This window comes from Streptomyces sp. NPDC026522 (genome assembly GCF_055567555.1).
In genome coordinates, this window is record NZ_JBVHQF010000008.1 from 281,480 (window position 1) to 375,165 (window position 93,686).

Consider the following 93,686-nt stretch of genomic DNA (forward strand, 5'->3'; position numbering starts at 1 on the left):
TGTCCCGTGACAGAACAGATGCCCGGGTCCGGCACCCGCGGCACGAGCGGCGCGGCGAAGCCAGGTTTCCCGCGGTGCTCGCCACTTCGGCGGCGATCCTCCTCTACCTCGCGCTGCCCCAGCAGTTGCTGGTCGCCCCGCGCTATGTGCTCCCGGCGCTGGAGGTGCTGCTCCTCCTGCCGCTGATCGCGATCAACCCGCGCCGGCTGACCCGCCAGACGAACACCTTCCGGTTCCTGTCACTGGCCCTGGTGCTGCTGATCGTGGCGAGCAACCTGACCGCCCTCGGCATCCTCATCCACGAGCTGGTCTACGCCGGGGTCGATGACGGGCGGTCCCTGCTCGTGGCGGCGCTCCAGGTGTGGCTGACCAATATCATCGCCTTCGGCCTGGCCTACTGGGAACTCGACCGGGGAGGCCCGGTCAGTCGCACCCAGGCCCCCCGCGAGGAGTTCCCCCTGGCGGATTTCCGCTTCTCCCAGGACGAGAACGACGACGCCGTCCAGGAGGTCGCGGACGGCGCCAGCAAGGTCTCCGACTGGATCCCCACCCTGATCGACTACCTGTACGTGTCGGTCACCAACTCCACGGCTTTCAGTCCGACCGACACGATGCCCCTCTCGGTCCGCGCCAAAGTGCTCATGGCCGTCCAGAGCGTGGCGGCCCTGCTGACCTCGCTCCTGGTCATCGCCCGGGCCGTCAGCATCCTGCGCTGAGCCGCCCCCGGGTCGCGGGGGCGGCGCCATCACCGAGCACGGTCCTCCAGGGCGCTGCGCAGGACGGCCGTGCTGTGCGACTCCAGGCGCAGGCCGGCGCCCGGTTTCAGTTCCCGCTCGTCGGGGGTGTCCGTCGTGGCGGTGTCGAAGAGCAGCGTCCAGCGCGTGGCGAAGCGGCTGCCGGGGAGACGGAAGTCCACGGCGGCGTCCGAGCTGTTGAACATCAGCAGGAACGAGTCGTCGGTGACCCGGTTGCCGTAGCGGTCGGGTTCGGTGATCGCCTCGCCGTTGAGGAACATGGTGAGGGTGCCGGCCTGCGGCCGCGTCCAGTCCTCGTCCTCCATCGGCGAGGCGTCCGGGCGCAGCCATTCGACGTCCGCGGGGAGCCCCCGGTGTCCGGCGGCGCGTCCGGAGAAGAACCGCCGGCGGCGCAGCACGGGGTGCCGGCGGCGGAGCCGGATCAGGCGGGAGGTGAAGTCGAGGAGGCGTTCGCCGGTCTCGTCGAGGTCCCAGTCGATCCAGGCGGTGGGGTTGTCCTGGCAGTAGGCGTTGTTGTTGCCGCCCTGGGTGCGGCCGAGTTCGTCCCCGTGGCTGATCATCGGGATGCCTTGGGAGAGGATCAGCGTGGTCATCAGGTTGCGCTGCTGCCGTTCGCGCAGGGCCAGTACCCCGGGGTCGTCGGTCTCGCCTTCCGCCCCGCAGTTCCAGGAGCGGTTGTCGTCCTCGCCGTCCCGGCCCTCCTCGCCGTTCGCGTCGTTGTGCTTGCAGTCGTACGAGACGAGGTCGCGAAGGGTGAACCCGTCGTGGGCGGTGACGAAGTTGACGCTGGCGAGGGGGCGGCGCCGGTCGTGTTCGTAGAGGTCGGCGGAGCCGGTGATGCGGGAGGCGAACTCACCGAGCGTGCCCTCGCACCCGCGCCAGTAGTCGCGGACGGCGTCGCGGTAGCGGCCGTTCCACTCCGACCACAGGGGCGGGAAGTTGCCGACCTGGTAGCCCCCCTCGCCGAGGTCCCACGGTTCGGCGATGAGCTTGACCCGGCTGATGACGGGGTCCTGCTGGATGACGTCGAAGAAGGCGGAGAGCCGGTCCACCTCGTGGAACTGGCGGGCGAGGGTGGCGGCGAGGTCGAAGCGGAAGCCGTCGACGTGCATCTCCTGGACCCAGTAGCGCAGCGAGTCCATGATGAGCTGGAGCACGTTGGGGTGGCGCATCAGCAGGCTGTTGCCGGTGCCGGTCGTGTCGTAGTACTGGGAGCGGTCCTCGTCGGACAGCCGGTAGTACGCGCAGTTGTCGATGCCCTTGAAGGCCAGGACGGGCCCCTTGTCGTTCCCTTCCGCCGTGTGGTTGTAGACGACGTCGAGGATGACTTCGATGCCTGCCGCGTGCAGTGCCTTCACCATCTGCTTGAACTCGGTGACCTGCGCTCCGCGGCCGCCGGTGGCCGCGTAGGCGTTGTGCGGGGCGAAGAAGCCGATGGTGTTGTAACCCCAGTAGTTCGACAGGCCCTTTTCGGCCAAGTGGCCGTCCTGGACGAACTGGTGCACCGGCATCAGTTCCAGGGCCGTGACCCCGAGACCGGTCAGGTGGGCGATGATGGCGGGGTGGGCGATGCCGGCGTAGGTGCCGCGCAGTTCTTCGGGCAGCGCGGGATGGGTGCGCGTGAGGCCGCGGACGTGCCCTTCGTAGATGACGCTCTCGCCGTAGGCGTATCCCGGCGGTTTGTCGTCGCCCCAGTCGAAGGCGCGGTCGGTGACCACCGACAGCATGGTGTGGCCGGCGCTGTCCAGGGTGTTCGGTTCGGCGCCGTCCGCGAAGCGGTGGCCGTACAGGGACTCGTGGTGGTCGAGCTGCCCGTCGATGGCGGTGGCGTACGGGTCCAGCAGCAGCTTGGCGGGGTTGCAGCGGTGTCCGGCGGCGGGGTCGAACGGGCCCCGCACGCGGTAGCCGTACCGCTGGCCGGGTCCCACGTCGGGCAGGTAGATGTGCCAGGCGGACCGGTCGATCTCCGTCATCGGGACGCGGGTCTCGTGCCCGGCGTCGTCGAGCAGGACGAGGTCCACGCCCTCGGCGACCTCGGAGAACAGTGCGAAGTTGGTTCCGGAGCCGTCGTACGTCGCTCCCAGGGGATACGGTTTGCCCGTCCATGTGCGCATGGGGTCACGCTACTGTCGCGGGCCGCCCGGGGCAGGGCGGGCGGCCGGGACACCGGGCGTCGGGTCCGGCCGCGGCCGCCGGTGCGCGGCGCCCCGGGGCGGCGATCGCCGCGGGCGGCGCATGAGCGGGCCGTCGCGGGTAACACGGCGGCAATGAGACCCGAACTCGGCTCGGCAGTGCGGTACGGCCGACTGCCCCTGCTGTTGCTCTTGCCGGTACAGGCGGCCTTGATGATGGGCGTGGGGCTGCTGGTCACCGGGCCGCTCGCGGACCAGTGGCCGGTGGCGGCGGAGGACGGCGTCAACCGCGCCCTGGCCGCGCACCGCGGCGGTCCCGCGACGCCGCTCTCGGAGTGGCTGTCCCTGCTGGCCGGCACGCAGAGCATCATCGCCCTGACCCTGCTCGCCGTCGTCACCCTGCTGGCCGTGTCGCGCGGGCGCCGGCTGCGGGAGGCGCTCTTCCCGGCCGTGGCCGTCGCCGCGCAGTCGGCGGTGTTCCTGCTGGTCACCCTGGTCGTGGAACGGCCCCGCCCGGACGTACCGCACCTGGACGCCGCGCCGCCGACGTCCAGTTTTCCCTCCGGCCACGTGGGGGCATCCGTCGCGCTGTTCGGCGCCCTGGCCGTCCTGGTGGCACTGCGCCCGCGCGACGGCCGGCGGTGGGTGCGGGACGCGGCGGTCGTCCTCCTGCTGCTGGTCCCGGTGGCCGTGGCGTGCTCCCGGGTGTACCGCGGCATGCACCACCCGTCCGATGTCGTGGGCGGACTGCTCAACGGTGCCTGCACGCTGCTCGTGGTGACCCACGCGCTGCTGCTGCCGGTGCGCCGGCCCGGGGCGGTGGACGCGGCCCGCGCCGACCGGCTCCCGGCGGCCCGCGCGACGGCCGGGGACCCGCCCCGTGCGGCGGGGGGACGGCGCGCCGTGGTGGTGCGTCACCCGCACGGCTGCGGCGCGGAGCTGGCCGAGCGGGTGCGGGTCGTCCTGCGCCGCCACGGCTACGCCGAACAGGTGTGGACCCCGACGTCCGCCGAGCAGCCGGCCGGCGCCCTCGCCCTGCGGCTCGCCGAGGCGGACACCGCTCTGGTGGTGGCCTGCGGCGGTGACGGCACCGTACGCGCCTGCGCCGACCTGGTGTCCGGCAGCGGGATCCCGCTCGCGGTCGTCCCGTGCGGCACGGGCAACCTGCTCGCGCGCAACCTGCGGCTTCCCGGCGATCCGGCCGCGGCGCTGGAGGCCGCCCTGTCGGGGGAGAGCGTCCCGATCGATGTGGGCCGGCTGCGGGGGGACGGCCTGGAACCCGTCCGGTTCACCGTCATGGCGGGCGCCGGCTTCGACGCCGCGATGGTGGGGGACGCGTCGGAGCGGGTCAAGGAGCGTCTCGGCTGGGCCGCGTACGTCCTCTCGGCGGTCCGCCACCTCGGGGATCCGCGGATGCGCCTGTCGATCCGGGTGGACGCGGGACCCGTACAGGAGCGCCGGGCCCGGATGGTCGTCATCGGCAACGTCGGCACCCTGCAGGGCGGTCTGCCGCTGCTGCCCGACGCCCGGCCCGACAGCGGGCGCCTGGAGGTGGTGCTGCTCGACCCCAGGGGCGCCCGCGGCTGGCTCGCCGCGGCGGGCCACCTCGGCTCGCGCATGCTGCCGGGCCGGGCGGCGCGGGCGCCCGGCGGGGCGGCGCGCGGGGCGGTGGCCGGCGGGGCGCTGGAGTACTTCAGCGCGGTGCGGGTCGACATCCGCTTCGCGCGGCCGCAGCCGCGCGAGCTCGACGGCGACGTCGTCGGCGCCGGGACCCGGCTGACGGCCGAGGTCGAGCCGGGTGCGCTGCGGATCTGGCTGCCGCCGCGGCCCGCCGGGGCGCCGCCCGCGGTCCCGGCCGGGCGCGCACCGTTCACCGTCGGCGGCTGAGACCCGCCCCGTACCGCACGAGCCAGACAGGGGGTTACGCACATGGGCACGGCCACACGGGTACCGCAGCGCAGCGAGGTGGCGGCGGTGGAGACCGAGCTGGAGGTGGAGGGTGAGGAGCTGTCCGCCGAGGAGGCCTGGTCGGCGCTGCGCCGGTACGGGGGCTGGAGCCTCGTGCGCGACTCCTTCATCCGGTTCCGGTACGCCGACGGTTTCAGCCACTCCAGGGCCCTGGCGCTCCAGACGGTCCTGTCGATCGTCCCGCTCGCCATCGCCGTCATCGGCCTGTCCGGCGTGCTGCACACCGAGGACGCCGGCCGGGTGGCGGAGCTGACGATCCGCCGGCTGGCGAGCGGGCCGAGCCAGGACGTGGTGGATGACGCGCTGGCGCAGAGCCACCACCGGGCCGGGGACGGCGGCCAGGTCGCCCTCTGGCTCGGTCTGCTGTTCTCGGTCGTCAACGTGACCACGGGCCTGTGCCAGGTCGAGCGCGGCGCCAACCGGATCTACGGGACGGAACGCGACCGGCCGTTCCTGTTCAAGTACACCCGCGGACTGGTGATGTCCGTCCTGGCCGGGCTGCCGCTGGGGCTCAGCTTCGCGGTCACCGTGCCCGGGGCGGAGCTGAGCCGCGCCGTGGCGGAGGTCTACCACCTCGGCCCGGACGTGGTCCGGGTGTGGGACCTGCTGCGCTGGCCGCTCGGGATCCTGCTCGCGGTCCTCGCCACCAGCGCCATCTTCCGTCTCTCCCCCCGGCGCACCCAGCCCGGCTACACCTGGCTGGCGTTCGGCGCCACCGTCTACCTGGTGCTCTGGCTGCTGGCCACCTGGGGGCTGAGCGTGTACGTCGGGGCCAACGGCTCCTTCGCCAGCGTGTACGGGCCGCTCAGCGCGTTCGTGTCCCTGCTGCTGTGGTCCTACCTGACCTCGATGGCCCTCTTCCTGGGCCTGGCGTTCGCCGCCCAGTTGGAGGCCGTACGGGCCGGGGTGCGCGAGCCGGTCACCGAGGACCCCGGCGTCTGACGCCGGGCGCGACAGGCCGGCCCCCGAAGGCCCGGCGATCCCCCGAAAGGAAGTACGAGGACCATGGCACGATGCTCCACCGGCCGGCGGCCGTCCGTCGGCCGGCTCCTGTCCGGCCGCTACGGACCCGACGCGCGGTTCGGGGTGCGGCTGGCCACGACGGTGGTCGCCACCGCACTGGTGTCGGTGCCCTTCGCGGTCGCCCTGGTGCTGGTGGAATCCCAGTGGGCGCCGCTGCACCGGCTGGACCGGGGCACCGCCGAGCGACTCCACCGGGCCGCGCTGGACCACCCCGCCTGGGTAAGGGTGCTCGACTTCCTCACGCACGTGGTCTGGGGGCCGCTGACCATGCGCCTGCTGGTGGCGGCGCTGGTGGTGTGGCTGCTGTTCCGCGGGGCGGTGCGGCTCGCCCTGTGGGCGGCGGTCACCGCGACGGCCGGCGGTCTGCTGGGGTGGCTGGTGAAGAACGTGGTCGAGCGGGCCCGGCCCCACCTGCCCGATCCCGTCGCGCACGCACCCGGGTTCTCCTTCCCCTCCGGCCACGCCATGACGGCCATGACGTCCTGCGCCGTGCTGCTGCTGGCCCTGCTGCCGGTGGTGCCGCGCGCCCTGCGTCCGCTCCTGTGGGCCGTCGCCGCGGTTTCGGTGCTCGGCGTCGGCTACACCCGGGTGGCGCTCGGCGTGCACTGGGTCAGCGATGTGGTGGGCGGCTGGCTGCTCGGGCTGGCCGTGGTCACGGCGACCACGTTGGCGTTCGAGGCCTGGCGGGCGGACGTCGGGCGCGGCCGGACCACGCCCGCGCAGGGGCTGGAGCCGGAGATCGTGGCCGAACGTCCCGAACCCCGGGCGGGCGCCCGCTGAGCACCGGTCCGGGGTCACCGGCCACCGGCCACAGACCGCCGCTGACCGGTGGCCGGAATCGATCCCTCGGACTTCTCGCGCATACCTCGTACCGGGCCGGGGCAATGCGACAAGATGCGGACGCGAGTTCCAGTGGATACGCCCCTTCCCCGGGCCGAGAACCTGATCGAGGATCATGGGCGGTCCGGAGGAACTTCGTCCGCTTCGTTGTACAGACAGCCCTACCCGATGAGGAACCATGCCCGCCCTGCACAACCTCCCTTCCCCGCCCCCGATATGCAGATCCGGTGAAGGTTCCGTACCCGGCGCGTCCCCGGCCCGCGCCGGCTCCCGAGAGGAGACGCACCGTCACTCCCGGCTGAGACCGTCCCGGAAGGCGAGCGGGGGAGCGCTGGTCCCTTGAAGTTCCGGATCGGCCGTCCCAGCAGTCCGCCCGCCCACGGGCCCGCGCAAGAGAGGGCGCACGTCCCCGCCCCCGGCGATACGGATCCCCCGGCCGCACAGGCACCCCTGTCCGAGCACGAGATCCACCTGATCAAGACCTCGGCCGCGGTGGTCGCGCCCTTGGCCGAAGAGATGACGGTCTACTTCTACGCCATCCTGTTCACCCGCTACCCCGAAGTGCGTCCGATGTTCCCGCCCGGCATGGACGCGCAGCGCGGTCGCCTCCTGCGCGCGCTCCTGCACATCGTGGACGTGGTCGACGACCCCGGGAACCTGGTCCGCTTCTGCGGGCACCTCGGCCGCGACCACCGCAAGTTCGGCACCCTCGCCGCGCACTTCCCGGCGGTGGGCGAGTGCCTCCTGGCCGCTCTCGCCCGTTACGCCGGCCCGGCCTGGACGCAGGACATCGCCGACGCGTGGACGAAGGCGTACGGCGTGGTCTCCCAGGTCATGATCAGCGCCGCCGAAGCGGACGAGGCCGTCCGGCCCGCCGTCTGGCCCGCCACGGTGGTGCACCGGCTCCCGCGCGGACACGGCATCGCCGAGCTCACCGTGCGCCCCCACCTGCCGTACGACTACCGGGCCGGACAGTACGTGAGCGTGGAGACGCCGTGGTGGCCGAAGCTGTGGCGCTACTACTCCCCCGCCAACGCGCCCCGCGCGGACGGCACGCTCACTTTCCACGTCCGCGCGGTACCCGGCGGCACGGTCAGCGACGCGCTGGTGCACCGGGCCGCCGTCGGCGACGTACTGCGGCTGGGCCCGCCGATGGGTGACATGGTGCTGGACGCGGCCGTCCACCGCGACCTGCTCTGCGTCGCGGGCGGTACGGGCCTGGCCCCGATCCGCGCCCTCGTCGAGGAGGTGGCCCGCCGCGGGGGACGCCACCAGGTGGACCTGTTCCTCGGCGCCCGCACCGGTGCCGAGCTGTACGGGGTCGACGACATGCTGCGGATGGCCCAGAAGCACCACTGGCTGACCCTCAGGGGCGCGATCTCCCACGAGCACGTCCCCGGCATCCGGGGGTCGCTGCCGCAGGTGCTGGCCGAGTACGGGCCGTGGTACCAGCACGACGTGTTCCTCAGCGGACCGGCACCCATGGTGGTATCCGCCGGCGAGTCGCTGACCCGCCACGGTACGCCGCCCGACCGCATCCACCACGACCCGTTCGAGACGCCCGTCCTGTCCGCCATCTGAACCGCTTACGCGTCCCCCCTCCCAGGAGCAGTCCCGTGATCTTTCCTTCGCCGTCGTTCGGTTCGGCCGGTGAGCACCGGCTCCAGCAGCAGCTGGGTACGGCCGAGCGCGCCGCCCGCTTCTACGACCAGCAGGTGCGCCCGCACCTCACGTCCGAGATGCGGGAGTTCATCGGCCGCCAGATCATGGTCTTCCTGGCGACCGCCGACTCCCACGGGGAGTGCGACGCCAGTTTCCGCGCCGGGCCGCCCGGGTTCGTGCACGTCATCGACGAGCGCACGCTCGCCTACCCCGAGTTCCGCGGCAACGGTGTGCTCGCCAGCGCCGGCAACATGAGCGAGAACCCCCATCTGGGCATGCTCTTCGTGGACTTCACCCACCACCACGTGGGACTGCACGTCAACGGCGTCGCCCGGCTCTGCGAGGACGCGGAGCTGCGGCGGGTCCATCCCGGCCTGCCCACCGACGTCGCGCCCGGGCGCAGCCCCCAGCTGTGGGTCCACCTCACGGTCGAAGAGGCGTACATCCACTGCTCGAAGTACATACCCCACCTGGAACCGGCTCCGCGTCCGGCCGGCCACGACCCGGCCCGGCCCAAGGACCCGGACTACTTCACCGGACCCCGTACGGCAGCCTGGTCGGGCCTTTCGTAACGGTGGGGCGCGCACCCGGCGCGCCCGGGCGCATGCGTGCGGGCGTGCGGGGCACGAGCGCGCCGTGACATCGACTCTGCGCAGCGAAGGGCGCCGCGGCCGGGCCCCCGCCGCGGCGGCCGCGGCGCGCGCCGGGGCCGCGCTGCGCGGTACGGCCGTACGGCTCTGGCACGACAACGTCGCGGACTCCGCGGCCGCCCTCACCTACTACGGCCTGCTCGCGCTGCTGCCCGCGATCGTGGTCGCCGTGTCCCTGGTGGGACTGCTCGGCGAGGCGACGCGGGGCCGCCTGGTGGCGGAACTCACCTCCTACGCCCCTCCCCAGTCCGCCCAGGTGCTCCAGGACGCGCTGAACGGCCTGTCGGCCGCGCACACTTCGGTGTGGACGCTGGCGTTCGGCGGGGTGGTGAGCGCGCTGTGGTCCGCCTGTAGCTACCTCGCGGTGTTCCGCCGGGCCCTGCACACGATGCACCGGATCCCCGACACCCGGCCGCCGCTGCGCGCGGCGCACACGCTGGTCATCACCGCGTCCCTGCTCCTGCTGCTGCTGATGGCCGGCGCGGTGGGGCTGGTGGCGTCCGGTCCGCTCGCCCACCGGCTCGCCGCGGCCGCCGGGCTCGGCGTGCGGAGCCTGACGGTGCTGCGCTGGCCGGTCCTGCTCGTCGTCGTCACCCTGCTCATCCTGATCCTCTTCCGTACCGGACCGCCGGGCACCCGCGGCACCCGGCGCGGGCTGCCGGGCGGTGTCCTGGCGGCGGTCCTGTGGCTCGGCGCGTCCTTCGGCTTCACCCTGTACACGCAGCTGAACACCTACGGCCGCCTGTACGGTTCGCTGGCCGGCGTCATCGTCTTCGTCGTGTGGCTGTGGTTCGCCAACCTGGCGCTGCTGACCGGGGCGCAGTTCAACAGGGAGCTGGCCCGGGTCCGCGCGGGGTGACGGCCGGGCGGATACCGAACGCCCGGTCGTGGCGGCCCCGTTGGGACGTACTGTGTTCCTTGATCGCTCCCGTCTCCAGGAAGGCGTGTCCCGTGACAGAGAACAGTGCTGCGGCCGAGGTGGTTTCGGCTCCGGTCGGCCGGGTCGTCGGCGGCCGGACCGAGGTCCATGACGACGCCTGGGAGGAGGTGTCCGCGGTGATCCGGCTGGACGGGCGGTTCGGACCGGAGGCGCTCGCCGGGCTGGACTCCTTCTCGCACCTGGAGGTCGTCTACCACTTCGACCGGGTCCCGGCGGAGAAGGTGGAGACCGGGGCCCGGCACCCGCGCGGCAACACCGACTGGCCGCTGGTCGGGATCTTCGCCCAGCGCGGCAAGAACCGCCCCAACCGGCTCGGGGTCTCCCGCTGCCGGCTGCTGCGCGTCGACGGGCTCGATGTCCACGTGCAGGGTCTCGACGCGGTGGACGGCACGCCCGTGCTCGACATCAAGCCCTACCTGGCCGAGTTCGGCCCCCGGGGCGCCACCAGCCAGCCGGACTGGGCGACGGAGATCATGCGCCGGTACTACTGACGGGGCGCAGTCGGCCGCGTCAGCCGCCGGGGGCGCGCCGTACCACCAGGCGGACGGCCGCGGTCGTGAGGTCCGGGGCGTGGAGCTGGACGTAGTGGTCGCTGCCCGTGGCCAGCAGGTGCGGGGTCTGCGGCGCCAGGGCGACCAGTGACTGCTGGGCCGCGGGCCAGGCCGCCTCCAGCCGGGCGAGGAGCTCCTTCGGCATCGAGGCGGGCGCGGCGAAGGGCCGCGTCTTGCTGAGGACGGCGAGCGGGACGTCCGGCAGCGGGCCGGCCCGGTCCACGGCCGTCACCGCCCCGTCGATGTCGACCTGCTCGAACGCCGGATCGTCGTCGTAGCGGGTGCCGGGGTGGCGCAACTGGCTGACGTACTCGGGCCAGGCGGCCCCCAGCTGCCGTTTCAGGGCCGGGGCGAGCGCGTCGACGAGGACGAGGCCGCGGGTCCGGTCCGGGTGCTGTTTCGCGTACAGCAGGGTGATCAGGCCGCCGTACGAGTGCCCCACCAGTACGTACGGTGCCGGGACCTCGCCCGCGGTCAGCACGCGGTCGAGGTCGCGCACGGCGGCGGGGAGCCCGCGGGTGCCGGTCACCGGGCTGCTGCGAGTGGTGAGGGCGGGCGGATCGGTGTAGCGCAGGGTGCCGGGCCGGTCGTACACGCAGACCCTGGTGAACGCCGCCACGCCCGGGAACACGGCCGGCGCCTTCGGCACGGGCGGCGCGGTGTCGGTGAGGGTCCAGCTGTCGGAGGACTCGTGCAGACCCGACACCAGGACGACGGTCGGCGCGCCGGTGCCCCGGCAGTGCAGGTACACCGTGCGGCCGCCGCCGATGTCGACGTGCTGGACGCTGTCCCCGCCGTCGGCGGCGGGAGCGGGGACGGTTGCGGCCTGGCCCGCGCAGAGCGTCAGTGCCGCGGCGACCGCCGCCAGGACGGCGGCGCGGGGACGTCGTCGCATGTCTCGGGTCTCCTTCCGGGCCGGGCCGGGTCTACGGGGCGAAGACGCGCGAGAGGTACGAGCCGAGGCCGGCGCCGGCCGGCGGGGCCAGACGGGCGCCCAGGTAGCCGTCGGGGCGTACGACGAAGGCCGTGGGCTGCTCCGCCACCCCGTACCTGCGGGCGAACTCCCCCCGCGCGTCCCGGTAGACGGGCACCGGGGCCGCCCGTCCCGCCTCGGTGGTGGCGAGCACCGCGCAGATGTTCATCCGGTCCGGCGCCAGTTCGTGTACGACCTCGGAGATCTGTTCGAGATGCGGCACCTCGGGCCCGGGTCCGTAGACCACCAGTGTGTGCTCACGGCCGCGCAGCAGGTCGTACAGCCGCGACGGGTACGTGGCGATCGCCGTGACGAGCCCGCCGCAGTCGGGCGCGCGGTCGCCGGGCTGCGGGCCCGGCCCCGCGTCGGGCTCCGCCGGTTGTACGAGGGGGCTGTCCGGGTAGCCCACGAGCAGTTGCGCCTCGCGCCGCAGCAGGGTCGCCGGGTCCTCGCGGTCGGCCCGGATGCCCTCGGCGGCGTGCCGGGCGGTGCGCCCGACGACCTCCTCGCCGACCGGACGGCGTTCGGCGTCGTAGCTCGCGGGCAGGTCCGGGTCGGCGGCGCCCTCGACGGCCAGGGCGAGCTTCCACGCCAGGTTCCAGGCGTCCTGGATCCCGGTGTTCATGCCCTGCGCGCCGGTCGGCGGGTGGATGTGCGCGGCGTCCCCGGCGACGAAGACCCGTCCCTCGCCGTACCGGTTCACCAGCCGGTAGCTGATCCGGAACACGGAGGACCAGCGCAGCGCGGACGCGGTGGCGGGCTGCGGCGACAGCCGGTCCAGCACCTTCTGGACGTGGGCCAGCTCGGGCGGCCGGCCCGCCTCCAGACCGTGTGCCGGCTCGCCGCTGCCGGGGTCCGCCGCGGTGGAGAGCTCGGGCGGCACCAGCATCGAGGCGCGGTAGCGGTGTTCGCCCGGCAGCGGGATGCACACCAGCAGGTCGTCGACGGCTCCTGCGGCGTCCCGGTGTTGGCTGCGCACGCCGTACCCGTAGGGCATGTCCCAGTCGACCTCCACGTCGGCCAGCATGTACTCGTCGGGCAGGGCGCCGCCTTCGAAGGTCAGCCCGAGGCCACGGCGCACGACGCTGTGCGCGCCGTCGCAGCCGACGAGGAACCGGGTACGGACCTCCTCCTCGCCGTGCGGGGTGCGGAGCAGGCTGGTCACGCCGGAGTCGTCCTGGGTGAACGAGACCAGTTCGGTCTCGCGCTCGATCGCGGTCCCGAACCGGCCCAGGTGCTCCTCCAGGATGCGTTCGGTCTCGTACTGCGGCAGGGCGGCGAAGCCGTACGGATCCTCGGCGGGCAGCGCCAGTTCGATGCGGCCCTGCTCGGCGCCGTTCTCGTACACGAGCTGCCCGCGCATCGGTACCGCGAGGTCGAGGACGGCCCGGACGAGGCCCATCCGGTCCCAGATCTCCAGGGTGCGGGGCTGGATCCCGACGGCCTTCGCGTAGGGGAGCCGGGCCGGGAGCCGGTCCACGATGCGGCAGGAGGTCCCGCGTCGGCGCAGCTCGGCGGCGGCCGACAGACCGACCGGTCCGGCGCCCGCCACCAGGACGTCCGCAGGTGCTGCGGCGTGGTGCGCCATGGCGTCTCCAGGGGTGTGGCCCCCACGGGGGTGCACCTCCATGGTGGCCCGCCGGTCCGCGCCCGGCCATCGCACGGCGGTCAGGGCCGCGGAGCGGGCACGGCGGTGGCGAGCTGCGGGTAGTCGGTCACCAGGCCGTCGGCGTCGAAAGTGACGTCACTGCGGAAATCGCCGGACTCGTAGCGGATGAGGGAGCCGGCCGCGCTCCGCTCCAGCGGTGTGTACGTCTGCCGGTCCGCGCTCACCGCGAGGTCCGGCACGCAGACCCAGGCCATCAGGAAGGTACGCGCGAGGCCGTCGGGCTGCTGGTGGAGGCCGTGCCGGAGCACGGGCATGGTGTTGGTGAGCGGGCACAGGCCCAGGTCGCAGTCGAGGGCGCCGTCGAGGTCGGGGCGCGGCGCACCGTTCTCCGTCCACCGCCCGTCCTCGTCGCGGCGCAGGTCCAGGGCGGCCGTGGTCTCGTGCGTCTCCACGGTGACGGACAGGCGCCGGGTCACGTAGCCGGGCCCGGTCTCCAGCTCGTACGCCAGCCAGTAGGGCGCAGGTGCCAGCCCAACGGCCCGGCCGCGGGCGCGCAACCGCCCTCCGGCGAGCTCCGCCCACGCCGTGCTGCGCCCCCGCGAGGGCAGGACTTCCCAGGTCCGCACCAGAGGTCGCGTGTTCATGAGGGCAGCCTAATCGCTGTTCCGCATTCCCCGGCGGTCTGCTCACGCGGCCGCGTGGAAGAGGGCCGCCGCCTGGCCGCGGGAGGCCACGCCGAGCTTGGTGAGGATCTTGGCGACGTGGAACTTGACCGTCGATTCGCTGATGTGCAGCTCCTCGGCGATGGCGCGGTTGCGGTGTCCTCGGGCCAGCCGCGTCAGGACTTCGAGTTCCCGCGCACCCAGCGTGCCCAGCGGGTCGACGGCACCGGCCGGCGGGGCGTCCGGGGTGGTCAGCGGGACGAGCGCGGTCACGGTGGTGCCCCAGCCGGGGACGGGGTCGATGTCGAGGCGTCCGCCGAGGACCTCCAGCCGGTCCGCGATGCGGGTGGGGCCGAGGCCGCAGTAGCTCATGCCGCCCGGGCCGTCGTCCCTCACGGTCACCCGAAGTTCCTGCCCGGTGACCTGCCAGCCCACGTGGACGCGGCTGACGGGGTCCTGTTCCAGGACGGCGAGCAGCAGCTCGCGGGCGATGGCGCGCGCGGTGTGGGCGACGTCGGCGGGCACGCTGCGGGTGGAGTCCGGTGCGCCCAGCTCCAGTCGTACCGGGCTGTGGCGCAGCAGCGGGCGCAGCGAGTCCGCGAGCCGGGCGAAGGCCTCGTCGACCCGTTCCTCGGCCATGGCCTGGTCCCGTTCGGCCTCGGCGCGCAGTTCGGCCAGTCCCGACACGGCGAGTTCGGTGGCGGTGGAACGTGCGGCCGCGTCGTGGAGGTTGCGGCTGCGCAGGACCCCCAGGAGGGCGGTCAGGGTGGCGCTGTGGCGGGCGCCCAGTTCGGCGATGACCCGGGCCCGGGTGTCCGCCGCGGCGCGGGAACGGGCGAGCGCGCCGGGGGCGGCCTCCGCGGACAGCCGGTCGAAGTGGCTGGTCACCAGGGTCCACAGGGCCTGGACCACGGCGAGCGCCGCCGCGTCGGCGGGCGGCGCGTCCTCGTCCCGTACCAGGACCAGGAGTGCGCCCCGCTGCGTCGCGTCGGTCATGACCGCGATCACCGGCCGGTCGGCCCCGGCGATCGTCGCCCTGCCCTGCCATGGCCGTCCGGCGGTGCCCGCCAGGAACAGCGGTTCCATGTCCGCGGCCCTGATCCGGGCGGGGTACGCCTCGTCACCGAAGGACTTGAACGGCGAGTGGGCGCAGTGCGTGGACAGTTCGGCCGCGGCCCGGTGCGGCACCAGGCCGGCGAGGACCGCCGAGAGCCGCGGCAGGATCTCCCCCAGTGGCTGTCTGATGACGTCGTATCCGGCGGCCAGCGCGGCGAGCGTCGCCTCACCCGCCGCGAGCACGGGGGCCGTCGGGGCGGTGAGGGGCGCGGCAGTCGCGATCAGCTCCATGAGGTCAGCCTAGTCAGCGCCTCCCTGAGACCCACTGGACTTTCGGCCAGGCCGGACTGGCCTTGCGGCGGGCCGGATTCCCCGCCGTCCGGCCAGAGGCTTGAGCCATCAACCGACGAGCCGCACAGCGGGGAGACTGACATGGAAGCGATCGTCTACGGGGAGTTCGGCGGCCCGGAGGTCCTGCGTCACGAGGAGATCGGGAAGCCGGAGCCGGGCCCCGGGGAGGTCCGGGTCAAGGTGGTGGCGGCCGGCGTCAACCCGCTCGACTACAAGCGGCGTTACGGCTGGGTCGAGGAGTTCTACCCGACCGTGTTCCCGGCGGTCCCGGGGCTGGAGTTCGCCGGTGTCGTGGACGCGGTCGGCGAGGGCGCCACCCATGTCGCGGTCGGGGACGAGGTTCTGGGGTGGACGCGGACGGGGGCGTACGCCGAGTACGCCATCGCCGGTGACGTCGTCCGCAAGCCGGCCGGACTGTCCTTCGAGCGGGCCGCGTCGTTGCCGGTGGCCGGCGAGACCGCGCAGCGGGTGCTGGACCTGCTGCGGGTGAAGGCGGGCGAGACGCTGCTGGTGCACGGGGCCGCCGGAGTGGTCGGCTCGGTGGCGGTCCAGCTCGCGGTGGCCGCCGGGCTGACGGTGATCGGTACGGCTTCCCTGCCCAACCACGACTACCTGCGCTCCCTAGGCGCCGTCGCCGTCGAGTACGGGGACGGCCTCGCCGAGCGGGTACGGGCGGCAGCGCCGCTCGGGGTGGACGCGGTGTTCGACGCGGCGGGGCAGGGCGTACTGCGGCTGTCGATCGAGCTGGCGGGCGGCTCCACCGAGCGCGTCGTCACCATTGCCGATCCGGACGCCGCCGAGTACGGCGTCCTGTTCACCGGCGGCGGCACGGATCCGGCGGCGATCCGCGCCGGGCTGGCCGAGCACGCCCGCCTGGCCGCCGAGGGCCGCCTACGGGTACGGCTCGGCGAGGTGTTCGCCCTGGCGGACGCCGCGAAGGCGCAGGAGCTGAGCGAGTCGGGCCATGCCCGCGGCAAGCTGCTGATCCGGCCCTGAGGGACCGGTACGGCCCAGGCGGGGGCCCGGGTACCGGGGGCGGGCGGGGGCGTGAGAGGGTCGGGCCCGACGGGAGGAGGGCACGGTGACCGGTGATGCGCCCGAGGGGCTGGTCCTGGTGGCGGACGACGACGCCGCCATCCGCCGCTCGCTGGAGCGCGGGCTGCGGCTGAGCGGCTTCACGGTGCTCCTCGCCGAGGACGGCCCGGGCGCGCTGCGGCTGCTCGCCGACCGGAGCCCCGACGTCGTGGTGCTGGACGTGTCGATGCCCGGGCTGACCGGCACCGAGGTCTGCCGCGACCTGCGCGAGCGGGGCGACGAGACGCCCGTACTGATGCTCTCGGCGCTCGACGAGCTGGCGGACCGGGTCGCCGGGTTGCAGGCGGGGGCCGACGACTACCTGGTCAAACCGTTCGCGCTGGAGGAACTGGTGCTGCGGCTGCGGGCCCTGCTGCGGCGCCGGCCGGCCCAGGCCCCGTCGGACGTGCTGCGCGCCGGTCCGCTCGTGGTGGACGAGGCGACCCGCCAGGTGCGTTACGGCACGGCCGAAGTACATCTGACCCGGCGGGAGTTCGAGCTGCTGGTGCAGTTCGTGCGCAACTCCGGGATCGTCCTCACCCGGGACCGGCTGCTGGACCGGGTGTGGGGCTACGACTTCGAGGTGCGGTCCGACGCCGTCGACACGTTCGTCAGCTACCTGCGCCGGAAACTGGAAGAAGGCGGCCGGCCGCGGCTGATCCACACGGTGCGCGGGGTCGGCTTCGTCCTGCGCGTGCCCGACGGCCGGAGCCGGCCGTGAAGCTCGCCACCCGCATCGCGCTCTCGGTGACCGTGGTGGTGCCCCTGCTGGTGCTCGCGGCGGGGCTGCTGGTGCTCGGGCTGGTCACCCGCGACCTGCACCAGCAGCAGGACTCCCGGCTGCGGGACCGGGCCTCCGCCGTCCTCCCCGATGTCAGGGCGCTGCTCGCGGCCGACCTGAGGGGCCGCCCGAAAGTGGAGCAGAACCAGCACCGCAAGGTGCTCGGTGACGCGCTGGACGCCGGGATCAGGGTGCGGGGCGCGGACGGGAGCGTCGTACTGCAGGGCGGCCCGCAGCCCGCGGAGCCGGCCCGGCTGCCCGAGCAGACGCCGGACGGGCCCGTCACGATCCGGTCCAAGGGGCACGCCTGGCGGGTGCTGGCCGTCCCGGTGGCCGGGACGGCACCGGGCACGCTGTGGCTGGTCACCCCCGCCTCGGCCACGGACCCGCAGCTCGTCGCCGTGCGCGGCCGGGTCCTGCTGGTCGCGCTGCTGTCGGCTCCCGTGTCGGGGCTGATCGCGTACGGGCTGGCCGGGCGCGCCACCGCCTCCGTACGGCGGTTGGGCCACCGGGCGGCGGCGCTCGACCCACAGGCCGGCGCCGCGGCGTTCGCTACCGCGCCGGTGAACATCACGGAGGTGGACGAACTGTCCGCCGCCATCGGCCAGTTGCTGGCCCACTACGACGAGCAGGCGGTGCGGACCGCGCAGGCGCTGGAGACCGCCCGGTCGTTCTCCTCCGCGGCTTCGCACGAGTTGCGCACCCCGCTGATGAGCATGCGGACCGACCTGGACGTCCTCGCGGCCCACCCCGACCTCCCGCCCGCCGAGCGGGCCGAGGTGGTCCGCGACCTCCAGACCGACCACGCCCGGCTGCTGGAGCTGCTGACGGCGCTGCGCATGCTGGCCCGGGGCGACCTGGTGGAGGCGTCCGCGTTCGGCCCGCTCGACCTGGCGGAGCTGGTGGACACGGCGGTGGGCGATGCGGGCCGGCGGCGTCCCGGGGCCCGGCTGAGCGCGGAGCTCCCGGCCGAACTGCGGGTGCGCGGCTGGGAGGCCGGGCTGCGGATCCTGCTCGACAACCTGCTGGGCAATGCCCTGACCCACGGGCACCTGCCGGACGAGCCGCCCGTGGTCGCGGTCCGGCTGCGCGCCGAGGGCGGGTACGCGGTGCTGACCGTGGACGACGCGGGGCCGGGTGTCCCGCCCGGTGAGCGGGAGGCCGTGTTCCGGCGCTTCCACCACCGGCCGGGCAGCCCCGGTTCGGGGCTCGGCCTGACGCTGGTCGCCCAGCAGGTGGCGCTGCACGGGGGCACCGTCACCGTCGGGGCGGCGCCCGGCGGGACGGGGGCCCGCTTCGAGGTGCGCCTGCCGCTGCCGGCCGCGGACACGCCCGTTCCGCCGCTTCCGTCCCGGCGGGACTGGATCTCGCGCGGCGACTGAGGACCGGTACGGGGCGCCGTCCCGCCGCCGGGCCCGGACCCACAAGAAAACCACAAAGACGCCCCTTACCGTCCTGCACGGCCGGACCCGCCAGGGGAACCGGCCCAGTCCGTACGAAGGGGATACCACCATGCTCCACAGCCGTAGGACCGCCGCCGCGATCGGCGCCGTCGCACTGACGGGCGCCCTGTTCGCCGCCGCTCCCGCGCAGGCCGACGCCGGCGCCCCGACCGCCGGCGCCTCGCCGAAGTCCGCGCCGAAGGGCGACGGCGCCAAGGCGATCTGCAAGCGACTGCCGAAGACCGAGGCCCGCGTCAACGCCGCGGTGACCCGGCTGAACGGCGACGCCACCGTCTCCGGATCGATCGCCCGGCTGGAGCAGCGCGTCGCGAACGCCAAGACCGAGGGCCACACCGAGATCTACACGTACCTCAACGACCGGCTGACCGCCCGCAAGAACCTGCTGCCCACGCTGCAGAAGCGGCAGGCGGACCTCAAGGCGGTCAGCACCTGGTGCTCCGCGCAGAAGTCCAAGTGACCGGGCGCGCCGCCGCCGGCTTCGCCGCGCTGGCCGCCGCGGCGGCCCTGCTGCTGACCGGCTGCGGGCCGGGTGCCGCCGCCCAGCCCAAGGCGCCCCAGTCGGTGTCCGGGGACGCCAAGGCCAAGGAGATGCAGGACAAGCTGGACGCCGCCGACAGCGCGGCGGACCAGGCGGACACGGACGCCACCCAGAACAACTGAGCGGCTGGGCCATTCGGCTGCGGCGGCGCGCGCGGACGGGGCGGCGGGGTGAGGCTTGCGGTCAGATCCTCCGGTTCCGCGTCTAGGGAAAGGTCCGGCCTCATGCCGCTCTGCCATCGCAAGGACCTCGCACTGCTGGCCCTGCGCCTCGGTACGGGCGGTGTGCTCATCGCCCACGGCACCCAGAAGCTCTTCGGCTGGTTCGGCGGGGGTGGCATCGACGGCACCGCCACGGCCATGGAGCAGATGGGCTTCACCCCGGCGCGTCCCAGTGCCATCGCCGCCGGGCTCGGCGAAACCGGCGGCGGTGCGCTGCTCGCGCTGGGGCTGGCCACCCCCGCGGCCGGCGCCGCGGCGGCCGGCGCGATGGCGTCGGCCGTCTCCGTCCACGCGCCCGCCGGGTTCTTCGCCCAGGGCGGCGGATTCGAGTACCCCGCCTTCCTCGGCTTCGTCGCGGCCGCGCTCGGCCTCGCGGGACCGGGCAGGCTCTCCCTGGACCACTTCACGCAGCACCGGCTGGACCGGCCGGCCGTCCTGTTGCTGGCCTTCACCGCCAGTGCGGCCGCGGCGACCGTCGTCGTCACGCGCCGGAACGCCGCCGTGGCCGCCGCGGCCGACCGGGGCCCGGACGACGGCGCGTAATGCGCAGGCGATCCGCGGCGCGCCCGGCCCGCCGGGATCCGGGCGACCCGCGCTCCCGCATCCGTACGGCTGCCCGCCGGGCCGGCGCCCGGCATCCGGCCGCGCGCCCGGCGGCGGTGGCTCCGCAGCTGGTCACGGTGGCGGGCTACGCCTGGCGGATCCTGGTCGTGGCCGGCTTCGCCTACGGCATCTTCTACGTCCTGGGCCGGTTCCACGAGGTCGCCGTGGCGGTCTTCCTCGGCCTGGTGGTGACGGCGCTGCTCCGCCCGATCGCCGATCTGCTGGCCCGGTGGGTCCCGCGGCCGCTCGCCGTCGCCTGCGCCCTGATCGGCAGCATCCTCGTGGTCCTCGGGACGCTGGCGTTCGTCGGGGAGAACGTCGCCGGTCAATGGGACAAGCTGGTGACGGAGTTCAAGGACGGCCTGGCCCGGATCCAGCCGTGGCTGGAGCATCCGCCGCTACGGGTGAGCGCGAACGCGCTCAGCGATGTGCAGGCCAGGATCGGCGAGTACCTTTCCAGCCACCGCTCGGACATCCTGAACACCGCCATCAGCGGGGCGGGCCGGCTCGTGGAGGTCTTCACCGTCGCCGCGCTGGCCCTGTTCTGCTCGGTCTTCTTCATCCACTCCGGTGACCGGCACTGGCAGTGGTTCTGCGACCAGCTCCCGGCCGGCGCCCGCCACCGGGTCGCCGTCGTCGGCCGCGCCTCGTGGCGCACCTTCACCGGCTACACCCGGGGCATCGTGCTGGTCGCCGGGACCAACGCCATCCTGGTCGGTGTCGCCCTGCTCCTCCTGAACGTTCCGCTGGCCGTGCCGCTCGCCCTGCTGGAGTTCGTCGCGGCGTTCATTCCGCTCATCGGCTCGCCCGTGGCCCTCGCGGTCGCCGCCGTCATCGCGCTGGCCACCCGGGGGCCGCTGATCGCCGCGCTGGTGATCGTACTCATCGTGGTGATCGGCCAGATCGAGGGGCATCTGCTGCACCCCCTCGTCATGAGCTGGGCCGTCCGCCTGCACCCGGTGATCGTGGCGCTGTCGGTGATCGCGGGCGCGATCGCCGCGGGGGTGGTGGGGGCGGTGGTGGCGGTTCCGCTGGTCTCGGTCCTGTGGTCGGCCGGCCAGGCGCTGCGCTCCACCGCCCCGCCCTGAGGTCAGCGGCGCCGGCCCCTGGCCGCTTCGGCGGCGGGGCCGAACTGTTCGTCCAGTACCGACAGCCGCCGCCAGTACTCGTCCTCGTCGATCTCCCCCGAGGCGAACCGGCTCCCCAGGACCGCGATCGGCCCGGGTTCGCCGGTGGCTCCGGGGCCGCCGGAGCCGGGGCGGCCCGCGGCCCACGGCCGGCCCCGCCACGCCGTGCGGCGCAGGGCCGTGACGACCGTGACGACGACCGCCGCCCAGATCAGCGGGAAGAAGAGGATCCACGGGCCGGGCCCGTCGAATGCCAGCGTGTCCATCTCGTTCAGCTCCTCGGAAGTGGTGCGTCCGTCACTTCCGAGACTCCCCCGGCGGGCCGCCCGCGTCGTCCTACGGCCGGCGGCCGTACGGATACCCCCGGCGCCGTACGCGCTCAGCCGAGCCAGCCGGGTCTGACCAGACCGGATTCGTACGCGAGCACCACCAGCTGGGCCCGGTCGCGCGCGCCGAGTTTGACCATCGTGCGACTGACGTGCGTCTTCGCGGTGAGCGGGCTGACCACCAGGCGGCGGGCGATCTCCTCGTTGGACAGGCCCATGCCCACCAGGGTCATCACCTCGCGCTCCCGCTCGGTCAGCCGCTCCAGCCCGGCGGCCCCGGCGGCCACCGCGGGCGTCTTGGAGCGCGCCGCGAACTCCGCGATCAGGCGGCGCGTCACCCTGGGCGAGAGCAGCGCGTCACCGGCCATGACCGCCCGCACCGCGCGCAGGAGTTCCTCCGGTTCGGTGTCCTTGACGAGGAAGCCGGAGGCGCCCGAGCGGATCGCCTCGAAGACGTACTCGTCGAGGTCGAAGGTGGTCAGCATGACCACCTTCACCGCGGCCAGGGCCGGGTCGGCGGTGATCGTACGGGTGGCGGCCAGGCCGTCGAGCACGGGCATCCGGATGTCCACCAGGGCGATGTCGGGGACCAGGGCGCGCACCAGCCGTACCGCCTCGGCGCCGTCGGCGGCCTCGCCCGTGACCTCGATGTCCGGCTGGGCGTCGAGCAGGGCCCGGAAGCCGGCCCGGACCAGCTGCTGGTCGTCGGCGAGCAGGACTCGGATCATCCGTCCTCCCCGGACCCGGCGCCCACGCCGCCCACCGGCCCGGTCAGCGGCAGCCGGGCCCGTACCCGGAACCCGCCGTCGGGGCGCCGCCCGGCTTCCAGCGTGCCGCCCTGGACCGCGGCCCGCTCGCGCATGCCGGTCAGTCCGTTGCCGCTGCCGCCCGCCTCCCCACCGGTGGCGGGGCCGTCGTCGTCCACGCCGAGTTCCAGCAGGCCGGGCCGGCGGCTGATGCGGACCCGGGCCGCCCGGGAGGCGGAGTGGCGGACCACGTTGGTCAGGGCCTCCTGCACGATGCGGAAGGCGGCGAGGTCGGTGGCCGGGGGAAGGGCGCCCGACTCCCCCTCGACGGTGACCGCGAGCCCGGCCGAGGCCGCCTGGGCGACGAGTTCGGGGAGCCGGCCGAGCCCGGGGGCGGGGGCGCGGGGGGCCTCGCCCGGCGCCCGCAGGCTGTCCAGGACCTGCCGGACCTCGCCCAGTGCCTCCTTGCTCGCCGCTTTGATGGCGGTCAGCGCCGTACGGGCCTGCTCGCGGTCGGAGTCGAGCAGGGCCAGGCCCACGCCCGCCTGGACGTGGATGACGGAGAGGCTGTGGGCCAGGACGTCGTGCAGTTCGCGGGCGATGCGCAGCCGCTCCTCACCGGCCCGGCGGCGCTCGGCGGCCGCCCGCTCGGCGCGGTCGCGGGCCCACTGCTCGCGGCGTACCCGGATCAGCTCGCAGGCGGCGAGCACCGCGATCACCCAGGCGGTGACGCCCGCCTCGGTCCCCCAGCCCACGGGTCCGTCGCCGGGCGGCGGCAGCCACCGGTACAGCCAGTGCCCGATGAGCAGGTGGCCCGTCCACAGCACGGCGGCGGCGGTCCAGGCCGCGTACCGGTGGCCGGCGAGGACGGCGGCCAGGCAGGCCATAGCCACGCTGATGAAGACCGGGCCGTACGGGTAGCCGCCCGCCAGGTACCCGAGGGTGACCGCGCAGACGCCCGCCAGCACGGGCACGGGGTGGCGGTGGCGCCAGACCAGCAGCACGGGACCCAGTAGCAGCAGGAGCCGGCCGGTCGCGCCGAGCGGCTCGCTGCCGGGCTGGAAATGCGCAGCCCAGCCGCTCGCGACCTCCGCGACCACGGCCACCAGCAGCGCCGACCGCCACGGCAGTCCGCCGGGTCCGGGCCGCTTCGCCCGCTCCGCCCACCGCGCCGCGCCGCGCCGCCGCCACTCCTCCATGCGGCCACGCTAGACGGGCGGCCCGGTCCCCGTCGTCCGCCGGACGGGGCGACCGGGCGTACTCCCCGGGGAGTACGCCCGATGGGGGCGGCGGGTTCAGCGGGTGGTCAGCGGGTGGTCCGGGGCGAGCACCTCGGCGATGCGGGCGGCCACCGTCTGGCCCGGGTTCTCCTCGGTGGCCCGGGGGCCCTGCGTGGTGCTGACGGCGATGGAGAGCCGCTGCGCCGGGAGGTAGGCCTGCACGGCCGCGTAGCCGCTGAACGACGGGTTCTGGAGGATCCAGTCGTGGACGACGAGGACGCCGAAGCCGAAGTGCTGCGCAGCGGTGTTCTTCAGGCAGACGTCGGCGGGGCAGGTGTCGCTCTTGCCGCCGAGGCCGACCGTGCCGGGGTCGAGCAGTGTCCTGAGCCCCTGGGCCGAGAGGAGTTCGCCGCTGCCGATGGCCCGGGCGGAGCGCGCGACGTCACAGATGTCGCTGGTGAGGACCGCGCCGGCGGCGGTCGTCCAGGACGGGTTCCAGTAGCTGGACTCCTCGTAGACGCCGCGTTCGGAGGTGAAGGCGTGCAGCGCGGGGGCCGGGATGTCGGGAGTGAAGCCGTTGTGCGTCCCGTGCAGGTCGAGCGGGGTCAGGATCCGTTCGCCCAGCAGCCGGTCCAGACGGGTGCCGGTGATCTTCTCCAGGGCGGCTCCCAGGATCTGGAAGTTGGCGTGCGAGTAGCTCCAGCTGGTGCCCGGCCGGTACCAGAGCGGATGGGCCGTGGCGATGTCGACGGTGTCGGAGAAGGTCCAGTGCCGGAAGGGGGCGGCTTCGAGTTCGGTGAGGAACTTCTGGTCGGTGACGTAGTCGTGGAGGCCGGAGGTGGAGCTGCCGAGCATGCGCAGGGTGATCTCGGAGGCGTGCGGCAGCGCGGGCAGCCAGCGCGAGACCGGGTCGTCCAGGCTCACCTCGCCCTCGTCGACGAGCTGGAGCAGGACGGTGGCCATGTACGCGATGGCGACGGAACCGGAGCGGAAGTGCATGGCGGGGTCGGCGGGAACGCCCGTCATGGACTCCCCCACGGCGCCGGTGACCACGTCCCGGTCGCCCGAGACCACCTTGAAGATCACCGAGTTCAGGTGCAGGTCCTGGGCCGCCTGCCGGACGACGTCCCTGACCCGGGCCGCTTGACCGCCCTGGCTCTCCGGGGAGGAGACACAGGACCGTGGCGCGCTGGCGGCGGCCGGGTGGGGAATGCCGGCGGGCAGGATCGCGGCGACGATTCCGGCAACGCAGAGCAACGCCGTTCGGGTACGCCTCACGCTCCTCAGTATCGGCGGAAGGCCTGCGCCGCGCCCCTTTGTGCCCGGCTTGGAGGTCAGTTCACACCCGCCGGACCGGCCCTCCGCGGCGGGGCGAGGCGGCGGAAGAGGGCGTGGAGCAGCACCGCGGCGAGCGTGCCCGCCACCACCCCGCTGCCGAGGACCGTCCGGGCCCAGCCGGGGAACCCCTGGTACAGGTCGGGCGCGAGCAGCGGCAGCAGACCGGCCGTCAGGGCCAGGGCCGCGACGGTCGCGTACGAGGTCCCGCCCGGGGCCGGACCGGGTTCCGGCAGCGCCCGCCCCAGCATGGTGACACCCATGACCACGATGATCCCGTAGATCACGAGCGCGGATCCTCCGACGACCGCCGGCGGGATCGCCGCCAGCAGCCGGGACAGCGGCGCGAGGAGGCCCACCACGACCAGCAGCGCGCCCGCCCCCGCGGTGACGAACCGGCTGCGCACCCCCGTCAGACGGCCGATGCCGATGTTCTCGGCGCTGGTGACGAGCAGGGAGGTGCCGAAGAGGGCGCCGAAGACCGAGACCAGCGCATCGGCCCGGGCGACGCGCGGCACATCACGGCCCGGATCGGGTTCCCGGCCCACCGTCTCGCTGTTCAGCACGGTCTGGCCGGTGACCTCGGCGAGGGTGGTGAGGCTGAACACGAGCAGCGGCAGGGCGGCGAGCACGTCGAAGTGCGGTGCCCCGTACGGGAGGAGGTGCGGGAGCGCCGGGGCGCCGAGGCTGCCGCCGCCGGCCGGCGTGAAGGTCCCGAGCCCCGTGGTGAGGGCGATCAGGGCGCCCGCGCCCATGCCGAGCAGCACCGCCGTCTGCCGCCAGATGCCGCGCAGCACCAGGAGCAGCAGCACGGTGGCGCCGATGGTGGCGGCCGCCAGGACCACCGCCGAGGGAGCGGCGTACCCGGGGGCGCCGCGCGGTCCGGTGATCAGCTGCGCGGCGACCCGGATCATCGCGATGCCGATCAGCAGCACCGTGGTGCCCATGACCAGCGGCGGGAAGAGCCGCACGATGCTGGCGTAGAACGGGAGTACGGCCAGCAGCAACGCCGCGGCGAGGAGGACCGAGCCGGTGGCCGTCGCGGGACCGTGGTCCTGGGCGATCTGGAGGAACAGGGCGGTCGCCGCCCCACCGGGCAGCATCACGAACGGCAGCCGGGCCCCGATCCGCCAGGGCCCGAGGGACTGGAGCAGCGCGCCGGCCCCGCACAGCAGGAGGGTGGCGCTGAGCAGGGACGCGGTGCGCGGGGCGTCGAGTGCCAGGGCCTGGCCGGTGAGGAACGCGGTGGAGACGGGCGCGGCGATCATGGCCAGGACGTGCTGCGCGGACAGCGGTACCAGCCTGCGCAGCGGCAGCCGTTCGTCCACCGGCCGCACGGACTCCGGCGGGCGGGCGGCGAGGGTGTCCGGCGCGCTCACGAGGCGGTCCCGGCCTTCAGCCACGGCAGCTCCCGCGCGGAGTAACGGTAGGCGCGGAAGACGGCGTTGGGCTCGGAGGGGAACAGGCCGCGCACCTCGGATTCGCGGTAGCCGCCGAAGTACGGGACCACGTACTCCCAGCACAGGTACCCGTCGGGGGTCACCTCGAAGAGCCTGCCGGAGGGTGAGTCCGTGACGAGCGTGTTGCCGCCCGGAAGGCGTTGGGCGCTGCCCATGAACGGGGCGAAGAACGCCTCGCGCGCCGGGTCGTGGTACTCCCAGACGACCTTGCCCGACGACCGCTCGATCTCGATGACGCGCGAGTACGGCACGTCGTGGCCGGGGCGGAAGACGCCGTTGTCGAAGACGAGCACGTTCCCGTTGTCGAGTTCGGTCGGCGCGTGCTGCTGGGAGACGACGCCGGGCTCGGTGCGCCACAGGATCCGGCCGGTCTCGCGGCTGATGACGACGACGGCGGACACGCTGCGCAGGCTGGCCAGGATGTTGCCGTCGGCCAGCGGCAGCACGCTGTTGACGAGGGGCCAGTGCTCGCGCGAGTACGCGGGGTGGAGCGCGTACTCCTCGCGGTCGAGGTGTTCGGCGGCGCTCCACTGCCAGGTCACGGAACCGTCCGCGGCGACCTCGCGGATGGTGTCGGCCCATACGGTGGCGTCCGTCTCGGAGCCGGGCACGCCGCCGCGCACGGCCTCGGCGTCGGCGCCGCGCAGCGGTTCGAGCGCGGTGTACAGGAGGCGGCCGTCGCCGAAATGGTGTGCGTCGTGGTGCTGGAGCGGGTCGCGGTGCTCGCGCAGGACCGTGCCGTCGGGGGCGGCTTCGAGCATCACGCCTCCCCGGTACTTGTGCCACATCGGGAACAGGGCCGGTTCGCCGGGGAGCACGCCGCTGTAGGCGAGGTTCCCGTTGGCCAGGATCCGGGCGTGCCGGCCGGGGCGGTAGGGGAGCTTCCACTGGTGCACCACCGTGCCGTGCGGGTCGATCAGGTAGACCTCGCCCGCGCCGGTGAGCGGGGCGAAGAGGGTGTAGCCGCCCTCGCTGACCTCGGGGTCGAGGGCGATCAGGCCGGTGCCCCGGCGGCGGCGGGAGTTCTGGTCGACTGCGGACATCCGGATCCTCCTGTGAAACTTTCTTTGATGACACCAACTGGGTTAGAAGGTAGCGGCGCAGTGTTGCGGCACTGTGACGGCCGTGCGAAGCCGCCCGCGGACTGCGAGAAGATGATCCGCAGAGCGGACCGGAACCGAGGAGCCACGTGACAGACGAAGCGCCCGCCCCACGGATCGGGGCGGGCATCCGCCGGCGGCGCAGGAGCCTGGACCTGACCCTGGCCGAAGTGGCCGCCTCGACCGGCCTCTCTTCCCCGTTCCTCAGCCAGGTCGAGAACGACCGGGCCCGGCCGAGCATGCGCTCGCTCCAGCTCATCGCGGACGCCCTGGAGACCACCGCGGTCCAGCTGATGGCCGCGGCCGAGGCCCCGCGCCGGGTGGACATCGTGCGCGCCGGCGCCGACGGCGCACTGGATCCGGCGGCCCGGGTCCGTCCGCTGGTGCGCGGTCACCACCAGATGCACGCCCTGGAGTTCACCGGGGACCACGACGCGGACCGGGCGTTCGAGCACCGCAACGACGAGCTGATGTACGTGGCCGACGGCACGGTGGAGGTCGAGGCCGACGGGCGCACGCACCGGCTGGGCCGGGGTGACACCCTCTACCTCACGGGCGGGATCCGGCACCGCTGGCGTGCGCTGGAACCGGGCACGCGGGTGTTGCTCGTCGCCGTGGCCGACCACATCGAGGCCACCCCGGACCCGCGCGCCTGACCCCGCCGGGCCGCCTCGGGATCGCGCTCCCGGCCACGGCCCCGGCAGGGGGCCGCAGGTTACTCGCGAGGAAAGCCCACATGTGGCTATGGTGAGCGCCCTCGGTCAAAGACTCCTTCGGATCCCAAGGAGAAGCGCGCCTTTGCGCGCTGATCGAAGGGCGTCCTGCCAATCCAGGGCCCACATCCCAGTGCAGAGCGACGCGCTGTCGGCAACACCGCCCGGCGTCGGCTCAGTACGAGCCGACCTGCCCTCGCCCCGTCACCCCCGGCGCTGGAGGGCGGCGGTCTTCTCATTCACCTACCTCGCGAAGGCAAGGCAGAGATGGCACGAGTCACCCGACAGTCCTCCCGGCACCAGCAGACGCATCCCGTCGACGAGTTGCTGCCGTTCCCCCAACTCGCCCTGTACGGCTTCCAGCACGTCCTCGCGTTCTACGCGGCGGCCGTCATCGTTCCCGTCCTCCTCGGCAGCGCCCTCGGGCTCACCCGCCCCGAACTCGTCCACCTCATCAACGCGGACCTGCTGACCTGCGGGATAGCCTCGATCATCCAGGCGCTCGGCGTCTGGAAGATAGGGGCCCGGCTGCCGCTGGTCCAAGGCGTCACCTTCACCGCGGTCTCCCCCATGATCGCCATCGGCCTCGGGGCGGGCGGCGGCACCGCCGGACTGCTCGTCGTGTACGGCGCGGTGATCACCGCGGGCATCGCGACCTTCCTGTTCGCGCCCGTGTTCAGCAAGCTGGTCCCGTACTTCCCGCCCGTCGTCATCGGTACGATCCTCACGATCATCGGCATCACCCTCATCCCGGTGGCCCTCCAGGACGCGGCCGGCGGAGCGCGGCTGATCGGCACCCCCGCCTACGGGGAGCCGAAGAACCTCGCGTACGCCCTGGGCACCCTCCTCTTCATCCTGGCCATGGCCCGCGTCGGCAAGCCGTTCCTCAGCAGCGTCGCCGTGCTGCTCGGCCTGGTCGGCGGCACCGCCGTCGCCTGGCTGCTCGGGGACGCCGACTTCTCGGCCGTGGGCGACACCGACTGGTTCGGGGTCACCACCCCGTTCCACTACGGCATGCCCCGGTTCGAACCGCTGCCGATGATCGCCATGCTCGTCGTCATGCTGATCACCATGGTGGAGACCACCGGCGACGTGTACGCCATCGGCGAGATCACCCGCAGGCGGGTCGACACCGACACGGTCGCCCGGGCGCTGCGGGCCGACGGCGCCGCGACGGTGCTCGGCGGGATCCTGAACTCGTTCCCGTACGTGGCCTTCGCGGAGAACATCGGCCTGGTGCGCATGTCCAAGGTGATGAGCCGGTACGTGGTCGTCGCGGCCGGGGTGTTCATGGTCCTGCTGGGGCTGCTGCCCAAGGCGGGCAGCCTGGTCGCCTCGATCCCGAATCCGGTGCTCGGCGGGGCCGCGCTCTCCATGTTCGGGATGGTGGCGGCGGTCGGCATCCAGATCCTGGGCAAGGTCGACCTGCGCGAGGAGCGCAACGCCCTGATCCTGGCGGTCAGTCTGGGCGCGGCGCTGTTGCCCACGACGGTGGCGCCGTTCTTCGAGCGGATGCCGGACGACGTCCGGGCCGTGCTCGACAGCGGCATCACGCTGGGCGCGCTGACGGCGATCGCCCTGAACCTGCTGTTCAACGTCTTCACCAGCCGCTCCACGATGGAGATCGACTGGGACGACATCGAGGACGACGGCGTCGTCGAGCCGCACTACGCGGCGGGCGCCGGCTGAGCCCGTACGGCCGAAGGCGCCGGGCCGGGGCGGACCTTCGGGTCCGTCCCGCGCCCGCGCGTCCGCCCGCGGGGCGGCTGCGGGGCGGCGGCAGTGGCTCAGCGGTCGCCGAGCGGGAAGGGCGACGCGTCGCCCGCCTCGCCGATCAACTCCCAGAAGTGGTCCACGAGTCGGCGCAGGTACGCCGACCGCTCGGCGGCGATCTCCTTGAGCCGGGCGTCGTCGTTGCGGGCCACGAGGTGCCCCATGTACCGCTCGGCGAAGTCCGCGAACTCCGCGTGCATGGTGCGCAGCGCGTCCCCCACGCTCGTCGCGTCGACCACGACGATCTCGGCGACCGGCCCCACGCAGGCCTTCCACCGCCCCTCGACCGCCGTGCGCAGGAGGCCGGCCAGTTCGTCGATGCGGCCCATGATCCCGGTGAGCGCGCGCAGTGACAGGCCCAGCGCTTCCACCAGCGCCCGGGTCTGCCAGGTGTCCCCGTTCCAGTGCCGGCCGGCTTCCGCCGCCCGGTACTCCTCGGGGTCCATGCCTATCCGGTAGGCCAGCCGTTCCACCGTGAGCTGGCGGGCGAGGCGGAACTCGGCGAGGGTGCGCGGCGCGACCCCCATCAGCGTCGTGGTGTCGCACCACAGGGCGTTGGCGAGCGCGAAGAGCTGCTGGTCGGTCGGCGCGTAGGAGCCCAGCTCCCAGGCGGCGACCAGTTCGGGGTGGACGGGGGTACCGCAGGCCGCCATCGACTGGGCCACCTGGGCGGTCGTCAGGCCCACGCGTTCGCGTGCGGAGCGGGCTTCTGCGGGGGAGAACGGAGTGCTGTACACGTACAAGACACCTCGCAACGCCCTCGAAGGATGAGTGTCCGAGGGGAGACGGATTGGTGGATGAACATCCAGGAGCGGGCACACTAACAGACGTTCCTTCGGTGTGATCGCCCATACCCCTTGGATACGAAGGCGTGATCCGCGCTCCGCGAATGATCATCAAATGCGGGGTCCGAAGCCGCCGCTCATCCCCCGGCGTCCAACTCATGTCACTGTCCATGGCGGCGCACCCCGGCACCGGTTTCCGCCACAGCGGCAGGTCCGCCGTCCGCCGCGCTCGCGCATGATCGGTGCGCACCGACCGGAAGGAGCGCGTCCGCATGTCAGCCGATGACCGGCCGCGAGGTGTCGCGCGGGCCGAACGCCCCGTCCGGGCGGCTCAGGCGCCGATGGTCCCGCGCACCCCGCCGAGTGCCTCGTCGAGGGTCGGGGCGATCAGCTCGTGGCCGGTGAACCCGTCGTCCGTTCCGGGGTCGACGGTCCAGCCCCACCCCGAGGAGTCGTCGCCGTCGATGGTGGCCGTGTGCTCGCCGCACGTCACCGTGATGGCCAGGTTCCCGGCCGGGAAGGCGGTCACGTCGGCGTGCGCCTCCTCGCCCAGGATGCGATGGACGGCGGCACGGGCGGTCTCTACGGTGGTCATCAGCGGGCCCTCCTCGCAGACGGCGGGTACCGGTACACCTCCAGTACACCCCGCACCGGACCGCGCCGCGTGCGCGGAAGGAGGGGCGGCCACGGCGCCGTGCCGTGACCGCCCCTCCCGTCAGCCGCCCCTCCCGTCAGCCGCGGGGCGCGGGGCGGCCCGAGCCGCGGGTGAGGCGGTATCCGGCGATGCCGGCGAGACCGCCGAGCAGTCCCCCGGCCGCGGTCCAGATCCACCGGTCGGACCACCAGCCGCCGGACCAGCCGTCCTCCGGTTGCGTCCCCGGCGCGGTCGGGCGCACCGCGGTGCTGCCGGGGACCAGCGGCGCGGCGACGGCGCCGTCCACCGCGTAGGCCCCGCCCAGGTCCTTCGCGTCGGCCCGGACCTGCGCCCGTACGGGCTGGCCGAGGTCCTCCTGGGCCAGGTCAACGACCGTCAGGCGCAGGTAGTACGTGCCCGGCAGCGGGTCGTCGGACCACGTGTCGGCGCCGCTGCGGACGGGGCGCAGGGTGCAGGAGAGTTCCAGCGTGGCGCTCTCCTTGGGCGCCGGCGCCGCCTGTACCCCGTACATGCAGGGCTGGCGGCGGCGCAGTCCGTCGTAGACGTCGATCCGCCAGGTCGAGGCGGCGTGCCGGGAGGCGGCCGGCGGCAGCGCCACCGTGGCCCGCACCGTGGTGCGCTGGCCGACGTCGAGCGGGAAGGACCAGTAGAGGTAGTCACCCGTGGAGGCGTCGGCGGTCGCCTCCTGGCCGAGCTGGACCGGGGTGGCGGTGCGGAAGGCGGTACCGGCCTCGGTCGGTCCGGCCGCCGTCCCGCTCGGCTTCGGCGAGGGGGTGGCGGCCGAGGGGGTGGCGGCCAGGGCGGTGACCGCCGGACCGAGCAGACCGGCGCCGGTCAGCAGGGCGGCGGTCAGTACGCGTACGGTACGCATCAGTTGGTCCTCCAGACCGAGATACGCCAGCGGGAGATCCAGCCCCAGACCAGACCGGCGACGAGGCCGGCCAGGACCAGCACACCGAGCAGCCACCAGCCGCGGCCGAGGCCGAAGGCCGCCGCGTCCGACGCGTGGTCCGGGCCGTCCACCAGGTCGATGGTCAGCTCCAGCGGCATGCCCGGGGTCGTCTTCACCGACGCGGGTGCCGAGAAGGAGTTGCTGACCTGGAGGCAGACGGTCTCGGGCGCCGTTTCGGCGTTGCCGTCCTCGTCGTCCAGGACGGCCTTCGGGTAGCGCAGGCCCGTCGAGATCAGGTCGGTACGTCCGTCGCCCGCCTCGGAACCGCGGACGATCTCCCGCCCGTACACGGTCGAGGCGCGCAGCATCACGCCGTAGTCGTTGTTGACGGCGCGGTCCGCGCCGAGGCTCACCGACGCGCGCAGTTCCTGGCCGGGCTTGACGTCGACCCGGTACCAGCGGTGCTCGCCGAAGGTCTCGCGGTCGCTGTAGAGTCCCGCGCCCAGCTTCGGGGCGTCGCGGCACTCCTTGGCACCCTGGGCGGCGACCGGGGTGGCGACGGGAGCCGCCGCCCGGTCGACGAGTTGCCGGACCCGGCCGGAGAGTTCGTCCTTGTGCTGGACGGAGGTGTAGGTGCCGCCGGTGGCCTCGGCGATGCAGACGAGCTGGTCGCGCGTCTTGGCGTCGGGGACGAGGCCGAGCGTGTCGATGGTCAGGTGGATGCCCTGGGCGGCGATGTCCCGGGCCACTTCGCACGGGTCGAGCGGGGCGCAGGTGTCCTCGCCGTCGGTGATGAGCACGATCCGCCGGGTGGCGTCACCGCCCTTGAGGTCCTCGGCGGCGCCCAGCAGGGCCGGCCCGATCGGGGTCCAGCCGGTGGGGGCGAGGGTGGCCACCGCGGTCTTCGCCTCGGTCCGGTTGAGCGGACCGACGGGGTAGAGCGCCTTGGTGTCCTTGCAGCCGACGTTGCGGTCTTCGCCGGGGTAGGTGGCGCCCAGGGTCCTTATGCCGAGGCGCACTTCGTCGGGCACGGCGTCGAGCACCTCGTTGAAGGCCTGCTTCGCCGCCGACATCCGGGACTGGCCGTCGATGTCGGTGGCCCGCATGGAGCCGCTGACGTCCAGGACCAGTTCGACCTTGGGGGGTTCCTTGGATACGGGTTCACCGGCGGAGGCGGTCGCCGGGAGGAGCCCGACGGCCAGTGTGGCCAGCAGGCCGCAGGCCCCGGCCGCCACCCATTTTCTTGTGATCATCGCCGGATCGTATTGAGGATGGTCCGCCAAACCAAAACGCGCGCGGCCGCGTTGGCGGCGCGGAACCGGTTCCTCGGATGCCGATCCGGGCGGCGACGGCGGCGCCGGCCCGCGGAGTCGTGCAGGGCGGGCGCCAGGGGAGCAGGACGGCGGTCAGTAGGGCGGGCGCGGTGGGCACGCGCCCCGGGCGGCCGGTGCCCCTCTCACCTGAGCGGCTCCGCGGCGCGCAGGGCGGGGGAGCCTCCCGGGAACACCTCGGCGAGTACGGTGTCGAACAGGGCGGTCACGCCCGGTGCGTCGAGGCCCGCCTCGCGTGCTTCGCGCATCCAGCCGGCGAGCCCGCCGCGCAGCCCGGGCTCGCCCTGCCCCGGCGCCCCGGACGGCTGGGGGACGTGCGTGACGAACGTACCGGCGCCCTGGCGGACTTCGACGAGCCCGGCCCGTTCCAGCTCGCGGTAGGCCTTGAGGGTGGTGTTGGGGTTGACCCTGGTGGCCGCCGCGACCTGCGCGGCCGTGGGCAGCTTGTCCCCCTCCGTCAGGGCGCCCATCCGCAGGGCCCGTTCCACCTGCTGGACGATCTGCAGGTAGGCGGGCAGCCCGCCGCGCCGTTCGATGTGGAATACGACCATGGTGCCCGCCTCCTTCATGCCGTGCGGTGACCTGTAACTCTATGACGTGAACGGGGCCCGGCGGAGGCGCCGGAGGAACAGCGCGATCAGGGCCGCGCTCAGCGCCACCAGCACCCCGGCGGCCGTCCACTGCAAGCCGGCCCGCTGGTCGGCGCCGAAGTAGTCCCAGACCGAGTTGACGATGCCGAGCCGGGCCCGGCAGGCCTCGGGGGACGCGTCGGAGACGCAGGTGCCCCATCCGTACAGCTTTCCGGACGCGGTGCCCACCCACTGGTCGACCTGCACGGCGTGGTCCAGAACGGCCGGCTGGTCGGCGCCGAGCGGGAACGCGATCCGGCGCGGGGTCGCCAGGTCGTTCTTGAACACGTCGCCCACGACCAGGGCGGCCCACGAGGCCAGGAAGGTCAGGACCATCGCGCTCACCACCCGACGGGTCAGTGCCCCGATGGCGAGGCCCAGCGAGGTGGTGAAGAGGGCGGTCGCGACCAGGACCGGGCCGGTGGCCTCGAAGACGGGGTCGTGCAGCCAGTCGGTGCCGGCGAAGGGGCCGACGGAGTCGCGCCACCAGCCGAAGAGCAGGCTCAGCGGCAGGGTCGTGGCGGTGGCGACGCCGAGGGCGAAGCCGACTTTCGCCCGGAGCCAGCGGCCCCGCGGGACGGACTGGGTGGTGACCAGCCGCGCGGTGCCGTGCTCCAGGTCGGAGGCGATGAGCGCGGCTCCCAGGACCACGCCCAGTACCGCGGGCAGGGAGCCGAGGGTGCTCGCACCGGAGTTGAAGCGGTTGACGACCCGGTTGGTCACTTCGCCGTCGAGGGTGTCGGCGGATTTCGCGGGCCAGCCGGCTCCGTGCAGCGTGTCGAGCATCGCGGCGCGCTGGTACACGATCCACGCGGCGCCGAGGACGGTCACGGCGAGGCAGGCGAGGAGCGCGATCCGGTGCTGGCGCATCAGCAGCCAGAGCAGTCCGCGCGGGCCGCGGCGCCGGGCGTCGCGGGTGGCCTGGGCGGCTTCGGGGTGGGTGAGCGTGCTCATGCCGCGCATTCCTCTCGCTGTGCGGGCGCCGCCGTCGGGGCGATCAGCGCGGGGGCCCCGGGCGAACGGAGGTAGGCGAGGAGTACGTCCTCCAGGCCGGGCTCGGTGAGCTGCCATTCCCCGTTCAGCGGGCCTTGGCGCAGCAGGAGGGCGGTGAACTGCCGTCCGGCGGTCCGGGTTTCGATGAGGGTGTGGGCGGCCAGCGCCTCGGGCAGGGCGCCGTCGGGAGCGGTGACCCCGGTGACCAGCGTGTGCATGGGCACGAGTTCGTCGGTCTCACCGGCCATGCGGACGGTTCCGCCGTCGAGTACGAGCAGGAAGTCGCACATCTGCTCCAGCTCGCCGAGGAGGTGGGAGGACATCAGGACGGTCGTACCGTGTTCGGCGGCCTCGGACATCAGCAGTGCCCCCATCTCGTCGCGGGCGACCGGGTCGAGATCGGCCATCGGCTCGTCCAGCAGGAGCAGCTCGGGGCGCTTGCCGAAGGCGAGCGCGAAGGCGACCCGGGTGCGCCGGCCTCCCGACAGTTCGGCGACGCGGGCGTCCATCGGGATCCGGCCGCCCCGCACGATCCGTTCGGCGACCGCACGGTCCCAGCCCGGGTTGAGCTCCTCCCCCATGCGCAGGGTCTGCGCCACCGTGAACCGCTTGAACAGCGGCTTGTCCTGCGCCAGGTAGGCCCAGCGCGGCATCGCGGCTCCATCACCGGCCGGCGCGCCGAAGATCCGCAGTTCACCGGCCGAGGGTTCGCTGAGCCCGGACGCCAGGCTCAGCAGCGTGCTCTTGCCCGCCCCGTTGGGGCCCACGAGGGCGCAGATGCGGCCGGCCGGGACGCGGAAGGAGCAGTCGCGCAACGCCCACCCCCGGCGGAACTTCTTCCCCAGCCCGCGTGCTTCGAGCGCCGACCGGGTGCCGGCGGGAGCGGGAACGGTGATATCCCCCACGCCTCCCCCTCTCCGTGATTCCATTAAATGACTAGTGGAATCATGGTGTGCGGCTCCGGGCCTGTCAACCGGCCGTTAACGCGCCGGGCCCGTCACCCGCCGCCGGAGCGGCAGGTGACGGGCCCGTGAGCCACGTACTGCGTAGGTCAGGCGTTGACGCAGACGGCGCCGCCCGCCGGGTTCAGCGCGCCGATGACGTTGATCGAGTTGCCGCAGAGGTTGATCGGGATGTGGACCGGAACCTGGACCACGTTGCCGGAGAGCAGACCCGGCGAACCGACGGCCAGACCCTCCGCGCTGGCGTCGGCCGAAGCCGCCGAGGCTCCGCCGACGACCAGGGCACCGGCCGCCAGGGCCATCGCGACACTCTTCAGAACACGTGACACGAGGTGTCTCCTTCAGATGCATCCAGCGACGCGACGAACGCGCCACACGGTCCGGTTCGGGTCCGCACTCCTTCCTTCGTCCGCGACCGGGTCCCGCCTTTACCTCTGGAGCGGCTTTCCCGCAAACGGATGAGCCCGACCGGCGCAGCCTCGGACACGCGTCCGGATCCCCCGCCACGGATGGCGGTGTGCGCCACAGCGGCCCCGTCCACTGTGTGGCCGTACGCCATGGGCGCCGCCGGGCGCCGCGCCTACTGTGTGCAGGCATGACGAGCACACTTCCCGCCCCCGCCCCCGACCTGCGCGGGCGGGTGGCCCTGGTGACCGGCGGCGGCAGCGGCATCGGACGGGCCTGCGCCCTCGCCCTGGCCTCGGCCGGCGCGACCGTACACGTGGTGGACATCGCCGAGGAGGCCGCGAAGACCGTCGCGGCGGCGATCGGCGGCCGGGCGCACACCGTGGACCTGGCGGACGCGGCGGCCATCGGCGCACTGCCCCGCGAGGTGGACGTGCTGGTCAACAGCGCGGGGCTGCAGCACGTCGCCCCCATCACCGAATTCGACCCGGCCCGCTTCGCCCTCATCCAGCAGGTCATGGTCACCGCGCCGTTCCTGCTCCTGCGCCACGTGCTGCCGCACATGTACGCGGCCGGCTGGGGCCGGGTCGTCAACATATCCAGCGTGCACGGGCTGCGCGCCAGCGCCTACAAGTCGGCGTACGTGGCCGCGAAGCACGCCCTGGAGGGGCTGAGCAAGGTCGCCGCCCTGGAGGGCGCCGCACACGGCGTCACCAGCAACTGCGTCAGCCCGGGGTACGTCCGCACCCCCATGGTGGAGGGCCAGATCCGGGACCAGGCCGCGGCCCACGGGGTCAGCGCCGAGGACGTACTGAGCGAGGTGCTGCTGGCCCGCTCCCCGGTCAAGCGGCTCATCGAGCCGGAGGAGGTGGCGTCGGCCGCGCTCATGCTGTGCGGCCCGCACTCGGGCTCCATCAGCGGGACCTCGCTGGTCATCGACGGCGGCTGGACCGCGCGCTGACCCGCGCCCGGAGGACGGCGAGCGGCCCCCGCCGCGCGGGGGCCGCTCGCCGGCTCGGGCCGGCTCAGCAGATGCGCGGCAGCTGCTCGCCGATCGGCAGGTCCACCACCCGGGTGCCGCCGAGGCCGGTACGGGCGACGACCAGGCCCGGGTGGGCCTCCACCGCCTCACCGATCACCGCCGCGCGGCGGCCCAGCGGGTGGGCGCGCATCGCCTCCAGCACGGCGTCGGCGTGTTCCCGGGGTACGAACGCGACGAGCTTGCCCTCGTTGGCCACGTACAGCGGGTCCAGGCCGAGGATGGCGCACGCGTTGGCGACCGGGTCCGGGACCGGGACCGCGCCCTCACGGATGACGACACCCGCTCCCGAGGCGGCGGCGATCTCGTTCAGGGCGGCCGCCAGACCGCCACGGGTGGGGTCGCGCAGGACGTGGAGGTCGGGGGTGACCGCGAGCATGGCCTCCACCAGGCCGCCGAGGGCGGCGCAGTCGCTCGTGACGTCCACGCCGAACTCCAGGCCCTCGCGCACGCTCATGATGGCCACGCCGTGCAGTCCGATCTCACCGCTGACGATCACGACGTCCCCGGGGACCACGCGCTGCGGGCGCAGGTCGACCCCGTCCGGGATGAGCCCGATCCCGGACGTGTTGATGTAGACGCCGTCGCCGTGGCCGGCTTCGACCACCTTCGTGTCGCCGGTGGCCACCTCCACTCCCGCCGCGCGCGCCGCGGCGCCGAGGGCCCGGGCCACCTGGGCCACCACCGACATCTCGACGCCCTCTTCGAGGATGAAGCCGCAGGACAGGTAGGCGGCCCGGGCCCCGCTCATCGCGAGGTCGTTGACCGTGCCGTTGACGGCGAGGTCGCCGATGCTGCCGCCGGGGAAGAACAGCGGCCGCACCACGTAGGAGTCGGTGGAGAAGGCGAGCCGGACCCCGCCCAGCGAGAGCGCGGCGGAGTCGCCGAGCTGGGCCAGCGCCTCGCCCCCGTAGGCGGGCGCGAAGAGGTGCTGGACCAGCTCGGCGGAGAGCGCGCCGCCGCCGCCGTGGCCCATCACCACGCGGGGGCGGTCCCGCAGCGGCGCCGGGCAGGTCCAGCCGGTGACGTCCAGCGCGGTACCGGACTGCGCGGGCAGCGCGGTACCGGGCTCCGCGGTCCCGGGCTGAGCGGTCTGCGGCAACGAGGTGTCAGGCAACGGGGCTCGCCTCCAGCGGTGCGGTGGTCTCCTGCGGGGCCGCCGGCGCGGGGGGCGCCGTACGGGCGGCCGGGGTGAGTTCGAGGCGCCGGTAGAGGTAGTAGGCGGCGCAGGCACCCTCGCTGGAGACCATGGTGGCCCCGAGCGGGCTGCGCGGCGTACAGGTGGTGCCGAAGGCCCCGCACTCGTTCGGCTTGAGGAGGCCCTGGAGGACCTCGCCGCTGCGGCACTCGGCCGGCTCGCGGGTGGTGATGCCGGTCACCGCGAACCGGTGCTCGGCGTCGAACTCCCGGTAGCGCTCGGACAGCCGCCAGCCGCTGTCCGGGATGACGCCGATGCCGCGCCAGGCCCGGTCGGTGACCTCGAAGACGTCCTCCAGCATGGCGAGCGCGGCGGGGTTGCCCTCGGGGCGCACGGCCCGCGCGTAGGCGTTGTCCACGGTGTGCTCGCCCCGCTCCAGCTGCCGGACGGCGCGGCGTACGCCTTCCAGGATGTCCAGCGGTTCGAAGCCGGTCACCACGATCGGCACCCGGTGGCGGGCGGCCAGTTCGGGGTACTCCCCCATGCCCATCACGCTGCACACGTGCCCGGCGGCGAGGAAGCCCTGCACCCGGCAGCTCGGCGAACTCATGATCGCCTCGATCGCCGGGGGCACCCGGACGTGGGAGACCAGCAGGCTGAAGTTGGGGATGCCGAGCTTCTTCGCCTGGTACACCGTCATCGCGTTCGGCGGGGCGGTGGTCTCGAAGCCGATGCCGAAGAAGACGACCTCGCGTCCCGGGTTCTGCCGCGCGATCTTGAGGGCGTCGAGCGGCGAGTAGACGACCCGGACGTCACCGCCCTCGCTGCGCACCTGGAACAGGTCGCGGCCCGTGCCCGGGACGCGGAGCATGTCGCCGAAGGAGCAGAAGATCACGTCGGGGCGGGAGGCGATCTCCAGCGCCTTGTCGATCACCTCCAGCGGCGTGACGCACACCGGACAACCCGGCCCGTGGATCAACTCCACCTGCTCTGGGAGCAGTTGGTCGATGCCGTGCCGGATGATGGTGTGGGTCTGGCCGCCGCAGACCTCCATCAGCGCCCACGGCCGGGTGACCGTGGCGTGGATGTCGTCCAGGAGCCTGCGGGCGAGGCCGGGGTCCTGGAACTCTTCGATGTACTTCACTGCCGCGCCTCCTGCGGTACGTGGTCTGCGGCCGGGCCCTCGGCCGGGCCCCCGTCATCGGTCGGGGTGCTCTCCTCGAAGGGCCACGGAGCGCCACCCGCCTGCGCCGCCTGCTCCCAGGGGTCGCCGAACTCCTCCTGGAGCATGCCGAGCTGGGTGAACAGCTCCAGCGTCTGGCGGGCGGATTCCTCGTCCAGGCGCTGGAGGGCGAATCCGACGTGGACGATGGCGTACTCGCCCACCTGGAGGTCCGGCAGGTACTCCAGGCACACCTCCTTGACCACCCCGCCGAAGTCGACGGTGGCCATGCGGGTGCCGTTCTCCTCCGCGATCTCAAGCACTCTGCCGGGTACCGCCAGGCACATGGGCTTCTCCTCGCTGTGGGTGTTCCGTGGTGCGGTCTCGTGCGTCGGTGGTGCGGCCGCGGGCGTCCGCGGCCTGGCCGCGGGCCGCCGCCACCATGAGCTGGCCGAGCGCCAGCCCCCCGTCGTTCGGCGGCACCAGGCGGTGGCGCAGGACGGTGAAGCCGGTCCCGCGCAGCCCGGCGGCGCAGGCCGAGGCCAGCAGGGTGTTGCCGAAGACCCCGCCGGTGAGGGCGACGGTGTCCGCCCCGTGGTGTTCGCGCGCCGCGGCGCAGACGGTGGTGACGAGGGCGGCGACCGAGGCGTGGAAGCGGGCCGCGATCAACGGGGGCGGGGTCCCGGCCCGGACGTCGGCCACGACGGCCCGCAGGACGGGCGCCGGGTCGGCTACGAGCGGACGGTCGGGAGCGGCGGGCCCGGCCGGCCGCAGGGCGAAGGCGTACCCGGGCGCCGCGCCGGGGGCGTCCAGCGCCGCGGACTCCAGCTCGATCGCGGCCTGGGCCTCGTAGCCCGCGTGGTGGCAGATACCCGCCAGCGAGGAGACGGCGTCGAAGAGCCGGCCCATGCTGGAGGTGGGGGCACAGTTCAGGCCCCGGTTCAACTGGACCGCGAGCAGCCGCAGTTCGTCCGCCGGGCAGGCTTCGACGCACGGCAGGCCGGCCGTCCAGTCGATGGCCGCCGCGCGCAGGTGGGACAGCGCCATGCGGTACGGGCGGCGTACTGCGGCGTCCGCGCCGGGCAGCGGGACGTAGGCCAGGTGCGCGAAGCGGGTGTACCCGGCGTAGTCCGCGAGGAGGAACTCCCCGCCCCACACCGCGCCGTCGTCGCCGTAGCCGGTGCCGTCGAACGCGACCCCGATGATCCGCCGGTCGCCGGTCAGGCCGTGTTCGGCCATGGCGGAGGCGATGTGCGCGTGGTGGTGCTGGACGCGGATCAGCGGCCGGGAGCCGGCGTTGCGTACGGCCCACCGCCCGGAGCGGTAGCCGGGGTGCCGGTCGGCGGCGAGCTGGGCGGGGGTGACGCCGGTGATGCTCTCCAGCTGACCGGCCGCGCGCTCGAAGGCGTACTGCGTGGCCAGGTCGTCCATGTCCCCGATGTGGGCGGACGGCCAGGCCCGGCGCCCTTCACCGAGGCAGAAGCTGTTCTTGAGGTCTCCCCCGACGGCCAGCGTCGCCGGTACCGGCGCGGGGAGCGTGAGGGGGAGCGGCGCATAGCCGCGGGAGCGCCGCAGGACCAGCGGTTCGCCGTCGCAGACGCGTACCACCGAGTCGTCGCAGGGCACGTGGATGGGACGGTCGTGGGTGAGCCAGGCGTCGGCCAGCGGGCCCAGCCGCGCGAGGGCTTCGGCGTCGTCGGTGACGATCGGTTCGCCCGCCAGGTTGCCGCTGGTCATGACGAGCAGGCGGGGGCCGGGAGGGTCGCCGGGCAGACCGAGCAGCAGGTGGTGCACGGGCGTGTAAGGGAGCATCACGCCGAGGTCGGGGCTGCCCGGGGCGACGCCTTCGGCGACCACCGGGCCGCCCGCGGCTCCGCGGTGGCGGCGCAGCAGCACGATGGGGCGCGGGCCGCCGGTGAGCAGGGCCCGCTCCTCGGGGCCGATCGAGACGAGGGCCACCAGGTCGGCGGGGTCCCGGGCCATCAGGGCGAACGGCTTGTTCCCGCGGGCCTTGCGGCTGCGCAGCGTGGCCACGGCCGTCTCGTCGGCGGCGTCGCAGGCCAGGTGGTAGCCGCCGAGGCCCTTGACCGCGAGGACCGCGCCCGCGGCCAGCAGCCGGCGGGCCCCGGCCACCGGGTCCACGCCGGGCACCTCCCGCGGCGGCGTCCCGGCCAGCAGCCGCAGCCGGGGTCCGCAGGCGGGACAGGCGACGGGCTGGGCGTGGAAGCGGCGGTCGGCCGGGTCGGCGTACTCGCGGGCGCAGTCCGGGCACATCGGGAAGGGCGCCATGGTGGTGTGGGCCCGGTCGTACGGCAGTCCGGTGACGATGGTGAAGCGCGGGCCGCAGTGGGTGCAGGTGATGAACGGGTGGCGGTGGCGCCGGTCGGCCGGGTCGGCCAGCTCGGCGAGGCAGTCGGCGCAGGTGGCGACGTCCGGGGAGACCAGCGTACGGGCGGGCCCGCCGCCGCTGGAGGCGATGATGGTGAAGCCCGCGCCGCCCGCGAGGGGGACCGGGCAGTGGTCGACGGAGTCGATGAGCGCGAGGGGCGGGGCGTCCCTCGCGAGCCGGTCGCAGAATGCGGTGACCGCCGTCCGGGCGCCTTCCACCTCCGCGACCACCCCGTCCGGGGTGTTGGTGACGTGTCCGGCCAGGCCGAGCGCGGTGGCGCGGCCGTAGACGTACGGGCGGAAGCCGACGCCCTGGACCACGCCCCGCACCGTGACCCGGCGGCGTTCGACGGCCTCCATCAGCGGGCCCGCACCACGGGCGGGTGCGCGTGGTGGTGACCGGCGTCGTGGCCGTGACCGGCGTCGTGGTCGTGGTGGTGATCCATGTCGTGGTGGTGGCCGGCGTCGTGGCCGTGCTCGGCGTCGTGGCCGTGACCGGCGTCGTGGTCGTGGTGGTGATCCATGTCGTGGTGGTGGCCGGCGTCGTGGCCGTGCTCGGCGTCGTGGCCGTGGTGGTGGCCGTGGTCCCGGCCCGCCATCACCGGCGTGTGCGCCGGGGCGCCGTCGCCGACGGCGAGCGCCCGCTCCAGCAGGGTGCCGAGGCCCTGCTCGGTGCGGACGGAGGTGAGCACCACCTCCACACCGGGGTTGACCTGCTGGACGTTGGCCCGGAAGGCGGCCTCGTCGAACTCGACGGCCTCGGCGATGTCGGTCTTGGTGACCACCACCAGCTGCGCGAGCCCGAAGGCGGTCGGGTACTTCAACGGCTTGTCCTCGCCCTCGGTGACGGAGGCGAGGACGACCCGCAGGGATTCCCCGAGGTCGTACGAGGCCGGGCACACCAGGTTGCCGACGTTCTCCACGAACAGCAGCCGCGTGCCGTCGGGCAGCCACCCGTCCAGGTGCCGGGCCAGCATCGCGGCCTCCAGATGGCAGAGGCCGTCGGTGAGCACCTGCTTGACGGGGACACCGGAACGGCCCAGGCGCACCGCGTCGTTCTCGGTGGCCAGGTCGGCGGTGAGCGCGGCGACGCCCACTCCGCGCCGGCGGGCCAGGTCGAGTTCGCGCTCCAGCAGGGCCGTCTTCCCGCTGCCGGGGCTGGAGAGCAGGTTGACGACGGTCGTGCCGCGTGCGGTGAGTTCGGTGCGCAGGGTCTGCGCGGCCGCCTCGTTCTTGGCCAGTACCGCCTGCTTCAGATCGACCACTCGGCACATGGTTCAGCGCTCCTCGGAGATCGGTTGACGGGGGTGCGCGGGGGCGGGGACCGTGGTGTCCTCCGGTTCGTCGTCCCACGTGACGTCGAGGATCCGCAGCTCGCGTCCCGCGACCAGTTCGGTGCCGGTGGCGCTGCCGCACGCGGGGCAGCACAGGTCGGGCGGCATGCCGACGGCCCAGTCACCCGCACAGGAGGTGCAGCGGGCGCGGGCGGGGACGGCTTCGGCGGTGAGGGCGGCGCCCTCCAGGGACGTTCCCGCGCAGGCCAGTTCGAAGCAGAAGGCGAGGGCGTCGGGGACCACCCCGGCGAGTTCCCCCACCTGGAGCCGGACGGCGCTCACCGTGTGCGCGCCGGCGGCTCGGGCCGCTTCCTCCACCTGGCTCACCACGGCCATGGCGATCGACATCTCGTGCATCGGGCTCCGTTCTGCCGGGCCTCATTAGAGCGGCAGGGCGGCGGCGGAGCGGTCGGGCACGCCGACACGCGGCCCGCCCCGTACGCCATTCGGGCGCCGGGGCGGGCGGTGACGCGTCGTGCGCCGCGGATGCGCGGGGCTCACATGTTGCGGATGCGCAGGTAGCGTTTGACGTCGGGGGCGATCTGCACGGCCACCACCAGCAGGGCGGCGATGGTCGCGCCGCAGAGGACGGCCTTCTTCATCTGGTTCTCTCCTCGGTTCGGGCCGGCGCTGCGGCCGGATCGTTGTGCACCAGTTCCAGCACCATCCGTACGGCCTCCGGCACCGCCGCGGCCACCGGTCCGCTCAGGCCGATGCCCTCTTCGACGGACTCCGGTTCGCAGCCCACGACGAGCGTGCGACGGGGCGGGGTGCCGCCCGTACCGGCGCACAGGGTGCCGAGCAGGGCCAGCACGGCGTCCGGGGACATGTGGTGGCCGTCCAGGACGGCGGCGCCCGCGGCGGCGCCCGGTTCCCCGGCCTCGATCAGGTAGAGGGTGCCGGGGGCGCCGCCGCGGGCGGTGGCGTCGACCAGGACGAGGGTGTCGTAGCCGTCGAGGAGCTGGTAGGCGAGGTGGACGCCGCGGACGCCGAAGTCCACCACCTCGACGTGCCGGGGCAGCGGCTGCGCGGCCAGCCGGCGCACCGTCTCGACGCCGAACCCGTCGTCGCCGAGGAACACGTTGCCGATCCCGGCGACCAGCGTCCCGCCCGTCACCGCTCCTCCAGGGGTGCCACCTCGTCGGGCTGGAAGTAGAGGAACCGGCCCTGCTCGCGCCGGATGTCGGCGCCGGGGTCGCCTTCGACGGTGACCGCGAGGTGCACGCCGCCGTCGACGTCGTGCAGGACGGCCTCCACCTGGGCGGGCCGGCCCCGTACGAACAGGTCCTGGGCGTCGGTGCGCCGCAGCCCCGGCCGCAGCAGGACCCGGCTGCCCACGCCCACCGGGACGCCGTCCACGAGGACCCGGTCGGGGACCGGCCCGGCGGCGTCCGCGCGGGCCGGGTCCCACCACGGGGTCTCCGGCCTGAACGCCGCCTGGCCCCCCGGTGGTTCGAGCCCGGTGGGGGCGTCCGGCGGGACGTCGGGGTCGGTGATCTCGCGCAGGGCCCGGACCGCCCCGTGCAGCCGTTCGAGTACCTCGGGCGGCATGGACTCGGCGAGGTCGATCACGGCGGCGGCCCGGGGGTCGGTACCGCGTGCCTCGCGCTTCTCCTCGTCGGTCAGGGCCGCGGTGCGCAGGGCGAGGATCTCGTCGATCTCGGTGGCGTCGTACATCGCGCCGATGCTCTCGGGGGCGATCCCCGGATGGTCCTCCAGGATGATCGGGGAGGACAGGACGACGTCGGCGCGGCCCGCTTCCCCGGCCAGGACGGGCCAGGTGTGGCGGTTGACGCAGCCCGCGGTGGCGGCCTTGGCCCATTCGGGCGGGTCCGTCATCGACAGGAAGCGGCCCGCGTCGAGCCCGAGCAGGAGGTGGGCGGCGACCAGGGAGCGGGACAGCGCCGCGTCGCGGCCCGTGCCCCCGGTCCCGGGCTGCCAGCCGCCGGTGTTCTCCACGACCGCGGTGAGCTTGGCCGCCCGGTAGGCGCAGTCGAGTTCGCTCGCGCGCAGCCGCAGGACGCCGCTGATCTCCTCGGTGCGCCGCACGAGGCGGCCGACCGTGCGGCCGTCGGCGTCGACGACCGGTTCGGTCTCCTCGCCGGCGGGGCGGGTGAAGGGCAGGCTGACGCCGTCGCCCGCCAGTTCCGTCACGCCGACGGTGAGTTCGACGCGTTCTTCGGTGCCCTCGTCCCAGGGGACGAGGACGCGGTCGGCGAGGTGCAGTTCCTCGACGTCCGTGAAGGTGCCGTCGGGCGCCGCCTGTTGGACGGTACGTCGCTGCGCGTGCAGGAACCGGAGTTCGACGGTGAGGGTGGCGTCCCCCTTGGGCTCCATCAGGAGCTCGGTCTGCTGGAGGCAGTGTTCGCCGTGCACGGGCGCCCAGGCGGGGGGCACGAGCACGCCGAACTGCCAGCGCAGCCGGTTCTTGGCGGCCGAGGCCCGGTAGGGGTAGAGCACGTACCCCTCGAAGAGGACGGCGTCGGCCACCTGCCGGGCGGTCTCGAAGCGCGCGTCGAGCGCGGTGGCGGTCATGGCGCCGTCCTCTCGCCGACGCGGGGCAGCAGTCCCGCGCGCAGCCGCTCGGGCGGGGTCGGCCGGACGGCTGTCGCGGCTTCGGTGGCGGTGGCGGCCTCGGCGAGGAGGGCGCGTACGGTCGCCTCCCAGGAGGCCAGCGCGTGCCGGGAGCGGTAGGCGAGCAGCTCGTCCATGGCGTCGCGGGGCAGCCGCAGCCAGCCGCAGCCGGGGAAGTGCTGCTCGATCATCTCCTGCCACACCGTCACCGGCATCCGGTACGCCGCTTCGCGGTCCCAGGGCACCGGCTCGACGTGGAAGCCGCCGGCCCCGGTGAAGGCGGTGCCGGAGAACAGCATGAGCAGCGGCGCCTCACCGTCGTCCAGGGCGGTGAAGTACCGGGTCGCGGCGATGTCCATGTCGTAGGTGCAGGGCACGGCCAGGTCCACCTCGGTGGATCCGGTGAAGCTCGGCACCATCAGCGTGACCTGCGCGAACTGTACGGGCTGGAGGGTGTTGCCCCAGCGGGAGCGCTCGCCGAACAGGTCGGCCAGGCCCTGCGCCTCGGCATCCCCGTAGCTCCGCCGGGCCGGTTCGATCCGGATCTGGCAGCGCAGGGCCAGCGCGTGCACCCGGGTGTCCCCGGAGGCGGTGACGGCGAGGCGGAAGACGAGCGTGGGCCCGGCGGCGTACGGGTCCGCGCGCACTCCGGTGCAGGTGAAGCCGAACTCCGTCATGGCGCGACCTCCCCCGCCGGGACCTTGGCACGGCGTTCGATCCCGGCGAAGAAGGCGTCGAGCGCGGCCCGGGCCTCGGCGCCGCCGTCGAAGCCCTGCCACAGCAGCCGCATCCGGCCCACCAGCTCGTAGCAGACGTCGATCGGGACGAGGTAGCAGTCGGTGCGGCCCTCGCGGCGGCGCAGCAGCAGCGCCTCGACGTCCGGCCGCAGCAGACCGGCCAGGGTGCTGTCGCCGAGGGCCGACTGCCAGGTGGCGGGGTCGAGTTCGCTCTCGGTGGCCCCGGCCGGGCTCGGGTAGAGCGCGACGAGCCGGTCCAGGGCCGCGTTGCGGAAGAAGAACGCGACGCCGACGGGAATCTGCAGGAGTTCCCAGGCGCCGTCGTCCAGCCGGTGGCCGGGGTCGTGGAGGTAGCGGTCGGGGACGGCCCGGTAGCGGCCGGTGGCGGCGCCCGGCCGGTCGAACAGCAGGGCGCAGGCGGTGCAGGCGCAGACGAGCGCCCGCTTCTCGGTCTCGACCAGGTGGCGGTGGCCGTCCTCGGCGACCGCCACCCCGCACAGTTCGCAGGCCTCGGGCCGGGGTTCGCGCGGCCGCGTGAACCGGCGCAGGCCCGGTGGCCCCGCCGTCCGCGCGGACGGCGGGGCCCAGGTGCGGGGCGCGCTCACGGCACCCGGACCGGGGCCTGCGGGCGGGTGCCGATCTGGAGCAGCGGCTGGGGCGGAGGCCCGGCCGGCTCCAGATCGACGGTGGTCACCTCGGGTGCGAAGGCGGCCAGCGCCGCCTCGGCGGCCTGCCGTACGCCGTCGGAGGTGCTGCCGCAGCCGCAGCCGCCGCTCGCGGCGGGCCGCAACCGCAGCGTGCCCGAGGCCTCGTCGTAGCCGAGCGGTTCCACCGGGTCCCCGAGGGTGTCCAGGGCGCGGGCGATCCGGGTGTGCACGTCCTCGGGGTGCAGGTCGTGCAGGGCCAGCAGGCTGGAGACGAGTTCGTCGTCCAGCAGCGGGGCGAGGGCGTCCGGGGCGAGCCGTGAGGTGATGCGGGCGAGCCCGGAACCGTAGAAGTCCATGAGGACGCGCACCAGTTCCTCGGCGGCGGCGCAGACCTCCCGGTCGCCGGTGTCGGCCAGCCGGTCGAGCACCTCCTCGACCCGGCGGCCGGTCTGCAGGGAGTCGGCGGCGGCGCTCATCCGCCCAGTCCGCTCAGGCCGGTGGGCACGTGCATCTGCTTGACGGTCTGCCCGTTGCCGACGTACATGTGCACGCCGCAGGGCAGGCAGGGGTCGAAGCTGCGCACGGCGCGCATGATGTCGATGCCCTTGAAGTTCTCCGGGGTGTTCTCCTCGAAGATCGGGGTGTTCTGCACCGCGTCCTCGTACGGGCCGGGCGTCCCGAAGGTGTCGCGGGTGCTGGCGTTCCACGGGGTGGGCGGGTAGGGGTGGTAGTTGGCGATCTTCCCGTCGCGGATCACCATGTGGTGCGAGAGCACGCCCCGGACGGCCTCGGTGAAACCGACTCCGATGGACTCGTCCGGCACCTCGAACTTCTCCCAGGTCTGGGTGCGTCCGGCACGGACCTCTTCCAGCCCCTTCTCGGCGCAGTGCAGGGCGATGGCGGCGGCGTAGGCCTGGAAGTACGTGCGGGCGCGGTTGCGCTCCAGCGCGTTGCTCCACTGGGGGATCTTCCACTCGAAGGTGGTCTCCGGCTTGGTCATCGTCCGGGGCAGGTTGATGACGACGCTGTGGCCGGTGGCCTTGACGTAGCCGACGTCGACGAGCCCGGACAGGGCCGTGGACCACAGGCGGGCGATCGGGCCGCCGCCGGTGTCGAGGGCCAGGTGGTCCTTGCCGTCGAACCAGCGCGGTGACATCACCCAGCTGTACTTGCCGTCGAAGTCGCGCTTCTGCGGGGCGGGGATGGTGTGCTGGTTCCAGGGGTGGCGGGGGTCGACCGGGTTGCCGAGCGGGTCGTGGGTGACGAACTTCTCCTGGCCCGCCCAGTCGTCGTAGTACGAGCTGCCCAGCAGGATGCGGATGCCGAGGTTGATCTCGGTGAGGTCGTTGGTGACGAGTTTGCCGTCCACGATCACGCCCGGGGTGACGAACATCTTCCGTCCCCAGTCGGACATGTTGGCGTACGTGAAGTCGCAGTACTCGGGGTCGTTGAGGGCGCCCCAGCAGCCGAGCAGCACGCGGCGCCGGCCGACCTCCTCGTAGCCCGGCAGGGCCTCGTAGAAGAAGTCGAACAGGTCGTCGTGCAGGGGGACGACGCGCTTCATGAACTCTACGTACCGCATGAGGCGGCTCATGTAGTCCGTGAAGAGCTGCACCGAGGCGATGGTGCCGACGCCGCCCGGGTACAGCGTGGAGGGGTGCACGTGGCGGCCCTCCATCAGGCAGAACATCTCGCGCGTGTAGCGGCTGACCTGGAGGGCCTCGCGGTAGAACTCGCCCTCGATGGGGTTGAGGGAGCGCATGATGTCGGCGATCGTGCGGTAGCCGTGGTCACCGGCGTGCGGGGCCTCGGTGCGCTCGGCCAGCTCCAGGACACCGGGGTTGGTCTCGCGGACCATCTTCTCGCAGTAGTCGACCCCGACCAGGTTCTCCTGGAAGATGTTGTGGTCGAACATGTACTCCGCCGACTCACCGAGGTTGATGATCCACTCGGCGAGGTGGGGCGGCTTCACCCCGTAGGCCATGTTCTGCGTGTAGACGGAACAGGTGGCGTGGTTGTCACCGCAGATCCCGCAGATGCGGCTGGTGATGAAGTGCGCGTCGCGGGGGTCCTTGCCGCGCATGAAGACGCTGTAGCCGCGGAAGACCGACGAGGTGCTGTAGCACTCCGCCACCCGCTTCTGCTTGAAGTCGATCTTCGTATGGATACCGAGACTGCCCACGATCCGGGTGATCGGATCCCAGGCCATCTCCACCAAGCCGTCGCCGGACGCCTTCGTCTTCGGTGCCATCGTGTCTGCCGTGACCCTTCTTCGGAGCGGGCTCTGCGGGAACTGCGGGGGTGTGCGGTGGGGGCGGGGCGTGCCGGTCACCAGGGCGGCCGGTAGCCGGTGGTGAGCCGCTCCCCGGTGTGCCGCCACTTCGGTTCCTTGTCCACGGTGCGCGCCGTCATCGAGCGCAGCTTGCGGACGACGGCGCCGTACGCGCCGCTGGCCTTGCTGGACACCTTGGCCCCGGGCGGCTCGTCCATGAACGGCATGAACTTGTCCGGGAAGCCGGGCATGGTGCAGGCGATGCAGATGCCGCCGACGTTCGGGCAGCCGCCGATGCCGTTCATCCAGCCGCGCTTGGGCACGTTGCACTTGACGACGGGGCCCCAGCAGCCCAGCTTGACCAGGCACTGCGGCGAGTCGTAGGTGTGCGCGAACTGGCCCTGCTCGTAGTAGCCGGCCCGGTCGCAGCCCTCGTGCACGGTCGCGCCGAACAGCCAGGTCGGGCGCAGCTTGTCGTCGAGCGGGATCATCGGCGCGGAGCCGGCCGCCTGGTAGAGCAGGTAGGTGAGCGTCTCGGAGAAGTTGTCCGGCTGGATGGGGCAGCCCGGTACGCAGACGATCGGGATGCCGGCCTTCGACGTCCAGTCCCAGCCCAGGTAGTCCGGTACGCCCATGGCGCCGGTGGGGTTGCCCTCCATCGCGTGGATGCCGCCGTACGTGGCGCAGGTGCCGATGGCCACGACGGCGAGGGCCTTGGGCGCCAGCCGGTCGATCCACTCGCTGGTGGTGATGGGCTGGCCCGTCTCGGGGTTGTCCCCGAAGCCGCACCAGTAGCCGTCCGCCTTGATCTTCTCGTTGGGGATGGACCCCTCGATCACGAGGACGAAGGGGTCGATCTCCCCGCGCTCGCCCTTGAAGAACCACTCGATGAACGTGTCCGCGCCGCCGACGGGGCCGCACTCGAAGTCGATCAGCGGCCAGTGCACCGCGATCTTGGGCAGACCCGGCAGCACGCCCATCACGATCTCTTCGATGCTGGGCTGCATCGCCGCGGTCAGGGACACCGAGTCGCCGTCGCAGCTCAGCCCCGCGTTGATCCAGAGGATGTGGATGGGGGGATCCTCTACCGTGCTCGGCGTTGCTGCATCCATGAGGATGCCTCCTTGGGCAGGAATTCGGGGAGGTGGAGTGAGGGGGAGCCGGGGACGGGCACTCCGCTCACCCTTCTTCGTAACAGGGACCGGCGGCCGGTGTGCTGTCTTGTACCGCCAGTGCGGTGACCGCGTCCGCCGGTTGCCGCCGCCCGGCCGGCACCGTACGGACCAGGTGCGGCGGGGTGGCGGCGGCCGGCTCCTTGCGGACGAAGGCGCGGCGCAGTGCGTGGTACGGAGCCCGCGGGTCGAGGAAGGTGGCGCGCATCCGGGCCAGCTCCGCCTCCCGGTAGGCGGCCAGCGGGGTCTTCGCCTCGTCCCGCTCGCGCAGTTCCTTCTTCGCCGCGATCCGGGACTGGACGGCGGGGGACTCGGCCAGCAGCCCGGCCAGCCGGGCGGTCTCCCCGGCGAACTGCGCGGGCGCGCAGGGCACCGTACGGTCGACCAGGCCGAGCCCGGCCGCCGCGGCGGCGCTCAGCGGCAGCGCGTCGGTGGTGAGCCGCTCGGCGACGGTGGGGCCGACCCGGCGGGGCAGCGTGTACGTCCAGTACTCGGAGCCGTAGAGGCCCATCAGCCGGTAGTGCGGGTTGAGGACGACGCCGGAGCGGCACCAGACCTCGTCGGCCGCCAGCGCGAGCATCGCGCCGCCGGCGGCGGCGTTGCCGCCGAGGGCGGCGACGACGAGCCGGTCGGTGGTGGTCAGCACGGCCTCGACCAGGTCGTCCATCGCGGTGATGTTCGCCCAGGACTCCGCGGCGGGGTCGGCGGCCGCCTCGATGACGCCCAGGTGGATGCCGTTGGAGAAGAAGTCGCGGCCGCCCCCGAGGACCAGGACGGAGGTGGGCCGGGCGCAGGCGGCCCGGTAGGCGTCCAGCAGCCGGCGGCACCGGTCGGTGCTCATCGCCCCGCCGGGGAACGAGAACGACAGGAAGCCGGCCGGCCCCTCCTCCCGGTAGCCGATGTCGGACCACGTACGGCGCTCGGAACCGGCGCAGGGCGGTGCGGGATCCTCCGGCAGCGGGGGCAGCCGGTCGCCCAGCGCCAGGGTCGCGGGCAGCTTGACCGGGACGGGCTCCCCCGCCTCCCGGCGGGCCCGCAGCTCGGGGATCCACACGGCCCCGTCGGCGGTCGCCCGGCAGATCGCGCCCGCCCGGGTGGCCAGCAGCTCGCCGGGGCGGCCCCGCAACCGGTCCTCGGGGTGGCCCCCGTGCAGGAACCACACGCCGCCGAGCAGTTCGTCCCGTACGCCGGGCTGGGAGTCGGCGGCCCGCAGGACGCGCAGGACCCGCTCGGTGGGGTCGTTCGCCCAGTCGATGCGGCGCTCGTCCTGGCGCAGGTAGGGCCGGGTGCGGTGGGTGGTCTGCGGGGTGGGGGTGTACGTCCCCGAGGCGAAGCGGTCGACGGCGAGCAGCACGGCCCGCAGCGCCGCGTCGGCGATCTCCCCCCGGTACAGGTCGCTCTTGGCCAGCTCGGGCAGCGGGCACTCGGCGAAGGCCCAGACGTCGCCGGCGTCCATCTCGGCGTCCGCTTGCAGGACGGTGACGCCCCAGTGCGCGACGCCCTCCTGGACGGCCCGGTCGAGCGAGGAGGGGCCCCGGTCTCCGACCGGTCCCGGGTGGACGATCAGACAGGTGTGGGTGGACCAGACCTCGCGGGGCACGGCCGTCTTCAGCATCGGCGCGATGATCAGGTCGGGCCGGTGACGGTGCGCGGCGTCGGTCAGTGAGTCGCCGGCCAGCGCGAGTTCGACGGCGACGCGGTGGCCGTGGTCGCGCAGCTCTGCGTGGACGCGTTGCGTCAGGCTGTTGAACGCGCTCGCGACGAGCAGGATGTGCACTCGGTCTCCCAGCGGCCAGGCGCCTTCGCGCACCGTCGGCCGGGGTTCACCGGCCGCCTGCGATGCTCGGGGACCGCCGGGCGGTGCGGTGCGAGGCCGAGCGCGGGCGTCACTCGAAAGCGGTCAGCGGGCGCTGCCACTCGGCGGTGCGGCGGCGCCCGGCGGGGCCGCGCGATGGAGTGGCGTACCCGTGCGCCGGGCGCGCCCGTGCCCGGACGGGCAGGCCGCCGCGCATACAGTCCGTAACCATCCGTCCGATGGGACGCGGATCGTTACGAGAAGGAGGTCGGCGATGGCTGGGACACGCGTCATCACGGTGTTCGGCGCGACGGGCGCGCAAGGCGGAGGACTGGTACGGGCGATCCTCGCCGACCCCGGCAGCGGGTTCTCGGCCCGTGCGGTCACCCGCAACCCGGATTCGGACCGGGCACGGGAACTGGCGCGGCTCGGCGCGGAGGTGGTCCGGGCCGACATGGACGACGAGGCGACCCTCGGCCCCGTCCTCGAAGGGGCGTACGGGGCCTACCTGGTGACCAACTTCTGGGAGCACATGTCGGCGGAGCGGGAGAAGCGGCAGGCCGCCTCCCTCGCCCGGGCGACCGGACACGCGGGGGTGCAGCACGCCATCTGGTCGACGCTGGAGGACACCCGGGAGTGCATCCCGCTGGACGACGACCGCATGCCCACGCTCCAGGGCGCGTACAAGGTGCCGCACTTCGACGCGAAGGCCGAGGCCGACCACTACTTCCCCGAGGCCGGTGCGCCGACGACCCTCCTGCGCACGACGTTCTACTGGGAGAACCTGTACACGATGTTCGCCCCGCACCGGGGCCAGGACGACACCTTGGAGCTGGTCCTCCCGATGGGCGACAGCCCGCTGTCGGGCATCGCCGCCGACGACATCGGCAAGACCGCGCTGGCCGTGTTCGAGCGGGGTACCGACCTGATCGGCGCGACCGTGAGCATCGCCGGCGAGCACCTGCCGGTCGCGGACATGGCGGCGGCGCTGTCCGAGGCCGTCGGCGAGCCGGTGCGGTACTCCCCGATGGACCCGGACTCCTATCGGGCGCTCGGTTTCCCGGCGGCCGACGAGATCGGCAACATGTTCCAGTACTACGCCGAATGTGCGGACCGGTTCACCCACGCGAGGGACGTGGCCGCCATCCGGGCGCTCAATCCCGCGCTCCAGGACTTCGCCACCTGGCTGGCCGCGCACCGCGAGGCGTTCCGGTCCCTGTGACGGGCGGTCCGGCCGGGGCGCGGCGTCCGGCCGGGGTGGGCCGTCCGGGTGAGGTCGCGTGTGGCGCCGTTTTGTGTTCGGAACCGGTGCGCTCGCGTTGTACCTTCCCGTCGTTCGGGCGTTCCGCATGGTGTGGAAGGCCGACCGTCGAGGAGAGGGACCTGTGTGGCTACCGGAACGGTGAAGTGGTTCAGCGCGGAAAAGGGCTTCGGCTTCATCGCGCAGGACGGGGGCGGCCCCGATGTCTTCGCCCACTACTCAGCGATCAACGCTACCGGTTTTCGGGAACTGTGGGAGGGGCAGGCGGTGACCTTCGACGTCACCCAGGGCCAGAAGGGGCCGCAGGCCGAGAACATCGTGCCCGCCTGACCGCGATCCGCCCCCGGCCGCTCACCGGCCCGGTGTCCGGACAGGTCGCCGGACCGGTCCCCGTCGCCGGCCGGGGGCCGGTTCGCCGCAGGAGCGGACCCTCGGGTCTCGGGGTCCGGGGGCCCGCTCTGCGTCATCATGTGCCATTCGCGTTCGCCCGGCCGGTACCGCGGGGCGACCGGCGGCGATTCTCACCCCTTCGGCCACTCACCCCGGCACACCCATCGAAGGAGTCGGCGGATGAACGACACCCCCGCGGGCCGGCTGCCTCCGGCGACCGTCGCCCCGCCGGACGGGGCCGGGCCGGGCGGGGTGCCGGCGGGGGCGGGCGCCGTCATCGGCTCCGCCACCGGGGCCCTGATGGCCTTCGTACCGTGCGGTGCCGACACCGCGCGCCGCATCCTGGTCGACACGGCCGGCCGGGCGGGGGCGGGGCTGACGGTGGCCGCCCGCGCCGCAATCGCGCTGTGCGGCGGCGCGGAGCGGGCCTCCGGGCCCGGCCGGTCACCGCTGGTGGAAAAGGTGCTGCGGTCACTGGTCGAGCAGACCCTGGCGGCGCCGGGTCCCCCGCCGGATCCCGCCTCCCCCGGGCTGCTGCCCGACCCGGCGCTGCTGCGCGGGCACCTGCGCCGGTTCCGTACGCTGCGCCGGGCCGCCGCCGCGGCGCCGGGTGACGCCGCGCTGCGCAGCCGGCTGGACGACGCCTCGTACACCCTCTGCGTCCTGATGCGCCGGCGCAGCACCCATCTGGCGCTCCGGGCGGCCGAGGAACTCCTGGCGGTCGGCCGCCCCGACCGGCCCGCCCGCCCGCGGGCTCCGTACCGGTGAGGCCGGGGCCGGGGCGGCCCTGCTCCGCCCGCGTCCGTGCCCGGCATGCCAGCGGGTCGGTGCGCCCGTTACCCCCTACTCTCGCCGGATGACCGAGAACGAGATCAAGCTGAAGGCCATCGCGGTGCTCACGGGGGTGCGCGGCGACATCGGCAGGGACTACGTCTCCGCACTGCTCAGCGAGGTGACGCCGGCGGAGTTCCTGGTACCCGCCGAAGCCGATCCGGCGGAGATCGGACTCGCCGTGCTGGACCAGCTGTCCGGCCCGTGGAGCGCCCTCGTCACCGGTTTCGTACTGGCCTTCGAAGCGGTCGCGGACGCCTACGACGAGGCGGACCCCGACATGTCCGCGCAGGAGATCCTCCAGGCACTCGCCCTCGAACTCGCCGCCGACGACTCCGGCTCCGGCTCTGACCCCGGCTCCGGCTCCGACTCCGATCACTGACAGCGGCCGGCCGGCTTGACGGGGTGCCGTGTCAGTGCGCGGCCTCCGGGTAACCGCCTGACGAGAGTTCACCGTCAGCGCCGGTCCGTCCGTGACCGGCCCGAGCCGAGAAGGGCACCATGGCCACCCCTCCGAACGATCCCGTACCCCCCAACCCGACCCCCGCACCCGGTCCCGGCCCCGGACCGCAGCCGGGCCCCCTGCCGGGTCCGGTCCCGGGGCCGGGCGGCCCCGATCCGGTGCCTCCGGCGCCGCCGCAGCCGCAGCCCGATCCGCAGCCGGAGCCCGCGCCGGGCCCCGACCCGTTGCCCGCGCCCGGCCCGCTGCCCGGTCCGGTGCCCGCGCCGGACCCCGTGACCTGAGGCCGCCGCCCGCACGGAGGCGGCTCCGCTTCACGCCACGCGCCCGGCCCATTCGGCCGGGACGCCGGCGCCGCCTCCGTCGCGGAGCGCCTCGACCACCGCTTGGTGCAGCTCCCGGCTCTCCTGCTCCGAGTCGCACTCGACGGGGCTCCCGGACAGCGTGAACCAGTCCGACGAGCCGCTGTACTGGACGGCCACCTGGGCCGCCGCGCCCGTCCAGGTGGTGTGCACCGTCAGGTTGCCCGCGATCACGCCCGCTTCCTCCGTACGGACGCCGCCCGCCCCCGGGTAGATCCCCGTCGTCGTCCACGACGCCCAGGCCATGGAGCACCCTCCTCCCGTGGCGGTGCCGGCGGCGGAGCCGAGCGCCCGCCAAACCTCACCCGCCTCGTTTTCCTCCTACTGGTCTACCCCCATTGGCCCCCTCGCGCACGGCGCGCTCTCATGGACAGCAGGCCGTTCCCTCTGCCGCGTCCAGCATGAAAGAGGTACGCCCATGTACGAGATGCGCGCCGAATCCGGCGCCGAACGGGGTCACCTGCTGTGGCACGTGATAGCCAAGGACACCGCCCTCAGCACGCTCTGCGGATCCCAGCTCAGCCCCGGCCGGCACCCGCTCCCGGGGACGGAACCCGCCGCCGACCACTACTGCGCCGCCTGTATGCACGCGGTCCGGGAACGCGCCCAACCCGTCGCGGACTAGCAGGTGGCCGAGTTCGTCGGCCGCGCCCGCGGGCATGAGCCGCATGCCGCCCTGCGGTGAAGAACGCAGGGCGTACCAACCGCCGGAGCCGGCCCGAGCGCGCGGCAGGGAGGTGGGCCCCATGGCCGACGGCGCGGGCGCCGACCCCGGCACCGGGCGCTGGAGGAGGCGGGCCTCGGCGACGAGGACACGTACGTGACCAACGCGGTCGAGCACTTCAAGTCCACGACCGACGCCCGGGGCGAGCGCCGGATCCACAAGGCACCCAGCCTGCGGGAGATGTCCGCCTGCCGGCCGTGGCTGGCGGCTGAGCTGCGCCTGGTGACGCCCGAGGTGGTCGTCGTACTCGGCGGCACCGCGGGTCGCGCCCTGCTCGGGAGCTCCTTCAAGGTGGGCGAGCAGCGCGGTGTGCTGCGTCCGATGCCCGCCCTTTCGGACGATCCCGCCGATGCGTGGGAGGGGCAGCTGCTGGCGACCGTGCACCCCTCCTCGGTCCTGCGCTCCGACGACCGCGAAGTGGCGTACCGGGGACTGGTCGGCGACCTCTCGGTGGCCGCGTCCGCGCTGGGCTGAACCTGTCCGGCGCCGAACGGTCCGGCGGGAAGGGCCGCGGGCCGGGTCAGGGCATCGACCGGGCGCGGGCCTCGGCGAGGGTGGGGGCGATCTCCAGCTCGGACTCGGCGTCGAAGAGCCGCAGCAGCCCCGCGAACTGCTCCGGCACGGGCCCGGCCAGGACCAGGTGGTCCTCGCGGTCGCCGGCGATCAGGGTGTTCAGCAGCGAGGAGTCGGCGAAGGTGACCCGGGCTATGTCCACCACCCGGCGTACGCCCTCCCGGGCGGCGTCGGCGAGCACTTCCGCCAGCGGGCCGACGCTGTCGATGTCGAACTCCCCCGACAGCACGACCACCCGGACGCCGTCCTCGTCCAGGAGGACCCGCACCCTCGGGTGGTCGTACGTCATGCCGCTGCGGGTTGTGCCACAGGACGGCAGGCGTCAGCCGCCACGGCGCTTGCCGTGCGGCTCCTGGGGGTCGACGCCGGTGTACGCGGAGGCGTCCTTGGTCCCGCTGGGGCGCCGCGACGCGCCCTTCTCGCCCATGTCGTGGTGGCCCTTGTCGCCGGAGCCGGATCCCTTGCTCTTGTCCTCCCCGCGCCGGCCGCCGGACTTGACCGGGGTGCCCTCGTCGGCCTTGGCCGGTGCGGCCTTGGTCCCGGAGCGCCGGTCCGGGCCCTCGTTCGCGTACTCGTCGGGGTGGAAGGAGCGGTGCGCGCTCGGGTTGTCCTGCTGACGGGTGGCGTCCACGTCGGGAGACCATCCGTGCTGCTCGGTCCCCTGGTGGCGACTGGGACCCTCACCGTGTGACGGGTGTCCTGACTTCCTGTTCTTGGACATGCACTACACCTCCTGGGTCTTGCGCGGCCGGGCCCCGGTTTCAGGGGGAGGACGACCGTGGGGTGTGGAAGGGGCGCAGCCGCGCTTCGACCTGGCCGTCGGCGACGCGCGTCTCGAACGACGGCTGCGGGGCGGTGGCCGGGCCCTCGACGTTCCAGCCGTCGGAGAGCCGGAAGACGCTGCCGTGCCAGGGGCAGCGTACGCAGCCGTCGCCGATCTCGCCTTCGGACAGCGGCCCGGCCATGTGCGCGCACCGGTCCGCGAGGACGTGCACGGCCCCGTCCGACGCACGGACGACGAGTACGTCCACTCCGTCGACGGAGGCCCGGGACGGCCGGTCCACGGGAAAGTCCGCGACGGGGCCGACCCGGTGCCAGCCCTCCCCGACGAGGTGGGCCACCTGTTCGGCGTGGTTGGCGCCCGCAGCCTGGCGGTAGGCCAGGTGGCCGCCCAGGGCGCCGCCCGCCGAGACGGCTGCCAGCCCTGCGGCGGACAGGGCCCTGCCCCGCCAGGTCCGGCCGCGGGCGCGGGCCAGGAAGGAACCGGTGTAGAGGCAGAGGCCGACGCTGTTCGTGAGGGCGTGGACGAGGCCCACTCGGGCCTGTTCGGGCGGCAGCTCGGCCCAGTCCGTCCAGCCGGCCAGGGCGGCGGGCACGGCCGTGACCACCCCCACCCCGATCAGGGCGTGGGCCGCCCGGCGCTGCCCGGGCAGCAGGTCCAGGACGGCGGAGGAGAACCAGGCGCCGAGCGGCACCTGGACGAGCGGCGGGTGCGCCGGGTGGCCCAGTGGGCGCCCGTGCAGGACGTCCCGGGCCGCTCCCAGGGGGAGGCCGCGCACCACGCGGCGGATGGCTTCGATGAGACCGTCGGCCACGGGCGTCTGCTCCAGCCGCTCCATGGCGGTCAGTACCGGTCCGGGGCCGTTGCCGGCGGTGCCGATTGCGGTGCGTCGTAGGTCCATGGCGGGCGCCTACCCCGAGCCGGGCGCGCTATGGCGTCCGGTCGTGGGACGGCTTCTGCGCTTCCCGCTCGCGCGGGTCCTCCCGGCGCGGCGGGGCCGCGCGGGACTCGGGGGCGGTGTTGCGGCCCACCACGTGCATCGCGGCCTCTTCCGCGGACTCCGCGCCCCCGTCGGCGCCGACGTCGTGGGCCAGTACGTCGATGGAGCGCTGGGGGTGCTCGTCCTCGACGGGGGTGAGCCGGCCGACGCTCTCGCCGGGGAAGGGCTCGGGGTGCGGACCGCTGTCCCGTCCGGTCTGGCCGACGTCGGGGGTCTCCTGGGCGAGGCGCTGGTCCAGCGTTTCTCCCTCGCGCTGCTCGGCTGCCGTGGTGCCGTGGCGGGAGACGGCGCGGGGCCGGTCGGGGGTGTCGTACCCCTCGTCGAGGCGCTGGTCGGCGTCCGGCTCGTCCAGGGCGTTCTCCATGTCGGGCTGGTACTCGGCGCGCTGGTCGCCGTTCTGCGGCTGGTACACCTCATCGCCCTGGGTGTTGCTGTCATCGGCCATGATCGTCGCCTTTCCCGGGTCTGCTGCAACGGCCCTCGGCGGGCGCCTACCCCCTCCGGCCGGGCTCACACGGTCGGTGGTGGCGACGCCCCGGCGGTGGTGGCCGACCCACCGGCATGGCCGGCCCGGGGGCGGGTAGCCGCCCACCGGCGGACGCGACCGGCGCGTACCCGTCGGCACGCACGGAAGGAGAACGTCATGGACGACCAGGGCGGCGCGGGCGGCGCGCCCCTGCACCACGACGAGGCCGAGGCCGGGCGCCGTAAGCCGCACGTGGACCAGCCGGTGAAGGAGGAGGGGCGCGGGAAGGGCGGCGAGCCGCCGGAGCGGCGTGCCGAGCAGGTCGGCCGGGACCGGGACCGCTCCCGCGAGGGGAGGGGCCCGGCCAAGGGTCCCGAATAGCGGCGGCGGTCCCGGACGGCGGCGGCGCGCGACGGGCGCCCGGCCTCAGCGCTCGGAGAAGCTGAAATCGCCCATCGTCCAGGCGCTGACGTCCTTGACCGCGATCCGGTACATGCCGCCGGTCTCCGGGATGCCCACGGTGCCCTGGAGGATCCGGGCCACGTGGAAGTGGAGGTAGGCGGGCGGGGCGACCTGCGGGGAAGGAGCCATCGTCCCCGAATCGAGGAAGACGTTCGCGAAGGCGCCGAGCTGGTCCGAGTCCTTGAGCACCTCGGCCACGCGCTGGCGCCAGACGCTCTCCGGCGCGAGGCGGCCCGTGATCACGGCGCCGTGCACGACGACGGTCAGGGCCATCTGATTGGTCGGCTCGGACTCCACGGCGGCGGCGATGGCGACGAGCAGGTCGTCAGGCTTCGACATGGGTACGGAGTCTACAAGGTCCCGCCCGGCGGCCCCACCCCGCGGTGCCGGAACCGGCCCGGCCCGCGCCGGTGTTGGCCCTTGCGGGGGAGCGCGGGTCACGGGGAGCGCAGCAGCAGCTCGACCTCCCGCTCCTGGTCACCCGCGACGGTGCCCTTCGCCTCGACGGTGAAGGCCTCCGTCAGTGCGAAGAGGACCCGGTCCACCGCGCGCGGGCCGCCCTGCACCCCGACCCGGACCGTGCCGTCCAGCGTGACGGGGCCCGTCGGCAGCGCCGGCCGGCCGGCGTCGATGGTCGTGCTCCAGACGGTGGGCGCCCCCGCGTGCTCCCGGCGGGCCTGCGGCGCCGTCTCCCGCGCCTCGTCGTCGGGGAAGGCCCGTTCCAGGAACCCGATGAGGGCACGGGCGCACTCCGGCGAGCAGTCGGTGGCCGTCACCAGCACCGCGTCGTCCGCGTGCCGTGCTTCGCTGTTCATCACGTCGCCTTTCCTTCGGGTCCTCCGGCGCCCTCGCGGGGGCCGGTCACACGCGGCGCGGCGGACCGGCCCGGGCCGGTCCGCCACGGCGGCGGCGCTCCACCGCTCAGCGCCCGAGGGCTTTCTTCAGCTGGTCCTTGTTCATCGAGGAGCGGCCCTCGATGCCCCGCTTCTTCGCCTCCTCGTACAGCGCGTCGCGGGTGGGTCCCGACGAGCCGGTCCCGGAGCTGCGGCTGCCGCCGGACGAACCGGACGAGCCCCGGGAGGAGCTGCGGCTCATGGACTTCGTCTCGCCGGACCGGGCCCGCTCCTTGTTCACCGTACGGCCGGCCATCTCCTTGGCCCGGCCCTCGGACATGCCGCGCATCTCGCCGGACTCCTTGATGTGCTCGTACTGGCGCTCGCGCTTGCCAGTGGAACCTCGGGGCATCGCAGTTCTCCTCAACGATCGGGGGTGGACAGGGCCATGCTGCGGGCCGGCGCCGGCTCCCGCACCCCGGATCGGCCACCCGGAGGTACCCCGCGCCATCCGTGCGCCCCGTCCGGCCCCGGCGGTAAACCGGGCCCTTCCAAGGGGTTGGCGTACGGGTGAAACCTTCCGCCGTTCCACGCGCCCACGGCCGCCGTCGGTCACCCCGCTGGCACAGTGGCCGCACCCACCTCCGGCCAAAGGAGTTTCACGTGCTCGAACGCAAGCGGCGCAAGAACGGCACCGAGGTCACCTTCGTCCTTCCGGCCGACAATCCGCCCGGGCCGGTCAGCGTGGTGGGCGACTTCAACGGCTGGCAGCCGGGCACCCACGTACTGGCGCCCCGCGAGGACGGGCTGCGCGCCGTGACCGTGGAACTCAGCGGGAAGAAGACGCACACGTTCCGGTACCTGGCCGCGGGGGACTACTGGTTCAACGAGGACCAGGCCGACGGGCACGACGGGACGAACAGCCACCTGCGCACCTGAGGGCGCGGCACCCGGCCCCGCGCCGGAGGCCCGGCGGGCGCCGCCGGTTCAGCCGAGCAGCTCCAGTACCGCCGCCTCCACCTCGCCGTGGGTGGCCGGGTGCCCGTACACCACGTCGGCGCCGAGCCGGTCCAGCGCCGGCTTGATCGTGACGCCGTTCTCGTAGAGCTCGAAGAGCCTCGGGTTGATGTACGAGGAGCGGCAGACCGGCGGCGTGTTGCCGAGGTAGCCGCTCACCTCGCGCACCGCCCGCGCCACCGCCTTCGTACGCCGGGCCCGGGACTCGCCCGCGACGTCGACGGAGACGGCGAGCGCGACCGCGGCCAGGACCGTGGCGTGCCAGGTCCGGAAGTCCTTCGCGGTGATGTCCGCTCCGGACCCGTCGCGCAGGGAGTCGTTGACGTCGTCGGCGCGCACGTCGCGCCAGACCCGCCCCTCGCGGTACACGAACAGCTGGGACCGGCCGTCGCGTCGGCGCAGCAGGGACCTGACGACGGCGTGGGCGGCGGGGTCCGCCAGGGCGCGGGTCTGCTCCTGCCCTGATTTTCCGGGGTAGCAGAAACAGACCTCGCCCCGGCTGCAGACGGCCGGTTCCCGCAGCAGCGTGGTCAGCCCGTACTCCTGGTCGTCGCGCCGGTACGCGGCTCCGCCGACGCGGAAGAAGCCCAGGTCGAGCAGGCGGGCCGAGCAGGCGAGGACGCGGTCCCGGCCGAGTCCGCGCGTGTCGAGGTCCTGATCGATGCCCTTGCGCAGCAGCGGCAGGCGCATCGCGACGTCCAGCACGTGTTCGTGTTCGGCGGCTTCCTGCCGCTCACGGAACGCCGGGTGGTACAGGTACTGCCTGCGGCCCGCCCCGTCGGTCCCCATGGCCTGGATGTGACCGGCGGGCCGCGGGCAGATCCACACGTCGGTCCAGGCGGGCGGGATCACCAGGGAGCGCAGCCGCGCGCGCTCCGCAGGGTCGGTGACCGGCGCTCCCGTCAGGTCCGGGTAGCGAAAGCCCCGGCCGTGGCGCACCCGGGTGTAGCCGGGCCGGTCGGGGTGACTCGTGCGCAGCCGCATGGTCCTCCTCGGCATTCGCGCCGCGCCGGCCCGGTTGCGCCACGGATACTCCCCGGTACGCGTGCCTTCGCTCCGCCGGGGAAGGCGGCGGCTGGTGCTGTGGCCGGGAAGGTCTGTCCGGTGGACCTTTCCGGCCACAGCTGTAGATTCGTCCGTATGGTGCACGTACTGGGCAGCAGGATCTTGCTGCGTCCCACGGATCCCGGGCGTTCGCGGGCCTTCTATGGCGAGTCGCTGGGACTCGCCGTGTACCGCGAGTTCGGTACGGGGCCCGAGCGCGGGACGGTCTACTTCCTCGGCGGCGGGTTCCTGGAGGTGTCGGGCCGGTCCGACAGCCCGCCCGCCCCGGGGCTGCGGCTGTGGCTCCAGGTCGCCGACGTGCGGGCGGCGTACGAGGAACTGCTGGCACGGGGGGTCGCGGTGCTGCGGGAGCCGCTGCGCGAGCCGTGGGGGCTGATCGAGATGTGGATCGAGGACCCGGACGGCGTGCGGATCGCCGTCGTGGAGGTCCCGGCGGACCATCCGCTGCGGCTGCGCGCCTGACCGGTTCCCGCGGTGTCCGTGGCGTGCGCCACGATCCGGGCCGGACCATTCCCAGGGGTCCGACGCGGCCGTTATCGTGACGATTCGCCCTTTTACCTATCCGCCCGGACGGTCACCAGTGCCCGCAGACTCCTCCCTGTCCCCGCTGATGGCGGCGACGACGCACTGGCTGACCCGCGCCTACCCGGCCGGCACCGGCGCGCTCCAGCGCGGTCTGGCGCAGGCCCAGGCCGGGCAGGCCGTGACGGTCGCCGCGTGGCTGCGGTACCCGACGGACCTCGACGCGCAGCTGGTCGCGCTGACGGGGCCGGGCGGCTCGGCCCGACTGGACTGGATAACCGGCGCGGACGCCCCCTCCGCGGAGGAGGAGCGGGAGCACGGGTGGCGCAGCTGGGTCGACGAGGTCGTGGCCAGCTGGGCGGCGTGTCTGCTGACCACCCCGTCGCTGGCCCTCGCGGCGGTGGCCGCCCTGGCCGGGACGGAGCACGCCGACGCCGTCCCGATGGCCTTCGGCCGCCTGACGCGGCCCGCGGCGAACGACCGGGACGCGGCGGCGCTGCTGCGCCACCCGGACCTGCTGGCGCCGATAGCGGAGCTGCACCGTCCGGGGCTGCTGGACTGCCTCGGCGCGGACCCGGTCCCGGCGGGCTGAGCGGGGCGCGGCCCGGCTCGTTTCCCGGGCACCGCAAGGGGTAGGCGCCGCGGTGCGGGGTGCGGTCTTGGCCGACCCGGCCGCGACGGAGGCCGCACCCCGCCCGGGCCACCGGGGCCGCGCCGGGGGCCGGCCACCCGTACGCGCGACAGCGGACGCCGCACGCGGCGACCGGGCCGAGGATGGGAGCATGTCCGCCCGACTGGTCATCTACCCTCCCGACGAGAACGGCTGGCGCCGGGTGCGCTACGACGGCGTCGCCATCGGCGTGGCCCACAAGCCGTCCGACATCCTCGTCTTCCTCAGCGCGGCCGGGATGGAGGATCCCGACGAGCTGGACCTCAGCGATCCCGAACTCGTCGAGTGGCGCGGCCCCGGGCCGGAGTCCTGGGCGGAGTCGCCCCCGTGAGCACGGCCGGGGAGGGACCCGCCGACACTGCGGCCGGCGCTCCGGCCGACGTACGAGAGGAAGCCCGCCCAGTGGCACAGCTGACCGAGGACGTACCGCCCCAGCCGGCCCGCGAAAAGGCGACCCAGCTCGCCCTCTCCCTCCAGGACAGCCGGCGCGCGGTCCTGGCGGTGGCCTGCGCCCTCGCCGCGGCGGCGGCCTACCTGGCCCACCGGCGGCTCTGCCGAAGCTGAGCCGCGCCGCCCACGTCCTGCCGGACACTGCTTTCGGCCGGTTTCGGCAGCGGTGACGGGGCACGCGTGACAGGGACACGTTGTCCGACGCAAAGGACCACCATGCTCGCCGTCGCGCTGCTCACTCCCCCCGTCCTGCTGGCCGCCGTCCTGGCCCTCGGGCGCTACGAAGAACGCCTCCTGGGCGCCCCGTCGGCCACGCCGGCCGCAGCAGGGGCCGCTCCCCGCCGGCCCTCGGTGCCCCCTCCCCCTCCCGCGCGGGCTCACCGGCCGCCCGGCGCGCACGCCCGCCCCCGGGCCGGAGGCAGGGTCACGCGGTTTCCCGCACGAAATGAGCTGGTTTGAGACAGCCGTCCCCGGCAAGGGGCCGATAGACGAGAGAACAGCCGAAATACGGATCTCATCCCGATGCGCACAGGAAGGACCGACCCATGCGAGTGGCGTTTCTGACGGCTACGGAGGGCGTCGAGCAAGTGGAACTCACCGAGCCGTGGCAAGCAGTGATCGACGCCGGCGGCAATCCGCAGCTCATCTCCACCGAACCGGGCAGTGTCCAGGCGTTCAACCACCTCGACAAGGTGGACACCTTCCCCGTCGACCTCGTCGTCTCCCAGGCCTCCGCCGAGGACTTCGACGGACTGGTCCTTCCGGGTGGCGTGGCCAACCCGGACGCGCTGCGGACGGACGCCGAAGCGGTGGCTTTCGTAAGCAGCTTCTTCGAAGCCGGCAAGCCGGTGGCGGCGATCTGCCACGCCCCGTGGACGCTGGTGGAGGCGGACCGCGTCCGCGGCCGCACGCTGACCTCGTGGCCGAGCCTGCGCACGGACATCGAGAACGCGGGCGGGACGTGGGTCGACGAAACGGTGAAGGTGTGCACGGCGGGCCCCAACACGCTCGTCACGAGCCGCAAACCGGATGACCTGCCGGTGTTCTGCAAGACCTTCCTGACCGAGTTCAACCGCTGACGCTGAAAGGACACGCTTCCGCATGGGCATCATCGCCTGGATCCTGATCGGCCTGCTGGCCGGGCTCATCGCCAAGGCCATCACCCCGGGGAGGGACCCCGGCGGCTGCCTGATCACGATGGTGATCGGCATCGTCGGCGGTCTCCTCGGCGGCTGGCTCGGCAAGGTGATCTTCGGGGTGGACTCGATCAACGGCTTCTTCCACCTCTCGACGTGGATCGCGGCCGTCGTCGGGTCCGTCATCGTCCTCCTGCTCTACCGGCTGATCGCCGGGCGCCGGGGCGCCTGAGCGGCACCTCCGCCAAGCCGGCCCCCGCCTCCCGGCGGGGGCCGGCTCTCGTCTGCCGGCGTGCCGGTGCGACCGGCGCCGGGCGAGCCCGCGGCGGCCGGTCCCCCGGGGACGGCAGGACCCGCTGCGCCCGGTGCCCGCGGCCGCCAGCTCGGACACAGGTCCGGCGCAGGCAGGGCATTCCTCCGCCCGCCGGCTCGGGCGCCGGCGTCGGTGCGACCGGGCGCTGCGCCCTCGCGGGCACGCCCGCGCCCCGCCCTCTGGGGGGGGCGCGCGACGTGTACGTGCTGGCCGAGCGGGACGCGCAGGGCGTCAGCGGCGATCCGGGAGAGAGGCTCGGTACCGGCTCCGGTACCGATGTCGGTGGCGTTGACCCCGACCAGGTAGCTCCCGTCAGGGCGGGCGTGCGCCCGGCCCCGCGGACGCTCGGCGTCGTATCCGGGCGGGAGGTCGAAGCGGTCCCTGCCCTCGATCAGTGAGCGACGTCCCGGGAGGACCCGCAGGCCGCCCGCCGGGGACGGCGCGCGGTCCCGCCCGCCCGCGCGGGAGCGCCGGTGCGGGTGCTGCTGCGACCAGGGCGCTGCGCACCGGCAGCCGCGGGTCCGGCGGGCACACCCACAGGCCGCCCGGGAACGCCAGAAACCGGTGCGCCAAGTGCCCGCGGCCGCCAGCTCGGACACAGGTCCGGCGCAGGCCGGACGTTCCTCCGCCCGCGCCGGTTCCGGTGCGACCCGGGACGCGGCAGGGCCTGCGCCCTTGCAGCCGGGGCGCTGCGCACCCGTGCCCCGCCCCGGGAGCGGCAGAATCCGGTGTCGCCCGGTGCCCTACACCGCGCCCTCCAGCTCGGGCACGGGCCCGGCCCGGGCAGGGCGACCGCCCCGGCGAAATGCCCGCGCCGCTCCGCGGTGCACCGGCGGATTGACACCACGGCCCCGCGCCCCGCCCGGCGCTCGCCCCGGGCACGTTCAGCCGACTGCGCACCCCGCCACGCTGTCCCAGCGCCCGGGCGGCCCCGTACGAGAGCGACCCAACGCCTTGCGAGGCACCCATCAAGGGGTACCTCGCAGCGGTAGCGGCCGACGGGGCCGAAAACACCCGCACGACCAGCGCGGTACGCGCCCGGCGGTGCGTCACCACCAGCGGAGTCGCCGGCCCTCCTCCGCCGCCGCGGGGCGGAAGCGGAGTTGGGCGGCCAGGCGGTGCAGGCGGGGGAAGCGCTCGCGGCGCAGTTGCGAGTGCCGGTCGAGTTCCTCGATGAGCCGCTCGGAACGTTTCTCCACACCCAGTTCGTCCAGCACCCGGTCCGCCTCGGCGAGCAGCGCGCCCGAAAGCTGCCACTGGCCCGGGTCGGAGCGGACCTGCGCCAGCAGCAGGTCCGCGAGCCGGTCCCGGCTCAGGCGGGCCGTCTTGAGTTCCTCCGTGAGCCTGCTCTCCGCCTCCTCGGCGTTGGCGCTGACCTGCGCCGTGATCAGCTGGGCGAAGCTCTCGACGGCGATGGCCGTGTGCGCGTACAGCTCCCGCAGCGCCTGCGCGATGTGCGCCGGGAACAGCGGTTCCGCGGGCCGTGCATGGGCCAGGTCGGTCAGGGTCCGGCAGGAGACGCGCAGCACCACCGCGCAGATCTCCAGGGTGTCCAGCCCGGTGCGCAGCACCAGCCGGAACAGGAGCCCTTCGCGCACGCGCGGGTTCAGCCGCAGGCTGTCCTCCGCCTGCCGCAGCGCCGCGTCGACCTGGGCGATGTCGTTGTCGAGCCGGCGCGCCTCGTGCAGGCGGGCGGCGGCCTTCTCCACCGGGGTGTGCTTGTCGAGCTCGTCGGTGATGTGCACCATCAGGGCGCGCATCCGCCGGGCGAGGTCGGTGATCGCCTCGCTGGCCGGCCCGACCCATACGGGCGGCACGAAGAGGAAGTTGAACAGCAGGCCGACCGCCGCGCCGATCAGCGTTTCCAGCACCCGGTCCCAGGCGGTGTCCGCCACCCTGGTCACGCCGAGGACGAGCATCGCGCTGATCGCGACTTCCGGAACGAACTCGCCGGCCTTCACCAGGGGCCCGATGGTGAGCGAGACCAGGATGATCAGGCCGAGGCTCCACCACGTCAGGCCCACCAGCGCGCTGAATCCGATCGCGAGCAGCACCCCGGCCACCACGGAGTTCACCCGGCGGATGCCGGTGGTGAGGGTCGAGTAGAGGGTGACCTGTACGACGAGCAGCGCGGTGAGCGGAGCGGTCAGCGGGGCGGGTTCGCCGCTGAGCCGCAGGGCGACGACGTACGCGATCACGGCGGCGGCGGTGGAGCGGACGGTCTGGACGACGGCGGGCTCCCGGTGCCGGCGCACCAGCTGACGCAGTGGAGCAGAGAGTGACATAACCCGCCCTTTCCCCTTCGCGTGAAGATCAACGCCGGACGCCGTGAGCGGTACACACCGGATTTGTCACGACACGCTACGTGAGGACCAATCCCCCGCCGGGTCGCTGCGCGGCGGTTCACTGGGTGGCCTGAATCGGATCACAGTACGAGCGAGGAGACGGCATGGGACACGGCGGCGACGTCATCGCGGAACTGACCACGGACCACGAGGAGGTGGAGGAGCTCTTCACCAACATCCAGGAACTGCCCGCGGGCGACGCGCGCAGGAAGCACTACGCGGACCAGGTCATCATGGAGCTGGTGCGCCACTCGGTGGCCGAGGAGTCCTACCTGTACCCGGCCGTCCGCGAGCACCTTCCCCAGGGGGACAGCATCGCGGACAAGGAGCTGGAAGACCACGCGATGGCCGAGCGCACCATGAAGGACCTGGAGGGCTGCGCCGCGGACGACCCGCGTTTCGACGCCCTGATGACCAAGCTGATGGCCGAGATCCGCGCACACGTGGCCGACGAGGAGAACAACCTGTTCCCCCAGCTGCGCGCCGCCTGCACCCCGGACATGCTGAACAAGCTCGGCGACAAGGTCCGCCAGGCCAAGAAGACGGCGCCGACCCGCCCCCACCCCGCGGCGCCCGACAAGCCGCCGGCCAACAAGCTGCTCGCTCCGGGCATGGGCATGGTGGACCGGCTGCGCGACGCGATGAGCGGACGCGGCAAGGAATGACCCGCCCGGCCCGCGACCTCGTGCGCGCCGCTCAGGCACGCGGAGCGGCCGACCGGTCCAGCACCGCGGCCGGGGCGAGGGCGCGGTGGTGCAGGGCCTGTGCCGTTTCGGTGGGACGGACGCCGGTGTCCTCGCTGTAGCGCTGGAGGGCGGCCGCCGCCTCGGGCACCGGCAGGTCGCCGGCCGCCGCGAGCGTGCCGGTGGCCGTGTCCAGGGCGGCCTTTGCGGCGAGGGCCGCATGGGCGCGGGTGAGGACGTCCTGCGGCCGCAGCGGGTCCGCCGTCCACTGCATGACGGCGGTGGCGGTGACCCGGGCGAGGGCGCCGAGCAGGATCAGCTCGCCCTGCGGGATGGACTTGCTCTCCCGGGTGAGCAGGTTCAGGGCCCCGACGCCGTGTCCGCGCAGTTCTACGGGCAGGGCGTACGCGCCGGCGAACCCGGCCGCGCGGGCGAGCGGGACGAAATCGGGCCAGCGCCGGGCGTCGCGGCCCCGGGTGAGGTCGGCGGCGAGCACGGGCGCCACCTGCTCCATCGCCTCGCGGCAGGGTCCGTCGCCGAGGGAGTACCGGGCTTCCGCGAGTTTCCGGGCCGTCCTGTCGCTCGACCACCCCAGGGCACGCGCGGCACCGCCGCCGTGGAGCGTCGAGGCCCTCCGTGACGTCGAGGAGTTCGACGCACGCCCAGCACCGTAGGGGGGCGTCGTCACCGCCCTGCTCGTCCGCTCCGCCGGCGACCGCCGCACCCAGTCGTCGCAGACCGTCTTACAGCCGTGGCCGGCCCATCGCGGCCCCGTCCCCGTCCCCGGATCGAGCGGACGTCAGCCCTGCACCTCCACGGCCATCCCCCGCCCCGCCAGCGTCCCACCGGATCGGTGCGGGATCGTCGAAGGAGGCGGCAAGAAAAGTACCGCACGACACATGGCCGGTACGGCCCACGGGCAGGCGGAGGAACGGAAACCCCTCCAGGCGCCCGCAGGGAGACAGCGCCCATGGACACGTCACTCGCCCGGCACCACATCACGCTGGACCCGGAGCCCGGGGCCTACGCCGCGGCCCGGGACACCGCGCACCGCTTTCTCGCCGACGCCGAGGACCACGGCCGCGCCGTACAGGACCCGGCTCGCGACACGCTGCTGCTCCTGGTCACCGAGCTCGTCACCAACGCCCTGCGCCATACCGACGGGCCCTGCACCCTGCACCTGACCCTGCACGCGGACGCGATCGACGTCGACGTCGCGGACACCAGCCCGCACCCGCCCACGCCCCGCGAGCCCGACCACAGGGGCCGCGGAGGCTGGGGATGGACCCTCGTGCACCACCTCACCGAATCCGTCGACATCCGGCCGACCCCGGACGGGGGGAAGACGATCCACGCGCGGATCCCGCTGGAGTGACCCCCCGTCCGCGCCGCAAACGCGCCACTGACCGCGATTTGACCGCATAGCGGGATACGGGATCTCCGATAGCGGGCAAACTCAGGCCTGAAACGGCGTGCGAAGCGGAGGCGACGAGCGGATGACCGAAACACCGACACCACGCCGCCGCCGGGCTCCCGCGGGCCCGCGCGGTCCCTCCGTCGCCGCCTCGCTGGCGGCGCGCACGCAGGTCGAGCGGGCCACGGGGATCCTCATGGCGCTGGTCCCCTGTAGCGCGGACACGGCCCGCCGACTGCTCACGACGACCGCACAGGAGACGGGCACCACGGCGGAGGAGAGCGCAGCGGCGGCCGTCGCGCTGCTCTCCGGGCAGGACGGGCCGTCCGCGGTCCAGCAGGCACTTCGCACCGCCATGCGCCGCGCCCGGTCCGGGCCGGAGCAGGGGGCCGGAGCGCGGCTGCTGCCCGGGGCGGACGTCCTGCGCGAGCACGTCACGCGCTTCCGGGCGCTGCGCCGCGAACTGCTGGGGGCCCCGGGGGACCTCGCCCTGCAGAGCAGGCTGGACGACGCCACGTACACCTTGTGCGTGATGATGGGCCGCAGAACGCCCCACGATGCGCTCAAGGCCGCCGAGTTGCTGATCGGTGCCCGGCCGCGGCCCGGTGCGGACGCGGGGGGCCGCAGCGGCTGAGGCCGCCCGGACGGCCGGGGCACGCGACGTCGCCGCCCGGTACGTACCGGGCGGCGACGCAGGCGGTCAGGCCACGGTGGGGGTCAGAGCGAGCCCTTGCCCCGCTTGGCGCCCTTGGCCCGGGACTTGGTGTCCTCCAGCGCGCTCTTCGCCTCGCCCTTGGCCTGGTCCATCTTGCCTTCGGCGGCCATCCGGTCGTTGCCGGTGGCCTTGCCCGCGGTTTCCTTGATCTTGCCCTTCGCCTTGTCCATGCCGCCCTTGCCGGCCATGGTGACCTCCTCGGGGTGTGCGGTGTGCTGACAGTGGTTGTGCTGACAGTGGTTGTGCTGACAGTGGTTGTGCTGACAGGGAGTGGCCGCCCGTCAGGCCGGCCAGGTGCCCGAGACGCGCCGTACGGCGGTGGCGCCGCCGCGTTCGACCGCGGCCTTGACCACGGCGAAGATCGCCCCTTGCAGGGCGGCCGCGAACAGGATCTCGCGCCAGGCCCTGCCTTCGTCGGTGGCGTTCGGCGCGTCGTCCTCGTGGCCCGCGAGTTTCCAGACCTGCTTGAACGTCACGCCCGCCAGCAGGCCGGCGGCGGCGCCGAGCGCCAGTCCCACCGGCTTGTAGGCGATCTTGGCCTTGTTCACCGTCCGCGCTCCTTCCGTCGGCCCCGTGTCGGTGTCCGGAGCGACCTCCGCAGCGGCGTCTGCCCCGGCGCCGCCGGGATAAGCCCCGGCGCGCGGTGGTTTTCCGCGCCCTCAGCGCGGCCCGGCGGGCTCGGCACGGGGCGGAAGGGCCCCCATCGCCCACCGGATCGTCCCCGTCAGCGCCCGCCCGGACAGCCGTACGAGGTCTTCCGGCAGGTACGGCGCCGCGCGCAGGCCCAGCAGCGTGCGGGCCCACGGCGGCAGCAGGCTGACCGCGTTCGAGGCGAGCACGGCGTAGGGGCCGCGGGCGATCCACGGCAGCGGGGGCTCGCGGAGGATGAAACGGGCCGCGTCCCGGGCCTCCGGCGTGGCGCGGAGTTCGGGGCGGTAGCGGGCCAGCCGGTCCGCGAGGGCGGCGCGGTCGCGCGGCGGGTCGGGTACGCCGAGCGCGCGGGCGACCCGGGCGGTGTCGGCGATGTACGCGTCGCAGCCCGCGCCGTCCAGGGGGTGGGCCCCGAAGCGCTGGTGAGCGCGCAGGAAGCTGTCCACCTCCGCCACGTGCACCCAGCACAACAGGTGCGGGTCGGCGGCGTGGTAGGGCTCCCCGGCGGCGGTGGTGCCCTTGATCCGCTCGTGCACCTCGCGCACGTGGTCCACGGCGCGCCGGGCGTCCTCGGCGGTGCCGTAGGTGGTGAAGGCGAGGAAGGTGCTGGTTCGCTGGAGGCGCCCCCAGGGGTCGCCCCGGAAGCCGGAGTGCGCCGCGACGGCGGCCATCGCGCGCGGGTGCAGGGACTGCAGGAGCAGCGCGCTCAAGCCGCCGGTGAACATGGCGGCGTCCCCGTGGACGGTGCGGATGGGCCGCTCGGGGCCGAACCAGCGCGGGCCGGGGGCGCCGTGGATGCGGGCGCGGTTCTGCGCGCCCGCGGGCCCGGCGACGTGGCTGAACAGGCCGGCGCCGACCCGCTCCCGCAGGCCCTGGCCCGACCGCTCGGACGTGTCCATGCCCCCATCCTCCCGCGCGGCCGGCCCGGGCGGGAGTCCCCGGTCCGCCCGGCCGCGGCCGGTCAGGCGGAAAGCGCCGCCGAGACCACCGACCGCGCCGCTTCCTGGACTTCGGCGAGGTGGCCGGGGCCGCGGAACGATTCCGCGTAGATCTTGTACACGTCCTCGGTGCCCGAGGGGCGGGCCGCGAACCAGGCGTGGTCGGTGGTCACCTTGATCCCGCCGAACGCCGCTCCGTTGCCCGGGGCGCTCGTCAGCACGCCGGTGACCGGGTCACCGGCCAGGGTCTGCGCGCTGACCTGGTCCGGGGACAGCCGGGCGAGCACGGCCTTCTCCTCCCGGGTGGCCGGTGCGTCGATGCGCGCGTACGCGGGCTCGCCGAACCGGGCGGTGAGCCCGGCGTACCGCTCCGAGGGGCTCTGTCCCGTCACCGCGAGGATCTCCGAGGCGAGCAGGGCGAGGAGGATGCCGTCCTTGTCGGTGGTCCACACCGAGCCGTCTCGGCGCAGGAAGGAGGCGCCGGCGGACTCCTCGCCGCCGAACCCCAGGGTGCCGCCGGCCAGCCCGTCGACGAACCACTTGAAGCCGACGGGCACTTCGACCAGTTCGCGGCCGAGGTCGGCGGCCACCCGGTCGATCATCCCCGAGGACACGAGCGTCTTGCCGATGCCCGCGGCGTCCGGCCAGTCCGCGCGGTGGCGGTAGAGGTAGTCGATCGCGGTGGCGAGGTAGTGGTTGGGGTTCATCAGGCCGCCGTCCGGCGTGACGATGCCGTGCCGGTCGGCGTCGGCGTCGTTGCCGGTCGTGACGTCGAAGCGGTCGCGGCCCTCGATCAGCGAGGCCATCGCGTAGGGCGACGAGCAGTCCATCCGGATCTTCCCGTCCCAGTCCAGCGTCATGAACCGCCAGGTGGGGTCGGTCTCCGGGTTGACGACGGTCAGGTCCAGGCGGTGCTCCTCGGCGATCCGGCCCCAGTAGGCGACGGAGGCGCCCCCGAGCGGGTCGGCGCCGATGCGCACGCCCGCCGCGCGGACGGCGTCCAGGTCGAGCACGGAGGGGAGGTCACGGACGTAGGCGCCGAGGAAGTCGTACCTGCCGGTGCTCGCGGCCGCGAGGGCCTGCGCGTACGGCAGTCTGCGGACCTCCTTCGAGCCGCCGGTGACGATCTCGTTGGCCCGCTCCTGGATCCAGCCGGTGGCCTCGGATCCGGCGGGCCCGCCGTGGGGCGGGTTGTACTTGAAGCCGCCGTCGCCGGGCGGGTTGTGGGAGGGGGTGACGACCACCCCGTCGGCCAGTGCGCCGGTACGGCCCCGGTTGTGGGTCAGGATGGCGTGGGAGACCGCGGGCGTGGGGGTGTATCCGTCGGCGGTGTCGATGAGGACGCTCACGCCGTTGGCGGCGAACACCTCGATGGCCGTGACCCGGGCGGGTTCGGACAGGGCGTGCGTGTCGGCGCCGAGGAACAGCGGCCCGTCCACGCCCTGGCGGGCGCGGTACTCGCAGATGGCCTGGCTCGTCGCGGCGATGTGGTCCTCGTTGAAGGCCGTGGCGAGGGACGAACCCCGGTGCCCCGAGGTACCGAAGCTGACGCGCTGGGCCGGATCGGCGGGATCCGGGTGCAGGGCGTAGTACGCGGTCACCAGCCGGGACACGTCGATGAGGTCCTCAGCCCGCGCCTGCTGCCCCGCTCGCTCGTTCGGCATCCGTTCGCTCCTCCGTACTGGTCGGGACTCCCGACGGGGTCCGCGCCGCTCCATGATCGTGCGGGCGGCGCCGTCGGCCGGGTCCAACGCCCCGCCGCTCCGTCCCGCCCTCCACACGGCCTACCCAGCGGGGGCGACTCCTACCGGCCGGGTTCGCTGTGTTCGTCCGGGTTTGGGGCGGCGGGCAGCGGTTAGCCGCACCGTGCCGGGGCACGCGCGGCAGGGTCCGCGCGTTCCGGCGGCCCCCGGGACCCGGGGGCGGTCGAGCGCTGTCGAGGAGGTTGTGCCACGTGGAACGCAGCAGCGGGGCCCCTGACCCCACCACCAAGTACCCCCGGCCGGATTTCCCGCAGCAGGAGCAGGAACACCCGGGACTGACCGGAGCGATGGAACCGGTGCCCGATCACGGCGAGACGTCCTACCGGGGCCACGGCCTGCTGGAGGACCGCAAGACCGTCATCACGGGCGGGGACTCCGGCATCGGCCGGGCGGTCGCGATCGCGTACGCGCGCGAGGGCGCCGACGTGCTCTTCACCTACCTTCCCGAGGAGGAGGAAGACGCCCGGCAGACCGAGCGCATGGTGGAGGAGGCGGGCCGCAAAGCGGTGGCCGTGGCCTGCGACATCCGTGAGGAGGAGCAGTGCCGGGCGCTGGTGGACCGGGCGGTCACCGAGTTCGGCCGGATCGACGTGCTGGTGAACAACGCCGCGTACCAGATGGCGCAGCCGGAGGGCATCTCGGCCATCAGCACGGAGCAGTTCGACCGGGTCGTGCGGACGAACCTGTACGGGATGTTCTGGCTGTCGAAGATGGCACTGCCGCACATCCCGGCGGGCGGGAGCATCATCAACACCACCTCGGTCCAGGCGTACAAGCCGAGCCCGCCGCTGCTGGACTACGCGATGACCAAGGGCGCCATCGTCACCTTCACGCAGGGCCTGGCCCAGCTGACGGCGGCCGACGGCATCAGGGTCAACGCGGTCGCCCCCGGGCCCGTGTGGACTCCGCTGATCCCGGCCACGATGCCCGACACCAGCGGGTTCGGCGCCCAGTCGCCGTTGGGCCGGCCGGCCCAGCCCGCCGAACTGGCCCCCGCCTACGTCTTCCTCGCCTCGGCCCAGGCGGGCTACCTGACGGCGGGGATCCTCAACGCCACCGGCGGGACCCCGCTCCCCTGACATCGGAGGACATGTGTCACACGATCACGAGGCCCGGTACACCCGGATCGAGGAGGAGGTGGCCCGGCGCGCCGACCGGCTCTGGGACATCAGCTGCGCCCTGCACCGGGACCCCGAGACGGCCTACGCGGAACACCGCTCGTCCGCGCTGCTGAGCGCGGAGTTCGAGCGGGAGGGGTTCGCCGTCGAACGGGGTACGGCCGGGCTGCCGACCGCGTTCGTCGCCCGGTCCGGCAGCGGGGCAGGGCCCCGGGTGGCCCTGCTGATGGAGTACGACGCGCTGCCCGGTCTGGGGCACGCCTGCGGGCACAACCTGATCGCGGCCGCCGGGCTGGGTGCCGCGGCCGGGCTGCGGGCGGCCCTCGGGGACGGCGCGGGAACGGTGCTGGCCGTGGGCACCCCGGCCGAAGAGCGGGGCGGCGGCAAGGTGGAGCTGGTGTCGGCCGGGGTGTTCGACGGGGTCGACGCCGCGCTGATGTTCCACCCGGGGGTGCACAGCTGGGCGTGGGCGCCGCTGACGGCGCAGCGCCAGCTCCGGGTGGGGTTCCACGGGCGCGCGGCCCATCCCACCGGCAACCCGACGGAGGGCATCGACGCGCTCGCCGCGCTGGTGCAGCTGTTCAACACCACCGCCGTTCTCAGCAGGCGGCTGCCCGCCGGCTCGCACGTCCAGGGCATCGTGACGGACGGCGGCGAGTCCACCAACGTCGTACCCGCCTACGCCGAGGGCCTGTTCGGGCTGCGCGGGGCGACGACGGGCGCGCTGGCGGAACTGGCGGCCGAACTCGAATCCTGCGCCCAGGGGGTCGCCAGGGCCACGGGCACCAAGGCCGAGGTCACCCCGGTCGGTACGGGCTACCGGCACTTCCGCAACAACCGGGCGCTGTCCGACCGGTTCACCCACCACATAGGGCGGGCCGGGATCGCCCTCGGGGATCCGGCGCCCGGGGTGTACCTGGGCTCGTCGGACATCGGCGACGTGAGCCACCGGGTCCCGGCCATCCACCCGTTCGTGGCCATCATGGACGAGCCGGGCTCCGACCACACGCCGGGGTTCGCGCTCGCCGCGGCCGCCCCCCGGGGGCGGCGGGCGATGCTGGCATCGGCGCGGGCGCTGGCCTGCACGGCGGCGGACGTGCTGCTGGACGCCACCTTGACGGAAACGGCCTGGGCGCAGCTGCGGCAGCAGGCCGCGGCGGGCGGCTGACCGTAGCGTGGCGGCATGCGCCTGCTGCTGATCTCCGACACCCACCTGCCGACCCGCGCCAAGGCGCTCCCGGCCGCCCTGGTGGCGCAGTGCGCGCGGGCGGACGTGGTGATCCACGCCGGTGACTGGATCGACGAGGACGCCTACGCGCTGGTCGCGGAGCACGCCCGCGAGCTGATCGGGGTGCACGGCAACAACGACAGCCCGGCGCTGTGCACCCGGCTGCCCGAGGTGGCGCGGGCGGTACTGGGGGGCGTCCGCGTCGGCGTGGTGCACGAGACCGGCGCCGCCGCGGGGCGGGAGGCGCGGTGCGCCCGGCGGTTCCCGGACCTGGACGTCCTGGTGTTCGGCCACAGCCACATCCCTTGGAACACCACCGCCCCGGGGGGCCTGCGGCTGCTCAACCCCGGTTCCCCGACGGACCGGCGCCGCCAGCCGTTCCACACGTACATGACGGCCGTGGCGTCCGGCGGCGCGCTGACCCGGGTCCGGCTGCACCGGCTGCCCCAGCCGCCCCGCTGAGGCGGCAGCCGGTGCCCTGGCAGGGCGCTCACCAGGGGTCGAGCGGGCCGCCGGGTCCCCCGGATCCGTCCGCGCCGTCCCCGAGGAAGACCGGGCCCAGCCCGCTGATCTCCAGCAGCCTGAGCAGGTGGGCGGGCACGTTCCTGAGGACCACCGACCCGCCCGCCTCGGCGGCCCGGCGGCGCAGCTGAACGAGGGCGCTGAGGCCGGAGGAGTCGCAGAAGGTGACGCCGGAGACGTCCAGGACCAGGCGCGGATGGGCGGCGATCAGACTCGCGCACTCCTCGCGCAGCCGGGGAGCGGTGTGCCAGTCCATGGCGCCGGCGAGCGCGGCGACCAGCCGGGTCCCGTCCGACTCGCGGACGTTCAGGCGCAGGGCACTGGGTTTCACGGGCTGACTCCTGACGGGCTCCCGGGCCGGGTGGGCCTGGGCCGGGACCGGGCTTTCGGTTGGCGTTTCACCGCTCGGCCATGCCGGTGTGCGCCGCCGCCTCCCGGGTGGGCTCGGGGGCCGGCCCGAGCCATTCGCACAGCAGGATGGTGGCGTCGTCGTTGAGGCGCCCCTCGTGGTGCTCCATGACCGCCTGGATGAGGCGCCGCAGGGTCTCCGGCACGGGCAGCCCGTCGGCGTGCCGGCGGATGAGGAAGTCGGTGAACCGTTCGAGGCCGAATTCGTTCGAGCCGGGGCGGCGCGCCTCGGTGATGCCGTCGGTGTACAGCACCAACCGGTCGCCGGGCTCCAGTTGTTCGCGGCACACGGTGACCGGCAGTTTCAGGTCGGTGCCCATGGGGTGGGCCGGCGGGCACACCAGCTGGGTGGTCCACCGGCCGCCCCTGATGATGAGGGGCGGATGGTGGCCCCGGTTGACCCAGGTCAGCTCGCCGGTCGCGGTGTCGAGGTCGGCGAGGATGCCGGTCACGTAGGAGTCGTGGCGGAACTGCTCGATCAGCAGCTCCTCCACCCGCTCGCTCGTGCCGACCAGGTCCGATCCCTGGCGCCGGGAGTTGCGGCAGGCGCCGACCGCGAGGTTCGCCGCCAGTCCCGCGGCCGTGTCGTGCCCCATCGCGTCGAAGATGGACAGGTGCACCACCGGCCCGGCCATGGCGTAGTCGAAGGCGTCGCCGCTGATCTGGTACGCGGGTTCCATGGCGGCCGAGATCACCACCCGGCCGTCCGCGTAGGTGCGCGGCGGCATCAGGTGCCACTGCATCTCCGCGGCGACGTTCATGGGCGCGGTCCGCACCAGGCGGGCGTAGGAGTCGCTGTGGTCCCGTTTGGTGACGACCAGCAGGGCGAGGAGCGAGGCGAGGGACTCGGCGTCCTGCCTGGCCAGGTCGTCGTCGTACGGGGTGGTCAGCCGGACCAGGCCCAGCCGCTCGGTGCCGTCCAGCATGGGCACCCACCACTGGAGGCCGGCCCGCCCCGTCCCGGGGACGATCTCCCCGTACTGGTAGGAGCGGCCCGCCAGGGTGCCCTCGACGGGCACCTCGGCCTCCGCGGCCGGCGCGGACGCCGCCGGCCGGTCCAGTCCCGCGCCGGTGAGCAGGCGCAGCACGCAGCCCTGCACGTCGGCGACGTAGACGCACACGTCGGTGAAGCCGGCGTGCGCGGCGTGGACGCGGGCCTGCTCCGGTACGAGCTCCATCGGCATGAGGTGGCTGGCCGCCAGCAGGCCCATCAGCATCCGCCGGCTGCCGCGCTCGCGCTCGGCCGTCACCGAGTCCTCTCCCGCACCGTCCACGTCACAGCCCAGTGCAGCACAAGGTGCCCCGGTGCGCCTTTCAGGACGCCGCGCCGCCGCGCAGCAGGCGCGCCCGCAGGGCCGCTCGGGCGGCGTTGGCGCCGGGGGCTCCGTGCACGCCGCCGCCGGGGTGGGCGGTCGCCGAGGCGAGGTAGAGCCCGCGGACCGGGGTGCGGGGGCGGCCGGTGCCCGGGACGGGGCGGAAGAGGAGCTGCTGGTGCAGGTTGGTGGTGCCCTGGTTGACGGCGCCGCCGATCAGGGCCGGGTTGAGGCGCTCCAGGTCGGGGGGTGCGAGGACCCGGCGGGCCCGGACGGTGGCGCCGAAGCCCGGGGCGTAGCGCTCGATCTGCGCTTCGACGCGGGCCGCGATCGCCTCCTTCTCCCGTTCGTCCCACTTGCCGGTGATGGCGCCCGCGCCGTCGTCCCCCGCGTCCCCGGTGACGGCCTGCGGGACGTGGGTGTAGGCCCACGCGGACTCGGTGCCGGCCGGGGAGCGGCTGGGGTCGGCCGTGGTCATCTGGCCGAGGACCACGAACGGCACGCGGGGCACCCGGCTCATGGCGATCTGGGCGGAGAAGAGGGTCAGTTCGTCCAGGCCCTCGGCGAGGTGGACGGTCCCGGCGCGCCGGGCGCCCTCGGACCGCCAGGGGATCGGCGTGGACAGGGCCCAGTCCACCTTGACGGTGGCGAAGTCCCACTGGAAGCGGCGCAGGTCGGAGCGGAGCCGGGCGGGCAGGTGCTCCTCCCCCACGAGCCGCTCGTACAGCAGGGGGGCGGGTACGTCGGCGAGGACGGCCCGCCGGGCCGGTATCTCGGCGCCGTCCCCGGTGCGCACCGCGACGGCGCGGCCGCCCCGCACGACGACGCGGGTGACGGGCCGCGAGCAGTACAGGGTGCCGCCCCGGGCCTCCAGCCGGCGGACCAGGGCTTCGGTGAGGGCCTGGGCGCCGCCGACGGGAACCGGGAATCCGTACGCCTGGCCCAGCATGCACATCAGCCAGCCGAAGCCGCCGCCGAGGGCGGACTCGGGGCCGAGGTCGGCGTGCAGCGCGTTGCCGGCGATCAGCAGCCGCGCGCCCTCACCGGAGAACTCCTCGTCGCCGAGCCGGCGCGCGGGCAGCAGCATCGTGCGCGCCACCCGGAGCCCCTCCGCCGCGCGCAGCCGGGCCGCGAGCCGCAGGCCCGCCCGGACCGGCGGGAAGGGGGTGAACAGGCAGCCCAGCACGTCGTCGCCGATGCGCTGCCAGAGGGCGTGCAGCCGCTCCCAGGCGGCCCCGTCGCCGGGTGCGAAGGCCTCGACGGAGGCCGCGGTGTCGTGGACATCGCCGCCGAGTACGGCGCAGCGGCCGTCTTCGAGGGGGTGGGCGACCACGGCGGGGGCCCGGCTCCAGCGCAGCCCGTGCCGTTCCAGGTGCATGTCCCGGATCACCGGGGAGGCCGCCGCGAGCGGATAGAACGCGCTGAACAGGTCGTGCACGTACGCGGGGTCGAGCCCGCGGTCGCTGCGGACCGCCCCGCCGGGTTCGGGGGCGGCCTCCAGGACGACGACCCGCCAGCCCGCGTCGGCCAGCACGTTGGCGGCGACCAGGCCGTTGGGGCCGGCGCCGATGACCACCGCGTCAGGAGTCGCCATCGGGCCTGGCTCCCTTGGACTCGACGGCCCGGGAGAGGCGCCCGAGCATGCTGCGGTGGCGGAGCTGGACGAGGAAGTCGATGGCGGCGTTGTGGATGGAGCCGTTGCGGCCGCGCAGGGGGTGTTCGTCGATGATGACCAGCGTGTCCTTGCCCCAGGGCTTTATCTCGATGGCGATCCGGGCGCTGCCGCCCTTGCCCGCCATCGCCTCCAGTTCGAGCCGTTCGGGTGGCTCGCAGGCGCGGACGACCGTTTTCCCTTCGTAGGCGAGGGGGCCGAGCTTGACCCGGTAGCCGATGGTGGCGCCCTCCATCGGCCAGTGGCCGCCGTCCTCCCAGGACTCCTCGGTGCCGACCACCCAGTCGGCGTACCGGCTGCCGTCCCTCAGGACGTCCCACACCCAGGCGGGCGGACGGCGTATGAGCCGGTGCTGCACGGCCATGGCTCCTCCAGGGTTCGGTGGCGCATAGGTGCCCGGCGCCTACCCCGGGCGGCGTGGTTCACACGACGCGCGGGTGGCGGGCGCCGGTTCGGATACGCGGTTCAGGTGCGCGGCCGGTGACCGGCGGCGGCGCGGGCGCCGAGCAGTGCCGCGCAGCCCAGCGCGGCGCCGGCCGTCGTCCTGCGGGCCGCCGTGCGCAGGCCGCTGCGGCGTCCGCCGCGTACGGCGGCGCTCCGCCCGGACGGCACGTGCAGGGTGCCCGGGGTATCGGGCGCGCCGCCGGCCGGGTCCAGGTACCGGCGTTCGGTGCGGCGGGCGGGCGTGCGGCGCGTCAGGTCCGGGGCGAGGCCGTGGGCGGCCGCCAGGGACCGCGCGTAGGGGCCGATGCGCCGCCCCGGGGTCCGGGGCGGCGCATCGTGGCGGTGAGGGCGCGGGCGACCCGCTCCGGCGTCGCCACGGGCGGCAGGGGCGTGCAGCTCGCGGCCGGTGTGGTTGGCGGCGTGCCGGAAGAAGGGCGTGTCGACCCCGGCCGGGAGCACGGTGCACACGCTGATGCCGCCCGCGCCGATGAGGGCGAGTTCCGAGCGCAGTCCCTCGTCGAAGGTGATCAGGGCCGCCTTGGACATCGCGTAGCCGGACATGTACGGGGCCTGCACCACCGCGCCGAGCAAGGAGGCGACGTCGATGAGTACGCCCTCGCCCCCGGCCGGCGCATGACGGGCACGGCGGCCCGGGTCCCGTTGACGGCGCCGAGGACGTTGACGTCGATGGGGCGGCGCAGGTCGCCGGGCGGCGTCCGGTCGAACCGGCCGAGGATGCCCACGCCGGCCACGTTGGCCCAGACGTCGATCCGGCCGAACCGGGCGGTGGCGGCAGCGGCGAGGGCGGTGACGGCCCCGGGGTCGGTCACGTCGGTGGGGACGGCCAGCGCCTGTCCGCCGCGGCGCCGGCACTGCTCGGCCACCCGGTCGAATTCGCGGGCGCTGCGGGGGGGCGAGCACGACGTGAGCGCCGCGCTTCGCGCAGGCCGGGGCGGTGGCACGGCCGATGCCGCTGGACGCGCCGGTGATGACGACGACACGGTTGTCGAGACGGTGGGCGGCCTTCACACCCGGGCGTCTCACCGGTACGGCGCGATTCATGCCGGTCGGCGCATGCCGGTCGGCGCATGCCGGCAGCCGCGGCGCCGGGCCGGCCGTGGCTCTGCGCGGGCTTGTCCGCGTCGTGCTCACGCTCCGTGGTTCACCGGAATGCAGTGCTTCCGAGTGCCCGCTCCCCGCGGCTGGCGGAGGCTGTTGGCAATTCCCGGGGCTCCAGCCTCCCGCCACCCGCGGGTCCGCTGAGGGAGTGCCCCACCTGCCGACGCGGCCGGGTGGCGAGCCGGACCCACCTGCCAGAGGAGACCTTCGATGAGCGCCGTCTCGAAACAACGCTGGGAGCACGCCGTCGTCACCGGTGGTGCCGGTTTCGTGGGTTCACACCTCTGCGCCGCGCTGCTGGACGCGGGCACGGCGGTGACGTGCGTCGACGACTTCAGCACCGGCCGGCCGGAGAACATCGCCGCCCTGGCCGACAGGCCGGGCTTCACGCTGTTCCGGGCCAACGTCTCGGAGCCGTTCACCGTGCCCCGCCGGCCGGACCTCGTACTGCACCTGGCCTCCCCCGCCTCCCCGGCGGACTACCTGCGGCTGCCGCTGCACACCATGGAGGCGGGCAGCCTGGGCACCCGCAACGCCCTCGAACTCGCCCACCGGTCCGAGGCGCGCTTCCTGCTCGCCTCCACCTCCGAGGTCTACGGCGATCCGCAGGAGCACCCGCAGAACGAGCGCTACTGGGGCCACGTCAACCCGGTGGGCCCGCGCAGCGTGTACGACGAGGCGAAGCGTTTCGGCGAGGCGCTCACGACCGCCGAGGCCGGCTTCCACGGGACGGACACCGCCATCGTGCGGCTGTTCAACACCTACGGGCCCCGGATGCGCGGCTACGACGGCCGGGCCGTGCCCACGTTCATCCGCCAGGCCCTGGCGGGCGTGCCGCTGACGGTCACCGGGGACGGGCTCCAGACCAGGTCGCTGTGTTACGTGGACGACACGGTCGCGGGGATCCTCGCGATGGCGGCCCACGGCATGCGGGGCCCCGTCAACATCGGCAACCCGACCGAGATCACGATGCTGGAGCTGGCCCGGCTGGTCATCGAACTCACCGGCTCCGGATCCGAGATCCGCTTCATCGAACGGCCCACGGACGACCCGAGCGTGCGCTGCCCGGACATCACGCTGGCCCGCGACAAACTCCTGTGGGAGCCGGAGGTGGCCGCCGAAGCCGGTCTGCGGCGCACCATCGCCTGGTTCCGCGCCCAGCCGGACGGCTGACCCCGCAGCGCCGGGGCGCGTCCCCGTCCGGTCCGCGCGCCGCTCCCTCCGCCGAAAGGCCCGACAGACATGCACATTCTCGGAATCAACGCCCTCTTCCACGACCCCGCCGCCGCGCTCGTCATCGACGGCCACATCGTGGCCGCCGCCGAGGAGGAACGTTTCTCCCGACGGAAGCACGGCAAGCGCCCGGTGCCCTTCTCCGCCTGGGAACTGCCCGTACAGGCCGCTTCCTGGTGCCTGCACCGGGCCGGTCTGCGCCCGCAGGACCTCGACGCCGTGGCCTACTCCTTCGACCCGGCCCTCGCCCGGCCGGCCGGGGAGATGGGCCTGGACGACCCCTGGGACCACCTGCGGCTGACCTACGCGCGCGAGGCGCCGGGCTTCCTGGGCAGTGCCCTGCCGGGGCTGGACCCGGCCCTCGTCCGTTTCGTGCCGCACCACATGGCGCACGCCGCCTCTGCCGCGTTCGCCGCCTCCGGGGCCGAGACCTCCTCGGTGCTGGTCCTGGACGGGCGCGGTGAGCGGGCCTCGCACCTGGCGGCCCGCCGCATCCACGACCGGCTGGAGCCCCTGCACTCCCAGGAACTCCCGCACTCCCTGGGCCTGGTCTACGAGGAGCTCACCGCCCACCTGGGGTTCCTGCGCTCCTCCGACGAGTTCAAGGTCATGGCCCTCGCCTCGCACGGCACCCCGCGGATGCTGGCGGAGCTGCGGCGCCACGTCCACCCGACCGGCGACGGCGGGTTCCGCGCGAACGGCGTCCCCTGGCACGAACTGTGCGCCCCCCGCGGGCCGGAGGAGCCGTGGACCCGCGACCACGCCGACGTCGCCGCCAGTGCGCAGGCCGTGCTGGAGGAGACGCTGCTGGACCTGGCGCGCTGGCTGCACGGAAAGACCCACGACAGCGTCCTGACCCTGGCCGGCGGGGTCGCCCTGAACTGCGTCGCCAACTCCCGGATCGCCCGCGAGGGGCCCTTCTCCCGCGTGTGGGTGCAGCCCGCCGCCGGTGACGCGGGGACCGCTCTCGGCGGCGCCCTCCTGCTGGCCGCGGGCGCCGGGGACGATCCGGAGCCGATGGCCGGCGCCGACCTGGGGCGGGACTGGTCCGACGCCGAACTCGCTGCCTGGCTCAAGACGGCCGCCGTGCCCTTCGAACGGCCGCCGGACATCGCCGAGACCGTCGCGCGGGCGCTCGCGGACAACGCCGTCGTCGCCTGGTTCCAGGGGCGTTCGGAGTACGGACCGCGGGCCCTGGGCCACCGTTCGCTGCTCGCGCACCCCGGGCACGCGGGCAACCTGGAGCGGCTCAACGACGTGAAGGGGCGCGAGCAGTTCCGGCCCGTGGCGCCCATGGTGCTCGCCGACCGCGCCGCGGAGATCTTCACCGGGCCGGTCCCCAGCCCGTACATGCTGTTCGTGCACGATGTGGCGCCCGAGTGGCGCGAGCGGATCCCCGCCGTCGTGCACGTCGACGGCACCGCCCGCATCCAGACCGTCGACCCGGCCGCCGAACCGCTGGTGGCCCGGATGCTGGGCCACTTCGAGAAGTTCACCGGGCTGCCGGTGGTGGTCAACACGAGCCTGAACACGGCCGGCCGGCCCATGGTGGACGATCCGCGCGACGCGCTGGAGTGCTTCGGCTCCTCGCCGGTCGACCTGCTCGCGATCGGGCCGTACGCGATCCGGCGCGGCACCTTCTTCCGCACCGACGACCGCTCCGACGACCGTTCCGACGACGAAGGCTGGTCCCGATGACCGCGTACGCCCCTGCCCGGACGGCTCCGCCGTACGCCGTGGTGGTGCCCACCCTGGGCCGGCCGAGCCTGAGCCGGTGCCTGGCGGCGCTGGCCGCCTCGGCCGGGCCCAAACCCGTCCGGGTCGTCCTCGTCGACGACCGCCCCCGGGCCGGTGGGACGCCCCTGCCGGTCGACGTCCCCCATTCCCTGCGCGGCGTCACGGTGACCGTGTCCGGCGGGGGCCGGGGGCCGGCCGCCGCGCGCAACACGGGCCGCCGCGCGGCGGGCGACATCGCGCACTGGATCGTCTTCCTGGATGACGACGTGCTGCCCGGGCCCGACTGGGGCGAGGAACTGGCCCGCGACCTCGCGGCGGCCTCCGAGCGGACCGGCGGGATCACCGCCCGGATAGCGGTGCCGCTGCCCGGCGACCGCCGCCCCACCGACTGGGAACGCGGCACGGCCGGCCTGGCGACCGCGCGCTGGATCACCGCCGACATGGCCTACCGGCCCGAAGTCCTGGACGCCGTGGGCGGTTTCGACGAACGGTTCCGGCGGGCCTTCCGGGAGGACGCCGACCTGGCGCTGCGGGTCCTGGACGCCGGCTGGAGCCTGGACGAGGGCCGGCGCCGCACCACCCATCCGGTGCGCCCGGCCGACCGCTGGGTCTCCGTACGCCAGCAGGCGGGCAACGCGGACGACGTCCTGATGAACCGGCTGCACGGTGGCGGCTGGTGGAGCCGGGCGAGCGCGCCCCGCGGCCGGCTGCCGCGCCACCTGCTGGTGACCGGCGCCGCCGCCGGGGCGGTGTCCTGCGCCGTCCTCGGCAGGCGCGGCGCCGCCCTCGCCTGCGCGACCGGGTGGCTCGCGGGCACCGCCGAGTTCGCCGGGGCGCGGATCGCGCCGGGGCCCCGGACCCGGCAGGAAGTGCTGTCCATGGCGGTGACCAGCGTGCTCATTCCGCCGGTGGCCACCTGGCACTGGCTGCGCGGGCAAGTGCGCCACCGCCGGGCGCTGCCGTGGCGGCCACGGCCGGCCGCGGGGCCGGCCCGGGCGCCGCGCGCGGCGGTCCGGGAACGGGTGCCGCGGTGACCCGGCCGCTCCCGCCCGGGCCCTGGCTGTTCGAGGCGTCCCCCCGGAGCGGGGCGGGCCACGAGGCGGATCCGGTGCTGCCGCAGGCCGTGCTGTTCGACCGGGACGGCACCCTGGTGGCCGACGTGCCCTACAACGGCGACCCGCGGCGGGTGGTGCCGATGCCCTCGGCGCGCGAGGCCGTGGCCGCCGTACGGGCCCTCGGCATCCCGGTGGGGGTCGTCAGCAACCAGTCGGGCGTCGCCCGGGGCCTGTTGACGCGCTCGCAGGTGCTGGCCGTGCGCGAGCGGGTCGACGGGCTGTTCGGGCCGTTCGCGGTGTGGGCGGTGTGCCCGCACGGGCCCCGGGACGCCTGCGGGTGCCGCAAGCCCGCACCCGGCCTGGTGCTGGCCGCCTGCCGGTACCTGGGGGTGTCCGCCGGGCGGACCGTGGTCATCGGTGACATCGGCGCCGATGTCGGGGCCGCGCGCGCGGCCGGGGCCCGGGGCGTCCTCGTACCGACCGGGCGGACCCTGCCGGAGGAGGTCGCGGCGGCCGGGGAGACGGCGCCCGACCTGCTCGCGGCGGTCCGGCTGGTGCTGGGCGACCGTACCCCGGTGGTGGCGGCATCCGGCCCCGGGAGCACCCGGTGAGCGGGCCGCGGACGCTGGTGGTTCGGCTGGACAGCGCGGGCGACGTGCTGCTGGCCGGGCCCGCCGTCCGGGCGGTCGCGGCGGGGTCCTCGTACACCGCGATGCTCTGCGGGCCGCTCGGCGAACCGGCCGCCCGGATCCTGCCGGGCGTGGACGACGTGCTGGTGTACGACGCCCCCTGGGTGGGGCTGGAACCGGCCGCCGTCGCCCGCCCGGAGTGCGCGGAGCTGCTGGAGGCGGTCGCGGCCGGCCGGTTCGACCGGGCGCTGGTCCTGGTCTCCTACCACCAGAGCCCGCTGCCGGCCGCCCTGCTGCTGAAACTGGCGGGCGTCCCGTGGGCCGCCGCGGACTGCGAGGACTACCCCGGTTCGCTGCTGGACCTGCGCCACCGGCGCCTGCCGCACCGGCACGAGGCGCTCGCGGCGCTGGACCTGGCCCGGGACTGCGGGTTCGCGCTGCCGCGCGGCGACGACGGGGCACTGCGCGTGCGCACCCCTCCCGACACCTCGCACCTGACCGGCCCGGAGCCGTACGTGGTGCTGCACCCCGGGGCGGCCGCCCCGGCCCGGGCGTGGACCGCGCCCCGGGCGGCACGGGCCGCCGAGGCGCTCAGCGCGGCGGGCTACCGGATGGTGGTCACCGGCAGCCCGGCCGAGAAGGACCTGACCGCTCGGGTGGCGGGCGACCACGCGCTGGACCTCGGCGGGGCCACCGCCGGCCTGGCGGAGCTGGCGGGCGTCCTGGCGGGCGCCCGGGTCGTGCTCACCGGCAACACCGGTCCCGCGCACCTCGCCGCGGCGACGGGCACCCCCGTCGCCTGCCTGTTCGCGCCGGTGGTGCCCGCCGAGCGCTGGCGTCCGTACGGGGTGCCGCACGTCCTGCTCGGCGATCAGGAGGCGCGCTGCGCGCGAACCAGGGCGCGCCGGTGCCCGGTGGCGGGCCACCCCTGCCTGGACGGCGTGAGCGACGTCGAAGTGCTGGCGGCGGTGGCGACGCTCGGCGGCGGGACCGCGCTGGGGACGGAACCGGCCCGGGCGGGCGGCCCATCCGAAACGGAGCGAGGAGCGAGGGTATGAACATCCTGCTGTGGCACGTGCACGGATCCTGGACCACCGCCTTCGTCCAGGGGCCGCACACGTATCTGGTGCCCGTCACCCCGGACCGGGGCCCGGACGGCCTGGGCCGGGCCCGCACCTTCGCCTGGCCGGATTCGGTCAAGGAGGTGACGCCCGGGGAGCTCCGCGAGACCCCCGTCGACCTCGTCCTCCTCCAGCGGCCGCACGAGGCGGAGCTCGCCGAACGCTGGCTGGGCGGGCGCCGTCCGGGCCGCGACGTGCCCGCCGTCTACCTGGAGCACAACGCGCCGGACGGTGACGTCCCCTGCACCCGGCACCCCTTCGCCGACCGCGACGACCTCACCCTGGTCCACGTCACGCACTTCAACCGGCTGTTCTGGGACAACGGCTCCACCCGCACCGAGGTGATCGAACACGGCATCGTCGACCCGGGCCACCTGTACTCGGGCCGCCTCGCCCGGGCCGCCGTCGTGGTCAACGACCCCGTCCGCCGGGGCCGGTACACCGGCACGGACCTGCTGGCCGCCCTCGGCGCGGCCGTACCGCTCGACGTGTTCGGGATGCGCACGGAGGGCCTCGCCGAACACCTGGGCGTACCGGCCGACCAGTGCCGCAGCGCCGACCTCCCGCAGCGGGCCCTGCACGAGGCGATGGCGGCGCGGCGGATGTACATCCACCCGGTGCGCTGGACCTCCCTGGGGCTCTCGCTGCTGGAGGCCATGCACCTGGGCATGCCCGTCATCGCGCTGGCCACGACCGAGGTGGTGGAGGCCGTGCCGCCCGGCACCGGGATCCTCTCGACCCGCCCCGAGGTACTGGCGCGGGCCGCCCGGCGCTACCGGGAGGATCCGCAGGCCGCCGCCGAAGACGGGGCGCGGGCCCGCCAGGCCGTCCTGGAACGGTACGGACTCAAGCGCTTCCTGGCCGACTGGGAGCGCGTGCTGACGGAGGTCTGCTCATGACGGCGCGACCGGGGCCCCTGCGTACCCGCCCCGGCCGGCGCAGCCTGTCCGTCGCCCTGGTGTCCGAGCACGCGAGTCCGCTGGCCGCCCTGGGCGGGGTCGACGCGGGCGGCCAGAACGTGCACGTCGCGCGCCTCGCGGGCGCCCTCGCGGACCGTGGCCACCGGGTGACCGTGTACACCCGGTGGGACTCCAAGGAACTGCCGGTCACCAGGCCGCTGCGCCCGGGGGTACTGGTCCACCACGTGCCGGCCGGGCCGGCGGAGCCGTTGCCGAAGGACGAACTGCTGCCGCACATGCTGGAGTTCGCCCGCTACCTGGCCCTGGAATGGCAGCAGGCGGGGCCCGACCTGGTGCACTCCCACTTCTGGATGTCGGGGCTGGCCTCGCTCCAGGTCGCGCGCGAGCTGCGGCTGCCGCTGCTGCACACCTACCACGCGCTGGGCACGGTCAAGCGGCGCCACCAGGGGCACGCCGACACCAGCCCGCCGGCCCGGATCCCCTGCGAGGTGCAGGTGGGACTCGGCTGCGACCGGGTGGTGGCCACCTGCCGGGACGAGGTCGCGGAGCTGGCCGGGATGGGGGTGCCCGCCGAGAAGGTCGACGTCGTTTCCTGCGGGGTGGATCCGGAGCAGTTCTCCCCCGAGGGCCCGGTCGCCGATCGCGGCCCGTACCGGTACCGGCTGCTCCAGCTGGGCCGGCTGGTGCCCCGCAAGGGAGCCGCCGTCGCCATCACCGCCCTGGCCGGGCTGCCCGACGCGGAACTGGTCGTGGCGGGCGGACCGCCGCCGGAGCGGGTCGACGCGGATCCGGAGGTGCGCCGGCTGCGGGACCTGGCACGGGCCGCCGGGGTCGCGGACCGGGTCCGGTTCACCGGCGGGGTGCCCAGCGCCGAGGTGCCGGCCCTGCTGCGCAGCGCCGACGTGGTGCTCTGCCCGGCGGACTACGAGCCGTTCGGCATCGTCCCGCTGGAGGCGATGGCCTGCGGCAGGGCCGTCGTCGCCAGTGGGGTGGGCGGACAGCTGGACACCGTCGCCGACCGGGTCACGGGCCGGCTGGTGCCGCCCGGTGACGCCGGGGCCCTGACCGCCGCCGTCGGCGAACTGCTGGCCGATCCCGTCCTGCGGGAGGCGTACGGGGCCGCGGGACGGCGCCGCGTGCTGAGCCAGTACGGCTGGGCGAGCGTCGCCGCGGCCACCGAGGCCGCGTACCGCTCGGTGCTCCATGCCCGTACGGCGGTGGCGGGAAGCCGCTGACTCCCCATCCGTCCGGACCCGACCGCGCACTACCGACTACCGAAGGAGGGACGGGTACGGCCGCGGCCCCCGGGCGCGGCCGGCGCCCGGCCGCCATGACCGATCACTTCGCACTCGACGGCGCGCACCGGCACTGCCAGTCGCTCCAGGACGCCCTGGACCGGCTGCGCAGCCACGGCCTGGGCCGGCTCGGCGACTGGGGCGCGCGGCTCGCGGCCGTACTGCCCGCGGGCGGCCGGCTGCTGGCCGCGGGCAACGGCGGCAGCGCCGCCCAGGCCCAGCACCTGACCGCCGAGCTGGTCGGGCGCTACCGGCAGGAACGGCCCGCGTACTCGGCCATCGCGCTGCACGCCGAGACCTCCAGCGTCACCGCCATCGGCAACGACTACGGCTTCGACCAGGTCTTCGCCCGCCAGGTGGCGGCGCACGGCCGGCCGGGAGACGTCCTCGTGCTGCTCTCCACCTCGGGCCGCAGCCCGAACCTCATCTCGGCGGCCATCGCGGGCCGGACCGCCGGGATGGAGGTGTGGGCGATGACCGGCCCCGGGCCGAACCCGCTGGCCGAGGCCGCCCACGAGACGCTGCACGTGGACGCGGCCACCACGGCCACCGTGCAGGAGGCCCACCTGGTGGCGGTGCACCTGTTGTGCGAGGCCTTCGACGCGGCCGCCGCCACGCCCGGCGGCGCCCGCCCGGCGGGCCGTGCGCGCGAGCGGGCCGCGGGGCCGAAGCGGACCGGGGCGGTACCCGTCTTCCGGAGGCTGCCGTGACCGGCCGCGGTCCGCTCGTGGTGGTGGGCGACGTCCTGCTGGACGAAGACATCGAGGGCGTCGCCACCCGGCTGTCGCCCGACGCCCCGGCGCCGGTCGTCGACGTCACGGCCGAGCGGCGGCGGCCCGGCGGTGCGGGACTGGCGGCCGCGCTGGCGGCCCGGGGCGGCCGCGAGGTGGTGCTGGTCACCGCGCTGGGTGACGACGAGGCCAGCGAGACCGTACGGACCGCGCTGCGGGGGCAGGTACGGGTGGTCGAGCTCCCGCTCGACGGGGACCTCCCGGTCAAGACCAGGGTGCTGGCCGGCGGCCGCCCCCTGGTCCGCATCGACCGCGGCGGCGGCACCCCGGGGTCCCCGGCCCGTGCGGTGCGGGAGGTCCTGGAGCAGGCCGGGACCGTACTCGTCGCCGACTACGGCCGGCACACCGCGCGCGCCGTACGGGAGCTGCTGGAGGGCGTGGCGCCGCGGGCGCCGCTGGTATGGGATCCGCACCCCAAGGGGGACGCCCCGGTCTCCGGGGCCCGGCTGGTGACGCCGAACGCGGCGGAGGCGCGGGCGCTGAGCGGCGTCGAGGGCGTCTCCCTGCGGGCGTACGCGGAGCGGGGCGCCGAGCTCGCGGACCGGTGGCGGGCCGCCGCGGTGGCGGTGACCCTCGGCGAGCGCGGGGTACTGCTGGCCCGGCCCGGCGCGCAGACCCCCATGCTGGTCCCGGCGCCGTACCGGGCCGAGGGCGACCCGTGCGGGGCGGGCGACTGCTTCGCCGCCGCGACGGCGGCGGGGCTGGCGGACGGGGCGCTGCCGGAGGAGGCGGTGGAGCGGGGGGTGGCCGAGGCGGCCGCCTTCGTCGCGGCGGGCGGCGCGGCCAACCGCGCGCTGTGGGGGACCGGGGCCGCCACGGCGCCGCGGCGGCCCCGGGAGCGGGACCCCTTCGCCCTGGCCCTGGACGTCAGGGCGCGCGGCGGGACGGTGGTGGCCACCGGCGGCTGCTTCGACCTGCTGCACGCCGGGCACGTGGGGCTGCTGGAGAGCGCCCGGCGGATCGGGGACTGCCTGATCGTGTGCGTGAACTCCGATGCCTCGCTGGGCCGCCTCAAGGGGCCCGGGCGGCCGCTCAACCCGCTCGCGGACCGGATGCGGGTGCTGGAGGCGCTCGGCAGCGTCGACGCCGTCGCGCCGTTCGAGGAGGACACCCCGGCGCGGCTGCTGGGCCGGCTGCGGCCCGACGTGTGGGTCAAGGGCGGCGACTATTCGGCCGGGGAGCTCCCCGAGGCGGAGGTGCTGCGGCAGTGGGGCGGCCAGGCGGTCGTGTTGCCGTACCTCGACGGCCGCTCCACCACCTCGCTCGCCCACCGCGCCGCCCGGGCCGCCCGGCCCGTGGCCCCGACGACGCCCTGACGTGCGCCCGCTTCCCCGGGAGGTCCCATGAGCCACCGCAGTCCCGACGCCACCCGCAGCGCCCCGCCCCGGCCCACCGTGCTGGTGCTGCGGGCCCTGGGGCTGGGAGACCTGCTCACCGCCGTGCCCTCGCTGCGGGCGCTGCGCGGCGCCCTGCCCGGCTGGGACGTGGTACTGGCGGCGCCCGCCCGGCTGGCGCAGGCCGCCGCCGCCACCGGCCTGGTGGACCGGCTGCTGCCCGCCTCCGCGCCCGGTCGGGCGGTGCCCGCCGCGCTGCCGTGGGCGGGGCCGCCGCCGGAGCTGGCCGTCGACCTGCACGGCAACGGGCCGCCGAGCCATCTGCTGCTCCAGGGCCTGGGGCCCCGGCGGCTCTTCGCCTACCGGCATCCCGACACGCCGGACATCGAGGGCCCCGAGTGGCTGGCCGACGAGCACGAGCGGGAGCGCTGGTGCCGGCTCCTGGGCTGGTACGGGGTCCGGGCCGATCCCGAGGACCTGCGGATCCCAGCGCCGGACGGGCCGTCGCCGGCCGAAGGGGCGGTCGTGATCCATCCCGGCGCCGACGCCGGGGCCCGGCGCTGGCCCCTGGAGCGGTTCGCGTCCGTGGCACGCACGCTGCGGGCCTCGGGCGAGGAGGTCGTGGTGACGGCGGGAGTCGGCGAGGCCCGGCTGGCCGCCCGGGTGGCGGCCGAGGCGGGGCTGCCGCCCGGGGCGGTGCTCGGCGGATCCGGCGACGTGCCCTTCGCGGCGCTCTGCGCGCTCGTGTCCCGGGCGCGCTGCGTGGTGGTCGGGGACACGGGGCTCGCGCACCTCGCGACGGCCCTCGGGACCCCGTCCGTGGTGCTGTTCGGGCCGGTGGCGCCCCGGCTGTGGGGGCCGCCGCCGGGCACCCGGCACCGGATCCTGTGGCACCCGGGGCCGGGCGAGGACCCGTTGCGGCCGGGTGACGCGCACGGCTCGCTGCCCGACGCCCGGCTGTTGCGGATCACCGTGGAGGAGGTCGTCGAGGCGGTACGGGCCCTGCCGACGCCGACACCCACCCCCTGAGGCGCGCCCGCCCGGCCTCCCGGACATCAGGCCACGGCCTCCAGCCCCGACCGGCCCGGCGCGAGCACCGCGCCGGGCGCCGGTACGCCCCCTGGGGCCGACCCCAGACGCCCGCCGACGCCGCGCGCCCGGTGAGCCGGGTCCAAGAGCCGCCCGCTGAGGCCCGGCCGCGGAGCGCGCCCGCCCGGCCTCCCGGACGTCAGGCCACGGCCTCCAGCCCAGAGCGGCCCGGCGCCAGCACCGCGCCGGGCGCCGGGACGCCCCCCGAGGCCGACCCCAGACGCCCGCCGACGCCGCGCGCCCGGTGAGCCGGGTCCAAGAGCCGCCCGCT

At 74.4% G+C, this 93,686-nt stretch carries 103 protein-coding genes and 1 pseudogene; 48 read left to right on the forward strand and 56 right to left on the reverse strand.

Going from position 1 to position 93,686, the window contains the following annotated elements:
• The first annotated feature begins 74 nt into the window (after nucleotides 1-74).
• Nucleotides 75-716, forward strand: a complete 642-nt coding sequence (locus ACZ4M3_RS22385) for a hypothetical protein (RefSeq protein ID WP_467735212.1) — start codon at nucleotides 75-77, stop codon at nucleotides 714-716.
• A gap of 29 nt (nucleotides 717-745) precedes the next feature.
• Here ACZ4M3_RS22385 and glgX read toward each other — a convergent pair whose 3' ends face one another.
• The gene (gene glgX / locus ACZ4M3_RS22390) at nucleotides 746-2,869 is read right to left on the reverse strand and encodes a glycogen debranching protein GlgX (RefSeq protein WP_467735214.1); all 2,124 of its coding nucleotides are present in this window, start codon (nucleotides 2,867-2,869) and stop codon (nucleotides 746-748) included.
• 153 nt (nucleotides 2,870-3,022) lie between these two features.
• Here glgX and ACZ4M3_RS22395 point away from each other — a divergent pair, with 153 nt between their 5' ends.
• The 7 genes from ACZ4M3_RS22395 to ACZ4M3_RS22425 all read left to right on the forward strand — a co-directional run bounded on the left by ACZ4M3_RS22395 (nucleotide 3,023) and on the right by ACZ4M3_RS22425 (nucleotide 10,461).
• The gene (locus tag ACZ4M3_RS22395; protein WP_467735216.1) at nucleotides 3,023-4,774 is read left to right on the forward strand and encodes a bifunctional phosphatase PAP2/diacylglycerol kinase family protein; all 1,752 of its coding nucleotides are present in this window, start codon (nucleotides 3,023-3,025) and stop codon (nucleotides 4,772-4,774) included.
• A gap of 42 nt (nucleotides 4,775-4,816) precedes the next feature.
• Nucleotides 4,817-5,797, forward strand: coding sequence for a YihY/virulence factor BrkB family protein (locus ACZ4M3_RS22400; protein ID WP_467735217.1), 981 nt, complete (start codon nucleotides 4,817-4,819; stop codon nucleotides 5,795-5,797).
• A 63-nt stretch (nucleotides 5,798-5,860) separates the two neighbouring features.
• A complete protein-coding gene (locus ACZ4M3_RS22405; RefSeq protein ID WP_467735219.1) occupies nucleotides 5,861-6,658 on the forward strand; it encodes a phosphatase PAP2 family protein in 798 nt (265 codons plus the stop codon).
• A gap of 399 nt (nucleotides 6,659-7,057) precedes the next feature.
• Nucleotides 7,058-8,299 (forward strand): globin domain-containing protein, encoded by a 1,242-nt coding sequence (locus tag ACZ4M3_RS22410; protein ID WP_467735221.1) that lies wholly within the window; start codon nucleotides 7,058-7,060, stop codon nucleotides 8,297-8,299.
• Between the two features lie 38 nt (nucleotides 8,300-8,337).
• On the forward strand, nucleotides 8,338-8,952 hold the full coding sequence (locus ACZ4M3_RS22415; RefSeq protein ID WP_467735480.1) for a pyridoxamine 5'-phosphate oxidase family protein: 615 nt from the start codon (nucleotides 8,338-8,340) through the stop codon (nucleotides 8,950-8,952).
• A 64-nt stretch (nucleotides 8,953-9,016) separates the two neighbouring features.
• On the forward strand, nucleotides 9,017-9,889 hold the full coding sequence (locus ACZ4M3_RS22420) for a YihY/virulence factor BrkB family protein (RefSeq protein ID WP_467735223.1): 873 nt from the start codon (nucleotides 9,017-9,019) through the stop codon (nucleotides 9,887-9,889).
• Nucleotides 9,890-9,981: 92 nt separating this feature from the next.
• The gene (locus ACZ4M3_RS22425; protein ID WP_467735225.1) at nucleotides 9,982-10,461 is read left to right on the forward strand and encodes an SAM-dependent methyltransferase; all 480 of its coding nucleotides are present in this window, start codon (nucleotides 9,982-9,984) and stop codon (nucleotides 10,459-10,461) included.
• Between the two features lie 19 nt (nucleotides 10,462-10,480).
• Here ACZ4M3_RS22425 and ACZ4M3_RS22430 read toward each other — a convergent pair whose 3' ends face one another.
• From ACZ4M3_RS22430 to ACZ4M3_RS22445, 4 genes are all read right to left on the reverse strand, one after another.
• Nucleotides 10,481-11,416, reverse strand: coding sequence for an alpha/beta fold hydrolase (locus ACZ4M3_RS22430; RefSeq protein WP_467735227.1), 936 nt, complete (start codon nucleotides 11,414-11,416; stop codon nucleotides 10,481-10,483).
• 31 nt (nucleotides 11,417-11,447) lie between these two features.
• A complete protein-coding gene (locus tag ACZ4M3_RS22435) occupies nucleotides 11,448-13,082 on the reverse strand; it encodes an FAD-dependent monooxygenase (RefSeq protein ID WP_467735229.1) in 1,635 nt (544 codons plus the stop codon).
• 80 nt (nucleotides 13,083-13,162) lie between these two features.
• Nucleotides 13,163-13,747, reverse strand: coding sequence for a putative glycolipid-binding domain-containing protein (locus ACZ4M3_RS22440; RefSeq protein ID WP_467735231.1), 585 nt, complete (start codon nucleotides 13,745-13,747; stop codon nucleotides 13,163-13,165).
• A gap of 42 nt (nucleotides 13,748-13,789) precedes the next feature.
• The gene (locus tag ACZ4M3_RS22445; protein WP_467735233.1) at nucleotides 13,790-15,112 is read right to left on the reverse strand and encodes a LuxR C-terminal-related transcriptional regulator; all 1,323 of its coding nucleotides are present in this window, start codon (nucleotides 15,110-15,112) and stop codon (nucleotides 13,790-13,792) included.
• A gap of 141 nt (nucleotides 15,113-15,253) precedes the next feature.
• Between ACZ4M3_RS22445 and ACZ4M3_RS22450 the strand changes: the two genes are divergently transcribed.
• From ACZ4M3_RS22450 to ACZ4M3_RS22480, 7 genes are all read left to right on the forward strand, one after another.
• Nucleotides 15,254-16,168: an NADP-dependent oxidoreductase gene (locus tag ACZ4M3_RS22450; protein ID WP_467735235.1), complete on the forward strand. Its 915-nt coding sequence runs from the start codon at nucleotides 15,254-15,256 to the stop codon at nucleotides 16,166-16,168.
• An 85-nt stretch (nucleotides 16,169-16,253) separates the two neighbouring features.
• The gene (locus tag ACZ4M3_RS22455; RefSeq protein ID WP_467735237.1) at nucleotides 16,254-16,967 is read left to right on the forward strand and encodes a response regulator transcription factor; all 714 of its coding nucleotides are present in this window, start codon (nucleotides 16,254-16,256) and stop codon (nucleotides 16,965-16,967) included.
• The gene (locus ACZ4M3_RS22460; RefSeq protein ID WP_467735238.1) at nucleotides 16,964-18,409 is read left to right on the forward strand and encodes a sensor histidine kinase; all 1,446 of its coding nucleotides are present in this window, start codon (nucleotides 16,964-16,966) and stop codon (nucleotides 18,407-18,409) included. Before ACZ4M3_RS22455 ends, ACZ4M3_RS22460 begins: the two co-directional genes overlap by 4 nt.
• A 130-nt stretch (nucleotides 18,410-18,539) precedes the next feature.
• On the forward strand, nucleotides 18,540-18,947 hold the full coding sequence (locus tag ACZ4M3_RS22465) for a hypothetical protein (protein WP_467735240.1): 408 nt from the start codon (nucleotides 18,540-18,542) through the stop codon (nucleotides 18,945-18,947).
• Nucleotides 18,944-19,150 carry a hypothetical protein gene (locus tag ACZ4M3_RS22470; protein WP_467735242.1) on the forward strand — a complete coding sequence of 69 codons (207 nt, stop codon included), beginning with the start codon at nucleotides 18,944-18,946 and terminating at the stop codon, nucleotides 19,148-19,150. The genes ACZ4M3_RS22465 and ACZ4M3_RS22470 overlap by 4 nt, the downstream gene beginning before the upstream one ends.
• A 102-nt stretch (nucleotides 19,151-19,252) precedes the next feature.
• Nucleotides 19,253-19,792: a DoxX family protein gene (locus ACZ4M3_RS22475; RefSeq protein ID WP_467735244.1), complete on the forward strand. Its 540-nt coding sequence runs from the start codon at nucleotides 19,253-19,255 to the stop codon at nucleotides 19,790-19,792.
• Nucleotides 19,792-20,940 carry an AI-2E family transporter gene (locus tag ACZ4M3_RS22480; protein WP_467735246.1) on the forward strand — a complete coding sequence of 383 codons (1,149 nt, stop codon included), beginning with the start codon at nucleotides 19,792-19,794 and terminating at the stop codon, nucleotides 20,938-20,940. Before ACZ4M3_RS22475 ends, ACZ4M3_RS22480 begins: the two co-directional genes overlap by 1 nt.
• Nucleotides 20,941-20,942: 2 nt before the next feature.
• Here the strand turns inward: ACZ4M3_RS22480 and ACZ4M3_RS22485 are convergent, their stop codons facing one another.
• The 6 genes from ACZ4M3_RS22485 to ACZ4M3_RS22510 form a co-directional block, all read right to left on the reverse strand.
• Nucleotides 20,943-21,245: an SHOCT domain-containing protein gene (locus tag ACZ4M3_RS22485; RefSeq protein WP_467735247.1), complete on the reverse strand. Its 303-nt coding sequence runs from the start codon at nucleotides 21,243-21,245 to the stop codon at nucleotides 20,943-20,945.
• A 113-nt stretch (nucleotides 21,246-21,358) separates the two neighbouring features.
• Nucleotides 21,359-22,033, reverse strand: a complete 675-nt coding sequence (locus ACZ4M3_RS22490) for a response regulator transcription factor (RefSeq protein WP_467735249.1) — start codon at nucleotides 22,031-22,033, stop codon at nucleotides 21,359-21,361.
• Entirely contained in the window at nucleotides 22,030-23,250 is a 1,221-nt protein-coding gene (locus ACZ4M3_RS22495) for a sensor histidine kinase (protein ID WP_467735251.1), read from the reverse strand. The genes ACZ4M3_RS22490 and ACZ4M3_RS22495 overlap by 4 nt, the downstream gene beginning before the upstream one ends.
• A 96-nt stretch (nucleotides 23,251-23,346) precedes the next feature.
• Nucleotides 23,347-24,549: a serine hydrolase domain-containing protein gene (locus ACZ4M3_RS22500; RefSeq protein ID WP_467735253.1), complete on the reverse strand. Its 1,203-nt coding sequence runs from the start codon at nucleotides 24,547-24,549 to the stop codon at nucleotides 23,347-23,349.
• A gap of 56 nt (nucleotides 24,550-24,605) precedes the next feature.
• Nucleotides 24,606-25,985, reverse strand: a complete 1,380-nt coding sequence (locus ACZ4M3_RS22505; protein ID WP_467735255.1) for a uracil-xanthine permease family protein — start codon at nucleotides 25,983-25,985, stop codon at nucleotides 24,606-24,608.
• Entirely contained in the window at nucleotides 25,982-27,109 is a 1,128-nt protein-coding gene (locus ACZ4M3_RS22510) for an aryl-sulfate sulfotransferase (RefSeq protein WP_467735257.1), read from the reverse strand. Before ACZ4M3_RS22510 ends, ACZ4M3_RS22505 begins: the two co-directional genes overlap by 4 nt.
• Nucleotides 27,110-27,255: 146 nt before the next feature.
• Between ACZ4M3_RS22510 and ACZ4M3_RS22515 the strand changes: the two genes are divergently transcribed.
• Entirely contained in the window at nucleotides 27,256-27,822 is a 567-nt protein-coding gene (locus ACZ4M3_RS22515; protein WP_467735259.1) for a helix-turn-helix domain-containing protein, read from the forward strand.
• A 324-nt stretch (nucleotides 27,823-28,146) separates the two neighbouring features.
• Nucleotides 28,147-29,568 carry a nucleobase:cation symporter-2 family protein gene (locus ACZ4M3_RS22520; RefSeq protein WP_467735261.1) on the forward strand — a complete coding sequence of 474 codons (1,422 nt, stop codon included), beginning with the start codon at nucleotides 28,147-28,149 and terminating at the stop codon, nucleotides 29,566-29,568.
• A 98-nt stretch (nucleotides 29,569-29,666) separates the two neighbouring features.
• Here ACZ4M3_RS22520 and ACZ4M3_RS22525 read toward each other — a convergent pair whose 3' ends face one another.
• From ACZ4M3_RS22525 to ACZ4M3_RS22560, 8 genes are all read right to left on the reverse strand, one after another.
• On the reverse strand, nucleotides 29,667-30,389 hold the full coding sequence (locus tag ACZ4M3_RS22525) for an XRE family transcriptional regulator (RefSeq protein WP_467735262.1): 723 nt from the start codon (nucleotides 30,387-30,389) through the stop codon (nucleotides 29,667-29,669).
• Nucleotides 30,390-30,768: 379 nt separating this feature from the next.
• The gene (locus ACZ4M3_RS22530) at nucleotides 30,769-31,032 is read right to left on the reverse strand and encodes a hypothetical protein (protein WP_467735264.1); all 264 of its coding nucleotides are present in this window, start codon (nucleotides 31,030-31,032) and stop codon (nucleotides 30,769-30,771) included.
• 136 nt (nucleotides 31,033-31,168) lie between these two features.
• Nucleotides 31,169-31,963, reverse strand: coding sequence for a hypothetical protein (locus tag ACZ4M3_RS22535; protein ID WP_467735266.1), 795 nt, complete (start codon nucleotides 31,961-31,963; stop codon nucleotides 31,169-31,171).
• Nucleotides 31,963-33,237, reverse strand: coding sequence for a VWA domain-containing protein (locus tag ACZ4M3_RS22540; protein WP_467735268.1), 1,275 nt, complete (start codon nucleotides 33,235-33,237; stop codon nucleotides 31,963-31,965). The genes ACZ4M3_RS22535 and ACZ4M3_RS22540 overlap by 1 nt, the downstream gene beginning before the upstream one ends.
• Nucleotides 33,238-33,440: 203 nt before the next feature.
• Nucleotides 33,441-33,866, reverse strand: a complete 426-nt coding sequence (locus tag ACZ4M3_RS22545; protein WP_467735270.1) for a GntR family transcriptional regulator — start codon at nucleotides 33,864-33,866, stop codon at nucleotides 33,441-33,443.
• A 39-nt stretch (nucleotides 33,867-33,905) separates the two neighbouring features.
• On the reverse strand, nucleotides 33,906-34,898 hold the full coding sequence (locus tag ACZ4M3_RS22550) for an ABC transporter permease (protein ID WP_467735272.1): 993 nt from the start codon (nucleotides 34,896-34,898) through the stop codon (nucleotides 33,906-33,908).
• Nucleotides 34,895-35,842: an ABC transporter ATP-binding protein gene (locus ACZ4M3_RS22555; protein ID WP_467735274.1), complete on the reverse strand. Its 948-nt coding sequence runs from the start codon at nucleotides 35,840-35,842 to the stop codon at nucleotides 34,895-34,897. The genes ACZ4M3_RS22550 and ACZ4M3_RS22555 overlap by 4 nt, the downstream gene beginning before the upstream one ends.
• Nucleotides 35,843-35,988: 146 nt before the next feature.
• Nucleotides 35,989-36,201: a chaplin gene (locus ACZ4M3_RS22560; RefSeq protein ID WP_467735482.1), complete on the reverse strand. Its 213-nt coding sequence runs from the start codon at nucleotides 36,199-36,201 to the stop codon at nucleotides 35,989-35,991.
• 293 nt (nucleotides 36,202-36,494) lie between these two features.
• Here ACZ4M3_RS22560 and ACZ4M3_RS22565 point away from each other — a divergent pair, with 293 nt between their 5' ends.
• A complete protein-coding gene (locus tag ACZ4M3_RS22565) occupies nucleotides 36,495-37,265 on the forward strand; it encodes a 3-hydroxybutyrate dehydrogenase (RefSeq protein ID WP_467735276.1) in 771 nt (256 codons plus the stop codon).
• Between the two features lie 64 nt (nucleotides 37,266-37,329).
• Here ACZ4M3_RS22565 and hypE read toward each other — a convergent pair whose 3' ends face one another.
• From hypE to ACZ4M3_RS22640, 15 genes are all read right to left on the reverse strand, one after another.
• The gene (gene hypE, locus ACZ4M3_RS22570) at nucleotides 37,330-38,319 is read right to left on the reverse strand and encodes a hydrogenase expression/formation protein HypE (protein ID WP_467735484.1); all 990 of its coding nucleotides are present in this window, start codon (nucleotides 38,317-38,319) and stop codon (nucleotides 37,330-37,332) included.
• A gap of 133 nt (nucleotides 38,320-38,452) precedes the next feature.
• A complete protein-coding gene (hypD, locus tag ACZ4M3_RS22575) occupies nucleotides 38,453-39,625 on the reverse strand; it encodes a hydrogenase formation protein HypD (protein ID WP_467735278.1) in 1,173 nt (390 codons plus the stop codon).
• Nucleotides 39,622-39,990 carry a HypC/HybG/HupF family hydrogenase formation chaperone gene (locus ACZ4M3_RS22580; protein WP_467735280.1) on the reverse strand — a complete coding sequence of 123 codons (369 nt, stop codon included), beginning with the start codon at nucleotides 39,988-39,990 and terminating at the stop codon, nucleotides 39,622-39,624. The genes hypD and ACZ4M3_RS22580 overlap by 4 nt, the downstream gene beginning before the upstream one ends.
• Nucleotides 39,959-42,391: a carbamoyltransferase HypF gene (gene hypF / locus ACZ4M3_RS22585; protein WP_467735282.1), complete on the reverse strand. Its 2,433-nt coding sequence runs from the start codon at nucleotides 42,389-42,391 to the stop codon at nucleotides 39,959-39,961. The genes ACZ4M3_RS22580 and hypF overlap by 32 nt, the downstream gene beginning before the upstream one ends.
• On the reverse strand, nucleotides 42,391-43,305 hold the full coding sequence (hypB, locus tag ACZ4M3_RS22590) for a hydrogenase nickel incorporation protein HypB (RefSeq protein ID WP_467735284.1): 915 nt from the start codon (nucleotides 43,303-43,305) through the stop codon (nucleotides 42,391-42,393). Before hypB ends, hypF begins: the two co-directional genes overlap by 1 nt.
• A gap of 3 nt (nucleotides 43,306-43,308) precedes the next feature.
• Nucleotides 43,309-43,722 (reverse strand): hydrogenase maturation nickel metallochaperone HypA/HybF, encoded by a 414-nt coding sequence (locus tag ACZ4M3_RS22595; RefSeq protein WP_467735286.1) that lies wholly within the window; start codon nucleotides 43,720-43,722, stop codon nucleotides 43,309-43,311.
• A gap of 140 nt (nucleotides 43,723-43,862) precedes the next feature.
• Nucleotides 43,863-43,967 (reverse strand): DUF6893 family small protein, encoded by a 105-nt coding sequence (locus ACZ4M3_RS22600; protein ID WP_453355207.1) that lies wholly within the window; start codon nucleotides 43,965-43,967, stop codon nucleotides 43,863-43,865.
• Nucleotides 43,964-44,482: a hydrogenase maturation protease gene (locus ACZ4M3_RS22605; protein ID WP_467735288.1), complete on the reverse strand. Its 519-nt coding sequence runs from the start codon at nucleotides 44,480-44,482 to the stop codon at nucleotides 43,964-43,966. The genes ACZ4M3_RS22600 and ACZ4M3_RS22605 overlap by 4 nt, the downstream gene beginning before the upstream one ends.
• Nucleotides 44,479-45,900 (reverse strand): hypothetical protein, encoded by a 1,422-nt coding sequence (locus ACZ4M3_RS22610; protein ID WP_467735290.1) that lies wholly within the window; start codon nucleotides 45,898-45,900, stop codon nucleotides 44,479-44,481. Before ACZ4M3_RS22610 ends, ACZ4M3_RS22605 begins: the two co-directional genes overlap by 4 nt.
• Nucleotides 45,897-46,616: a DUF6084 family protein gene (locus ACZ4M3_RS22615; protein ID WP_467735292.1), complete on the reverse strand. Its 720-nt coding sequence runs from the start codon at nucleotides 46,614-46,616 to the stop codon at nucleotides 45,897-45,899. The genes ACZ4M3_RS22610 and ACZ4M3_RS22615 overlap by 4 nt, the downstream gene beginning before the upstream one ends.
• On the reverse strand, nucleotides 46,613-47,281 hold the full coding sequence (locus ACZ4M3_RS22620; RefSeq protein ID WP_467735294.1) for a DUF5947 family protein: 669 nt from the start codon (nucleotides 47,279-47,281) through the stop codon (nucleotides 46,613-46,615). Before ACZ4M3_RS22620 ends, ACZ4M3_RS22615 begins: the two co-directional genes overlap by 4 nt.
• Nucleotides 47,278-47,799: a hypothetical protein gene (locus ACZ4M3_RS22625; protein ID WP_467735296.1), complete on the reverse strand. Its 522-nt coding sequence runs from the start codon at nucleotides 47,797-47,799 to the stop codon at nucleotides 47,278-47,280. The genes ACZ4M3_RS22620 and ACZ4M3_RS22625 overlap by 4 nt, the downstream gene beginning before the upstream one ends.
• Nucleotides 47,796-49,574: a nickel-dependent hydrogenase large subunit gene (locus ACZ4M3_RS22630; RefSeq protein ID WP_467735298.1), complete on the reverse strand. Its 1,779-nt coding sequence runs from the start codon at nucleotides 49,572-49,574 to the stop codon at nucleotides 47,796-47,798. Before ACZ4M3_RS22630 ends, ACZ4M3_RS22625 begins: the two co-directional genes overlap by 4 nt.
• A gap of 77 nt (nucleotides 49,575-49,651) precedes the next feature.
• On the reverse strand, nucleotides 49,652-50,707 hold the full coding sequence (locus ACZ4M3_RS22635; protein ID WP_467735300.1) for an NADH-quinone oxidoreductase subunit B family protein: 1,056 nt from the start codon (nucleotides 50,705-50,707) through the stop codon (nucleotides 49,652-49,654).
• A 67-nt stretch (nucleotides 50,708-50,774) separates the two neighbouring features.
• Nucleotides 50,775-52,544 carry an enoyl-CoA hydratase-related protein gene (locus ACZ4M3_RS22640; RefSeq protein WP_467735302.1) on the reverse strand — a complete coding sequence of 590 codons (1,770 nt, stop codon included), beginning with the start codon at nucleotides 52,542-52,544 and terminating at the stop codon, nucleotides 50,775-50,777.
• A 292-nt stretch (nucleotides 52,545-52,836) separates the two neighbouring features.
• Between ACZ4M3_RS22640 and ACZ4M3_RS22645 the strand changes: the two genes are divergently transcribed.
• The 4 genes from ACZ4M3_RS22645 (at nucleotide 52,837) to ACZ4M3_RS22660 (ending at nucleotide 55,426) form a co-directional block, all read left to right on the forward strand.
• Nucleotides 52,837-53,784, forward strand: coding sequence for an NmrA/HSCARG family protein (locus ACZ4M3_RS22645; RefSeq protein WP_467735303.1), 948 nt, complete (start codon nucleotides 52,837-52,839; stop codon nucleotides 53,782-53,784).
• A gap of 165 nt (nucleotides 53,785-53,949) precedes the next feature.
• Complete coding sequence (locus ACZ4M3_RS22650) at nucleotides 53,950-54,153, forward strand: cold-shock protein (RefSeq protein ID WP_136215879.1); 204 nt, start codon at nucleotides 53,950-53,952, stop codon at nucleotides 54,151-54,153.
• Between the two features lie 240 nt (nucleotides 54,154-54,393).
• Nucleotides 54,394-54,981 (forward strand): DUF5133 domain-containing protein, encoded by a 588-nt coding sequence (locus ACZ4M3_RS22655; protein WP_467735306.1) that lies wholly within the window; start codon nucleotides 54,394-54,396, stop codon nucleotides 54,979-54,981.
• An 88-nt stretch (nucleotides 54,982-55,069) separates the two neighbouring features.
• The gene (locus ACZ4M3_RS22660; protein WP_467735308.1) at nucleotides 55,070-55,426 is read left to right on the forward strand and encodes a hypothetical protein; all 357 of its coding nucleotides are present in this window, start codon (nucleotides 55,070-55,072) and stop codon (nucleotides 55,424-55,426) included.
• 392 nt (nucleotides 55,427-55,818) lie between these two features.
• Here the strand turns inward: ACZ4M3_RS22660 and ACZ4M3_RS22665 are convergent, their stop codons facing one another.
• Nucleotides 55,819-56,112 carry a hypothetical protein gene (locus ACZ4M3_RS22665; RefSeq protein WP_467735310.1) on the reverse strand — a complete coding sequence of 98 codons (294 nt, stop codon included), beginning with the start codon at nucleotides 56,110-56,112 and terminating at the stop codon, nucleotides 55,819-55,821.
• A gap of 172 nt (nucleotides 56,113-56,284) precedes the next feature.
• Between ACZ4M3_RS22665 and ACZ4M3_RS22670 the strand changes: the two genes are divergently transcribed.
• Together ACZ4M3_RS22670 and ACZ4M3_RS22675 are read left to right on the forward strand one after the other, a co-directional pair.
• Nucleotides 56,285-56,491, forward strand: a complete 207-nt coding sequence (locus ACZ4M3_RS22670; protein ID WP_467735312.1) for a hypothetical protein — start codon at nucleotides 56,285-56,287, stop codon at nucleotides 56,489-56,491.
• Between the two features lie 195 nt (nucleotides 56,492-56,686).
• Entirely contained in the window at nucleotides 56,687-57,064 is a 378-nt protein-coding gene (locus tag ACZ4M3_RS22675; RefSeq protein WP_467735314.1) for a uracil-DNA glycosylase family protein, read from the forward strand.
• Between the two features lie 46 nt (nucleotides 57,065-57,110).
• Here the strand turns inward: ACZ4M3_RS22675 and ACZ4M3_RS22680 are convergent, their stop codons facing one another.
• From ACZ4M3_RS22680 to ACZ4M3_RS22695, 4 genes are all read right to left on the reverse strand, one after another.
• Entirely contained in the window at nucleotides 57,111-57,452 is a 342-nt protein-coding gene (locus ACZ4M3_RS22680; protein WP_467735316.1) for an STAS domain-containing protein, read from the reverse strand.
• A gap of 33 nt (nucleotides 57,453-57,485) precedes the next feature.
• Nucleotides 57,486-57,794 carry a hypothetical protein gene (locus ACZ4M3_RS22685; RefSeq protein ID WP_467735318.1) on the reverse strand — a complete coding sequence of 103 codons (309 nt, stop codon included), beginning with the start codon at nucleotides 57,792-57,794 and terminating at the stop codon, nucleotides 57,486-57,488.
• Between the two features lie 130 nt (nucleotides 57,795-57,924).
• Nucleotides 57,925-58,845, reverse strand: coding sequence for a Rieske (2Fe-2S) protein (locus ACZ4M3_RS22690; RefSeq protein WP_467735320.1), 921 nt, complete (start codon nucleotides 58,843-58,845; stop codon nucleotides 57,925-57,927).
• Nucleotides 58,846-58,873: 28 nt separating this feature from the next.
• Nucleotides 58,874-59,389, reverse strand: a complete 516-nt coding sequence (locus ACZ4M3_RS22695; protein WP_467735322.1) for a DUF5709 domain-containing protein — start codon at nucleotides 59,387-59,389, stop codon at nucleotides 58,874-58,876.
• A gap of 198 nt (nucleotides 59,390-59,587) precedes the next feature.
• Between ACZ4M3_RS22695 and ACZ4M3_RS22700 the strand changes: the two genes are divergently transcribed.
• On the forward strand, nucleotides 59,588-59,791 hold the full coding sequence (locus ACZ4M3_RS22700; protein ID WP_467735324.1) for a hypothetical protein: 204 nt from the start codon (nucleotides 59,588-59,590) through the stop codon (nucleotides 59,789-59,791).
• A gap of 45 nt (nucleotides 59,792-59,836) precedes the next feature.
• Here ACZ4M3_RS22700 and ACZ4M3_RS22705 read toward each other — a convergent pair whose 3' ends face one another.
• The 3 genes from ACZ4M3_RS22705 to ACZ4M3_RS22715 all read right to left on the reverse strand — a co-directional run bounded on the left by ACZ4M3_RS22705 (nucleotide 59,837) and on the right by ACZ4M3_RS22715 (nucleotide 61,117).
• Nucleotides 59,837-60,211: a hypothetical protein gene (locus ACZ4M3_RS22705; protein WP_453355936.1), complete on the reverse strand. Its 375-nt coding sequence runs from the start codon at nucleotides 60,209-60,211 to the stop codon at nucleotides 59,837-59,839.
• A gap of 98 nt (nucleotides 60,212-60,309) precedes the next feature.
• A complete protein-coding gene (locus ACZ4M3_RS22710; RefSeq protein WP_467735326.1) occupies nucleotides 60,310-60,687 on the reverse strand; it encodes a hypothetical protein in 378 nt (125 codons plus the stop codon).
• Between the two features lie 106 nt (nucleotides 60,688-60,793).
• Nucleotides 60,794-61,117, reverse strand: coding sequence for a plasmid stabilization protein (locus ACZ4M3_RS22715; protein ID WP_467735328.1), 324 nt, complete (start codon nucleotides 61,115-61,117; stop codon nucleotides 60,794-60,796).
• Between the two features lie 251 nt (nucleotides 61,118-61,368).
• On the opposite strand from ACZ4M3_RS22715, the gene ACZ4M3_RS22720 reads away from it, so the two are divergent.
• Nucleotides 61,369-61,644: an isoamylase early set domain-containing protein gene (locus ACZ4M3_RS22720; RefSeq protein WP_467735330.1), complete on the forward strand. Its 276-nt coding sequence runs from the start codon at nucleotides 61,369-61,371 to the stop codon at nucleotides 61,642-61,644.
• 48 nt (nucleotides 61,645-61,692) lie between these two features.
• On the opposite strand, the gene ACZ4M3_RS22725 is transcribed toward ACZ4M3_RS22720, so the two are convergent.
• On the reverse strand, nucleotides 61,693-62,706 hold the full coding sequence (locus ACZ4M3_RS22725; RefSeq protein ID WP_467735332.1) for a DNA topoisomerase IB: 1,014 nt from the start codon (nucleotides 62,704-62,706) through the stop codon (nucleotides 61,693-61,695).
• 156 nt (nucleotides 62,707-62,862) lie between these two features.
• Here ACZ4M3_RS22725 and ACZ4M3_RS22730 point away from each other — a divergent pair, with 156 nt between their 5' ends.
• From ACZ4M3_RS22730 to ACZ4M3_RS22755, 6 genes are all read left to right on the forward strand, one after another.
• On the forward strand, nucleotides 62,863-63,249 hold the full coding sequence (locus tag ACZ4M3_RS22730; protein WP_467735334.1) for a VOC family protein: 387 nt from the start codon (nucleotides 62,863-62,865) through the stop codon (nucleotides 63,247-63,249).
• A gap of 118 nt (nucleotides 63,250-63,367) precedes the next feature.
• Nucleotides 63,368-63,901 (forward strand): hypothetical protein, encoded by a 534-nt coding sequence (locus tag ACZ4M3_RS22735; RefSeq protein ID WP_467735336.1) that lies wholly within the window; start codon nucleotides 63,368-63,370, stop codon nucleotides 63,899-63,901.
• 190 nt (nucleotides 63,902-64,091) lie between these two features.
• Entirely contained in the window at nucleotides 64,092-64,310 is a 219-nt protein-coding gene (locus ACZ4M3_RS22740; protein ID WP_467735338.1) for a hypothetical protein, read from the forward strand.
• Between the two features lie 71 nt (nucleotides 64,311-64,381).
• Nucleotides 64,382-64,543: a hypothetical protein gene (locus ACZ4M3_RS22745; RefSeq protein WP_467735340.1), complete on the forward strand. Its 162-nt coding sequence runs from the start codon at nucleotides 64,382-64,384 to the stop codon at nucleotides 64,541-64,543.
• A 431-nt stretch (nucleotides 64,544-64,974) separates the two neighbouring features.
• On the forward strand, nucleotides 64,975-65,508 hold the full coding sequence (locus ACZ4M3_RS22750) for a type 1 glutamine amidotransferase domain-containing protein (RefSeq protein ID WP_467735342.1): 534 nt from the start codon (nucleotides 64,975-64,977) through the stop codon (nucleotides 65,506-65,508).
• Nucleotides 65,509-65,530: 22 nt separating this feature from the next.
• Nucleotides 65,531-65,797, forward strand: a complete 267-nt coding sequence (locus ACZ4M3_RS22755) for a GlsB/YeaQ/YmgE family stress response membrane protein (RefSeq protein WP_467735344.1) — start codon at nucleotides 65,531-65,533, stop codon at nucleotides 65,795-65,797.
• Nucleotides 65,798-66,927: 1,130 nt separating this feature from the next.
• Here the strand turns inward: ACZ4M3_RS22755 and ACZ4M3_RS22760 are convergent.
• Nucleotides 66,928-68,163, reverse strand: coding sequence for an FUSC family protein (locus ACZ4M3_RS22760; RefSeq protein ID WP_467735346.1), 1,236 nt, complete (start codon nucleotides 68,161-68,163; stop codon nucleotides 66,928-66,930).
• A 164-nt stretch (nucleotides 68,164-68,327) separates the two neighbouring features.
• On the opposite strand from ACZ4M3_RS22760, the gene ACZ4M3_RS22765 reads away from it, so the two are divergent.
• On the forward strand, nucleotides 68,328-68,888 hold the full coding sequence (locus ACZ4M3_RS22765) for a hemerythrin domain-containing protein (protein WP_467735348.1): 561 nt from the start codon (nucleotides 68,328-68,330) through the stop codon (nucleotides 68,886-68,888).
• Between the two features lie 31 nt (nucleotides 68,889-68,919).
• Here the strand turns inward: ACZ4M3_RS22765 and ACZ4M3_RS22770 are convergent, their stop codons facing one another.
• Nucleotides 68,920-69,630, reverse strand: coding sequence for a GAF domain-containing protein (locus ACZ4M3_RS22770; RefSeq protein ID WP_467735350.1), 711 nt, complete (start codon nucleotides 69,628-69,630; stop codon nucleotides 68,920-68,922).
• Nucleotides 69,631-69,876: 246 nt separating this feature from the next.
• Between ACZ4M3_RS22770 and ACZ4M3_RS22775 the strand changes: the two genes are divergently transcribed.
• Together ACZ4M3_RS22775 and ACZ4M3_RS22780 are read left to right on the forward strand one after the other, a co-directional pair.
• On the forward strand, nucleotides 69,877-70,281 hold the full coding sequence (locus ACZ4M3_RS22775; protein WP_467735352.1) for an ATP-binding protein: 405 nt from the start codon (nucleotides 69,877-69,879) through the stop codon (nucleotides 70,279-70,281).
• Nucleotides 70,282-70,402: 121 nt separating this feature from the next.
• The gene (locus ACZ4M3_RS22780) at nucleotides 70,403-70,954 is read left to right on the forward strand and encodes a DUF5133 domain-containing protein (RefSeq protein ID WP_467735354.1); all 552 of its coding nucleotides are present in this window, start codon (nucleotides 70,403-70,405) and stop codon (nucleotides 70,952-70,954) included.
• An 83-nt stretch (nucleotides 70,955-71,037) separates the two neighbouring features.
• Here the strand turns inward: ACZ4M3_RS22780 and ACZ4M3_RS22785 are convergent, their stop codons facing one another.
• The 4 genes from ACZ4M3_RS22785 to pgm all read right to left on the reverse strand — a co-directional run bounded on the left by ACZ4M3_RS22785 (nucleotide 71,038) and on the right by pgm (nucleotide 74,288).
• Entirely contained in the window at nucleotides 71,038-71,223 is a 186-nt protein-coding gene (locus ACZ4M3_RS22785; RefSeq protein WP_467735356.1) for a CsbD family protein, read from the reverse strand.
• Nucleotides 71,224-71,316: 93 nt separating this feature from the next.
• Nucleotides 71,317-71,583 carry a DUF4235 domain-containing protein gene (locus ACZ4M3_RS22790; protein WP_467735358.1) on the reverse strand — a complete coding sequence of 89 codons (267 nt, stop codon included), beginning with the start codon at nucleotides 71,581-71,583 and terminating at the stop codon, nucleotides 71,317-71,319.
• 111 nt (nucleotides 71,584-71,694) lie between these two features.
• A complete protein-coding gene (locus tag ACZ4M3_RS22795) occupies nucleotides 71,695-72,585 on the reverse strand; it encodes an oxygenase MpaB family protein (RefSeq protein WP_467735360.1) in 891 nt (296 codons plus the stop codon).
• A gap of 62 nt (nucleotides 72,586-72,647) precedes the next feature.
• Nucleotides 72,648-74,288: a phosphoglucomutase (alpha-D-glucose-1,6-bisphosphate-dependent) gene (gene pgm, locus ACZ4M3_RS22800; protein ID WP_467735362.1), complete on the reverse strand. Its 1,641-nt coding sequence runs from the start codon at nucleotides 74,286-74,288 to the stop codon at nucleotides 72,648-72,650.
• A 290-nt stretch (nucleotides 74,289-74,578) separates the two neighbouring features.
• Between pgm and ACZ4M3_RS22805 the strand changes: the two genes are divergently transcribed.
• From ACZ4M3_RS22805 to ACZ4M3_RS22815, 3 genes are read left to right on the forward strand one after another with little or no spacing between them, the layout of a single operon-like run.
• Nucleotides 74,579-75,466 carry an SDR family oxidoreductase gene (locus ACZ4M3_RS22805; protein WP_467735363.1) on the forward strand — a complete coding sequence of 296 codons (888 nt, stop codon included), beginning with the start codon at nucleotides 74,579-74,581 and terminating at the stop codon, nucleotides 75,464-75,466.
• A 13-nt stretch (nucleotides 75,467-75,479) separates the two neighbouring features.
• Nucleotides 75,480-76,673 carry an amidohydrolase gene (locus ACZ4M3_RS22810; protein WP_467735365.1) on the forward strand — a complete coding sequence of 398 codons (1,194 nt, stop codon included), beginning with the start codon at nucleotides 75,480-75,482 and terminating at the stop codon, nucleotides 76,671-76,673.
• A gap of 15 nt (nucleotides 76,674-76,688) precedes the next feature.
• Nucleotides 76,689-77,195 carry a metallophosphoesterase family protein gene (locus ACZ4M3_RS22815; protein WP_467735367.1) on the forward strand — a complete coding sequence of 169 codons (507 nt, stop codon included), beginning with the start codon at nucleotides 76,689-76,691 and terminating at the stop codon, nucleotides 77,193-77,195.
• 28 nt (nucleotides 77,196-77,223) lie between these two features.
• Here the strand turns inward: ACZ4M3_RS22815 and ACZ4M3_RS22820 are convergent, their stop codons facing one another.
• The 7 genes and pseudogenes from ACZ4M3_RS22820 to ACZ4M3_RS22850 form a co-directional block, all read right to left on the reverse strand.
• Complete coding sequence (locus tag ACZ4M3_RS22820; RefSeq protein ID WP_467735368.1) at nucleotides 77,224-77,586, reverse strand: STAS domain-containing protein; 363 nt, start codon at nucleotides 77,584-77,586, stop codon at nucleotides 77,224-77,226.
• Nucleotides 77,587-77,653: 67 nt separating this feature from the next.
• On the reverse strand, nucleotides 77,654-78,880 hold the full coding sequence (locus ACZ4M3_RS22825) for a PP2C family protein-serine/threonine phosphatase (protein ID WP_467735486.1): 1,227 nt from the start codon (nucleotides 78,878-78,880) through the stop codon (nucleotides 77,654-77,656).
• Between the two features lie 97 nt (nucleotides 78,881-78,977).
• Nucleotides 78,978-80,570 carry a phytoene desaturase family protein gene (locus ACZ4M3_RS22830; protein ID WP_467735370.1) on the reverse strand — a complete coding sequence of 531 codons (1,593 nt, stop codon included), beginning with the start codon at nucleotides 80,568-80,570 and terminating at the stop codon, nucleotides 78,978-78,980.
• A complete protein-coding gene (locus ACZ4M3_RS22835) occupies nucleotides 80,557-81,012 on the reverse strand; it encodes an SRPBCC family protein (RefSeq protein WP_467735372.1) in 456 nt (151 codons plus the stop codon). The genes ACZ4M3_RS22830 and ACZ4M3_RS22835 overlap by 14 nt, the downstream gene beginning before the upstream one ends.
• Before the next feature lie 101 nt (nucleotides 81,013-81,113).
• A complete protein-coding gene (locus ACZ4M3_RS22840; RefSeq protein ID WP_467735488.1) occupies nucleotides 81,114-81,671 on the reverse strand; it encodes a hypothetical protein in 558 nt (185 codons plus the stop codon).
• Entirely contained in the window at nucleotides 81,620-81,976 is a 357-nt protein-coding gene (locus tag ACZ4M3_RS22845) for an SDR family NAD(P)-dependent oxidoreductase (protein ID WP_467735373.1), read from the reverse strand. Before ACZ4M3_RS22845 ends, ACZ4M3_RS22840 begins: the two co-directional genes overlap by 52 nt.
• 40 nt (nucleotides 81,977-82,016) lie before the next feature.
• Nucleotides 82,017-82,154: pseudogene (locus ACZ4M3_RS22850) on the reverse strand (hypothetical protein); the annotation flags it as partial.
• A 267-nt stretch (nucleotides 82,155-82,421) separates the two neighbouring features.
• On the opposite strand from ACZ4M3_RS22850, the gene ACZ4M3_RS22855 reads away from it, so the two are divergent.
• The 10 genes from ACZ4M3_RS22855 (at nucleotide 82,422) to ACZ4M3_RS22900 (ending at nucleotide 93,355) form a co-directional block, all read left to right on the forward strand.
• Entirely contained in the window at nucleotides 82,422-83,384 is a 963-nt protein-coding gene (locus ACZ4M3_RS22855) for an NAD-dependent epimerase/dehydratase family protein (RefSeq protein ID WP_467735375.1), read from the forward strand.
• A gap of 69 nt (nucleotides 83,385-83,453) precedes the next feature.
• Nucleotides 83,454-85,142 (forward strand): carbamoyltransferase family protein, encoded by a 1,689-nt coding sequence (locus ACZ4M3_RS22860; RefSeq protein WP_467735377.1) that lies wholly within the window; start codon nucleotides 83,454-83,456, stop codon nucleotides 85,140-85,142.
• Nucleotides 85,139-86,215 (forward strand): glycosyltransferase family 2 protein, encoded by a 1,077-nt coding sequence (locus ACZ4M3_RS22865; protein WP_467735379.1) that lies wholly within the window; start codon nucleotides 85,139-85,141, stop codon nucleotides 86,213-86,215. The genes ACZ4M3_RS22860 and ACZ4M3_RS22865 overlap by 4 nt, the downstream gene beginning before the upstream one ends.
• Nucleotides 86,212-86,847, forward strand: coding sequence for an HAD-IIIA family hydrolase (locus ACZ4M3_RS22870; protein ID WP_467735381.1), 636 nt, complete (start codon nucleotides 86,212-86,214; stop codon nucleotides 86,845-86,847). The genes ACZ4M3_RS22865 and ACZ4M3_RS22870 overlap by 4 nt, the downstream gene beginning before the upstream one ends.
• The gene (locus ACZ4M3_RS22875) at nucleotides 86,844-87,923 is read left to right on the forward strand and encodes a glycosyltransferase family 9 protein (RefSeq protein WP_467735383.1); all 1,080 of its coding nucleotides are present in this window, start codon (nucleotides 86,844-86,846) and stop codon (nucleotides 87,921-87,923) included. The genes ACZ4M3_RS22870 and ACZ4M3_RS22875 overlap by 4 nt, the downstream gene beginning before the upstream one ends.
• Nucleotides 87,920-88,885 carry a glycosyltransferase gene (locus tag ACZ4M3_RS22880; protein ID WP_467735385.1) on the forward strand — a complete coding sequence of 322 codons (966 nt, stop codon included), beginning with the start codon at nucleotides 87,920-87,922 and terminating at the stop codon, nucleotides 88,883-88,885. Before ACZ4M3_RS22875 ends, ACZ4M3_RS22880 begins: the two co-directional genes overlap by 4 nt.
• Nucleotides 88,882-90,141 (forward strand): glycosyltransferase, encoded by a 1,260-nt coding sequence (locus tag ACZ4M3_RS22885; protein WP_467735387.1) that lies wholly within the window; start codon nucleotides 88,882-88,884, stop codon nucleotides 90,139-90,141. Before ACZ4M3_RS22880 ends, ACZ4M3_RS22885 begins: the two co-directional genes overlap by 4 nt.
• A 95-nt stretch (nucleotides 90,142-90,236) precedes the next feature.
• A complete protein-coding gene (locus ACZ4M3_RS22890) occupies nucleotides 90,237-90,911 on the forward strand; it encodes a D-sedoheptulose-7-phosphate isomerase (RefSeq protein ID WP_467735389.1) in 675 nt (224 codons plus the stop codon).
• Nucleotides 90,908-92,308, forward strand: a complete 1,401-nt coding sequence (rfaE2, locus tag ACZ4M3_RS22895) for a D-glycero-beta-D-manno-heptose 1-phosphate adenylyltransferase (protein ID WP_467735391.1) — start codon at nucleotides 90,908-90,910, stop codon at nucleotides 92,306-92,308. Before ACZ4M3_RS22890 ends, rfaE2 begins: the two co-directional genes overlap by 4 nt.
• 27 nt (nucleotides 92,309-92,335) lie before the next feature.
• The gene (locus tag ACZ4M3_RS22900; protein ID WP_467735393.1) at nucleotides 92,336-93,355 is read left to right on the forward strand and encodes a glycosyltransferase family 9 protein; all 1,020 of its coding nucleotides are present in this window, start codon (nucleotides 92,336-92,338) and stop codon (nucleotides 93,353-93,355) included.
• Nucleotides 93,356-93,686 lie beyond the last annotated feature (331 nt).

Coding starts and splice junctions, on each gene's coding strand:
- glgX (WP_467735214.1), bottom strand. CDS start 2,869: ATGCGCACATGGACGGGCAAACCGTATCCCCTGGGAGCGACGTACGAC.
- ACZ4M3_RS22395 (WP_467735216.1), top strand. CDS start 3,023: ATGAGACCCGAACTCGGCTCGGCAGTGCGGTACGGCCGACTGCCCCTG.
- ACZ4M3_RS22400 (WP_467735217.1), top strand. CDS start 4,817: ATGGGCACGGCCACACGGGTACCGCAGCGCAGCGAGGTGGCGGCGGTG.
- ACZ4M3_RS22405 (WP_467735219.1), top strand. CDS start 5,861: ATGGCACGATGCTCCACCGGCCGGCGGCCGTCCGTCGGCCGGCTCCTG.
- ACZ4M3_RS22430 (WP_467735227.1), bottom strand. CDS start 11,416: ATGCGACGACGTCCCCGCGCCGCCGTCCTGGCGGCGGTCGCCGCGGCA.
- ACZ4M3_RS22435 (WP_467735229.1), bottom strand. CDS start 13,082: ATGGCGCACCACGCCGCAGCACCTGCGGACGTCCTGGTGGCGGGCGCC.
- ACZ4M3_RS22440 (WP_467735231.1), bottom strand. CDS start 13,747: ATGAACACGCGACCTCTGGTGCGGACCTGGGAAGTCCTGCCCTCGCGG.
- ACZ4M3_RS22445 (WP_467735233.1), bottom strand. CDS start 15,112: ATGGAGCTGATCGCGACTGCCGCGCCCCTCACCGCCCCGACGGCCCCC.
- ACZ4M3_RS22450 (WP_467735235.1), top strand. CDS start 15,254: ATGGAAGCGATCGTCTACGGGGAGTTCGGCGGCCCGGAGGTCCTGCGT.
- ACZ4M3_RS22465 (WP_467735240.1), top strand. CDS start 18,540: ATGCTCCACAGCCGTAGGACCGCCGCCGCGATCGGCGCCGTCGCACTG.
- ACZ4M3_RS22475 (WP_467735244.1), top strand. CDS start 19,253: ATGCCGCTCTGCCATCGCAAGGACCTCGCACTGCTGGCCCTGCGCCTC.
- ACZ4M3_RS22480 (WP_467735246.1), top strand. CDS start 19,792: ATGCGCAGGCGATCCGCGGCGCGCCCGGCCCGCCGGGATCCGGGCGAC.
- ACZ4M3_RS22485 (WP_467735247.1), bottom strand. CDS start 21,245: ATGGACACGCTGGCATTCGACGGGCCCGGCCCGTGGATCCTCTTCTTC.
- ACZ4M3_RS22490 (WP_467735249.1), bottom strand. CDS start 22,033: ATGATCCGAGTCCTGCTCGCCGACGACCAGCAGCTGGTCCGGGCCGGC.
- ACZ4M3_RS22495 (WP_467735251.1), bottom strand. CDS start 23,250: ATGGAGGAGTGGCGGCGGCGCGGCGCGGCGCGGTGGGCGGAGCGGGCG.
- ACZ4M3_RS22510 (WP_467735257.1), bottom strand. CDS start 27,109: ATGTCCGCAGTCGACCAGAACTCCCGCCGCCGCCGGGGCACCGGCCTG.
- ACZ4M3_RS22520 (WP_467735261.1), top strand. CDS start 28,147: ATGGCACGAGTCACCCGACAGTCCTCCCGGCACCAGCAGACGCATCCC.
- ACZ4M3_RS22530 (WP_467735264.1), bottom strand. CDS start 31,032: ATGACCACCGTAGAGACCGCCCGTGCCGCCGTCCATCGCATCCTGGGC.
- ACZ4M3_RS22535 (WP_467735266.1), bottom strand. CDS start 31,963: ATGCGTACCGTACGCGTACTGACCGCCGCCCTGCTGACCGGCGCCGGT.
- ACZ4M3_RS22540 (WP_467735268.1), bottom strand. CDS start 33,237: ATGATCACAAGAAAATGGGTGGCGGCCGGGGCCTGCGGCCTGCTGGCC.
- ACZ4M3_RS22545 (WP_467735270.1), bottom strand. CDS start 33,866: ATGGTCGTATTCCACATCGAACGGCGCGGCGGGCTGCCCGCCTACCTG.
- ACZ4M3_RS22550 (WP_467735272.1), bottom strand. CDS start 34,898: ATGAGCACGCTCACCCACCCCGAAGCCGCCCAGGCCACCCGCGACGCC.
- ACZ4M3_RS22560 (WP_467735482.1), bottom strand. CDS start 36,201: ATGGCCCTGGCGGCCGGTGCCCTGGTCGTCGGCGGAGCCTCGGCGGCT.
- ACZ4M3_RS22565 (WP_467735276.1), top strand. CDS start 36,495: ATGACGAGCACACTTCCCGCCCCCGCCCCCGACCTGCGCGGGCGGGTG.
- hypE (WP_467735484.1), bottom strand. CDS start 38,319: ATGGGCCACGGCGGCGGCGGCGCGCTCTCCGCCGAGCTGGTCCAGCAC.
- ACZ4M3_RS22580 (WP_467735280.1), bottom strand. CDS start 39,990: ATGTGCCTGGCGGTACCCGGCAGAGTGCTTGAGATCGCGGAGGAGAAC.
- hypF (WP_467735282.1), bottom strand. CDS start 42,391: ATGGAGGCCGTCGAACGCCGCCGGGTCACGGTGCGGGGCGTGGTCCAG.
- hypB (WP_467735284.1), bottom strand. CDS start 43,305: ATGTGCCGAGTGGTCGATCTGAAGCAGGCGGTACTGGCCAAGAACGAG.
- ACZ4M3_RS22595 (WP_467735286.1), bottom strand. CDS start 43,722: ATGCACGAGATGTCGATCGCCATGGCCGTGGTGAGCCAGGTGGAGGAA.
- ACZ4M3_RS22600 (WP_453355207.1), bottom strand. CDS start 43,967: ATGAAGAAGGCCGTCCTCTGCGGCGCGACCATCGCCGCCCTGCTGGTG.
- ACZ4M3_RS22610 (WP_467735290.1), bottom strand. CDS start 45,900: ATGACCGCCACCGCGCTCGACGCGCGCTTCGAGACCGCCCGGCAGGTG.
- ACZ4M3_RS22615 (WP_467735292.1), bottom strand. CDS start 46,616: ATGACGGAGTTCGGCTTCACCTGCACCGGAGTGCGCGCGGACCCGTAC.
- ACZ4M3_RS22625 (WP_467735296.1), bottom strand. CDS start 47,799: ATGAGCGCCGCCGCCGACTCCCTGCAGACCGGCCGCCGGGTCGAGGAG.
- ACZ4M3_RS22630 (WP_467735298.1), bottom strand. CDS start 49,574: ATGGCACCGAAGACGAAGGCGTCCGGCGACGGCTTGGTGGAGATGGCC.
- ACZ4M3_RS22635 (WP_467735300.1), bottom strand. CDS start 50,707: ATGGATGCAGCAACGCCGAGCACGGTAGAGGATCCCCCCATCCACATC.
- ACZ4M3_RS22645 (WP_467735303.1), top strand. CDS start 52,837: ATGGCTGGGACACGCGTCATCACGGTGTTCGGCGCGACGGGCGCGCAA.
- ACZ4M3_RS22655 (WP_467735306.1), top strand. CDS start 54,394: ATGAACGACACCCCCGCGGGCCGGCTGCCTCCGGCGACCGTCGCCCCG.
- ACZ4M3_RS22660 (WP_467735308.1), top strand. CDS start 55,070: ATGACCGAGAACGAGATCAAGCTGAAGGCCATCGCGGTGCTCACGGGG.
- ACZ4M3_RS22665 (WP_467735310.1), bottom strand. CDS start 56,112: ATGGCCTGGGCGTCGTGGACGACGACGGGGATCTACCCGGGGGCGGGC.
- ACZ4M3_RS22670 (WP_467735312.1), top strand. CDS start 56,285: ATGTACGAGATGCGCGCCGAATCCGGCGCCGAACGGGGTCACCTGCTG.
- ACZ4M3_RS22680 (WP_467735316.1), bottom strand. CDS start 57,452: ATGACGTACGACCACCCGAGGGTGCGGGTCCTCCTGGACGAGGACGGC.
- ACZ4M3_RS22690 (WP_467735320.1), bottom strand. CDS start 58,845: ATGGACCTACGACGCACCGCAATCGGCACCGCCGGCAACGGCCCCGGA.
- ACZ4M3_RS22695 (WP_467735322.1), bottom strand. CDS start 59,389: ATGGCCGATGACAGCAACACCCAGGGCGATGAGGTGTACCAGCCGCAG.
- ACZ4M3_RS22700 (WP_467735324.1), top strand. CDS start 59,588: ATGGACGACCAGGGCGGCGCGGGCGGCGCGCCCCTGCACCACGACGAG.
- ACZ4M3_RS22705 (WP_453355936.1), bottom strand. CDS start 60,211: ATGTCGAAGCCTGACGACCTGCTCGTCGCCATCGCCGCCGCCGTGGAG.
- ACZ4M3_RS22710 (WP_467735326.1), bottom strand. CDS start 60,687: ATGAACAGCGAAGCACGGCACGCGGACGACGCGGTGCTGGTGACGGCC.
- ACZ4M3_RS22715 (WP_467735328.1), bottom strand. CDS start 61,117: ATGCCCCGAGGTTCCACTGGCAAGCGCGAGCGCCAGTACGAGCACATC.
- ACZ4M3_RS22725 (WP_467735332.1), bottom strand. CDS start 62,706: ATGCGGCTGCGCACGAGTCACCCCGACCGGCCCGGCTACACCCGGGTG.
- ACZ4M3_RS22730 (WP_467735334.1), top strand. CDS start 62,863: ATGGTGCACGTACTGGGCAGCAGGATCTTGCTGCGTCCCACGGATCCC.
- ACZ4M3_RS22740 (WP_467735338.1), top strand. CDS start 64,092: ATGTCCGCCCGACTGGTCATCTACCCTCCCGACGAGAACGGCTGGCGC.
- ACZ4M3_RS22750 (WP_467735342.1), top strand. CDS start 64,975: ATGCGAGTGGCGTTTCTGACGGCTACGGAGGGCGTCGAGCAAGTGGAA.
- ACZ4M3_RS22755 (WP_467735344.1), top strand. CDS start 65,531: ATGGGCATCATCGCCTGGATCCTGATCGGCCTGCTGGCCGGGCTCATC.
- ACZ4M3_RS22760 (WP_467735346.1), bottom strand. CDS start 68,163: ATGTCACTCTCTGCTCCACTGCGTCAGCTGGTGCGCCGGCACCGGGAG.
- ACZ4M3_RS22765 (WP_467735348.1), top strand. CDS start 68,328: ATGGGACACGGCGGCGACGTCATCGCGGAACTGACCACGGACCACGAG.
- ACZ4M3_RS22775 (WP_467735352.1), top strand. CDS start 69,877: ATGGACACGTCACTCGCCCGGCACCACATCACGCTGGACCCGGAGCCC.
- ACZ4M3_RS22780 (WP_467735354.1), top strand. CDS start 70,403: ATGACCGAAACACCGACACCACGCCGCCGCCGGGCTCCCGCGGGCCCG.
- ACZ4M3_RS22785 (WP_467735356.1), bottom strand. CDS start 71,223: ATGGCCGGCAAGGGCGGCATGGACAAGGCGAAGGGCAAGATCAAGGAA.
- ACZ4M3_RS22795 (WP_467735360.1), bottom strand. CDS start 72,585: ATGGACACGTCCGAGCGGTCGGGCCAGGGCCTGCGGGAGCGGGTCGGC.
- pgm (WP_467735362.1), bottom strand. CDS start 74,288: ATGCCGAACGAGCGAGCGGGGCAGCAGGCGCGGGCTGAGGACCTCATC.
- ACZ4M3_RS22815 (WP_467735367.1), top strand. CDS start 76,689: ATGCGCCTGCTGCTGATCTCCGACACCCACCTGCCGACCCGCGCCAAG.
- ACZ4M3_RS22825 (WP_467735486.1), bottom strand. CDS start 78,880: ATGCTGATGGGCCTGCTGGCGGCCAGCCACCTCATGCCGATGGAGCTC.
- ACZ4M3_RS22830 (WP_467735370.1), bottom strand. CDS start 80,570: ATGGCGACTCCTGACGCGGTGGTCATCGGCGCCGGCCCCAACGGCCTG.
- ACZ4M3_RS22835 (WP_467735372.1), bottom strand. CDS start 81,012: ATGGCCGTGCAGCACCGGCTCATACGCCGTCCGCCCGCCTGGGTGTGG.
- ACZ4M3_RS22855 (WP_467735375.1), top strand. CDS start 82,422: ATGAGCGCCGTCTCGAAACAACGCTGGGAGCACGCCGTCGTCACCGGT.
- ACZ4M3_RS22860 (WP_467735377.1), top strand. CDS start 83,454: ATGCACATTCTCGGAATCAACGCCCTCTTCCACGACCCCGCCGCCGCG.
- ACZ4M3_RS22865 (WP_467735379.1), top strand. CDS start 85,139: ATGACCGCGTACGCCCCTGCCCGGACGGCTCCGCCGTACGCCGTGGTG.
- ACZ4M3_RS22880 (WP_467735385.1), top strand. CDS start 87,920: ATGAACATCCTGCTGTGGCACGTGCACGGATCCTGGACCACCGCCTTC.
- ACZ4M3_RS22885 (WP_467735387.1), top strand. CDS start 88,882: ATGACGGCGCGACCGGGGCCCCTGCGTACCCGCCCCGGCCGGCGCAGC.
- ACZ4M3_RS22890 (WP_467735389.1), top strand. CDS start 90,237: ATGACCGATCACTTCGCACTCGACGGCGCGCACCGGCACTGCCAGTCG.
- ACZ4M3_RS22900 (WP_467735393.1), top strand. CDS start 92,336: ATGAGCCACCGCAGTCCCGACGCCACCCGCAGCGCCCCGCCCCGGCCC.